We start from the raw sequence: 115,343 nt of genomic DNA, 5'->3' as shown, positions 1-115,343 counted from the left end.
ACCGCTGCGGTTCTTCGGCACGTAATAAGTGCGCACCAAGGATTGACCCATGTAGACAAACACCTTGGCCTCGCTGTTGGACAGCTGGCGCGAGCCTGGATTGCCGCTGTTGGTGAAGTCATGCACGGCGTAGACGTAGCTTTCGCCGTAGTGCTTTTTCTGCAGGGTGATGGTTTCCGGGCCGTAGCTGTCGGTGTCATCCACATCCAGCTCGGCGTCGGTGCCTTTCTGGTTGCCAAAGAAGATGTTGTTGCCCGGGAAAATCATGTGGGAGTCGAGGTCTTCCGGGGTTTTACCCCAGGTCAGCACAACGCGCAGGCCGTCGAGGTTTTCCATCACCGGGCTGATGGCGTACGTCATGCCTTTGCAAGGGCACTTCACCACTAGGTTGGAATAGCCGGGCTTTTTGATGATCAGCAGATTGCTGGCATCATCGGCAGCTTCGCTGGTGAGGGTCACCTGGCCTTGAGCGTTGGTGCGGCCCACCACGTTTTGTGCGCCGTTGCGTTGCAGCAGCACTTCGGCGTCGGCGATTTTCTGGTCCTTGACCACCGCACTCAGCACCTCGATCGGCAACTGTTCGGCCTGGATCGAAAAAGCCACCGCACACAATGACATCGCCGAGGCGACACGAAGCATACCCATGCTTAACTCCCTTTAAGTGCTGGGCGGAATCGCCCGACAAGATTTTGCGGTGCAACATACGCTGAATTCGGTGGGTTGGCGTTTTTTTTGTGCGGAATGTGACCTGGTTTTTATCTCGCCTCCCCCCGCAAGCATTGCGCTACAATTGAACATTGCGACCCAGGAGTACGCTGCAATGAGCGAACCGACGTTTGAGCAAAAACAGGATCACTACCACAAGATCCGCCGCTCCAATTATCTGGCCAGCCTGCGCCTGGAAGGGTTCGACACCCAACCGGCCGACGTCGACAAACCCTTGCCGACCCGCGAAGCGGTTCTTGCCAAGTACCGCAAAACCCCACACTGATGCTCGACAAATACGGGGTGGGCCAGGACCCATACTGCTATCCCGATAGCAGCATCCTGCGCAACCGCCTCGATTTGCGCGACGAATCACTCCTGCATCAAGCCGAGCGCGAATTATCTGAAATCGCCGTAGGCAGCCTCCCGCTCTACCCACCGCCCTACGATCTTAGCCGGCTGCAACACATACACCGCACCCTGTTCGGCGATATCTACGACTGGGCCGGTGAGCTGCGCAGCGTCAACATCCAGAAAGGCGACACCCTGTTCTGCACGCCGGAACGCATTCCGCCGGAAGCGACGAAAATCATCCAATCTATGGAACAGGCCAACTGGTATGTGGGTGCGAACCAGGCCGAACTGGTGCAGTTGATTGCCGAGGCTTATGGCGACCTCAACGTCATCCACCCTTTTCGTGAGGGCAACGGCCGGGCGCAACGGATTTTGTTCGAACAGATCATTGTGAATGCGGGGTTCTCGGTTAACTGGTGGCTGGTGAAACACGCGGCATGGATACCGGCGAACATTGATGCGGTGGCGTGTGATTATCGGGGGCTGGAGGCGATTTTTGAGCGGTGTATCAGTAAGCCGTCAGTGCTTGATCGAATCAGCACCGGTTAAACCATCGGTTTATTGCTCGAAATAACGCTCACTTCTAAGGTTTGGTCACTCGAAAACAGCACACATAAGTGCCACTACCTGCCTTGCGAACGTCTATCGTCAGCTACGCACCAACTTCACCGACACTCATCCTCTCATCATCGACACCGAAGCCACAGCAGAAGACATCCAGAGCGCCGCGCATCCGCGCTGCCACAGACTTACTGGAAACCTTCACCTGCCTGACCTACGAACACGCTGACCTCAACGATATTTCCCACATCATTAACGCCTTGTACCTGCTCGTGCGGGATGGCTGTGATCTGCTGGAAGCGGCGCAACACGTTCAACTGCCCGGCAGCCGATAACCCACCACAACCAAGTCAGCCACTGAGCCAAACCTGTGGGAGCTGGCTTGCCTGCGATAGCGGTATATCAGGCTATATTTATGCACCTGACACACCGCCATCGCGGGCCAGCCCGACTCCCACATTGAAAGGGTGTTGACCAAAAAATCACTGTCAAACCGAAAATGTCGGACAGCCCTGTGGGAGGCCGCTAAATACAGCGTAGTCCTCTTCCTAAACGGCTTAAAACACCTGCTTCGCCCTCTACATAACCCCCCTTCGCATGACCGAAACTAGCGCCCTCTCAACTGCCCCGGCACTCACACATTGCTCGTCGCCCCCACACTTAACCTGGCAGCTGACTTTCCCGACGACCCCGTCATGCTTCACCTTCTGCAACTCGTGAATGAAGACGTGGGCCTGCCCAAACATCAAGCTCTCAGCTTCAGCACTTCAATAAATCATGACCTCGGATGTAGCAGCTCTGAGGCTAGAAAATTGATGGCAGCACTGAAGCAGGATTTCGGCATGAGGTTCGGAGACTACAGGAGCAATCGCTATTTCAAGCGTCGAGGCTTTGACAGGTATTTGCGACATGTGGACAGAGGCAGCAAAGGCAAAATTCCGCTCACCCTTGACATGCTCTACCAAGCCGTCAAAGCCAAACGCTGGAACACACAGGCACTCGAAGCAAGGAGATTTCAAAAGTCATGAATATCGTCCTGCAAATAGCCTGTTTCTTCGGTTTTTACCTTGTACTGCATTACCAAATCACTGACGCTATCCTGAGAAAACGCCTTGCAGTCACATGCCTCATAACCGGCCTAGCATTGACGTTCTTATTACCCTACGTGGCAGTAATCCTCAGAATGCCCTTCCTCCCTATCTTCGTATTCTTGATAGGCTTGGCACTCTTCATCACCCGCAACAAATACCGACTAAAACGCAACCCTCCCCCTCACTCACTCCCGCGTGCGCCCACCATGAACCTGGCCCCCAACTTCCCCGAAGATCCCGCGATGCAGCAGCTTCTGCAATTGCTGCACGAAGAAATCGGCCTGCCGAAACACAAGACCCTTCGCCTCGACACCTCAATCAACTTCGACCTTGGCTGCGACCGCGCCGAGGCCAAGCAATTCATGGAGGCGTTGGAGCAGGATTTTGCGGTCGACCTGGGCGACTACGACGCTTATCGTTACTTCCAGCCGCCGGTGTTTGATGTGTTCTTGAAGCACCGCGCCAAAGGGCGTGGCGATAAGGTGCCACTGACTATTGGCATGCTCTACCTGGCCATCAAAACTCACAGCTGGGACACGCAAACCCTGGAAAACCTCAGCTGAACCCAAGAACGCTGAGCGTCAAATGTGGGAGCGGGCTTGCTCGCGAATGCGGTGGATCAGTGAAAAATATTCAACCTGACACTCCGCCTTCGCGAGCAAGCCCGCTCCACATTGGTTATGCGCTAACCTGGCGAATTGCCTACCTATCAAGGACCGTACATGGACGTAATAATGGGCCTGCTGGCCGCCCTGCTCTGGGGCGGTACGGACTTCCTCGTGGGGCTCAACGCCCGGGCCGTCGGCGTTAAACGCGCCGTGTACTTCGGCCAAGCCCTCGGCTTTTTGATCATGACCCTGTTGCTGGTCATCTTCCCCGCCTACCTGTTCAAATCCCTGAATGCCCCGTTGAGCGTCTGGCTCCTGGGCATCACCGCCGCGCTGCTCACCGTCTCCGGCGCCCTCGCGCTGTCCAAGGCTTTCGCCCTGGGCAAAGCCGCCATCGTCGCGCCGCTGGTGACGTCCTACGGCGTTGTCACCACGCTGCTGTCCTGGGCCAGCGGTGAACACATCAGCCTGATCCAACTCGGCTGCATCGGCCTGTGCGTCGTCGGCGTGATCCTCTCCAGCATCCACCAAGACAACGGCGTCCCCCACAACAACCCGCGCCTGTCTATCGCCTACGCCCTGCTCGCCGCCTTGCTGTACGGCACCAGCTTCTGGCTGCAAGGCCGCTACACGTTGCCCGCACTGGGGCCGATCACCATGTTGTGGCTGGGTTACCTGGTGGGCCTGTGCGTACTGGTGGTGGTGGTGCTGAAGATCAAGGACGGCCTGAAGATTCCACCGCTGAAAAACTGCGCCACCTTGACCGGTGCGAGCTTGATGAACCTGGGCGGGTTCTCGGCATTTTCGTGGGGGGCGATGGCCGGGTCGGTGTCGGTGGTGACGGTGATCAGCACGCTGTCTGGCGGGATCGCGGCGATGCTGGGGTTTGTGTTTTTCAAGGAGCGGTTGTCGGCGGTGCAGGTCTCGGGGGTAGTGTTAGTGCTGGTCGGTGCGGTGGTTTTGCACATCGCCGACTAACGCTTGCGCACAAAAAAGCCGCCCACGAGGGGCGGCTTTTTTACAACAACCGAATCTTACAACTTAGGCCCAGCCGCCTTGATAGCATCGCTCACGTCAAACTTCTTGAAGTTCTCGGTGAACAGACCCGCCAGGGCTTTCGCCGCTTCGTCGTAGGCCGCTTTGTCGGCCCAGGTGTTGCGTGGGTTCAACAGGCCAGTCTCAACGCCCGGTACGGCCAACGGCACGTCGAGGTTGATGGTGTCCAGGTGTTCGGTTTCAGCACCGATCAACGCGCCGCTCTGGATCGCTGCGATGACGCCGCGAGTTGTCGGGATGTTGAAGCGGTTGCCGACGCCGTAGCCGCCGCCGGTCCAGCCGGTGTTGACCAGGTAGACCTTGGAGCCGAAGCCGCGGATGCGTTTGATCAGCAACTCAGCATATTCGCCGGCCGGACGCGGGAAGAACGGCGCGCCGAAGCACGTGGAGAAGGTCGACTTGATGCCGCTGCCGGAACCCATTTCGGTCGAGCCTACCAGTGCGGTGTAGCCGGACAGGAAGTGGTAGGCCGCTTGTTCTTCGCTGAGGATCGACACGGGTGGCAGTACGCCAGTCAGGTCGCAGGTCAGGAAGATCACCGCGTTTGGCTCGCCGCCCAGGTTCTTCTCGGAACGCTTGGCAACGTGCTCCAGCGGGTAAGCGGCGCGGCTGTTCTGGGTCAGGCTGACGTTGGTGTAGTCGGCGTGCTTGGCATCGTCGATAACCACGTTTTCCAGCACAGCGCCATGCTTGATGGCTTTCCAGATGACTGGCTCGTTCTTCTCGGAGAGGTCGATGCACTTGGCATAGCAACCGCCTTCGATGTTGAACACCACGCCTTCGCCCCAGCCGTGTTCGTCGTCACCGATCAGGTAACGGCTTTCGTCGGCCGACAGGGTGGTTTTACCGGTGCCCGACAGGCCGAAGAACAAGGTCACGTCGCCTGCTTCGCCAATGTTGGCGGCGCAGTGCATCGGCAGTACGTCGCAAGCCGGCAACAGGAAGTTCTGTACCGAGAACATGGCTTTCTTCATTTCACCGGCGTAACGCATACCGGCGATCAGCACTTTCTTCTGGGCGAAGTTGAGGATCACGCAACCGTCGGAGTTAGTGCCGTCACGCTCAGGCACGCATTCAAAGTTGGCCACGTTGAGCACCTGCCACTCGTCACGACCGGCCGGGTTGTACTGGGCCGGGTTGATGAACAGGCAACGACCGAACAGGTTCTGCCAGGCAGTCTGGGTGGTCATCTTCACGGCCAGGTAGTGGTCTTCGGAAGCACCTACATGGACGTGGGAAACGAAATGCTCTTGCGCGTTGTTGAATGCCTCGACACGAGCCCACAGGGCATCGAACTTGTCGGCCGGGAACTTGCGGTTGATCGGGCCCCAGGCAATGGCGTCCTGGGTGGAAGGCTCTTCAACGATGAAACGGTCGACCGGCGAACGACCGGTACGGTGACCCGTTTCTACGACCAGTGCGCCAGTATCGGCAAGCACGCCTTCACCGCGCTGCAGGGCTTCTTTAACCAGATCATCAACACTCAGATCGGTGTATACGGCGTTGTTGGCTTGCGTCATGAGGTTCCCCGTCGGCCTATGGCCGAGTGCTCCAAACGTTTTGTAGTAGAAAGTTGCGCACTACTACCGCGAAAAAAGTGGGCCGGATTATGCCAGAAAAGCCCAAAAAAAGTAGGGCCCTCCCGTCAGAACAGCGCTAAACCGGCAATTGTCAGGTGATTCACCTGTGCTTAAACGTTTTAGTGGCGGGTGTTGGAAGGGGTATCGATGCCTGCGCCGGCGAACAATTGGGCGACATCGGCCGCATCGAACAGGTAGCGCTGGTTGCAGAACTGGCAGTCGATCTCGATGTTGCCGCCGTGCTCGACCACCAGATCCTGGGCATCTTCCAGGCCCAGGCTGACCAAGGCATTGGCTGAGCGTTCACGGGAGCAGCTGCAACGGAAGCGCAGGCCCTGTGCGTCAAACAAGCGCACGGCCTCTTCGTGGTACAGGCGATGCAGGATGGTTTCGTTGTCCAAGCCCAGCAGCTCTTCAGCCGTCAGCGTACCGGCAAGGGCGGTCAGCTTGCGCCAGCTATCGGTGCGCTCATCGTCGTCCTTGATGCGGTCAGCCGGCAACTGTTGCAACAACAGGCCGCGAGCACGCTTGCCGTCGGCGTTGAGCCAGAACTTGGTGCCGACTTGCTGGGACATCACGAAGTAGTTGGTGAAGCAGTCCGACAGGGTTTCGCCGTCGAGGTCGACGATGCCTTGGTAGCGTTGGCCTTCGGTTGGGTCGACGGTGATCGCCAGCACGCCGTTGGCCATCAGGTCGGACAAGGTGGCGTCCGGGGCAATCTGGTCGGCGTCGTAACGGGCCAGGCCACGGATTTCGCGTTCGCTGGAGCACTCGATCATCAGCATCGGGACCGGACCTTCAGACCGCGCCTGCAAAATAAGCAGACCGTCGAATTTCATCGTGCCCACCAGCAGCGAGGCGGCCGCCATCAGCTCGCCGAGCAGTTGCGCAACCGGCTCCGGATAAGGGTGCTTGGCAAGGACTTCGGCATAGCTGCGCTCCAGCGAGACCAGTTCGCCGCGGGCATCGTTCTCGTCGAAGATGAAGCGTTGGGTGAAGTCGGTATCCGGTAGATCAGTCATAGGTCTGGGTATCTGAATTGATGACAAATTGATTACAAAGTTTATAGAATTAAACGCTTTAGCACCGTTTTGGTGCTGTTTTCTAGAGCCGTGGGGTACAGTTTATGAACAATCCGGGTTTGTTCCAAGCCAAGTGGAACCTCGGGGGATGGGCCTGGTGCAATCTACTCGCGATCGGGCTGCTGTGTTTTTGGCTGTGGCCCACGGGCCAGATGCTGTGTGTGGTTTTCGACGAGTGGCTGTTTCATCTGCTCAATGAACCGCTCGCGAGCAACTCCACATGGCTGCACGTGTGGGCCGTGGCCAGTTTGCGACCGTTCGACGCAGTGGTCGGCGTGATTCTGCTGCTGCTGTTGATTCGCGGTGATTGGGTATTCAAGGCCGTGCAGGTGCGCCAGGCACTGTTCGGTTTTGTCGGAATTCTGCTGCTGTTGCTGTTTATCCGCATGCTGTTTTCCAAATTCGCGGCACACATGGGCTGGCAACACAGTAGCCCGTCGATGGTAATCAGCGGGGCGATCCAGATGAGCGACTACTTCCCAGGGCTGGAAAAGACGTGGGAACTGAAGGACCGTTCGAGCCAGAGTTTCCCGGGGGATCACGCTTCGGTGCTGTTGATCTGGGGGATGTTCATGACGGTGTTCGCCAAGCGCACCGGCCAGGTGCTGGTGATTTGGGGCCTGGCACTGTTGTTCATGATGCCGCGCCTGGTGGCGGGGGCGCACTGGGGGCAGGACGACTACATCGGTGGTGTGTTGCTGGCACTGTTGGCGCTGGGGTGGGGGTATTACACACCGTTTGCGGCCAAGGTGTCGGGTGGGTTGTTGCGGGTGACGGCACCCGTCTTCCGGCTGTTTCAACGAGTGCCACTGATTAGTCGGCTAAGCGTCATACGCTTGTAGTAATGAGCGGGCTTGCCCCGCGCTGGGTCAGTCATCATTGCCACTGCCGCGAAACTTGAACAAGTCGCGGCGCTGCTTCTTGCTCGGTTTGCCATCGGTGGTCATGCCGATACCGCCGGCCTTTCGCATCGCCGCCGCATTTTCACGCTTAGCAATACTGGCTTCGGTCTCGGTGTACAGCGCCTGCGCTTCAGGCGCCCCACGGCGCACGATGGAAAGCGCCTGGACCACGACCGTTTTTTCATCAAACCCGGTACGAATCTGAAATTCATCCCCGACGCGCGGTTCCTTGCCCGGCTTGCAGCGCTCGCCACGATGATGCACCTTGCCACTCTCGATGGCAGCCTTCGCCAGGGCACGGGTTTTATAGAAGCGCGCAGCCCACAGCCACTTGTCCAGACGGACTTTTTCTTCCTCTTCCTGCTTTTGAGCCACTTGAATTCCTCGCTCTGAAAAATGTCGCAACTTTAACGTTGAAACCCTTCGACGCATAAACCCTAAGGCTCACCTAAGATACGCCAGGTAGCACTCTGTTTTCGCGAGGATACGCTGTGACCGACTTTCCCACTTCACTCACCTCGCCTGACCAGCGCTGCGTGGGCTGCCAGCAAAGCGAACCCTTGGGGTTCGATTTTGCGTTCGCCTATCAGCCTATCGTAGACCTTCGGGACCATTCGATCTTCGCCCACGAAGCCCTGGTGCGCGGCACGCAAGGCGAAGGGGCGCTGTCTGTGCTGGACCAGGTCGACGAAAGCAACCGCTACCGTTTCGACCAACGCTGCCGAACCCAAGCGATCGCCGGGGCGGCGGCCCTGGGTATGCAAACCCATCTTTCTATCAACTTTATGCCTAACGCCGTGTACCGCCCGGAGTTGTGTATCCGCAGTACCCTGGAAGCTGCCCGCGCGCATGATTTTCCGCTGGACCGGCTGATTTTCGAGACACTCGAAAGCGAGCACGTAGATAACAATCGCCATTTGACGAATATTCTGCGTGAATACCGCGAATTCGGCTTCAAGACCGCCATCGACGACTTCGGTGCGGGTTATTCAGGGCTGAGTTTGCTGGCCGATTTTCAACCTGACTTGATCAAACTTGACATGACGCTGATTCGCGATGTCGATCAGGATCGTGTCCGACAGATCATCGTCCGGGGGATTGTCACAATCTGTGAGCAGTTAGGAGTTACTGTCATTGCCGAAGGCATCGAAAGTGCTGGTGAGCGTGACTTCCTTTCCGACTGCGGAATATTTCTGATGCAGGGTTATTGGTTCGCCAAGCCTGCATTCAAAGCCCTGGCTGAGGTTTCACCCCAGGCCTGGGCGAATCGATCGGTTACCCATATTGAAGACATTTGACCATTTGACCGTTGTAGGTCTGCGTGAGTGGGTGGCACTTCCCGACCTGGGAGTGGCAGGCCTGCGCGCGAAGATCGACACCGGTGCCAGTACCTCCAGCCTCCACGCCACCGATATCGAGCCTTTTGAGCGCGACGGCGAGAAATGGGTGCGCTTTACCGCGCATCTGGGCAGCATTGTGCAACTGCGCCACCGCCGCTGCGAGGCGCAGTTGGTGACGATGAAAACCATCAAAAGCTCCAACGGCCACGCGCAGGTGCGCTACGTGATCAGCACAACCCTGGCGCTGGGTGATCGGGTATGGCGGGTGGAATTCACCCTCGCGTGCCGCAAGGCCATGCGTTATCGCCTGTTACTGGGTTCCAAGGCGCTGATTGACGGCCAATTGGTGGTCAATCCAGGTGTCAAGTACGTTCAAGACAAGCCGGTGTTCCCGGTCTCTACTATTTCTGCCCCAGGTGCTGCATGAAGATTGCTGTGCTGTCGCGAAACCCGCGTCTGTATTCCACCCGCCGCCTGGTTGAGGCCGGCACTGAACGTGGCCACGAAATGGTGGTGATCGACACGTTGCGTGCCTATATGAACATTGCCAGCCATAAGCCGCAGATCCATTACCGGGGTAAACCGCTGGAGGGGTTTGATGCAGTGATCCCTCGCATCGGAGCTTCGGTGACGTTTTATGGCTGCGCGGTATTGCGCCAGTTTGAAATGATGGGGGTATCGCCCCTCAACGAATCGGTCGCCATTGCCCGCTCTCGGGACAAGTTGCGCTCGCTGCAGCTGCTTTCACGCCGAGGCATCGGCCTGCCAGTGACCGGTTTTGCCCACTCTCCCGACGACATTCCCGACCTGATCGAGATGGTCAATGGCGCACCGCTGGTGATCAAGGTACTGGAAGGCACCCAGGGCATAGGTGTGGTGCTGTGTGAAACCGCGACGGCGGCGGAATCCGTGATCGAGGCATTCATGGGCCTCAAGCAGAACATCATGGTGCAGGAATACATCAAGGAAGCCGGCGGCGCCGATATCCGCTGCTTCGTGGTGGGTGACAAGGTGATTGCGGCGATGAAGCGTCAGGCCAAGCCGGGGGAGTTCCGCTCCAATTTGCACCGCGGTGGTAGTGCCAGCCTGATCAAGATCACCCCCGAGGAACGCATGACCGCGCTGCGGGCGGCGAAGGTGATGGGTTTGAGCGTGGCGGGTGTGGATATCTTGCGCTCCAACCATGGACCACTGGTGATGGAGGTGAATTCATCGCCGGGGCTGGAAGGGATCGAGACCACAACGGGCAAGGATGTGGCGGGGATCATCATTCAGCATTTGGAGAAGAGTGGCGGAGCGAATATGACTCGGACCAAGGGTAAAGGGTAAGAGCAGCGACAAGCTTCAAGCTAAAAGCTGCAGGAGAAGACAGATTGCTTTTGCTCTTTCTTGCAGCTGATAGCTTGAAGCTTGTCGCTGCTCCTATACCGCATCTCTGGGCAACATCAAGCCCAGCGGCAAACGCACTCGCGCCTCTAACCCTCCCTCTTCGCGGTTACGCAACTCAACATTGCCGCCATGCATCGAGGCAATCCGCCGCACAATTGCCAACCCCAGACCAGTACCCTTACCACCCCGAGCACGGTCGCCGCGGGTGAAAGGGTTGAAGATACCCTCCAGCTCGTCCGGGTCGATGCCCGCGCCCCGGTCCATGACGCTCAGCACCACATAGGGCGCAGCACTGTCGCCGGATACATACGCCGCCACTTCCACATCGGAACCGGCGTGATGCAAAGCGTTACCGATCAGGTTGTTCAACAGGCGCTTCATCGAGACCCGCCGCAACGCAAAAGGCTGGATCGGCTCAAGGCGCATGCGCACCTGCTCACCGTTCTGGTTGTAGGGCGCGACCACCTCACGCACCAGGTCAGTCAGATCGACCTCTTCCACCACCTCATCCCGGCCATCGCGGATGAACGCGAGGAACTGGTCGAGAATAGCGTCCATGTCCTCAATGTCACGGACCATGTCATCGGTCAGATCGCTATGGTTGCCCATCAACTCCAGAGACAAGCGCAGCCGCGTCAAGGGTGTGCGCAAGTCGTGGGAAACTCCCGCCAGCATCAACTCGCGTTCGCGCCCGGCCTGCTCGACGTCTTCCGCCATCTGGTTGAACGCGCCGTACACCTCAGTCATCTCGCTGGGCGTATCGCTGACCGGCAGGCGCACGCTGCGCCCCTGGCCCAATTGGCGGGCGGCAAACACCAGACGTTTGAGTGGTTGGTTGAGCTGCCGGACAAAGATCCACGCCGACGCCGTTGAAAGCAGCCCGATCGCCAGGAACCAGCCCAGCACGTTCCAGATCTTCTGCCCACGCAGCGGATGCGGGTACAGCGGCACTTTCAGCCAATCCTCACCCAGGCTTGGCGCGCGCACCCACAACGCCGGCGATACATGCATGCGCAGCCGCACCTCAGTGTCTTCACCGAGTTCAGCCTGCATCTGGCGCTGGTAAATTTCACTGTAGGGCCAATGTTGCTCACCCTCGGGCACCCCCGCGCCCGCTACACGGACCAGCGTGGCGGCCTTGGCGATTTTCTCGCGGTTCTCGGGGTCAGCCGCCCAATAGGCGCGAAGCGTCAAGGCGACACCGTGGCTGTATTGTCGATCCACCAGCACGTCCTCGTTCATCAACAGATAAACAAGCGTGAGTGCTTTGGAAAACAGAACGACGATCAGCACCAGCCAAAGGGTGCGGGAGAAGAAGCTTTGGGGGAACCACAGCGGGGTTTTCATAGAAGACAGCTAGATACCTTGCAGAAACGAGCGGCGCTCGCAGAATTGCAGACGCCGGACCTCCCGTCGACCCTCATGGAATCAAACGCTGGGAGGCCCGCCCTGCAAATCATCGGTCAACTGGTTTTATTGCCATCCGGCACAAACACATAACCCACACCCCAGACCGTCTGGATATACCTAGGCTTGGAAGGGTCCGGCTCGATCATCCGGCGCAGACGGGAAATCTGCACGTCAATGGAGCGCTCCAGGGCGTCCCATTCCCGGCCACGGGCCAGGTTCATCAGTTTGTCGCGGGTCAGCGGCTGGCGAGCGTTCATCACCAGGGCCTTGAGCACGGCGAATTCGCCAGTGGTCAGCATGTGCACTTCATCGCCACGCTTGAGCTCACGGGTCGCCAGCGACAGTTCGTAGTCGCCAAAAGTGACGCTTTCGTCTTCGCTGCCGGGCGCGCCCGGTACCGGGGCTGCCTGGCGACGCAACACCGCCTTCACCCGCGCCATCAGCTCATCCGGGTTGAACGGCTTGGCCAAATAGTCATCCGCGCCCAGCTCCAGGCCCTTGATGCGGCTCAGCTCATCGCCCTTGGCGGTAAGCATGATGATTGGAATCTGGTTGTTCGCGCCGCGCAGGCGTTTGCAGGCGGTGAGGCCGTCTTCGCCGGGCAGCATCAGGTCGAGTACGACGAGGTTGAACACTTCACGCCCCAACAGACGGTCCATCTGCTCAGTGTTCGGCACCGCGCGGGCGCGGTAGCCCTTGGAGTTGAAGAAACGCTCCAGCAGGCTGCTCAGCCCCGGATCGTCGTCAACGATGAGAATTTTCTCGCCTTCAGCAGTTTGTGCAGTGCTGCTCATTAGATGCTCCTCTTATCTCGGCGCGCATTATGGCCTAGCTGCCGTTATACGCACCGTGTGCATTGTTAGCAGATTTTTCCTCTACTGCCAGCGAACCCGCGCCCTACAACCGTTGGCGCAATCCCCCCCAAGGGCAGAACGCTGGTTATAATGCGGCGCCGTCGTGCAGGGCAACGTCAGATCGTTACCGTTTGATGCCGAGGATTTTTTCACCGCTTGTCGTGATTTTTTCGATTTCGAGGGTCAATAGGCTGCCTCTTGACCCAGGCAGCGGCGCCAGTCGGGCCGCTCAACCAGCCTCCCAACGCCTTGTTTTCCGGGCTTGCGAGCTGCTTTTAAGAATTTCAGGTGGTTTTATGGACAGCATCAACAGCCGCATCGCCGAGGAACTCGGTGTACGCCCACAACAGGTCGAAGCGGCCGTCGCTCTACTGGATGAAGGCTCCACGGTGCCCTTCATCGCCCGTTACCGTAAAGAAGTGACCGGCAGCCTCGACGACATCCAACTACGTCACCTGGAAGAGCGCCTGCGCTACCTGCGAGAACTCGACGAACGGCGCATCAGCATCCTCGCCAGCATCGAGGAACAAGGCAAGTTGACCCCCCAACTCGAGCGCGACATCAAGCTCGCCGACACCAAGACCCGCCTCGAAGACCTTTACCTGCCGTACAAGCAAAAGCGCCGCACCAAGGGCCAGATCGCCCTGGAAGCGGGCCTGGGCGAGTTGGCCGACGGCCTGTTCAACGACCCGTCGCTGACCCCGGAAACCGAAGCCGCGCGCTTCATCGACGCCGAAAAAGGCGTCGCCGATGTCAAGGCCGCCCTCGAAGGCGCCAAGTACATCCTCATGGAGCGCTTCGCCGAAGACGCCAGCCTGCTGGAAAAACTGCGTACCTACCTTAAGCAGGAAGCCATCCTCAGTGCCCGCGTCATCGCCGGCAAAGAGGAAGAAGGCGCCAAGTTCCGCGATTACTTCGAACACGACGAACCGCTCAAGAGCATGCCGTCCCACCGTGCACTCGCCATTTTCCGTGGCCGCAATGAAGGCATTCTCAGCTCCGCGCTAAAGGTCGGCGACGAGTTGCCGGGCACCATGCACCCGTGCGAAGGCATGATCGGTCAACAATTCGGCATCCAGAATCAGAACCGTCCTGCGGACAAGTGGCTCGGTGAAGTGGTGCGCTGGACCTGGAAGGTCAAGCTCTACACCCACCTGGAAACCGACCTGCTGGGCGAACTGCGCGACGGTGCCGAAACCGAGGCGATCAACGTGTTCGCCCACAACCTGCACGACCTGCTGCTGGCTGCACCGGCCGGGCCACGTGCCACTTTGGGCCTCGACCCAGGCCTGCGCACTGGCTGCAAAGTGGCCGTGGTCGATTCCACCGGCAAGCTGCTGGACCACGCGACTGTGTATCCGCACGTACCGCACAACAAATGGGACCAGACCCTCGCGATCCTGGCCGCCTTGTGCGCCAAACACTCCGTAGACCTGATCGCCATCGGCAACGGCACTGCCAGCCGCGAGACCGACAAGCTGGCCGCCGAACTGATCAAGAAATACCCAGCCATGAAGATGACCAAAGTCATGGTCTCCGAGGCTGGCGCCTCGGTGTATTCGGCGTCGGAGTTGGCATCCAAGGAATTCCCGGACCTCGACGTGTCGATCCGTGGCGCGGTGTCGATTGCTCGTCGCCTGCAGGATCCACTGGCCGAACTGGTGAAAATCGACCCTAAATCCATCGGCGTGGGCCAGTATCAGCATGACGTGTCGCAGCTGAAACTGGCGCGCGGCCTGGATGCAGTGGTGGAAGATTGCGTAAACGCCGTTGGCGTAGACGTGAACACCGCTTCCGTCGCGCTGCTTGCACGTATTTCCGGCCTCAACGCCACGTTGGCGCAAAACATCGTGACTCACCGTGACGAAAACGGCGCGTTCAAAACCCGTGCAGCGCTTAAAAAAGTCGCACGCCTGGGTGAAAAAACCTTCGAACAGGCCGCCGGTTTCCTACGCGTAATGAACGGAGATAACCCGTTGGATTCTTCCGCGGTTCACCCGGAAGCCTACCCGCTGGTGCAACGCATCGCCGCCGAAACCGACCGCGACATCCGTTCGCTGATCGGTGACGCTGCATTCCTCAAGCGTCTGGATCCAAAGAAGTACACCGACGAAACCTTCGGTGTGCCGACCATCACCGACATCCTGCAAGAGCTGGAAAAGCCGGGCCGCGACCCCCGCCCCGAGTTCAAGACCGCCGAGTTCCAGGACGGTGTCGAAGACCTCAAGGACCTGCAACTGGGCATGATCCTCGAAGGCGTCGTCACCAACGTGACCAACTTCGGCGCCTTTGTGGATATCGGCGTGCATCAGGACGGTTTGGTACATATCTCCGCGCTTTCGGAGAAATTCATCAAGGATCCACGCGAAGCGGTGAAAGCCGGTGACGTGGTGAAGGTCAAAGTCATGGAAATCGACATCCCGCGCAAACGTGTCGGCCTGTCGATGCGCATGAGCGACACCCCCGGTGAGAAAGTCGACGGTGCCCGTGGCGCACGTCCAGGCTCCGCACCGCGCCAGTCGCAAAACAGCGCTCCGCGCAAGGAAACCGCTACCGCAGCGCCGAGCAACAACGCCATGGCCTCGCTGTTCGCCAACGCTAAACAGTTGAAGAAGCGTTGATGGAAATTCCGGCCGGCTTGACCCAGAGCGCGTTCAGCGAACTGATCGGCTGCCGTCTGCAACGCCTTGAGGAAGGCGTTGCCGAGGTGGCCCTGACCCTGGAGCCGCACCTGCGCAACCGCGCGGGCAAGCTCCATGGCGGGGCGATTTTCAGCCTGGTGGACATTACGATGGGGCTGGCCTGTTCCAGCTCACATGGTTTCGACCAGCAGAGCGCGACCATCGAGTGCAAAATCAACTATATCCGTGCGGTGGAAGGCGGTGATGTGCTGTGCACCAGCCGGGTGATTCATGCCGGGCGCCGCACGCTGGTGGTCGAGGCGGATGTGTACCAAGACGAAAGACTTATCGCAAAAGCGCAGGGTACCTTCGCTGTCCTATAGCCCCCTACCCCCGATTTGAGTTAATTTCGGCGCTGCAATCACAGCGTCGGAATTTTCTTGCCGTGCTGTAGCCAAACTCATGGAGTGAGGTAGGCTTTTTCACAGCGGGTCAAATCGACTCTGAACCAGGCGATCACGCCAGTTTTAACTTCACCCTTGTAGACCGTCCTGCCCACCCCCATATTGGGGCGACTGACGCGTGAAGGAATCCAACTTGAGCGAACTTCTCAACCGCCGCCTGGCTTTGCTCGGCAAGCGCGAACACCTCTCCCTGCTAGAGCAGTGCTTGCACGGCATCGAGCGCGAATGCCTGCGCGTTACGGGTGATGGCCGCCTGGCACAAACGCCGCACCCCGAAGCCCTGGGCGCCGCGTTGACCAACGAACTGATCACCACTGACTACTCGGAATCGCTGCTTGAGTTCATCACTCCCGCCCTGCCCAACCCGGCCGATACCCTGAGCAGCCTGGACAAAATCCACCGGTTTGCCTACACCAAGCTCGGCAGCGAATACCTGTGGAGCCCCTCGATGCCGTGCCCGTTGCCGGCCGAGGAAGACATTCCGATTGCCTACTACGGCACGTCCAATATCGGACAGCTCAAGTACGTGTACCGCAAGGGGCTGGCCCTGCGTTACGGCAAGACCATGCAATGCATCGCGGGCATCCACTACAACTTTTCCCTGCCGGAACAGCTGTGGCCGTTGCTCAAGGAAACTGAAGGATTTGTCGGCACTGACCGCGACTATCAGTCCAACGCCTATATCGCGCTGATCCGCAATTTCCGTCGCTACAGCTGGCTGCTGATGTACCTGTTCGGGGCCTCGCCGGCGCTGGACGCGGGCTTCCTGCGCGGTCGCTCGCACCAGTTGGAAGTGCTCGACGCTGACACCCTGTACCTGCCCTACGCCACCAGCCTGCGCATGAGCGACCTGGGTTACCAGAGCAACGCCCAGGCCGGCCTCACGCCGTGCTACAACGACCTGGTCAGCTACACCGACAGCCTGCGTGAAGCGGTGGCAAAGCCCTACGCGCCGTACGTAGAAGTCGGCACGCACAAGGACGGTGAATGGGTACAGCTCAACACCAACATCCTGCAAATCGAAAACGAGTACTACTCCAACATCCGCCCCAAGCGTGTGACCTACACCGGCGAGCGGCCGATCCAGGCGCTGATGGCGCGTGGCATCCAGTACATCGAAGTGCGCTGCCTGGACATCAACCCATTCCTGCCGATGGGCATCGACCTGCCGGAGTCGCGTTTCCTCGACGCATTCCTGCTGTATTGCGCGCTGAACGACAGCCCGGTGTTCGCCAACAACGAATGTGGCAACGCAACCTCCAACTTCCTCAGCGTGGTCAAGGAAGGTCGCCGTCCGGGCCTGCAATTGCAACGTCAGGGGCAACCGGTGGACATGAAGGAATGGGCTGCCGATCTGCTGGAGCAGATTGCACCGTTGGCCGCGTTGCTGGATGAGAGCCACGGCATCACCGAGCACAGCCAGGCACTGGATGCTCAGTTGGCCAAGGTCAAGGACCCGTCCCTGACGCCGTCGGCCCAGGTGCTGGCGGCGATGGCCGAGCGTAAAGAGAGTTTTGCGCAGTTCTCCCTGCACCAGAGCCAGTTGCACGCTGAGCACTTTCGCAAGGAGCCGTTGCCGGCGGACGAGCAGGCGCGCTTTGAACAGCTGGCACGTACATCGCTGGCGCAACAGGCAGAGCTGGAGCAGAACGAAGTGGGCGACTTTGATGTGTTTGTCGGGTCGTACCAGGCGAGCATTCTGGCCATCAGCAACTAAATCCTTACGCGGCCCCCTGTGGAAGCGGGCTTGCTCGCGAAGGCGGTGTATCAGTCAAACATGTATCGACTGACACTCCGCCTTCGCGAGCAAGCCCGCTCCCACAATTTTACCGAGGTGTGTCCGGTTACTCAGCAGTAGATGGCTTTTCCCACAGGTTAATCCCACCTTCCTGCGCAAACCGATCGATCTCCGCCAGCTCCTGCGCACTGAAGCTCAAGTTCTTCAACGCACCGACGTTTTCAATGATCTGCTCCGGCCGGCTCGCACCGATCAGCGCGCTAGTCACCCGTGGATCACGCAACGTCCAAGCCAACGCCAATTGCGCAAGGCTCTGACCACGACGCTGGGCGATTTCATTAAGCGCCCGCACATGAGCGATGTTTTCTTCGGACAGGTGCTTGGCCTGCAACGAACCACCGCCCGGGCGATTGACCCGCGCATCGGCCGGCACGCCGTTGAGGTACTTGTCAGTCAGCAAACCCTGGGCCAACGGCGTGAACGCGATCACCCCGGCGCCGAGTTCTTCGGTGGTGTCCAGCAGGTCTTTTTCGACCCAGCGGTTAAGCAGGTTGTAGGCTGGCTGGTGGATCAGCAGCGGCACTTTCCACTCTTTGAGCAGGGCCGCCATTTCGCGGGTTTTTACCCCGGAGTAGGAGGAAATACCGATGTACAACGCCTTACCTTGTTGCACGGCGGTGGCGAGGGCGCTGGCGGTTTCTTCCAATGGGGTGTCGGCGTCAAAACGGTGGGAGTAGAAGATATCCACGTAGTCGACGCCCAGGCGTTGCAGGCTCTGGTCGAGGCTGGCCAGCACGTATTTGCGCGAACCGCCGCCCTGGCCGTAGGGGCCAGGCCACATGTCCCAGCCGGCTTTGCTGGAAATGATCAGTTCATCACGGTAGTGCTTAAAGTCTTCGCGCAGCAGACGGCCGAAGTTGATCTCGGCGCTGCCGTAGGGCGGGCCATAGTTGTTGGCCAGGTCGAAGTGGTTGATCCCCAGGTCGAACGCGGTGCGCAGCAGGGCGCGCTGGGTGTCGATCGGGGTGCTGTCGCCAAAGTTGTGCCACAGCCCCAGGGACAGTGCAGGCAGCACCAATCCACTGCGGCCTACGCGGCGGTACGGAATAGATTCATAGCGGTTTTCGGCAGCAATGTAAGTCATCGAATCCTCTCTTGGACGTAGGCAAATAAGGCCTGGGAATAACGATATTCCCAGGTCTTTTAACCAGCTGAATCGCTTAAGTCTGCCCTTTCGTTTTACAGCAAAGTCCTGTGAGAGTGGTACGTACCAATGGCGTAAATGCGCGGTTTGTCGCCTCAGCGCACCAAATGCAGGAACTGCAGGTGCCGCTCGTACTGGTCAAGAATGTCGTTGATGATCTGCTCCTTGGTGTAGCCGACCAGATCGTAGTCCTGGCTGCCCTCGCTCAAGTGCACTTCCGCCCGGTAGTAGCGACGGTTGTTGAGCTGCTTGGAACCCATTCCACCGCGTGCAAATGACGGCGTGAAATAGCCACGCATCTGCACCTGATAAACGAACGGATGCTCATCGCCGTGGCCGATTTCCAAGCTGACGCTGTCGTTGGATGGATCAGGCTGGGTGACGATCCTGAGGCCTTTTTCGACGAACACCGCCGTCACCTCTTCAATCGCCGGGCGCACCGTGGTCTCAAGGAACCGATACACCTCATCCCTTGACGGGAAATGCACGGCCTGACTCAAGCGCTGGCGCCAGCCGCCTGTGCCCTTGCGTGAACCCGACACCGGCGCCAACGAATGCAATTGCGCGATCTGCTTTTGCGACTCCAAGTAGAACGCCTTGTGCAGTCCCCACATCATCAGCAGCAGAATCATCGAGAACGGTAACGAGGTCAGCACCACCGCGGATTTAAGCGAGTCGATGCTGCCGGCAAACAGCAAGGCACTGGTGACCAGCCCGGTCATCACGCCCCAGAACACCCGCAGCCATTTCGGCCCGTCTTCGTCAGCGTTGCCGCCCTTGGACGACAGTGTGGACAGCACCACAGTGCCGGAGTCGGCCGAGGTGACGAAGAACACAAAGCTGATAAACACCGTCACCGCAATAACCGTTTTGCTCCACGGGTAGGTTTCCAGCAGCAGGTAGAGGCTCATCGACGGATCATCGATGGCCGACTGACCGAGCGCGGCCATGCCGTGGTTGAGCACCTGGTCAATGGCGCTGTTGCCAAAGATCGACATCCACGCCAGGGTGAACCCCAGCGGGATCAGCAGCACGCCGAATACGAACTCACGAATGGTCCGGCCACGGGAGATCCGCGCGATAAACAGGCCCACGAACGGCGACCATGCAACCCACCAGGCCCAGTAGAACACCGTCCAACCGCCCAGCCAGTCGCTGGGTTTGTCGTAGGCATACACGTCGAAACTCTTGCTCGGCAAGGCGCCCAAATAGTCACCGATGTTCTGGATCAAGGTATTGAGCAAGTGCTGGGTGGGGCCGGCGAACAACACAAACAGCAGCAGCGCACAGGCCAGCAGCATGTTGATGTCGGACATCACTCGCACGCCCTTGTCGACGCCGGCTACGGCGACCAAGATCGCGGCGCCCATCATCAAGGTGATCAAACCAACCTGGATCCACTGGGTATGGGCGAGGCCAAACAAGTAATCGAGCCCGGAATTGAGGTGCAACACCCCAAAGCCCATGTCAGCACCGAGACCAAACACCGTGGCGATGATGCCAAAACCATCCACCGCGTAACCGATAGGGCCGTTGATGCGCTTGCCGATCAGCGGGTACAACGCCGAACGCAACGCCAGCGGCAAGTTATGCCGGTAGGCGAAATACGCCAATGCCATACCAACAAAGGCGAACACGCCCCAGCCGTGCAGGCCCCAGTGCAGAAACAGCACCTGCATGGCCTGGCGCGCGGCATCGGCGCTCATCGGCGCGCCCTGAGGCGGTTGCACCAAGTGCGTCAGCGGCTCGGACACGCAGAAGAAAAACAACGTGATGCTGATCCCGGCGGCGAACAGCATGCCGGCCCAGGACAGGTAACTGAATTCGGGCTCGTCGTGGTCGGCACCGAGTTTTATCTTGCCGTAGCCCGATAATGCGGTGACCACCACGAAGACCAGATACAGGGTCATCGCCAGCATGTAGTACCAGCCGACCGTGTTGGCCGCCCAGTTTTGCGCGGCCAGCAGCCAAGCGCCGGCCTGTTGCGGGATAGCAATGACCGTGATGCCAAACAGCAGGATGAAGCTGGCGGCAAAATAGAAGACCGGCGCATTCATGCGCACCAGGCCGCTTGCGGGGGTGGACGATGCACTCATGAACGATGCACCCCGACGATGAGCGATGTGGCTGTAAATAACAGACTCAGCAAAGGTAAGCCTCCTGTTGTGAGCGGGCAGCGAACCACCGGGTTTAACTTGAACGAGCATTCAAGTTAAACATGGATAGGCGGTCTGGGACTAATTGCAGGGCCGAGCGGCAGACAACTCCTACACTAGCTCAGGGAAAGGTATGACGGGCTGAGATGACAAAACGTTCAGCACATAGCCCGAGGAAAAATCAGAAAACGCCAAGCAATATGTGCCGCCTGTCAGCGCGCAAGCTCAACACAATCGAATGATTGCTGACGCCCCCGAAAGGTCATTCAACTATGCCTGCAACGCCGACAAGCCGATTACTGGCGATCGCCGAACACACGCCGACCCACTTTGACCTCGTCAAACACCAACTGCCTGGTTGCGGTACAGGTGGTGGGCCAGACGATGGTGAATCACCGCCAGGATGCCGGGGTAGCACAGCAGCACTTCATCGACGCTGCGGGCGGCCGGGTCGCCGTGGTAGGCGGCGAGCACATCGGTGTGCAACAGGCTGCGCAGGGACGGCAATTCGCGCCCGCCATGTTCGCCACTCAAGCGGCCATTGCGCGTTCGCCACTGGTCCCGGGCGCCGCACAGTTGACTGACGATGGTCTGTAATTGCCAATGACTGGCGCGCTCGCTCAACGTCGTCACTCCTGAAAATGGGGAGGCGCAGTAACAAGCTTCAAGCGACAAGCTGCAAGTTGAGCGCGATCAACTTGCGGCTTGTCGCTGATGACTTGCCGCTCAAGGGGCCACCACGCTACGTCATGCGGAGCAGCAGCCTTAATAACCAATTATGGCGAGCAAATAACCAAACCGGTTGCCCGATGAAAAGTGCCTGCCTATAGTCGCCCCATACTCATCAACCGTGCGTAGCCATGATCAAACAACAGCTCGACCGTTTTAACCGCCTGGAATTGCTGGGCGGCGCCACTGCCCTGGAAAAACTCGAGCGGCTGTCGGCCTGGCTGAGCAGGGATGTGTACGTCAAGCGCGATGACACCACGCCGCTGGCCATGGGCGGCAACAAGCTGCGCAAACTTGAATACCTGGCCGCCGATGCCATCGCCCAAGGCGCCGATACCCTGGTGACCGCCGGCGCTATCCAGTCCAACCACGTACGCCAGACCGCTGCGCTGGCCGCCAAGCTGGGCCTGGGCTGCGTGGCCTTGCTGGAAAACCCTACCGGTACCGACGACCCCAACTACCTGGGCAACGGCAACCGCCTGCTGCTGGACCTGTTCGACACCAAAGTAGAGTTGGTGGAAAACCTCGACAACGTCGACGACCAGCTCAATGCCCTCGCCGACCGCCTGCGCAGCAGCGGCAAGAAGCCGTACCTGGTGCCTATCGGCGGCTCCAATGCCCTGGGCGCCCTGGGTTATGTACGCGCCGGGCTTGAGCTGGCCGCGCAGATCGAAGACAGCGGCATCGAATTTGCCGCCGTGGTGCTGGCCTCCGGCAGTGCGGGGACCCACAGCGGCCTCGCCCTGGCCTTGAGCGAGGTGCTGCCAGACCTGCCCGTAATTGGCGTCACCGTGTCGCGTACCGACGAAGCCCAGCGCCCGAAAGTGCAGGGCCTGGCCGAACGTACCGCGCAGTTGCTGGGTGTGGATATCCCGCAAGCGTTCAAGGTGATCCTGTGGGACGAATACTTCGGGCCGCGCTATGGCGAACCGAACGCCGGCACCCTTTCTGCGGTCAAGCTATTGGCGAGTCAGGAAGGCCTGTTGCTGGACCCGGTCTACACTGGCAAGGCCATGGCCGGTTTGCTGGATGGCATCGGGCGTCAGCGCTTTGAGGACGGGCCGATCATTTTCCTGCATACCGGCGGGGCGCCGGCATTGTTCGCCTATGGTGGCGCATTTAACTGAATGCACACAGATCAAAATATGGGAGCAAGCCCGCTCCCACATTGGATCTACGGCGTATTCGAAAATCGCATATAAAATTTAATTAATATTATTTTCAAGTCTTAAAAACCCGCTTTATAGTCGCGCCGTAGGCGAAGACTCGCTACGCGCTTTAAGGCAGGATACGACTACCGCGTCACCTGCTTCGCTCAACATAAAAACACAGGGGCTCTTCATGACTATTTCTGTATTCCGTCGCACGTTGCTGGTCGGCACTTTGGGCCTGGCACTCGGGGCTGGCCTGATGGGCCAGGCAATTGCCGGCGAGCAGTTGGACAACATCAAGAAAGCCGGCGTCATCAACGTCGGCCTGGAAGGCACTTACCCACCCTTCAGCTTTGTCGGGGAAGACGGCAAGCTCGCGGGTTTTGAAGTCGAGTTTTCCGAAGCGCTGGCCAAGGAGCTGGGCGTGAAGGTCAAACTGCAGGCCACCAAGTGGGACGGTATCCTGGCCGCACTGGAATCCAAGCGACTGGACGCGGTGATCAACCAAGTCACCATTTCCGAAGAGCGCAAAAAGAAGTACGACTTTTCTGAGCCCTACACCGTTTCCGGGATTCAGGCGTTGGTACTGAAGAAGAACGAAGACAAACTCAATATCAAATCTGCTGCCGACCTGGCCGGTAAAAAGGTCGGGGTGGGCCTGGGCACCAACTACGAGGAGTGGGTGAAAGCCAACGTCAAGAACGCTGATATCCGCACCTACGAAGATGACCCAACCAAGTTCCAGGACCTGCGCATCGGCCGTATCGACGCCATCCTGATCGACCGCCTGGCGGCACTGGAATACGCCAAAAAAGCCCCGGACACCGCCGCTGCCGGTGACGCATTTTCTCGTCAAGAAGCAGGCGTAGCCCTGCGTAAAGGCGAGCCTGAGTTGCTGGCCGCGGTCAACAAGGCCATCGAAAAACTGCGCGCAGACGGCACGTTGAAAAAACTCTCCGAGAAGTACTTCAACGCTGACGTTACCCAATAATGGAAGAAAAGTTTCAATTGATCCTGAATTCCACGCCCTTCTTGATGCAGGGCGTGTACTTCACCGTGATCTTGAGCCTGGGCGGTTTGTTTTTCGGCTTTGTGCTGGGCTTCGGCCTGGCCTTGATGCGTTTGTCGCGCTTCAAGACGCTGAGTTGGATCGCCCGCATCTACGTGTCGTTCTTTCGCGGTACGCCGTTGCTGGTGCAGCTGTTCATGATGTATTACGGCTTGCCGCAAGTGGGTATCGAACTCGACCCGATTCCCGCCGCGCTGATCGGCCTCTCATTGAACATGGCAGCGTATATCTGTGAAACCTTGCGCGCCGCCATCAGCTCTATCGAGCGTGGCCAGTGGGAAGCCGCTGCCAGTATCGGCATGACCCGTGTGCAAACCCTGCGTCGGGCGATCCTGCCGCAGGCGATGCGTACGGCATTGCCACCGCTGGGTAACAGCTTTACATCGCTGGTGAAGGACACCTCGCTGGCAGCGACCATCCAAGTGCCCGAGCTGCTGCGCCAGGCGCAGTTGGTGTCCGCGCGCACGTTCGAGATTTTCGCGATGTACCTGTCGGCCGCCCTGATCTACTGGGTGCTGGTCAGCATCCTGGCGTATTTCCAAAATCGTCTGGAAGCCCGGGTCAACCGGCATGACCTGGAGTCCTGAAGCATGATCGTGGTTGAAAAACTGACCAAACAATTCAACAGTCAGGTGGTGCTCAACGGCATCGACCTTGAGGTCAAGGAAGGCGAAGTCATCGCCATTATCGGCCCCAGCGGTTCCGGCAAGACCACCTTCCTGCGCTGCCTGAACTTCCTCGAACAGCCCACCAGTGGCCGCATCAAGGTGGGCGACATCGAAATCGACACCAGCAGGCCGATCAACCAGCAACAAAGCCTGGTGCGGCGCCTGCGCCAGCACGTGGGGTTTGTATTCCAGAGCTTCAACCTGTTCCCGCACCGCACTGCGCTGGAAAACGTCATCGAAGGCCCCACCGTGGTCAAGAAGATGCCGCGCGAAGCCGCTGACGCCCTGGGGCGCAAACTGCTGGCCAAGGTGGGGCTGGCAGGTAAGGAAGATGTCTACCCACGGCGTTTGTCCGGTGGTCAGCAACAGCGCGTGGCGATTGCCCGTGCACTGGCCATGGAGCCGGAGGTGATTCTGTTTGACGAACCCACCTCGGCGCTGGACCCGGAGCTGGTGGGCGAAGTGCTGGCGACCATTCGCAGCCTTGCCGAAGAAAACCGCACCATGGTTATCGTCACCCACGAGATGAGCTTTGCCCGTGACGTGGCCAACCGGGTGATCTTCTTCGACAAGGGCGTGATCGTGGAACAAGGCGAATCCAAGGCACTGTTTGCCAGCCCCAAGGAAGAACGCACCAGGCAGTTTTTGAGCAAATTCCTGGCTCACTGACACGCTTATGTGGGAGCTGGCTTTCCAGCTCCCACATAAGCGCGCTCCTACAGGAAATCGTCATTCCACGCCGTAAAACACCCCGCCACACGGGACTATAAATCCCCCTCCCAGTCAGACCCTTCTGAATATCACAAAACCCGCCGTTTAGCCTTTTGCCGCCATTGACGCCCCTTGGCCAACCCTCTTATCTAGCGCTCAGAGGATTGGATCCTATCCCAGCTGTTTTCTGAATCGTTCATTTCGGTCACCCCGCGCACCCGCGCCAAAGGTCCGGAACGATTGCTGCTGGCTGTATCAAGGAGATTATTTATGACGCCCCCACTGCTCACTGCACCGACACTGCCCCAGGCCATCGGCAATGGCATCAATGCCCTGGCCGCCACACACCTGCAGGTCGACATTGCGCCGTATCCCGGCATGGGTGAAGGCGACCTGATCGAGCTGTTCTGGAACAACTGCTTTGCCGCGTCACGGCGGGTGACCGCGTGCAAGGTCGGCGCATTCACCCACCTGCGGGTGCCGGAAAGTTTCGTGCTGGATGGACCGGCTCAGGTCCATTACCAGGTCATGCAGATCGGCCATGGCCCTGCGCGCTCCGCCGAAACGCGGGTGCGCGTAAAGACCCACTACCCTGGCGGCCAACCCTCGCCCCTGTACCACGACGAAAACCACAACCTCGCCCCCGTGGGCCTGCCCGAGACCATCCGCCGCTGCGGCGTCAACGCCAGCCAGGTACGGCGCGGTATCCCTCTGACCATCGAGCCGTACCTGAACATGACCACCGGCGATGCCATCACCCTGCGCTGGGGCGATGTGCGCCTGGACCTGCCGAAGATCCAGGCCAGGGAAATCGGCCAGGCGGTGCAGGTGTGGGTGCCTTCGACGGTGATTGTCGAAGCCGGCGACGACTGCCGGCTGGAGGTGACCTATTGCATTCTGGATCGCGTCGGCAACAACTCACGCTGGGCACCCGCCCGCACTTTACGCATTGCCGCCGAGGCGCCGACCCACCCGGTCGGGACTGCGCTGATCTATCGTCCCCGCCCTCTCGGGTCGCCCTGCGAACCAGGGTGAAAGACCTTCTATTCATATTCCCAAAAGTTAGTTTATTTAAATATTTAATACGCTTAGGGTATATCTACCGGACCACCGGACATCTCTGAATTTTCTGTTTTTATTTCATTGAATGCGAGGTCGGTATGGTCAGGATTACCCCGGTGGGCAACGCCAGGGCATTACGTGCAGCCAAGGAGCGGCGCTGATGTCTAACTTGGCTCTAACAACTCCCCAGAGTGATCTGGACGTAGCTCCCCTGCTGTTGCCGGCCGCTGTGCTGCGCAACGATGCAGAGGCGTTGAATGCTGCCCAGGAGCTGGCTCAGGCTGCGCGCCTGCAAGCCGCCAAGCGCGACAGGCAACGCCAGCTGCCGTGGGCGCAGATTGAGCAGTTCACCCGCAGTGGGCTGGGCAGTATTTCCATTCCCCGTGAATACGGCGGCCCGCAGGTGTCTTTTGTCACCCTGGCCGACGTGTTCGCGATCATCAGCGCGGCAGACCCGGCCCTCGGGCAGATCCCGCAGAACCATTTCGGCATCCTGCACCTGTTACAGGGTGCGGCCACCGAGCGCCAGAAAAAGCAGCTGTTCCAAAGCGTTCTCGACGGTTGGCGCATCGGCAATGGCGGCCCGGAACGCGGGACCAAGAACACCCTGGAGCTCAAAACGCGCATCACCGCCAAGGGTGACGGTTACGTGATCAGCGGCCAGAAGTTCTATTCCACCGGCGCGCTGTTTGCGCATTGGGTTGCGGTCAAAGCGCTGAACGATGACGGCAGGCAGGTCATGGCGTTCGTGCGCCGTGGCACTGAAGGGCTGCGCATTGTCGATGACTGGTCGGGCTTCGGCCAACGCACTACCGCCAGTGGCACGGTGCTGCTGGACCAAGTGCCGGTGGACGCCGAACGGGTCGTGGAAAACTGGCGCATCGGCGAAACCCCGAATATCCAGGGCGCCGTCTCCCAACTGATTCAGGCCGCCATCGACGCCGGCATTGCGCGCGGCGCGCTTGAGGACACCATCGCCTTCGTTCGTGAACGCTCGCGTCCCTGGATCGATGCCAAGGTCGAACGCGCCAGTGATGACCTGTATGTGATCGCCGAGATCGGCAAGCTCAAGATCGAACTGCACGCCGCCGAAGCCCTGCTGCGCAAGGCCGGTCAGGTGCTGGACCAGGTCAGCGCTGCGCCGATCACCGCTCAGTCAGCCGCGCGTGCGTCGATTGCCGTGGCCGAGGCGAAAGTGCTGACCACCGAAGTGTCGTTGCTGGTCAGCGAAAAGCTCTTCGAACTGGCCGGCAGCCGCGCCACCCTTGCCGAGTTCAACCTCGACCGCCACTGGCGCAACGCGCGGGTGCACACCCTGCACGACCCGGTGCGCTGGAAGTACCACGCGGTGGGCGCTTATCGACTGAACGGCACGTTGCCGGCTCGACATTCCTGGATCTGACTGACCAGAACACTTTTTTACGAGCGTCTGGAGAAACCCATGACTTTTCCCCCTAACGTCGCGGTCATTACCAGCGACGAACACGCCCTGATTGTCGCCAGCGACCTGGCTGAAGACTTCCGCCGCGACAGCGCCCAGCGCGACCGCGAGCGTCGCCTGCCCCTGCCCGAGCTGGACGTGTTTTCCCGCTCCGGCCTGTGGGGTATCAGCGTGCCGAAGGCATACGGCGGCGCAGGCGTGTCCAACGTCACCCTGGCCAAGGTGATTGGGCTGATCGCCCAGGCTGACGCCTCGCTGGGCCAGATCCCGCAGAACCATTTCTACGCACTGGAAGTGCTGCGCGTAAACGGCAGCCCTGCGCAGCAAAAGCGTCTGTACGCCGAAGTCCTTTGCGGTCAGCGCTTCGGCAACGCCCTGGCGGAACTGGGCACCAAGACCGCCCATGACCGCGTCACGGCCATCACCCGCGACGGCGACGGCTTGCGTATCAGCGGCCGCAAGTTCTATTCCACCGGTGCGATCTACGCCCAGCGCATCCCCACGTCAGTGGTGGATGAACAGGGCGTGCAGCAACTCGCCTTTGTCCCGCGCGACAGCGACGGCCTGACGGTCATCGACGACTGGAGCGGCTTCGGCCAACGCACCACCGGCAGCGGTTCGGTGGTGTTCGACAAGGTGTGGGTTGCCGCGCATGACGTGATCGCGTTTCAAAGCGCCTTCGAACGCCCGACCACCGTCGGCCCGCTGGCGCAGATCCTCCATGCGGCCATCGACACCGGCATTGCCCGCGCAGCCTTTGAAGATGCGCTGCACTTCGTGCGCACCAAGACCCGCCCGTGGATCGATTCCGGCAGCGACAAGGCGACTGAAGACCCGCTGACCCTGAAAAGCTTCGGCCACCTGAGCATCCGCCTGCACGCCACCGAGGCGCTGTTGGAACGCGCAGGGGAATTTCTCGACCGCGCCCAGGCCGACGGCAACGCCGAGACCGTTGCTGCCGCCTCGATTGCCATCGCCGAAGTGCGTGCCTTGAGCACCGAAATTGCCCTCGCCGCCGCCAGCACGCTGTTTGAACTGGCCGGCAGCCAGGCCACCCTGGCCGAGCACGGCCTTGACCGCCACTGGCGCAACGCCCGCGTGCACACCCTGCACGACCCGGTGCGCTGGAAGTACCACGCGGTGGGCAATTACTACCTCAACAATGAAAACCCGCCACTGCGGGGGACCCTTTGATGGCGAAGAAGAAAATCCTGCTCAATGCCTTCAACATGAACTGCATCGGGCACATCAACCACGGCCTGTGGACCCATCCACGGGACACGTCCACCCAATACAAAACCATCGAGTACTGGACCGACCTGGCGCAAACCCTGGAGCGTGGGCTGTTCGACGGCCTGTTCATTGCCGATATCGTCGGCGTGTACGACGTGTACCAGCACTCGATTGACGTGCCGCTCAAGGAGTCGATCCAACTGCCGGTGAATGACCCGTTGCTGCTGGTCTCGGCCATGGCCGCCGTCACAAAAAACCTCGGCTTCGGCCTCACCGCCAATCTCACCTATGAGCCGCCGTATCTGTTTGCGCGGCGCATGTCCACGCTCGACCACCTGAGCCGTGGCCGGGTCGGTTGGAACATCGTCACCGGCTACCTCGACAGCGCCGCCAAGGCCATGGGGCTTACCGAGCAGGTCGAGCATGACCGCCGTTATGACCAAGCCGATGAATACCTGGAGGTGCTCTACAAACTCTGGGAAGGCAGTTGGGAAGACGACGCAGTGATCAACGATCCACAGGCGCGGGTTTATGCGCAGCCGGGCAAGGTGCACAAGGTCGAGTATCACGGTGAGTTCTATCAGGTGGAGGGTTATCACCTGTGCGAACCGTCGCCGCAACGTACGCCGGTGCTGTTTCAGGCGGGCAGTTCGGACCGGGGCCTGCTGTTCGCCGGGCGTCATGCCGAATGCGTGTTCATCAGCGGGCAGAACAAGACCGCGACCAAAATCCAGGTGGACAAGGTGCGCGCCAGCGCCGTGGAAGCCGGGCGCAACCCGGATGACATCAAGGTGTTCATGGGCCTCAACGTGATCGTTGGCGCCACTGAAGCGCTGGCCTGGGCCAAGCACGCCGAATACCTGAGCTACGCCAGCGCGGAGGCCGGCGTGGCGCATTTCTCGGCGTCCACCGCGATCGACTTCGCTCAGTACGAACTGGACGAGCCTATCCAGTACGTGAAGAGCAACGCGATCCAATCGGCCACCAAGAACCTGCAGAACAACGACTGGACCCGGCGCAAATTGCTCGAGCAACACGCCCTGGGCGGGCGCTATATCACGTTGGTGGGCTCGTCTGAGCAAGTTGCTGATGAGCTGGAGTCGTGGATCAGCGAGACCGGCCTGGATGGCTTCAACCTGACGCGCATTGTTACGCCGGAAAGCTATGTGGACTTCATTGATCTGGTGGTGCCGGAGTTGCAGCGCCGTGGCTCGTACAAGACTGCTTATGGCACCGGAACGCTGCGCGAAAAGATCTTCCATGGCAGCGCCCGGTTACCCGAACAGCACGCCGGCTCCACCTACAGACACTAATCAAAAATGTGGGAGCGGGCTTGCCCGCTCCCACATTTAGATCTTCATCGCTCGTACCTACACCTGATGACTGGAAATCGACCATGAAAAAAACACTGCTCTCCCACCCAGTCAAAGCACTGGCCCTGGCCTTCGGTTTGTTCAGCTCTGCAGTGTTCGCTGCCGATGCGCCGTTGAAAATCGGCACCACCGCCGCCTTCGCCATTCCCCTGGAAGCCGCGGTCGCCGAAGCCGACAAACAAGGCCTGAAGGTCAAGCTGGTGGAGTTCACCGACTGGATCGCGCCCAACGTCAGCCTGGCCGCCGGTGATATCGACGTGAACTACTTCCAGCACATCCCGTTCCTGGAAAACGCCAAGGCCGCCGCCGGCTTTGACCTCGTGCCGTACGCGCCGGGCATCATCAACAACGTCGGGCTGTATTCGAAAAAATACAAAAGCATCAACGACTTGCCCCAGGGCGCCAGCGTGGCGATTGCCAACGACCCGATCAACAGCGGTCGCGGCCTGCAATTGCTGGCCAAGGCTGGCCTGATCACCCTCAAGCCGGGCGTGGGCTATAAGGCCACCGAAGAAGACATTGTGACCAACCCAAAAAAGATCAAGATCCTGCAAGTCGAGGCCGTACAACTGGTGCGCGCTTATGACGACGCAGACTTGGTGCAGGGCTACCCGGCCTATATCCGCCTGTCCAAAACCTTCGATGCTGAGTCGGCGCTGCTGTTCGACGGCCTCGACCACCCGGAATACGTGATCCAGTTCGTGATCCAGCCGAAAAGCAAAGCCGACCCACGGGTGATCAAGTTCGTCGATATCTACCAGCACTCGCCCGTGGTGCGCGCTGCGTTGGATAAATCCCTCGGCAAGCTCTACCAAGTCGGCTGGGAAGATAAAAAATGACCGCCGCCGATGCGCAACTGCGCGACCTCAGCTCAGCGCCCAGGGACGCCGAACAGACAGAACTGCATGCGGACCTGAACCGCGCCCATGTGCGTTTTATCAACCTGGGCAAGACCTATGACGGCACTGTGCACGCCTTGCAAGGCATCGACCTGGCGATACAGCGTGGTGAAGTGTTCGGCATTATCGGCCGCAGCGGCGCCGGCAAGTCGTCGCTGATCCGCACTATCAACCGCCTGGAGCAACCGAGCAGCGGACGGGTGCTGATCGATCAGGTGGACATTGGCGAATTTGACGAAGACCGCCTGGTGGCGCTGCGTCGGCGTATTGGCATGATCTTCCAGCACTTCAATTTGATGTCGGCCAAGACCGTGTGGCAAAACGTCGAATTGCCACTGAAAGTCGCCGGAGTGCCCAAGCCCCAGCGTGAGCAGAAGGTGCGCGAGCTGTTGGAATTGGTCGGTTTGCAGGACAAGCACAAAGCCTACCCGGCGCAGCTTTCCGGCGGGCAAAAACAGCGCGTGGGCATCGCTCGTTCGCTGGTACACGACCCAGAGATTTTGCTCTGCGACGAAGCCACCTCGGCCCTCGACCCGGAGACCACCCAGTCGATCCTCGGCCTGCTGCGCGAGATCAATCGGCGCCTGGGCCTGACCATTGTGTTGATTACCCACGAGATGGCAGTGATCCGCGAAATCTGCGACCGCGTGGTGGTGGTGGAACACGGGCGCATCGTCGAACAAGGCCCGGTGTGGCAAGTGTTTGGCAACCCGCAACATGACGTCAGCACAACCCTGCTGGCACCGCTGCAACATGGGCTGCCGGACGAGTTGCAAAGCCGTTTGCAGGCCACACCGCAATCCACCGATGCCGCTGTGGTGCTGCGTTTGCAGTTTACCGGCAGCGATACCGACGCGCCGGACCTGGCCGCGTTGTTCAGCGCGCTTGGCGCGCGTGTACGCCTGCTGCAAGGCGGCGTGGAACGTATCCAGGGCCACGCCCTGGGGCAACTGCTGCTGGCGGTGAGTGGCTCGGCCCACAGTGCCGAAGAGCTGCGTAAACGCGCCGGGAATTGGGCACAACAGGTGGAGGTGCTGGGCTATGTGGTTTGATCGTTTAGTACAGGGTGCCATCGACACCTTGTTGATGGTCGGCGTGTCGTCGCTGATCGCGTTGCTGGTGGGAATTCCACTGGCGGTGTTCCTGGTCACCAGCGACAAAGGCGGCATTTACCAGGCACCTGCGCTCAACCGCATGCTGGGGGCGTTCGTCAATCTGTTCCGCTCCATACCCTTTCTAATCCTGATGGTGGCGCTGATCCCATTCACCCGGCTGATCGTCGGCACCACCTATGGCGTCTGGGCGGCGGTCGTGCCATTGACCATCGCCGCCACGCCGTTTTTTGCACGGATTGCCGAGGTGAGCTTGCGCGAAGTCGACCACGGCTTGGTCGAAGCCGCGCAAGCCATGGGCTGCCGACGCTGGCACATCATCTGGCACGTGCTGTTGCCGGAAGCGTTGCCGGGGATTGTCGGCGGGTTCACCATCACCTTGGTGACCATGATCAACTCGTCCGCCATGGCCGGGGCGATTGGCGCCGGCGGTTTGGGTGACATCGCCTACCGCTACGGTTATCAGCGCTTTGATACGCAGATCATGCTGACGGTGATCGTGCTGCTGGTGATTCTGGTGGCAGTGATCCAGTTGGGTGGGGATCGGTTGGCGCGGGTGTTGAACAAGCGGTGAGGTATAGTCGGGCCCTCTCAGTACCCGGTATTCCCCGTCATGACCCTCAAGCCCGACGACCTCGACCAGATCACCGCCGCCACCCTCGGCCACTACAACACAGTGGCCGAGGACTTCCGCGAAGGCACCCGCGATCACGATGTGAGCCAGAACATCGACGCGCTGTTGCGGCATATCCAGGGCTGCGCGCCGTTTACCGTGCTGGATTTCGGCTGTGGGCCGGGGCGCGATTTGCAGACGTTTACGCGCATGGGGCATATCGCCGTGGGGCTCGATGGTTCGGAGCGGTTTGCGCAGATGGCGCGCGAAGACAGTGGTTGTGAAGTGTTGCAGCAGGACTTCCTGAAACTGGACCTACCTGCCGAGCGCTTTGACGGGATTTTTGCCAATGCCGTGCTGTTTCATATTCCCAAGCAGGAATTGCCGCGTGTGCTGGAGCAGCTGCATGGGACGTTGAAACCAGGTGGCGTCTTGTTCAGCTCCAATCCACGCGGTGAGAACCTGGAAGGCTGGAATGGGCCGCGGTATGGGTCTTATCACGACCTGGCGGCGTGGCAGGCGCTGTTGGCGGGGGCGGGGTTTGTGGAGCTGGAGCATTACTACCGGCCTGCTGGTTTACCGAGGGAGCAGCAGCCTTGGTTGGCGAGTGTGTGGAGAAAGAACTAGGTCTGTGTTGCCTGCGCTGGCCTCATCGCAGGCAAGCCACACAGTTGGAATGCATTTCCCTGTGGGAGCCGGGCTTGCCCGCGATAGCGGTTTGGCAGGGTGAGCTAATCGACCTGATACACCACCGACTTCTCACCCACAACCAGCGCAGTCACACTACGCCCCGGATATCCCTCTCTCGGTTCAGCAGCAAAATTCGCCACCAACCGCGTCCCATCGGCAAACGTGGTCTCCTGCACCAAACGATCCGCTGTCAGCCACCGAAACCCGGTCATTGCCTGGGTCGCCAGGCGCTGATGCAGCGGCCGGAAAAAACGATCCTGGCGCTGGATCAACGGCAATCGCTGGCTGACCGTCGAAGCGCTCAAGTGATACAGCGGCGGCACGTTGTAGAGCAGTTGGGTCAACTCATTCTCGGCCCGCACATTGCTCAGCTTCAGGCTGTCAAACAGCCAATGATGGGTGGTGATCACCGAGCCGTGGAACACCGCCTGGTACAGCGGCAGGCGCATGTCCGTCTCGAAATACACCGTGCGAAAGGGTTCTTTCAACGGCACCGATTTGAAAAACACTGTCGGTTGTTCCGGCGGGTACCAGTTGCCCACGTAGTAGGGCGATTGCTTGTCTTTGGTCATGGCTTGGTCGCCCCAACCGATCACGGGCGTCTGCATGCCATGGGCGAACAGGATGCCCTGGGCGGTGATGGCATTGCCGTCTTCGGAACCGGCGGGCAACTTGAGTGCGGTATTCAGCCAACGAGAGGCGTCGATGTTGCCTTGCGCGTTTTGCGCCTGGGTCATTGGAGCGCCGTCGCGGTAGCTGTCGAAGACCATGCTGGTAGCGTAGGCATCGAGGAACCACGCGTTGAAGCCCGCCTTGGTTTGAACGGCCTTTACTCGTGCTTCCAATAAGGACCGCACGCAGCGCGGGTCGGTGTAGTGACCGGATTGCTGGAAGCCGGTCTTGAGCTTGCCGCCCTTCAACACAATTGCGCAGTCGCGATAGGCCTTGCTGCCCAGGTGGGCGGTGGTCCAATCGGGGTTTTCCGTGGCGGCCAGGGCCGTTTCATAGGAGTCATAGGGCGCCATCAGGTAGCCGGCGTCGACACCGGCGCGGATCGACTCAGGGTGCCACAGGCCGCCTTCCCAGCCTTCGCCAAGGGTGAGCAGCAAGCGTGGGAGCCCTGAGTCGCGCAGCGACTGGATCGCTGTGCTGCCCCAGGTTGCAGGGGTATCACTCAAGGCCCCGGCAAAGTCCACCGCCAACTCGCTGCGCAGCTCGCCGTAGCGCGCCGCGAGCCGTGTCATATCGGGCTCTGCAATCTGCCAACTCTGTCGGGCCTTTTTGTTGGTCGCCGCGTTCAGCCCCCGGAGCAGCACTGTCTGCTCGTAACGATTCAACGCCGTGCCCTGGGCCAGGACCTTCGTGGCTTCCTTGTCCAACAAGCCCTTGAGTTCATGACCGCGCAAGCGCTTGAGCAACAAAGGCCAGTGGCGTACATCCTCCGGGGCCAGCAGATCGTTGCCCCACAGGTAGACGTGGCTGGCGCCCAGCAACTTGTCGGCCTCAGGCGTCTGCCGCAGTTTGTCCGCCAACGGCTCATACCGGCCCTGCTCTACCAGCCATTGGCGATAACGCTTGGCCCCGGCCAATGGGTCGGCAGCGCCTAGGTGCAACAGCAGGGTCATCGGCTTAGACGGCTCGAGCGAAGTGAATTCATGGGCCAATGAGAGGGCCATGCCTTCCTGCCAGCGCAGGCGGTTGTTATAGGGGTTGGTCAGCAACCAGTTGAGGGTAAACGTGCCGTGATCGACACCCCACAACGGCAGGCTCAGATCCTGGGTGGTGTTGATGACGCCCTGCTCGAGTAGAAAGGCCTTCCAAACGGCGTTGCCGGCAGGCACGTAATGCCCTTCGGCCAAGGGCCAGATCAGGCCTTGGCCAATCGCTTCGGCGGGTTGGTTCAGCAGCGCCAGCTCACCTGGTTCGCGAGCGGTGACGGTCAGGGTCAGGTCACGCTGTTCAAGGCGCGCAACCAGGCGATACGCACCACCGTCCCATTGCCAGCTGGCTTGCTCAGCACTGCCCTGCACATCGCTGACGGTGTGCGCGGGAATGCCGCTGGAGGCCTGCACCGAGGTTTCACCCACCGGGGTGACGCGCAACGCCAGCGTGGCGGGGTCGATTTCGACCCGCCACAGGCTATTTTCCAGTACGGTGCCCGCAAGCGTCAGGGGCGAAAGCAGGAGGGTACAAACCAGCAGAAAACAGCGCATGACACAGACCGTCCAATCGAAACCAGGCCCGGAGAGTAATGCAATTACCGCCAGGCAAATGTCTCGAAAGTGTTTCCAGGAACCTTCCCACACCTATGCAGGAAGGCAACGACAGTCAGGCGTTCTCCTGTTTCGGCTCGCGAATCTTGTACCAGGCCACATACAGCGCCGGCAGGAACAACAGCGTCAGCAACGTGGCGATGATAATCCCACCAATCATCGCGTACGCCATCGGCCCCCAGAACACTTCCCGCGCAATCGGGATCATGCCCAGGCTCGCCGCCGCCGCCGTGAGCAGGATCGGCCGACGCCGGTGCTCGGTGGCTTCCACTACCGCATCCCACGGCGTATAGCCGGCCACCTCGTATTCATGGATTTGCGTCACCAGGATCACCGAGTTGCGGATGATGATGCCGATCAACGCCAAAATACCCAGGATTGCCACAAAGCCCATGGGCGTGCCTGTGGGAATCAGCGCCAGCACCACGCCGATCAGCCCCAGCGGCGCAACACTCGCCACCAGAAACATCTTCTGCACACTGTGCAGCTGGATCATCAGGAAGGTCGCCATGAGGAACAACATCAGCGGCACCACGCTGGCAATCGGGCCCTGGGCCTTGCCGCTTTCCTCCACGGTGCCGCCGGTGGCGACCTTGTAACCCGCCGGCAAACCGGCGCTGAACGTGTCGATTTCCGGCTTGAGCTGCTTCACCAGGTCCGTCGGCTGCATCTCATCGCGCACCGAGGCCTTGATGGTGATGGTCGGCTTACGGTCGCGACGCCACACCAGCGGCTGCTCCAACTCATAGCGTACGGTGGCAAAGGCGAGCAGCGGAATCGAGGTGCCGTTGGGCGTGACGATCTGCAGGTTCTGCAAGGTTTCCGGCGTGCCGCGCTCGGCGTCTTCGGCGCGGCCAACCACGTTGATCAGGTAGATATCATCGTGCACCTGGGTCACCGAGGCGCCGCTGACCACGCTGTGCATCAATTGCGCCACGTCTTCCGACGACAGCCCCAGTTGCCGCGCCTTGTCCTGGGCAATGTCGATGCGCAGCACTTTGCCCGGCTCGTTCCAGTCGTAGATGATCTCGCCCAGGTGGGTGTTCTTATCCAACAACGTCGCCAGTTCGATGGCGTGTTTGCGCACTTGGTCGGTGTCTTTGCCCGACACACGATACTGAATCGGGCGCCCCACCGGCGGGCCCATTTCCAGCGGCTGCACATAGCTGCCTATGCCGACAAAGTCATCGCGCAGGCGCTTTTGCAGACGCTGGATCAACTCGCCGCGCTCCTCCAGGCCCTTACTCACGATGACCAATTGCGCGTAGTAGGGGTTCTCCAACTGCTGGTCGAGCGGCAGGTAGAACCGGATCGCGCCCTGGCCGATATAGGTGCTCCAGCGCGAAATGTCCGGATCGTCCTTGATGATCGCTTCCAGACGGTCGACGGTTTTACGCGTCTCGTTGATCGAGGCGTTCTGCGGCAGGTTGAGGTCGACGAGGATTTCCGGGCGGTCCGACGAGGGGAAGAACTGGTTCTGCACAAACTGCATGGAGAACACCGACGCTACAAACAGCGCCACGGTGATGCCGATCGCCCACCAGCGGTTACGCATGGCCCACAGCATGCCGCCATTGAAAGCGCGGCCAATCCGCCCCGGCTCGCCATCGTGCGGCTTCACGTTGGCGCTGAGGATATGCACGCCGATCACCGGCGCAAACAGCACCGCCACCACCCACGACACCAGCATCGCTACGGCAATGACCGCGAACAGGGTGAAGGTGTACTCGCCCGCCGAGCTGGCGTTAAGGCCAATTGGCACGAAGCCGGCGACCGTCACCAAAGTACCGGTGAGCATCGGAAACGCCGTCGAGGTGTACGCGTAGGTCGCCGCCTGCTCCTTGGTTTCGCCTTTTTCCAGGCGCGTGATCATCATCTCGACGGTGATCATCGCGTCATCCACCAACAGGCCTAAGGCGATAATCAACGCGCCCAGCGATACCCGCTGCATGGTGATGCCGCTGTACTCCATGAACACGAACACCAGCGCCAGCACTAACGGAATCGAGCACGCCACCACCAGCCCGGCGCGCATGCCCAGGCTGATAAAACTCACCACCAGCACGATGATCACCGCTTCAAACAGGGCACTGGTAAAGCCGCCGACGGCTTCCTCCACCACTTCCGCCTGGTCGGAGACCTTGTGCACGCCGACGCCCACCGGCAGGTCGGCGGTCAGTTCGTCCATGCGTTCATGCAAGGCCTTGCCGAACGACTGGATATTGCCGCCCTTCTGCATGGCGATGGCCAAGCCAATCGCCGCCTTACCGTTGAAACGGAACATCGGCCGCGCCGGGTCGACGTAGCCACGCGCGATCTCTGCGATATCTGCCAGGCGATAGAAGCGGTCATTGAGCCGCAGGTTGACGTTAGCCAGGTCTTTCTCCGAGGAAAATTGCCCCGACGTGCGCACGGAAATCCGCTCTGGCCCGGCCTCGATCACCCCAGCCGGCGTCACCGCATTTTGCGATTGCAGGCTCTGCACGACCTGGCGCTGATCAATCCCCAGGGCCGCCAGCTTGCGCGTGGAAAAATTCAGGTAAATCACTTCGTCCTGCTGGCCGATCATCTCGACCTTGCCCAACCCCGGCACCGAACGAATCTCAGCGCGCACCTGTTCCACGTAGTCGCGCAACTGGCGCATCGAAAGGCCATCGCCGGTAAAGGCGTACACCGAGCCGAACACATCACCGAACTCATCGTTGAATGACGGCCCCTGCAAACCTTGAGGGAAGTTGCCGCGAATATCGTCGATCTTCTTGCGGACCTGGTACCAGATGCCCGGGATGTCCTTGGCGCTGGTGGTGTCCTTGAGGAACACGAACACCGTGGACTCGCCCGGCCGCGTGTAGCTTTTTACGTAGTCGAGGGAGTCCAGTTCTTCGAGTTTTTTCTCGATGCGGTCAGTGACCTGCTTAAGGGTTTCTTCCTGGGTCGCGCCCGGCCAGCGGGTCTGGATCACCATGGTCTTGATGGTGAACGAGGGGTCTTCCTCGCGGCCCAGGTTCATGTAGGAGAACACACCCATCAGCAGCGCGACGAACATCAAGTACCAGACGAAAGACTGATGCTTAAGGGCCCAGTCGGATAAGTTGAAACTCCCTTTCATCGCGGGCTGTCCTCGTCGATTTTGACCTTCTGCCCAGGCTTCAGGCTGTTCACGCCAGCGGTGACAATGCGCTCGCCGGGTTTGATGCCGCCATTGAGCAAGGCGCTGTTGGCATCACGGCTGATCACGTTGATGTCGCGCGGTTGCACGGTCTGGCTTTGGGTGTCGAGCAGCCAGATGCGGGTCTTGCCGTCGACATCCTGCAGGGCGCTCAGGGGCACTTCGATGCGCGGCTCGATGGCGGTGCTCAGCGTCACGCTGATCGCCGTGCCGAGGCGGAATGCCGGTGGTGTTTCGGCCAGCGTCAGCCGCGCGCGACGGGTGCGTGTGGCGCTTTGCGCCTGGGGCTCAACCTGGCGCACGATGGCCGTGGTGTTGACGCTCGGGTCGAGTTGCCCGGCGACCAGGAACACCACGTCCTGCGGCAGGCGCTCGGCCAGGCCGGCGGGCAGGTCGATCACTGCTTCCTTGATATCCGGACGGGCCAGGGTCACCACTTGCTGTCCAGCGCTGACCACCTGGCCGGCCTCGGCATTCCAGGCGGTGACGATGCCGGCGTGGTCAGTGCGCAGTTCGGCGTAGTTAAGTTGGTCTTTGGCTTGATTGACTGAGGCCTGCGCTTGGTCGAGGGAAGCCTGGGTGGTTTTCAGGTCGGTCTGGGCGATATCCAGTTGCGCCTGCGCACCGACGCCACGGTTGAATAACGCCTGCTGACGGCGGGCGTTGGCCTGGGCGTTGATGAATTGCGCCTGTACGCGCGCCAGATCGCCCTGGGCAGAACGCAATTGGTTCTGTTGGTCAGTGGGGTCGAGTACGGCGAGCAAGGCGCCCTTCTCCACTTCGGCACCCACATCCACGGCGCGCCGGGCAATACGGCCAGGCACGCGGAAGCCCAGGTTAGTTTCATAGCGGGCCTGGATGGTGCCGGCGAAACGACCGAGGTTTTCCTGATCTTCCGATTTTACTTCCATGGACAGCACCGGCCGCACGGGCTCCGGCGGCGGCTCTTCTTTCGAACAGGCAACCAGCAACAGGCTGGCGGCGAGTATCCCCGTCAGGCGCTTCATGGCTGCGCTCCTTGCTGGGCGATCTCGACCAGCATGCCGGGGTGCAGCAATTGCCCACCGGCCACCACCACTTTTTCGCCGCCTTTGAGGCCGTCGCCAATGATGACTTTGCCAGTGAGGTAACGCGCCACGGTGACTTTATGCAATTGCGCCTTGCCGTCGCCGTCGATCAACCAAACGGCGGGTTCGCTGAGATCTTTGGTCAGCGCGGACCAGGGTAGTTCGATACTGGCCTTGGCCGGGCCATTGGTGGTAGCGCTCACCACCGAGCCCAGTTGCATGCCTTTGGGCAGGGCTTGCAAGGCGATTTTCACCTGTACGGTGCCGGTATTGGCCGCCACGGCGGGTGTGACTTCACGGACCTTGCCCACGGCCTTGATGCTCGGGTTATCCAACAGGCTGACGGTGATCGGCGCATCTGGCGGCGGCTCTACCAGCAGCGACTCGTACACATTGAATACGGCATCACGCTCGCCATCGCGGGCCAGGCTGAAAATCGGCACAGTGGCCTGTACCACCTGGCCGACCTCGGCCTGACGCGCCGTAATCACACCCGGCGCTTCGGCGATCAGCGCGGTATAACGGAGTTGTTCGCGGGCATTGGCCAACTGGGCTTGGGCGGCCGCCAGTGCGCTTTGGCTGCTGCGCAGCGCGGCCTGGGCGGAATCGTATTCGCTGCGGCTGGTGTAACCCTTGGGCAAGAGTTTTTCCTGGCGGACAAAGGCGGCGGCGGTTTGCTTGACCCGTGCCTGCTCGGCCACGACCTGGGCCTGGGCGGAATCGACGTTGGTCTGCAAATCCTTCGGGTCGAGCTTGGCCAGCACTTGCTTGGCGGTTACGCGGTCACCCACATCCACCATGCGCTGGATGATCTTGCCGCCGACGCGGAACGACAGGTCGGTTTGCACACGGGCCTGAATGTCGCCGGTCAGCGTGACAGCCGCGGCGAAGCCCGCCGACTGTACGGTCTGCACAAACACCCGTGAATGCGGCTTGGGTTCAGCCTTATCCTCGCCACAGCCGCTCAACAGCGTCAGTAGGCAGAGACCAAAAATACAGGTGGAAACGCGAGCGCCCATGCAGGCTCCTTTTGCGTGATGCCGACTTGCCAGTGTGTATGCGACTGTGAGCTTAGATCAGGGTTCCTTATCTGCATGGAGGCTCTCATACTCCGATGGTTCCCAAGCCGACTGAATGCCCATGCTCAAGACCCTCGCGGTGGCCAATTACCGCTCGATCAACACATTGGTGGTGCCCCTGGACCGCCTGAACCTGGTCACCGGGCCCAATGGCAGCGGCAAGTCCAACTTGTACCGCGCCCTGCGCCTGCTGGCGGAAACCGCCCAAGGCGGGGTGATCAATGCGCTGGCCCGTGAAGGCGGGTTGGACTCCACATTCTGGGCCGGGCCGGAAACCATCAGCCGGCGCATGCGCAACGGTGAGGTGCCGATTGAGTCCACCGTGCGCCAGGGCGTCAAACGCTTGCGCCTGGGCTTTGCCGGGGACGACTTCAGCTACGCGATTTCCCTGGGGCTGCCGGAAAAGACTCTGTCGTACTTCTCCCTGGACCCGGAAGTAAAGAAGGAATGCATCTGGGCCGGCCACCTCTACCGCCCGGCCAGCCTGCTGGTGCAACGGTCCGGGCCCATGGTGCGCGCACGCGACGGTCGAAACTGGGATGTCCTCGCCCAGCACACACCCAACTACCACAGCCTGTTTGACCAAGTCGGCAGCCTGCGCGGCTCGCCGGAGGTGTTGTTGCTAAGGGAAAACATCCGTGGCTGGCGCTTTTATGACCACTTTCGCAGCGATGTGGATGCACCGGTACGCCAACCGCAACTGGGGACGCGCACACCGGTTTTGCACCACGATGGGCGCGATCTGGCGGCGGCGTTGCAGACGATTCGCGAGATCGGTGACCCCGAGGCTTTGCAGCGGGCGGTAAGCGATGCGTTCCCCGGTGCGCGCTTGAATATCGAGCCGCTGCAGGGCGGGCGTTTTGCGATTGAGTTTTATCAGGAAGGTTTGCTGCGGCCACTGTCGGCGGCAGAGTTATCCGACGGCACCTTGCGATACTTGCTGCTGATCGCGGCGCTGCTGACACCTAGGCCACCGACCATGATGGTGCTGAACGAGCCGGAGACCAGCCTGCACCCGGATTTGTTACCGGCGTTGGCGCGCTTGATTATCCAGGCTTCGCAGCATTGCCAGGTGTGGGTGGTGTCCCATGCCAGCCGCTTGATTGCGGCGTTGCAGCAGGATGAGGGGTGTAATTCGATTGTGCTGGAGAAGGTGTTGGGGGAGACGCGGATAGTTGGGCAGGGGATTCTGGATGCGCCGGCTTGGCATTGGCCGGAATAGGGGGTGTCTGTACTGGCCTCATCGCGGGCAAGCCCGCTCACACATTTTGATTTGTGAATACCTTCAAATGTGGGAGCTGGCTGTCGGTGGTCACGATGGTGGTGCGGGTGGCCAGGTCATCCAGGCTTTTCACGGCGCTGTTGTTCGGCACCAGGGCCTGTACCGCGACTTTCGGGTTGGGGTTGGTGAAGTCCACCGCCTCCTTGCGCTCCGGGGTCACCGTCATGTTGGCAAGGATCAGATCGACCTTGTCGCTTTGCACGCTCAGGCCAAAGAAAATCGGCAGGCCGAAAAACAGCAGGTACAACCACACCAGCGCCGGGATCGCACGGAACAGCCCCAGGTAAACCCGCAGCACGCAAATCAGCGTCAGTACGGCGAGCATCTCGTAAGTCTTGTAGTACAGGACGATGTAGCTCTTGGGGGTGTAGAGAATCTCCGGCACCGCCACGGCGGAGACCACCGGGGTTTCCTTGAGCAGGAAGATGAAATTGGCGAACAGCGCCGGCAGGGTGCTGAGGATAAAAGCGGAACCGAAGGTCATTTTCAGTCCATGACTGCAGCGAGCGCGATACGATCCTTCGTGGGTAACGCCGAGTAGCGCGAACTTTAAAGGTATAAAAGCAAAAATTTAAATACCCAGACGGCACATTGATATCGATCAAGAAGATAACTGACGGATTCGCGGGTTTGCCGGATGACGGCTATGGTTGGGGGGTCTGAGACTCGAGGGACTGAACAATGAACGAAGGGAAACCGATTGATCCGCAGGAGTTGGTGAAATGGTTGATGGCGTTGCGCAGGGCGATCAATAGCCAGGCACTGTGACAAAAAACAGCCTCACCATGGTGAGGCTGTTTTTCAGACTTTTAACCTTGCGTCGACGGCCGCCGATCAGCCCCCCCTGCCATGGCTTTGGTGGCACTTTTTTGCTGCTCTTCCGTTTCAAAATTGACGTAGTTGTCCGGGAACTTGAAGTGCGAATCCACCAGTTTCCAGTACTCTTTGTTCTCTGGCTTCGCCATGTCCCATATACGTTCGGCGGAGGATGCGGCGTCGTTACGTATTTGGTCTGGTTGCCCTTTGGCTTCTTGTATCACCCTGTCGACATGCCCGCGTAATGCGTTGGGCCCGGTGGTTTCGATCGTGCTTTTGTTCGGGCGGCTGAAATAACGGTCGCCGGCGTACTCATTACCTTTCATCGAGCGGTATTTATCCCCGATGTCATCAATCATGGTCGTCAGCATCGCGCTCTGGGGATGGCTGGCGAACAACGCGTTGGCAAAATAAGGTGTGGCGTTGCCACTCGCTTCACTCTTGCCTGCCGCCATGCCGACCAGCATCAGGTCCGGATGGGCATTCAATGCGCCATCAAGCGGGCGTACGCTTTCCAGATCGATGTCTGTGTAGGTGCCGCCATGTCGATTGACGATTTCATAACGGGCGACGTCAGAGGCTGCGGCATAACCGCCATTGCGCCCGATGATTTCATGTTGATAAACGTCCTGGTTTTTCAACCGTATATCGGCCGGATTGCTCAAATCACGTATCTGTACGTTTTTCAGGTCTGCGAATCGCTCTTGCAAAGCAGCTAGCGCAGTCGTATCACGGGGCGGGTTGCTGACATAGCGGTCCCACGACTTGGTGGTCTGGTCGAGAATGGTGGCTTCTGCTTGATTAAACTTATCATCGGTACGTGAAGCATGACGCGCAAATGCACTTAGCACTTGCGAAGCATTCTCCGGCGTCACTTTCCCACCCTCAGGCAGCAGAGAAGCCCTCAATGCTTTGTTACCTGAGGACGACAGTTCTTTATTAAGTTCTGAGATCACCTGTTTTTGCTCAACCTTATTACGCTGCTCGTTCCCTGGGCTGCTCATCACCGTTTTAAGTTGACTGAACACGCCACGAACAGGCCTTTCCGACTGATAGTTTGGATAGATACTTTCAGCGTTAGCCTGTGCTGTTTTATTGGTTGTATAAGCATCGAATTGAGTAGCGTCCACCCACAACATAATTTTATGGTTGGGGTTCATCTTGGCCCACTGGCGTAAGTAGGCGTCCTGGTTTGAGCCGGGCTTGGAGCCGACCCAGACCATGTGGATATTATTGGGTACCGGCTTGCACTGGTCTTTGGGGTATTGGGTGTCGAAGCTTGCAGCACTTTCTGGCGGGTGAACCCCAATGACAGGAGCGGCCGTAAAGGTCGGCACATGATTGGGGGAAATGGCTTTCAACATAATAATAACGGCTCCAAAAAATTATATAACTCACTGGTGCCTCCATGCGATGACTCCTACAACCTGTGCAAGGTTGCTCTCACACATTCAATCGAGCAAAACTAAAACTGTAAGATAATTTATAAACACACCCAGAATTAATTATTCAAATTGATAAATGAACCAAACAATTCGCTTAGGCCAATAAAGTAGTTGATACGCCTATATTTTCTAACCCTGTTTTCTCAAAAAGACCGGGCATAAAAAACGCCGACGCAGTACAAGCCGTCGGCGTTGAAACCTTGAAGGGGGTTTTGGCTTACATCAGAACGCCGGCACTACCGCGCCGTTGTACTTCTTCTCAATGAAGGCTTTGACTTCCGGGCTGGTCAGGGCCTTGGACAGTTTCTGGATAGCATCGCTGTCCTTGTTGTCCGGGCGCGCCACCAGGAAGTTCACGTAGGGCGACTTGGCGTCTTCGATGATCAGCGCGTCTTTCGCTGGGTTGAGGCCAGCTTCCAGGGCGTAGTTGGTGTTGATGACGTCGAGGTCAACCTGATCCAGCACGCGTGGCAGCAGGGCCGATTCCAGCTCCTTGAATTTCAGGTGCTTGGGGTTGTCCTTGATGTCTTTCGGCGTGGACAGGGCATTGGTCGGGTCTTTCAGCGTGATCAGACCGTTCTTTTGCAGCAGCAACAGGGCACGGCCGCTGTTGGAGCCTTCGTTCGGGATGGCAACGGTCGCGCCATCTTTGAGTTCAGAAATGTTCTTGATCTTTTTCGAGTAACCGCCGATCGGTTCAACGTGTACACCGACGACGGTGACGAGGTTGGTGCCCTTGCCCTTGTTGAAGTTTTCCAGGTACGGCAGGGTCTGGAAGTAGTTGGCATCCAAGCGTTTCTCGGCAACCTGCGTGTTGGGTTGCACGTAGTCGGTGAAGACTTTGATTTCCAGGTCCACACCTTCTTTGGCCAGGGTCGGCTTGATCAGCTCGAGGATCTCAGCGTGCGGGATCGGAGTGGCAGCAACCACCAGTTTCTCGTTGGCCTGGGCCAAGCTTGCAGTCAGGGCAGCCGCCAGTGCGGTAAACAACAGAACCTTTTTCATGCAGTGTCCTTATCGAAATTCCGGGGCGTCTCTGACGACCGTTCTTATATGGTGTGCCAGCGAAGTGCTATCGAGGCATGGGATGGACAATACCTAGATTTTTTATTCCCGAACAATATCTTTTATTCACGTTGATATTCCATTTTGTTCATACAGGAATTTGCGCAGCGTTTCCTGCTCGGCAAGGCTGGCACTGTTGAAAATTCGCTGTACTTGCTCCAGCGGCGAGCCCGCCACTGGCAGGTTCAAATGCTCGGGCAAAATCTCGTCGCCGCTGCTGACCAGCAACGCAAAGTGAATAACGTTTTCCAGCTCACGGGTGTTTCCCGGCCAGCTGTGGTGTTCCAACACACGCTGGGCGGCATCACTGATCAGCGGCGCCGGCAGGTCCAAGCGCTGACTGTAGATCCCGAGGAAGTACTCGGCCAGGGACAGGATATCGCCGACGCGCTCGCGCAACGCCGGCAGGTCCAACCGGCCTTCGCTCAAGTAATGGAACAAGCGCTCATGGAACTTGCCGGCAGCCACGGCCTGGGCCAGGTCGATGCTGGTGGCGGCGACCAGGCGCACATCCACCGGGCTAGGCTGATGGGCACCGACGCGGGTGACTTCGTGGTTTTCCAGGGCGGCCAGCAGTTTCACCTGGATCGGCAGCGGCAAGTCGCCGATCTCATCCAAATACAACGTGCCGCCATTCGCCGATCCAAACCAACCGGCCCGGCTGCTGGCCGCGCCACTGTGGGCTCCAGCGGCATAGCCGAACAATTCGGCATCGGCGTAAGTCGGGCTGATGGCGCCGCAGTTGACGCAGACAAACAAGCCGGTGCGGTCGCTGCCACGGTGGATATGCCGCGCCAGCAGCTCTTTACCGCTACCGGTCTCGCCGCGGATCAACACGGGCAAGGCGCGCGGTGCGAGGCTTTCCAGCTCTTCGCGCAGTTGCCGCGAACGGGGATCAACAAACACCAACGCCTTGGCGCGGATACTCAGCGGGCTTTTCTCGGCATCGGGAAAGGTCAGCAAAGGCTGGCCGTAGGTTTCATGCAGACTCATGGCAGGCTCCCGCCACCAATCCACTCAGGGACGGGACGTTGAAAAATGTTCAGGCGGTACGCCGGGCGTGTTGCTCTAGGCGGCTCTGCAGGCGATAGAGGTAAGCGAAACCCTGCTCCCAGCGTTGGTGGCCGGATTTCACATTGATATGCCCGGCACCGGACAAGATCCCGGCTTCGGCCCCCCAGTTACGCGCTAGCTCCAAGGCTCGTGGAGCACTGACGGCACTGTCGTTATCGGAACTGACCACCTGGCTGGGAAACGGCAGCAGGTGGGTGGGGATCGGCGCAAAGTTGCGCAAGGCAGGCGAGCAGGCAGGACGTTCGACATCGGCCGGGGCCACCAGCAAGGCGCCGCGCACGTGCCGTAGAAACTGCACGGGGGCCGTGGCCGCCCAATGCGCTACGGTGATGCAGCCCAGGCTATGCGCGATCAGGATCACCGGCGTGCTGTCGGCGGCGATGGCTTCGGCCAGCGCGGCTACCCAGTCTTCGCGACGCGGGGTGAGCCAATCGGCCTGTTCCACCCGTGCACTGTTGGGCAGGTTGGTCTGCCAGTGACTTTGCCAATGGTCTACTGGCGATCCTTGCCAGCCCGGCACGATCAGATAACGAGTCGACTCGCTGTGCATGGATGTGCCCTCCTGCGGCGTTTAACGTTGCTGAACAGTATAGGGACGGTGGTTATATCCGTTAAGGAATAAGAAGCTATTTATTAATAACCAAAATCTCAAACCCACAAGTCAAAATGTGGGAGCTTGCTCGCGAAGGCGGTGGGTCAGTGTCGTGGCCGGCCCCAGGTGGCGACCGAAAAGACCACCAGCAGCCAGATCACCACGCTTTCAATGGATTCAAGTGACGGCTGGAGAAACGCTTTGGAGTTTTCTGCGTTCGCAGGTGCCCAACGGCGCGCGGTGCGGCCGGCCAAGGGCGACCAAATCGCCAGCCGGTGCCTGGCGCCCTTGCGCCCTTGCGCCTCGTGTGCACTGGCGGCGGTCTGGACATTGCCCATTGATTCACTCCCTACGGTCTTGAACAAAAACCGACGGGCCTGCATGGAAGGCCGTCGATGGCTGAATCATCGGGGCCAGACGCTTATCTCTTAAAGTTATAAATAGATCAAAAAATGAATAAGCGAAGCACCCAGAAACTGGATATCCACGTCCTGCGCGGGCTGGCGTCGAGTCGCTGCTTTTCAATGCATTTGAGGCATAAAATATTCAGCAAAGGCATCGGTCAGGCAGGGTTGTTCGTGCACAAATCAAGCAATTGGCGCTGCAAGCTCTGCCCTGCCGCACCCAGGCCAGCGCGCCCATACAGCGCAAGCCGAACGCCCTGCACCTTGGGCAAACCGCTGTCTGCGCCCAGTACGACATGCCCGGCCTCCACCACTCGACGGGGCAACAAACTGATCCCCAACCCCGCCACGACCGCAGAACACACGCTGGCCAGGCTCGCGCTGGAATAGCCAATACGCCAGCGCCAGCCGCCCACTTCCAGGTGTTGCAGCATTTCATTGCGGTACAGGCCGCCCACCGGGAATGCCACCAACGGCAGGGGATCGCGACCCAGTGACGGTGTGTGACGACTGTCCACCCAGCACAAAGGCTCTGGCCATGAGGCCAGGCAGTCGTCGCTGTCGCCCATCTGCTTGACCAACAACACATCGAACTCACCGCCGCGGTACTGACGCTGCAATTCGGGGCCGAGGCCACTGGTGACCTCCAGGCGCACTCGAGGATAGGCCTGCACAAAGGCCGAGAGCAGAGGCATAAGGCGTTCGGCGGCAAAGTCTTCAGGTACACCGAGGCGTAGCACGCCGTCGCTTTGCTGGCTGATCAATACGTCAGCGGCTTCCTCATTCAGCGCGAGGATGCGCCGCGCATAAGCGAGCAGGCGTTCCCCCTCCGCCGTCGCCACCACACGGCGTTGGTCACGATCCAGCAACTGGCACGCCACCCCCTGTTCCAGGCGGCGGATCTGCTGGCTCACGGTGGATTGGGTCAGGTGCAGGCGCTCGGCGGCGCGGGTGAAATTGCCGCAATCCACCACGGCGACAAAGCTGCGCAATAACACGGGATCAAACATGGCGCTCACCATTCCATTTGCCACTGGTTGGCATGGTTATATTTAATTTCAGAATACCCGTGGTGATGCCCATACTCACGCTTCATTTTTGACCCTTCGGACGCCTGCTGCATGACGCTCAACCCTTCATCTGCCAGCAAATTCGCCGGCTGGGGACTGTTGGTAGTCCTGGGTCTCAATCTGCGACCCATCCTCAGTTCCATCAGCCCTTTGCTCGGCGAAATACGCCTGGCCACCGGCTTGAGTTTCCAGAGCAGCGCCTTGCTCACCAGCCTACCGGTGGTGTGCATGGGCCTGGTGGCGCTGGTGGGCGTGCGCGTTGAAGCGCAGTTGGGTGAGCGGCGCGGCATTGCCCTGGGCCTGATGATGATCCTGCTGGCGTGCCTGGCCCGTTGGCTGATGGGCCAGGGTTCGGCGCTGCTGGTCACGGCCTTGCTCGGCGGTGCCGGTGTGGCGCTGATCCAGGCGTTGGTGCCGGCGATGATCAAGCGTGAGTTTCGTCACCGTGTGCCGGTGGCGATGGGCGTGTATTCGGCGTCGCTGATGGCCGGTGGCGGCCTGGCAGCGCTGCTTAGCCCGGTGGTGGCCAGCTACTTCCAGCACTGGCAGGCCGGGCTTGGCGTGTGGCTGTTGCCCGCATTGGCGGCGCTGCTGCTGTGGGCCTGGTTGCCGCTCGGCACAGCCAAAAACCCACAGGCAACGCCTGCATTCCAGGGCCTGCGCAACCGTCGCGCGTGGCTGCTGGCGCTGTATTTCGGCTTGGTGAACTGCGGTTACATGAGCATGGTGGCTTGGCTGCCCGCCTATTATCAGCAACTGGGCTGGGGCGTGTTGCCCAGTGGTTCGCTGCTGGCATTCATGACCATCTTCCAGGTGATCGCCGCGCTGTTGATGCCGGTGCTGGCGCAACGCGGGATAGACCGTCGGCCACTGCTGTGGGTCAGCCTGCTGGCCCAGACCATCGGCTACCTCGGCCTGTTGCTCGCGCCGCTGCAATGTCCCCACCTGTGGGTTGCCTTGTGCGGTTTCGGCCTGGGCGCGTGTTTTGCCCTGAGCCTGTTGCTGACCCTCGACCACCACCGCGACCCGCGACAGGCCGGTCAACTGGCTGCCTTCGTGCAGGGCGTGGGCTTTTTGATCAATGCGATTTCGCCATGGCTGACCGGCTGGCTGCGCGAACTCACCGGCAGCTTTGTCAGCGCCTGGGCGGTGCTGACCGTAACGGCCGTGGCAATGCTGGTGGTGACCCGCGTGTTCAGCCCCGCCACCTACCGAGCGGCACCCGCTCTATAGCTATGCCTTTAAGTTCAATATAAAAAAACATGCTTCATTGACGGAATAATCAGCCCCCTTAAAATTCCGGCTCTCCTATTTTTCTGCCGCGCCGAACACCCGCTATTGGCCTGGGCGCCGAACAAACGTTCGTCGACGCTTTCGCCAGTGACCAATTGCAGGTGTTGCACTGGCGCAACCTGCCCCATGCCCTGGACAGCCTGAACAACCGTAGCGGGGTGATCAGCCGCGCTGGGGTTCGCTTGTCGCCTGTGGCGAAGGTGCTGATCGAAACCCTGCAGGCGGTGGAAAACCAAGCCGATTGGCCCGCGCAAACGTCCCGAAATCATTGAAGCGCACACCCATTTGCGCCATGACCTCGTGCGCCACCTTCGCGGTCATCTGGCGGATGTAAAACGGCTCTTTCACCACAAAATGGTGGATGCCGTGGGTGCTGCCGAAGTTGAAGCAGAACGCCTGCAACGGCCACATCCACCAAGGGTTCAACACCTGGGTTTGCTGGATCACATTGCCCAGTTCCACATCACCGTAGTAGTGCATGTTGGAGCTGACAAAGTGCAGGCAAAAGGTACGCAGTACGTTGGGGCCAATGATCACCACGGCGGCGATGTCGATCACCTGCATCACCTGCAAGGTGCCGGCAGACCATTCGATGGGTGAGCCCACCAGGCTGGCGAGGCCGTTGGCGGCATGGAAACCCAGGAACACGTACCACGCGCCCCAATGCAGCAGCGCCAGCGGTGCGTACACCAGCAGCGAGCGCTTGAGGATCGACAGTTTGTGCTTCCAGGTCTTGGCCCGCAGCATGCGGATAAACGCCGACATGACGTTATCACCGACCATCAGCAACCGCGCAAAACCCCAAGGCTCGCCGTTGGTGATGGCGCGCTCTTCCATATCGGTCTCAGTACCGGAGACCTTGTGATGGTTGAGGTGCAAGTGGCGGCGTATCCACGGGTTGATCGTGCTCGGACGCGCCAGCCACACCAGGCCCATCATCAGGTTGTGGGGCAGGCGCTGCCTGCGAAAATACATGCTGTGGATCAGGTCGTGTTCCAGTTCATGGGTCAATGAAGCGAGGAAGGCGTTGAGCAGCAGGCACACCCACCAGGCTATATACCCGGTGACGTAGAGCGCTGCGGAGCCAAGCATGCCGACCAGCGCAAACGCCAGAATGCCCGCGCCCAATGCGTCTTGATGCAGCAACCAGGGGTGCTGCCGGCGCAAGCGCACGCCTTCGGCCAGCACCACATCACGGATATGCGCCGCGCGCTGTTGTGCATTCATCTGCTGGGGGCTTGCAGAAGTACCGTCCATGATCACATCCTCTGGTTATCGATGCGTTCATCCTGCCCCACGCGATCTGGCAGGACGCTAGCCCTGGACGCCAACCTGTTGACCGCAAGCGCCAATCGTCATGACCGAGCCCACCTCCCTCGCCAGCTGGACCCGCGCCCTGCGCAAGCAGCTCGATGCCTTGGGCCTGGACAGCGCCGCGCTTTGCCTGAAAGCCGGGCTCGACCCGCAGCAGATGGACGATCCCAATGCGCGTTATCCGCTGTCAGCCACGACGCGGTTATGGGAATTGGCGGTGCAAGCCAGCGGTGACCCGGCGATTGGCTTGCGGGTGTCGCGGTTTGTCAGCCCCACCACCTTCCATGCGCTGGGGTATGCGCTGGTAGCCAGCGGCAGCCTGCGGGAGGTGTTCGAGCGCATCGTGCGTTATCACCAGGTGGTCAGTGATGCGCTGACGCTGGCGCTTAGCAGAGACGGCGAGCGCTACCGCTTTCGCCTGCTGCAACCCCCGGGCAGCCCGGCGCCGGCATTCGAGGCCATTGATGCGTTTGCGGCGATTTATGTGCGCACCTGCCGCAATCGCCTGGGCCGTGAGTACGCACCGCTGGCGGTGCACCTGCGACGGCCAGAGCCTGCCGATCCCAATCCGTGGCACACCGTGTTTCGGGCGCCCGTGTTCTTCGGCGCCGAAGAAGACTGCCTGGAGTTTGCCGCCCACGACTTCGACAGCCACTTGGACGACGCCAACCCTGAACTGGCCGAGCACAACGAAACCGTGCTCAAGCGCACTCTCGCCCAGCTGCAGCCGCTGACCTGGGAACGTAAGGTGCGTGCGGCTATTGAAGCGCAATTGCCGGACGGCGAGCCAAGTGCTGAGCGCATTGCCCAGGCCCTGCACCTGAGCTTGCGCAGTTTGCAGCGGCACCTGGCGGATGAAGGGTGTCGGTTTGATGCGTTGCTCAATGAATGCCGGGAGAATTTGGCGTTGCTGCATCTACGGGATCCGCAGTGCTCATTGGCAGAGATCAGCCATTTGCTGGGGTTTGCCGATACCAGCAGCTTCAACCGGGCGTTCAAGCGCTGGACGGGTATGACGCCGGGGCAGTTCAGGGATGGCTTGCGGTAGGTGAGTGTGTTGTGTTTTTGAGGGCCTCTTCGCGATAGCGAAGGCACTAGACATGCCGGATCAATCAACGCCCGCGATCACGTCGCAACAGCTTCTTCACCCGCGCCACCAAAGCCTTGGCCTCAAACGGCTTGAGCAAGTAATCATCCTCATGCAGTTCCAACCCGCGCAGGCGGTCCTCAATCCCTTCCGTGGTCGTCAAGAACAACACCGGCGTCTCGCCCTTCTTGCGAATCGCCTGCTGCAACTTCCAGGCATTCAAACCCGGCAACATCACATCCAGGATCACCAAGTCATATTCAGCGCTTTCCACAAACCGCTGAGCCGCCATGCCATTGGCGGCGACTTCCACTGCGAAGCCGGCCTCACTCAAGCCCTGGGCCATGAGTTGCGCTAATTTCGGCTGGTCTTCCACTAACAATACCTGCATGCCTACCTCTTGGTTCATTACAAACCTGTAATCGAATTGTTCGGCTTTTGACCGAGATCACTGGCTAAGGTAGCGGCCTGCTTTCTGGAGCCGTTCCCATGTATCGCAATGCCTTGTTCTTGAGCTTCGCCATCAGCGCCACCGCCCTCGCAGCACCACCGCTGCCGCGCCACGCCGACCTGGATTTGCACACCGCACGCCAACTGGCAGACGCCAGCCTGGCGCAGTGCACGGCGGCACTTACCGTACTTGATCGGGGCGGCAATCCATTGCTCAGCCTGCGGGCCGACGGCGTAGGTCCGCACAACAGCATCGCCAGCCAACGCAAAGCGTACACGGCGTTGTCGACGAAAACCCCCACCCGCCTGTTTGCCGAGCGTGCGCGCAACAACCCCGAGGCCGCCAACCTTAACAGCTTGCCCGAATTGCTGTTGCTCGGGGGCGGCATCCCGCTGTTTGCCGACGCTGAACTGGTGGGCGCGTTGGGCATTGCCGGTGCCGGCGGTGCCGAGCAGGACGAAGCGTGCGCGGTAAAGGCAGCCACTCAACTTGGCCTGACAATCACCCCTTGAGGAAACCTCCATGAAAACCCTGACTAAGACCCTCGCCGCCCTCAGCCTGAGCGGCCTGAGCAGCCTGGCCCTGGCGGCCGGCAACCCCCTGAGCGTGCATGTCCTGAACCTGGAAAACGGCCTGCCGTCTGCCGGTGTCAGCGTCACCCTGGAGCAGCACGTAGGCGATCACTGGCAATCGCTGTCCGAAGGTGTCACCAACCAGCAGGGGCGCATCGCCGAACTGTTCCCGGCCAACCAAGCCATGAAACCGGGCGAGTATCGCGTGGTATTCAAGACCGGCGACTACTACAAGAAAGCCAATCGCGAGACGTTTTTCCCGCAAGTCCCGGTGATATTCGAGGTCAAGCAGGCCGACCAGCACTACCACATCCCGCTGCTGCTGAGCCCTTACGGCTTTTCGACATATCGCGGTTCCTAGTCGGCCCCAGCGGCCTGCCGCAAGCGCGGCAGGTCGAGGACTTCAATCGCGCCGTAACTCAGCTTGATGATCCCTTGCTGCTCTAAGGCCTTGAGCAAACTGTTGGTGGTCTGGCGCGACAGGCTCAACATCGCGGCCAAATCTTCCTGAGGCAGCTGCAAGACGCGACGGGAGTGCTCTATCTCGCCGTACCCGCCGGCAATCATCAGCAGCCGGTGAGCGATACGCGTCGACGCCGGCATCAGGCTCATCTGTTCGATATTGATCAGCGACAGGCGCAACTTCTGGCTCATCAACAACGCCATGTCGCGCCAGTACGTCGGGTTTTGGTCAAGCATCTCGAGCATCGCCGATTGCGGCACCTGCAACAGCGTGCACGGCCCAACCGACAAGGCGTCGTGGGTGCGCGGCAAACCGTCGAACAGGCAGATCTCGCCAAACCAGAAAGGTGTTTCAATCAGGCTCAACACCGCTTCCTTGCCCTGCGCATTGACCGCACTGACACGCACGGCCCCCTCCAATACCGCATACACCCCACAGGGCGGATCACCGCGCCTGAACAGGTATTGCCCCGCCGTCAGCTGACGCAGCCGAGCCGCCGCCAGCACACTATCCTGTAGCTGCACAGGCAGGTGGCTGAACCACTGACCGGTGGCCAATCGGGCATGCCAGGTTGCCGCAATCATGAGAACTCCAGAGATTGTCGCCCAGTTGACAGTCAGTCGCCGGCTGACGGGAGATGATCAAACATCCTACAGGAGGAATAACAATGAAAAGCCTCGTCGACCACCTCAGTCAATACGCTGCCTACCACCGCGACCCGCGCAATATCGCCAGCCACTTTATCGGCATTCCACTGATTGTCGTCGCGGTGGCCGTGCTGCTGTCACGCCCGGAATGGGCGATCGGTGGGGTGTGGATTTCGCCGGCAGTGATCGTCGCACTGCTGTCAGCGTGGTTTTACCTGCGCCTGGAACTGGCGCTGGGTGTGTTGATGACGCTGCTGATGGGCCTGTCGGTGTGGGCCGGGCATGTGCTGGCGGCACAGAGCACGATGGTGTGGCTCAGCGGCGGCATCGGGATGTTTGTGGTGGGCTGGGTGATTCAGTTCGTCGGGCATTACTACGAAGGCAAGAAGCCGGCGTTTGTGGATGATGTGTCGGGGCTGATCGTGGGGCCGTTGTTTGTGGTGGCGGAGTTGGCGTTTTTGCTGGGGTTGCGGCAGGGGCTCAAGCAGCAGATTGAAGAGCGGTCGGGGCCGGTGGCCGTCAGAGAAAAACGCGCTACGGTCTGAAAGTTAATAGAGATCCAATGTGGGAGCCGGGCTTGCCCGCGATAGCAACACCTCGGTCAAACAGTCATACCGAGGTGTTGCTATCGCAGGCAAGCCAGCTCCCACATTGATCTCCATGGGTACTTAGGCTTTTTGCCAGACCTTGGGCTTGAAGAAAAGCGTCTCACCCCGCGCCAGCCCGGTCAGGCTGTCGTGGTCTTTCACCACTTCTGCCTCGATCAGTTCGCTCTGGCCTTCGACCTTCAGGGTTACCCGCGTGGTGGCGCCCAACGGGCGAATGTCGCGCACTTGAGCCGCATGGTGATCTTCCAGCTCATGCCGCGACAGCGACACTTCGTGAGGGCGGAACAGCACGTGCTTGTCTTCACCCAGGTGCAGACGGTTGGAATCCCCTAGGAAGTGATAGACGAAATCGCTGGCCGGGTTTTCGTAGACTTCGCCCGGTGAACCGATCTGCTCGATCACACCCTTGTTCATCACTACGATGCGGTCGGCGACTTCCATGGCCTCCTCCTGGTCGTGGGTCACAAACACGGACGTCAAGTTGATGTCTTCGTGCAGGCGCGCCAGCCAGCGGCGCAGCTCTTTACGCACTTTGGCGTCGAGGGCGCCGAAGGGTTCGTCGAGCAACAGCACTTTGGGTTCTACGGCCAGGGCGCGGGCCAGGGCGATACGCTGGCGTTGGCCGCCGGAGAGCTGTTCCGGGTAGCGATCCGATAACCAGTCCAGCTGCACCATGTTCAGCAGTTCATGCACCTTGACCGCGATCTGGCTTTCATTCGGGCGCTGGTTCTTTGGCTTCATGCGCAGGCCGAAAGCCACGTTGTCGAACACGGTCATGTGGCGGAACAGCGCGTAGTGCTGGAACACAAAGCCGACGTTGCGATCGCGTACGTCGTGGCCGGACACGTCTTCACCGTGGAACACGATGCTGCCGTCATCCGGTGTTTCGAGCCCTGCGATGATGCGCAGCAAGGTGGTCTTGCCGCAGCCGGACGGGCCGAGCAACGCCACCAACTCGCCACTCTGGATGTCCAGATTGATGCTGCTCAGGGCCTTGAAGGCGTTGAAGTTCTTGCTGACATTACGGACTTCGATCGACATGACTTATTCCTCACCGGCGCTGTTGCGCAGGCGGTTGATACGGTTCTCGCTCCACTGCTTGAGCAGCAGGATGAAGAGCGCCAGGATCAGCAACAGGCTCGCGACGGCAAACGCGGCGACATGGTTGTATTCGTTGTAGAGGATCTCGACATGCAACGGCAGGGTGTTGGTAACGCCGCGAATGTGGCCGGACACCACCGACACCGCGCCGAACTCACCCATGGCCCGCGCAGTACACAGCACCACGCCGTAGATCAGGCCCCATTTGATGTTCGGCACGGTCACATGCCAGAACATCTGCCAGCCATTGGCGCCCAGCAGGCGCGCGGCCTCTTCTTCCTGGGTGCCCTGCTCCTGCATCAGCGGGATCAGTTCACGGGCCACGAAGGGTACGGTGACAAAGATGGTTGCCAGCACGATGCCGGGCAAGGCGAACACGATCTGGATGTCATGCTCTTGCAGCCAAGGGCCAAAGAAACCCTGCGCGCCGAACATCAGCACGTAGACCAGACCCGCGATCACCGGAGACACCGAGAACGGCAAGTCGATCAGCGTGACCAGGATGCTCTTGCCACGGAACGAGTATTTGCTCACGCACCACGCGGCGCTGACGCCGAACACCAGGTTGAGCGGCACCGAGATCGCCACGGCGATCACCGTGAGCTTCAGTGCCGACAGCGCGTCTGGCTCAAGGATCGCGGTGAAAAACGCACCGAGGCCGTTCTTCAAGCCCTGGGTCACCACGATCAACAGCGGCAACAACAGGAACAACACGAACACCAGCCAGCCAAGGCCGATCAAGATACGTCGCGACGTTGCGCTGCCACGGCGGGCTGCATTGGCCGAGGACGCCGCGGAAATAGACGATTGGGACATGTTCCGCGCCTCCTTATGGACGTTCGATGCGCCGCTGCAACAAGTTGATCAGCAGCAGCAATACAAAGGAAACCACCAGCATCAGCACGCCGATGGACGTGGCGCCGCGGTAGTCATATTGGTCGAGCTTGACCATGATCAGCAGCGGCAGGATCTCGGTTTTCATCGGCATGTTGCCAGCGATGAAAATCACCGAACCGTACTCACCCACGCCACGCGCGAACGCCAGGGCAAAACCGGTCAGCCAGGCCGGCAGCAATGCCGGCACGAGGATGTAGCGGAACACCTGCAACGGCTTGGCGCCCAGGCAGGCGGCGGCCTCTTCGATTTCCCGAGGGATATCGGCGAGCACCGGCTGCACCGTGCGTACTACGAACGGCAAGGTGACAAAGGTCAGCGCCAGGGTGATGCCCAACGGGGTATAGGCGATCTTGAAGCCCAGGTCGGCGGCGAACTGGCCGACGAAGCCGTTCGGCGTGTACAACGCGGTCAGCGCGATACCGGCTACAGCGGTGGGCAAGGCGAACGGCAGGTCGATCATCGCATCGATGATCTTGCGGCCCGGGAAGGTGTAGCGCACCAGCACCCAGGCCAGCAGCGTGCCGATCACGCCATTGATCAGCGCGGCGTAGAGCGCGGTGCTGAAGCTCAGCTGCAACGCCGCCAGCACGCGCGGTGCGGAGATGATGGCCCAGAACTGATCCCAGGTGAGTTGTGCAGCGTGTACAAACATCGCCGCGAGGGGAATGAGTACGATCAGGCTGAGGTACACCACGGTGTAGCCCAGCGTCAGCCCGAAGCCGGGTATGACGGGGGAGATACGACGCGACATAAGAGTCCTTGGTTAACGAGTAGTATCGAGCAGAACGCGAGCTTATGTGGAAGCCGGGCTTGCCCGCGATGCAGGCACCTCGGTGTGTCAGTGACGCCGCAGTGACGCTATCGCAGCGGTCCTACAAGCCAGCGCCCACACAAGATCGCTTCTACATGATTTGTTTACTGCGCCGTGTAGATCTGGTCGAACACGCCACCGTCGTTAAAGAATTTCGGTTGGGCAGTTTTCCAGCCACCGAAGTCTTTGTCGATAGTCACCAGGTCCAGTTTCGGGAACTGCTGGGCGTATTTGGCGGCCACTTTTGCATCGCGTGGGCGGTAGAAGTTCTTGGCCGCAATCTCCTGGCCAGCCGGGCTGTACAGGTGTTTGAGGTATTCAGTGGCGATTTCGGTGTTGCCCTTTTTCTCGGTGTTCTTGTCAACCACGGCCACTGGCGGCTCCGCGAGAATCGACAGCGAAGGCACGACGATATCGAACGTGTCAGCGCCGCCGTCTTCTTTAAGGGCCAGGAACGCCTCGTTTTCCCAGGCCAGCAACACGTCACCCTGACCGTTGTTGACGAAGGTGATGGTCGAACCACGCGCGCCGGTGTCCAGCACAGGCACGTGTTTGAACAGCTCTTTCACGTACTCCTGGGCCTTGGCTTCGCTGCCGCCGGTTTTCAGACCGTAGGCCCAGGCGGCGAGGAAGTTCCAGCGTGCGCCGCCGGAGGTTTTCGGGTTTGGGGTGATCACGGACACCTCTTTCTTGATCAGGTCGCCCCAATCCTTGATGCCTTTAGGGTTGCCCTTGCGCACCAGGAACACGATGGTCGAGGTGTACGGGGTGCTGGCGTCCGGCAGGCGGGTCTGCCAGTTTTCCGGGAGGCTCTTGCCCAGTTTTGCGATTTCGTCGATGTCACCGGCCAGGGCCAGGGTCACTACGTCGGCGCGCAGGCCGTCGATCACGGCACGCCCTTGTTTGCCCGAACCACCGTGGGATTGCTGGATTTTGACGTTGTCGCCGGGGTGGGACTGTTTCCAGAAACGGGTGAACTCAGCGTTGTAGTCCTGGTACAGCTCACGGGTAGGGTCGTACGAGACGTTGAGCAACTCGTAGTCCTTGGCAACCGCGGAACCTGCAAACACGGCACTGGCCAGGGCGGCCAGGACATAACGGCGAATCGACGACATAGAAGCTCCTGAAATTCTGGGGTGTTGGCTTTTTCTTATAATTGCGGGTCTATCGCCGTTCTTGCTTAGCTCGGTTTGTTACCCGGATTCTGCAGACGGAATTTTTCTTTGCGTTCGATCTGTACCACTTGCGCGTTGTGCACAGTGATTTCCACCGCGCCAAACCGCAGATCGCGCAGGGCGCTCTGGATCTCACGCAAAATGGCTGCTTCGTCCTGGCCGTCGACGCTACGTAGAGATGCGCTCATGGTCTCGCTCCTGAAATGAATAGTGCCTCGCAGTGGCGGCACTGCTTGCGGCATGAGGGCGATAGTAGATAAGCGCGGATATTCTTAAAAATACTATTTCAGCATGTTTATATAACCAGAAAGAATTTTCTGGTGGGGCGTGGGGTTGCGCGCTGATTTCATTGATCAACGCCGAAATCAAGTCGCAAGCAGATCCAAATATGGGAGCGAGCAAGTCGAATCGTCGCACCGCCGCTCCCACATTTTGACCGTATTTCAAGCACGGATGGTGGGTGCTTTCGACCAATCAATTTCCTGCGCCGGCATCGGCCTGCCAAACCAATACCCCTGCCCCAGATCGCATTCCTGCTCCAACAAAAACCGCGCCTGCTCCACCTGCTCGATCCCTTCGGCCTGCACCTGCATGCCCATGCTTTTCGCCAGCGCAATCACCACCCGCACAATCGCAGCATCGTCCTCATCCCACGGCAACCCAGCGACAAACCCTTGGTCGATCTTGAGCTTCTGCACAGGCAGGCGCTTGAGCCGCAGAAGCGACGAGTAACCGGTACCAAAATCATCAATGGCCAGGCGCAAGCCCAGTTCGCGCAGGCGGTGTAGTTGTTCCAGGGCGACTTCGGGGTCGTCCATCACTGCGCTTTCGGTCACTTCAAGTTCAAGGAAACCGGGGTCGAGGCCCGTATCGTGCAGCACTTGGGCGACCTGCTCGTACAGTTCGCGCCGCGCAAACAACCGGCTGGAAACGTTGACGGCGATAAAGCTCAACGGCACCCCATCGGCCAGCCATTGGCACATCTGCCGGCAAGCCTGGTCCATGACCCAAGCGTCGATATCGGCAATCAACCCGGTGCGCTCGGCAATCGGGATAAATTCCCCCGGCGGCACCAGGCCACGCTCCGGGTGCTGCCAGCGCACCAGTGCCTCGACGCCTATCAGGCGACTGCCGTGCAGCTCATGCACCGGCTGGTAATAAACGCGCAACTCTTGCTGCTCGAGGGCACGACGCAGCTCGTTGGCAATTTCCACGCGGTTCTGCGCAAGGGCGGTGAGTTCTTCGGTGTACAACGCGTAGCCTTCGCGGCCGGCGCTCTTGGCCTTGAACAGCGCAGAGTCGGCGTTGCGCAACAGCTGTTCGGCGCTCAGGGCATCGCTGGGAAAGAGGCTGATGCCAACGCTGGCGCTGATAAACAGCTGATGGCCGTCGAAGATGAACGGCTGCTTCATCGCATCGAGGATGCGTTGCGCCAAGGCGGCAGCCTGAACCACCTGTGGACAACTTTCCGCGAGCACCGCGAACTCATCTCCACCCAGGCGCGCCAGGGTCACGCCGGGTCCGAACAACCCCTGCAGCCGTTCGCCCACCTGCTTGAGCAACTGGTCTCCAACATTGTGGCCCAGGCTGTCGTTGATGATTTTGAAGTGATCCAGGTCCAGCAACAGCAGGCCGCAACCGCGCTTGTGGACTTGCGCCGAGGCCAGTGCCTGCTCGGCGCGGTCGGTGAACAGCAGGCGGTTGGGCAGATCAGTCAGGGGGTCGTGGTGCGCGAGGTGGGCCAGTTCGTGCTCGGAATCCTTGATGGCGCTGATATCGGAGAACACTGCGACGTAATGACTGACGTGGCCTTGGTCATCGTGAATCACACGAATGGTTTGCCACTGTGGATAAATTTCACCGCTCTTGCGCCGGTTCCAGATTTCTCCGCTCCATTCGCAGGTGCTCTCCAGGCTCTGGAACATCTGCTGGTAGAAATTCGACGAATGGCGACCGGACTTGAACAGGCTGGGACGCTGGCCCATGACGTCTTCGCCTTGATAACCAGTGATCGCCATAAAGGCGCGATTGACGTGGACGATCAGCCCCTGGGCGTCGGTGACCAGCACGCCCTCACGGGTACAATCGAACACGGCGGCGGCTTGGCGCAGGCGCTCGCGGTTTTCCTTCAGGGGTTGTTGCAATTCGTGGGCACGGGCAAACCGGGCGTAGATCAGGTAAATCGCCAAGGCGCTGAAGGCCACCCACACATAGCCACTTACTTGCAACCAGTGGTTCAGCTCGCTGGGGTCATCGAGAAACTCGATCAATACCTGCCGAGTGAGGCCTATCCAGAGAGTGGAAACCAGCAGGTAAAACAGCCCCGCACGCAGGGCACCTCGGCATGAAAACAGCATACGTTGATCAATCCTTACCCAAAAAACAGAATCGTCCTACAAAGGCTGGGGATTATAGAATAAGAAACATCCAGTCACTCCTATCTGAAAGAGCGGCTGGTTTTCTGTGTAGGCTTAGTGATAATGCGTAAGCTGTTCTTTTCTTTATCTGAGGGCCATACAGCCTATGTGGTACAACGGTTTTCTTGACTTGTCAGCCTGGCAACTGGTTGCAGTCACCCTGTTGATGACCCACGTGACCATCGTTGGGGTCACGGTCTATCTGCACCGCTATTCAGCCCATCGCTCCCTGGAGCTCAATGCCGGCCTGAAACACTTCTTCCGCTTCTGGCTGTGGCTCACCACGGCGCAGAACACCCGCGAGTGGACTGCCATCCACCGCAAACACCACGCCAAGTGCGAAACCGTCGATGACCCGCACAGCCCGGTCATCAAGGGTTTGTCCACCGTTATGCGCAAAGGTGCCGAACTGTACCGCGCCGAGGCCGAAAACCCTGAGACCCTGCGCATCTACGGCAAGAACTGCCCGGACGACTGGATCGAACGCAAGGTCTACACCCCTTACCCATTGTTGGGCGTGGCGATCATGGGCGTGATCGACCTGCTGTTGTTTGGCACGATCGGTATCACCATCTGGGCGATCCAGATGATGTGGATTCCGTTCTGGGCCGCCGGCGTGATCAACGGCCTGGGCCATGCCGTGGGCTATCGCAATTTCGAATGCCGTGACGCGGCGACCAACCTGGTGCCGTGGGGCATCATCGTCGGTGGTGAAGAGCTGCATAACAACCACCACACGTACCCCAACTCCGCCAAGTTGTCGGTGAAGAAGTGGGAATTCGACATGGGCTGGGCCTGGATCAAAGTGTTCAGTTTCCTGCGCCTGGCGAAGGTGCAACGCGTTGCGCCCATCGCCCACCGCGTCGAAGGCAAGGGCCACCTGGACATGGACACCGCCATGGCGATCCTCAACAACCGTTTCCAGATCATGGCCCAGTACCGCAAGTTGGTGATCGCCCCGCTCGTCAAGCAGGAGCTGGAAAAAGTCGATCACTCGGTTCGCCACCAATTCCACCGCGCCAAGCGCCTGCTGTCGCGAGAAACCAGCTTGTTGGATGACCGCCACCACCTGCGTATCCAGAGCATGCTGGAACACAGCCAGGCACTTAAAGTGATCTACGAAAAGCGCCTGGCACTGCAGCAGATCTGGCTGAAGACCAGTTCAAATGGCCACGATATGCTGGCAGCCATAAAGGAATGGGTGCATGAAGCTGAGGCCAGCGGCATCCAGTCCCTGCGGGATTTCGCCCACCAATTGAAGACCTATTCGCTGCGTCCTGCGGCGGTCTGACCGTAAGGTGGGAGGGCTTCCCCTCCCACCTTACGGCTTTTTGGCGTCATTTCTCGGACACCGGCAATCGATCCTGTTGACGGAACTTCACTGCAATTCGCCTCTCTCAATGAACACTTCGCCATCATGGTGGCCCTTGTAGTGACCGCTGTTTCAATGTGCGGCGCGCCCAGAGAGAGTTGTGCCGATGGTTCACGAAAAACCCTACTTGTCCGATCCGCCCACCGCTGAACATCCGCGTCCGGCTGCGGCGGCGACCCTCTTGGCGCTGGTGCACGCCCAGGGTGAAGTCGAACGGCTGAGTGAGCGCGAGCAGTTGCTCAGCTCAATGCTGGTGAGCGTGAACGCCGTGCTGTGGGCCATGGACTGGGAAACGCGCCGCGTACTTTATGTGAGCCCGGCCTATGAGCGGGTGTTCGGGCGCTCCGCCGGCCTGCTGCTGGCAGACCATCGGGAGTGGCGCAACAGCATTCACCCCGAAGACCTCGACTACGCCGAACACAGCCTGGCCCGCGTGCTGGGACAAGGCGCCGTCGAAGACCGCGAGTACCGCATCATCACCGCCGACGGGCAAATCCGCTGGTTGAGCGACAAGTGTTACATCAACCAGCAGATCGAACCTGGTGAACCCTTGATCGTGGTAGGCATAGCCGAAGACATCACCGAAAAGAAACAGATGGCGCTGGAGCTGCACCGTCTCGCCACCACCGACGTGCTGACTCAAAGCAGCAACCGTCGGCACTTCTTCGAATGCGCCAATCAAGCCTTCGACAGTGCCTGCGCGCAAGGCGCGCCGCTGGCGTTCCTGCTGCTGGACATCGATGACTTCAAGGACGTTAACGACACCTACGGGCATCTGGAGGGCGACCAGGTGCTGCGGCGCATCGCCGAGAGCGGTCGAGGGGTATTGCGCCGTGGCGATCTGTTCGGACGCATTGGTGGTGAAGAGTTCGCCGCCGTGCTGCCGGGCTGCGCGCCGGAGATGGCGCTGCAAGTGGCCGAACGCCTGGGCAAGGAGATTCAAGCGCTGAGTTTCAGCTATGAAGGCCAGGCGTTCAAGGTGACCATCAGCCAGGGCCTGGCCAGCCTCACCGAGGCAGACTCGACCCTGGACAACCTGTTCGCCCGCGCCGACGCCGCCATGTACGAGGCAAAACGCCTGGGCAAGAACCGCGTAATAGCGGGTTAAGCAATCGCATCCCCCTGTGGGAGCTGGCTTACCTGCGATAGCATCACTTCGAACTGCCTGAAGCACCACGCCGCCTGCATCGCAGGCAAGCCAGCTGCCACATTGATATGTGTCGCCCGCTAGGCCTTGCGCACCCGCATCAGCTCAGACAAGCCAACTTTGAGCAGCCGCGCCGTCTTGCCCTTGGCAAGCGCATCCAACCCTTCATGCTCGGTCAATCGCGCCATCTGCGCGGCCACATTCATCCAGCACGCTCACTCGGTAATGCTGCGACCTTAGACAATGCCGCGGCCTACTGACAATGAACACGGCCTGAATGCGCTGGAGTGGGCATAAAAAAACCCGCCGAAGCGGGTTTTTTCTGTCGATCAGGTCAGCGTCCGCTTACAGCTCGGAGAAGCACTCTTCAATGATCGCCAGGCCTTTGTCCAACTGCTCGTCCGGCGAGGTCAGCGGGACCAGTACGCGCAACACGTTGCCATAGGTGCCGCAAGACAGCAGGATCAGGCCCTTGTCACGCGCCTTGGCTACCACGGAAGCAACGGCAGCGGCGTTTGGTTTGTGACTATCGCCACCTTCAAACAGCTCGACCGCGATCATCGCGCCCAAGGCCCGCACTTCACCGATCACCGGGTACTTGGCCTGGATGGCCTTGAGGCCCGTGACCAAGCGCTCGCCAACCGCTTTGCAGCGGTCCAGCAGGTGCTCTTCTTCAAACACTTCCATCACCGCCAGCGCCGCAGCGCACGCGATCGGGCTACCGGCATAAGTACCGCCCAGGCCGCCTGGCGCGATGGCGTCCATGTACTCGGCCTTGCCGCACACACCCGCCAGCGGGAAGCCGCCGGCGATGGATTTGGCGAAGGTGGTCAGGTCGGCAGCAACGCCCATCTGTTCCATGGCGAAGAAGGTACCGGTACGACCGGCGCCGGTCTGCACTTCGTCGGCGATCAGCAGGATGCCGTGCTTGTCGCACAGTTCGCGCAGGCGCTTCATGAAGGATTTTGGCGCCACATAGAAACCGCCTTCGCCCTGCACCGGCTCGATGATGATTGCAGCGATATCACGCGGCTCGGCATCGTTCTTGAAAATGCGCTCGATGCTGGCGATCGAATCGTCGTCGCTCACACCGTGCAGTTCATTCGGGAACAGCGCACGGAACACACCGCCTGGCATCAGGCCCATGCCGGCCGAATAAGGCACGACTTTACCGGTGAGGCCCAGGGTCATCATGGTGCGACCGTGGTAAGCGCCAGTAAAAGCAATCACGCCAGCACGGCCAGTGGCGGCGCGGGCGATTTTCACGGCGTTTTCGACGGCTTCGGAACCGGTGGTGACCAGCAGGGTTTTCTTGGCGAAATCACCTGGGACCTTGGCGTTGATTTTTTCGCACAGTTCCACGTAAGGCTCGTAGGCCAGCACCTGGAAACAGGTGTGCGTCAGCTTGTTCAGTTGCGCGGTCACAGCGGCGATGATTTTCGGGTGCACATGGCCGGTGTTCAGCACGGCGATGCCGCCGGCGAAGTCGATGAACTCGCGACCTTCAACGTCGGTCACGGTGGCGTTCTTCGCGGATTCAGCGAAGATCGGGTGAATCTGGCCCACACCGCGGGGTACAGCGGCTTCGCGGCGTTTCATCAGGGATGCGTTGGTCTTGCTCATAAAGTCCTCATTCGCCACTCATCGGGTGGCGTGGTCCAAGGAATACGTGGCGGGGAGGCAACTACGGCAGCATGCGATGATCGACTGCCACAGCTTTCCCGGCCACTACGAAGTACGGTGTGAAACACGCAAAGGGTCAGCGCTCTCGTGCCCTCTGCGTTTACAGCAGTGCCATGCCGGGCTCGTTAGATGCCCAGGCAGAGGTATTTGATTTCCAGGTAATCCTCGATCCCGTACTTGGAACCTTCACGGCCCAGGCCCGAAGCCTTGATGCCGCCGAACGGCGCCACTTCATTGGAGATCAACCCAGTGTTGACGCCGACCATGCCATATTCCAGAGCTTCAGCCACACGGAAAACACGGCCCAGGTCACGGGCATAGAAGTAGGAAGCCAGGCCAAATTCGGTGTCGTTGGACATCGCGATCACTTCGGCCTCGTCTTTGAAACGGAACAGCGGCGCCAGTGGGCCGAAGGTTTCTTCCTTCGCGACCGCAGCGTTTTTCGGCACATTGGTAAGGATAGTCGGCTCGAAGAAGTTGCCTTCCATCACCTTGCCGCCAGCCAGCAATGTGGCGCCTTTGCTCAAGGCATCAGCAATGTGTTCCTGAACCTTGGCCACGGCCTTTTCGTCGATCAACGGGCCAGTGGTGGTGCCTTCTTCCAGCCCGTTGCCGATCTTCAACTTGGCCACGGCCGCTTTCAGTTTTTCGGCGAACGCGTCGTACACCGAATCCTGAATGTACAGGCGGTTGGCACAAACGCAGGTCTGGCCGTTGTTGCGGTACTTGGAGATGATCGCGCCTTCGACGGCCTTATCCAGGTCCGCATCGTCGAACACGATGAACGGCGCGTTGCCACCCAATTCCAGGGAGACTTTCTTGATGTCCTTGGCGCATTCGGCCATCAACTGGCGACCGATTTCGGTCGAGCCGGTGAAGGACAATTTACGCACGATCGGGTTGCTGGTCAGCTCGCTGCCAATGTCACCCGCACTGCCCGACACCACGCTGAAAACACCCTTTGGGATACCGGCACGCTGCGCCAGCTCAGCCAGGGCGAATGCGGAAAACGGAGTTTGCGACGCCGGCTTGAGGACCATTGTGCAACCGGCGGCCAGCGCCGGGCCGGCTTTGCGGGTGATCATCGCGGCCGGGAAGTTCCAAGGCGTGATGGCGGCGGTCACGCCAATCGGCTGCTTGATAACGATCAGGCGCTTGTCGGGCTGGTGGCCAGGAATCACGTCACCGTAGACGCGCTTGGCTTCTTCGGCGAACCACTCGATAAACGAGGCGGCGTAGACGATTTCGCCCTTGGCTTCGGCCAATGGCTTGCCTTGCTCCAGGGTCATCAGGCGGGCCAGGTCTTCCTGGTTCTCGATGATCAGTTCGAACCAGCGACGCAGCTTGTTCGCGCGGTCCTTGGCGGTCAGTGCACGCCAGGCCGGCAGCGCCTTGTCGGCGGCTTCGATGGCGCGGCGGGTTTCAGCGGCGCCCATCTTTGGCACGGTACCGAGAATCTCGCCCGTGGCAGGGTTGTTGACCTTGATGGTTTGGCCGTTGTCCGCATCGACCCAAGCGCCATCGATAAAGGCTTGTTGGCGGAACAACTGGGTATCTTTGAGCTGCATGTCGGCTTTCCTTAACAGCACCGCGCGCACGCGGAGCGAATTAGAGTTGTTGAAAGGCGCCTTGTGGGCTGCCGTCAGGGAAATCAGCCCCAGCGCGCGGAAAAAGTGAAAGAGCGCACGGGAGACAGAGCGTTTGAAATCTCAAACGAATCCTAGGATCAATGGGGGTACAGGGCAATAGGATGTTCGAAAAAAAGAACGAAAACGGCGCATTTGCCGGTTTTTTCTGATCAGCGTAGCTGGGTCAGATTTCATTGCATCGTTCGGTGGCGCCCAGCGCAGGGCCTCTATACCGCAGATTCCTACACTCAAACGCCCAAAGACCAGCATGGACGCCCAAGGTCGACATGGGTATGATGTCGCCCGCACAAGCATCCGTAGCTCAGCTGGATAGAGTACTGCCCTCCGAAGGCAGGGGTCGTGGGTTCGAATCCCGCCGGGTGCACCATATAGCAGTCTCGGGCTGTCTCAGACAGCCTACGAAACACCCCAAGAAGCCCGCCCCGTGCGGGCTTTCTTGTTTCTGGCTATCGGCCGACAATGCTCCAGCCAGTATCACCCCTTGGTAAGATCAACCAACGGCGTCTGCCGTACCTCAGTCTCCCGCCCACCCTGAATCTCGCTAATCTGCTTCAAGGCTCTATCCACCGCCGCCTTATCCGCCAACAAGCTATAGCTGATGCGGAACTGCTTGTGTTCCTTGGGCCCAATTGTCGGTACTAGATTCAGTGGCCGCTGATAACGGCGGTTGTAGGAAAAACTTGTCCCCGGTTCCAGCCCTGTGACATAGCCCTGGCCTTCGGTGTCGGTGTTTTTCCACAGGGAAAACACGGGCAGTGTCTGGGTATTGAAGCCGACCGAAACGCCCAGGCTGCCGGCCTTGTTATGCAACACGGTCAACGTATCGCCCTTGGCATCGGCATACGGCACCACGTTGTACACCGTTTCGTCGTAGTCCCTGGTCGGTGCGCGGTAGGTTTGCCAGTCGGGGAGATCGTCCTTGGCCTTGTCGTTGAACGGCGACACCTGTTTCACCGGCGCGGAGAAACGAGCGCCCTGCTCCAGGAACGGGGTGCTGAAGTTGCTGTGATACAGCGCCTGGTATTCCTTCGGATAGTCGCCGTTGTTGGTCAGGGTGTCGTTGAGGGCGAACACGACGCTGCCGGGTTCGGTGACCAGTTCGGTCGCGACCGAGAAGTCGACCTTCTTGAACGCCTGCTCTTTCAGCTCGCCGCGCAGGGTAATGGCGTACGGTGGTTTTTCATCGATATGCAGCGTGACTTTGTTCGCAGGAATGTTGGCGGCCCGACCGTGCAGGGTCAGCAGTTCGCCGTTGTCGACGCCGGGGTGGCCGACCCATTCGTATCCGCAGCGGGTGACCAGCTCATTGAAACCTTCCAGCCAGCCCAGACCACCGCGGCCATTGAGTTCGATGAAAGACGGATTGACCACTTCCTTGACCGGCGAATCCCAGCCCATGCGTACATTGCCAACCGAGGCCTGCAAGACGTTCATTCCGCGAGTCGGCACTACCGAGAGTTTCATCGTGCCGTTATCGATGTCGACGATGCTGACGCCTTCCTGCCGACCGCCGTGCAACGTGCGCAAGGTAACGCTGAAGGGTTTGTCGGTTTTTATTCCGAGTTGCTGACTGGTGATCTGCCAGCTCTGGGCGGCTTTGTCAGTGTCGAGCAGAACGTAATCCCAGGCCATGGCGTGGGAGGCAGCGGACAGTGCGCTGATGGCAACAAAAAGTTTGAGCGGGGTCATGGCGACAGCCTTTCTTGGAGTTGTGCCATTTTTATAGACTTGATGAAACGTTTCAGCAAGCTAAAAGATCGACAGGGTAATGTCGCTGATAGCCGATTTCTGCCTTCTGTGACCGGCTAAAATCGGCCCTAAGCTGATCTTCGCGAAAGGCAGCAACAGGCCGACTGTGTTGAAAAATTCGGCCATGGTTTGCGCATCAGAAAAGTACGCGTCCGAGATTGAAATCTTTACTTTTGGCAGAGGCTTCCGGACCCGGATTTCAGGTAACAGCGTGCAAAAAAGGCATTTTCACCGGTCAATGATCAGGCACTTTGGGCAGGCCGACTTTTTCAACAGAATCGGCCAATAGCGGTCTTCATGAATTTCGCTCAAACAACATCCTTTCCAGCGTATTGTCCTTCATCCAATAGTGATGAAACAGACCCGCCACAGCGTGCAAACCAATCAACCAATATCCTGCAGTGCCAACCAGCTCATGCCAGTACTTCAGCTGTTTGGCGAAGTCCGGGGCAATGGCTACCGGTGCCGGCACGTGAAAGCCAAAGTAAGGGAACGGCTTATCGCCAGCTGCGAGCATCAGCCAGGCGAGGATGGGCGTTGCGATCATCAGCCCGTAAAGCGCAAGGTGTGTCAGATGCGCGATAGCGGTCTGCCAAGCCGGTGGTTTTGGGATGATCGGTGGTCGTGGGCTCAGGCGCCCGACCAGGCGAACCCATACCAGGGCGAAGATGCTTGTACCAAACAAGCCGTGAAAGCCCATGAGCAAACCCCGCGCTTCGCTGCCTTTGGGCAGATAACCCTTGATTTCAACACAGGCATATACCCCGACGAACAGGGCGAGCATCAGCCAGTGCAGGGTTATTGAAAGTTTTCCATATCGGGTTACGGCGGTGTCGCTGGTCATAAGAAGCGCCTGTTGATTGTTGTGAGGGACGGTTGATTCGGTTGCCTTGAACCGGCTGCGTCACCCTGCTCGTTCTATCTTAAGAGAGTCTGAAGATCGACTCACAGGCTAATCTTTTTTCACCTTCAGACTTCGTTAAGAAATGGCTTGGATACTTCGCTCAAACTCATTGAGGGAGGCGTTTGGCCCATGCCCGATTTTGACTGGAACATCCCCCTGCCCTTGCATTTCGGCCAGGCTGAAACGTCACCGTTAACCCTGGCTGGTGCTTTGCCGAACAACGCTTTGCGAGCGACGTTCGAAGACTTTATCCAGCAGCGTTTTCGCAAGGCCCACGGCGCCGACATCCGCCACTTCATGCCCGAGCTGTTCGGTATGCACAACGGTGAGGGCCAATTGTGCGCAGTGGCCGGCGTGCGTCGCGCGCACCTTGAGCCGCTGTTTCTGGAGCGGTATCTGGATGAACCAATTGAGCCTTTGATCAGCGCGGCGGCTGATCACTCGGTAGACCGAAATGCCATTGTCGAGGTTGGCAATCTGGCGGCCAGCGACACCGGCAGCGCGCGCCTGAGCATCATCGCCATCACCTATTTGCTGGCCATGGGTGGCCTGGAATGGGTGACGTTCACTGGCAATATCGGACTGGTCAACAGCTTCCATCGTCTCGGACTGAAACCCGTGACCTTGTGCGCCGCTGATCCAGATCGACTGGGCGACGAGCGCCAACATTGGGGCAGTTATTACGAGAGCAAGCCCTGGGTGCACGTCGGCAACATCCGCGCCGGGTTCGTCCACCTACGCACTATCGGCCTGTTCAGCCGCCTAGGTTTGCCGACCTCAATTGAAGGAGCCTGTCATGTCGCTTGAACTGCAACGCTTTCAGGAAACACTGCGCGAGCACGCCCAGCGTAATAACAACGCGACCGCACTGTGGGGCGACACGCTGAAACTCGATTACGCCACCGTATATGCAGAAGTGCTGTATCGCCAGGAGCGCCTGCGCGATGAGCAGGTGCAAGTCGTCGCCCTGGCGCTGGACAACGGCGTCAACGCAATGCTCTGGGATCTGGCGGTGTTGTTCGAAGGGTTGACCTGCGTAACGCTGCCGCCGTTTTTCAGCGCGGCACAACGCGCCCATTGTCTGGAGCAGAGTCAGGCCGAACGCGTGATTGCCGAACCGGAGTTGGACCCCGAACTGCGCGCTGCCGGCTATGAGCAACGCGGCGAGTTCTGGTGCCGCGCCTTTAGCAGCCAAAGACACATGCCGATTGGCACCGCCAAACTGACCTTCACGTCCGGCACCACCGGCACGCCGAAAGGTGTTTGCCTGAGTGCCGACAGCTTGCTGCGGGTCGCACGAGAGCTGGATCAGGCGAGCGAAACCACCGGCCCGCAACATCACTTGGCGCTGCTGCCATTGGCAATACTACTGGAGAACCTAGGCTGTTATGCCGCGCTGTATGCCGGTGCGATGCTCAGTTTGCCGAGCCAGAAAACCCTCGGTATTCAGGCCGCCAGTGGCGTCGATGTGCCGCACCTGTTGGGTTATCTCGCCGGGCGTGCGCCGGAGAGTCTTATCCTGGTGCCACAGCTGTTGCTGATGCTAGTCAGCGCCGCCGAACAGAAAGCCTTCGCCCCGCAAACTCTGCGCTTTGCGGCGGTCGGTGGTGCAAGAGTTTCCAAAGATTTGCTGGACCGTGCGCAACGGGTCGGCCTACCGGTTTTTGAAGGTTACGGTTTATCCGAATGCGCGTCAGTGGTGTGCCTCAACCGCCCCGGCGCACTCAGACCCGGCAGCGTCGGTCGACCGCTGCCCCATGTCGACGTGCGGTTGGCCGAAGACGGTGAAGTGCTAATCAAGGGCTCGACGCTGCTCGGCTATCTAGGGGACACATCGTACGCCGATGAGTGGTGGCCGAGCGGCGACCTGGGCGAGTTCGACCCGGAAGGTTTTCTTTATCTCAAGGGGCGCAAGAAGCATCAGTTCGTCACCAGTTACGGGCGCAACGTCAACCCGGAATGGGTCGAGTCCGAGCTGACCCAGCGCCGCCACATCGCCCAGGCGTTCGTTTACGGTGAGTCCTTGCCGCGCAATCACGCCCTGCTCTGGCCGCATCGCCCGGACTGCACCGATGCCGAACTAGCCGCTGCCGTCGCCGAAGCCAACGAGGCATTGCCCGATTACGCACAGGTGCATCAGTGGACGCGTCTGCCACAACCCTTCACTGCGGCCAATGGCTTTCTAACCGCCAATGGCCGCCCACGCCGCGACGCCATCGTCACGCAGTACCACGCCCAATTGACCGAATCCGTTGTCCGAGAGGAATCCGCATCATGAGTTTTTTCGACACCCTGCAAGAAGCCACACAGCGTGAACGCGACGAGCTGTTTAACCTGCCGATTATCCACGATGCGTTGCACGGTAAGGTTAGCCTCGATAGCTATCGGGCTTTTCTCGCACAGGCTTACTATCACGTGCGCCACACCGTGCCATTGATGATGGCATGCGGCGCACGTTTGCCGACGCGTCTGGAATGGTTGCGCAAAGCTGTGTGCGAGTACATCGAAGACGAATACGGCCACGAACAATGGGTACTCAACGACATTGCGGCCTGCGGAGGTGATGCCAAGGCCGTGCATGATGGCCAGCCTTCGCTGCCGATTGAGCTGATGGTGAGCTTCCTTTATGACCTGATTGCCCGAGGCAACCCGGTGGGTCTATTTGGCATGGTCAATGTCCTCGAAGGCACGAGTATCGCCCTGGCCACACACGCGGCAGGGAGCATTCGGGAGCGCCTGGCGTTGCCGGAAACCGCCTTCAGTTACCTGAGCTCTCACGGTTCGCTAGACATCGAACACATGCAAACCTATCGCCGCCTGATGAACCAATTGGAAGATCCTGAGGATCAATCAGCAGTGATTCATGCTTCAAAAGTCGTGTACCGACTGTACACCGACATGTTTCGTGGCCTGCCGCGTGACGCGGAGACCGAACATGCAGCTGCGTAACGCGCGCGTGGTCTTGACCGGTGCTAGTGGCGGTATCGGCATGGCTATCGCCGAAGCCTTGTGCGCCGCCGGTGCTCGAGTATTGGCCGTGGCACGGCATCAGGAAGCCTTGGCTCCACTGCTCAAACGCTACCCTGACGCCCTGTGCTGGGTCGCGGCTGACCTGACACTCCCAAGCGACAAACGCAAAGTACTCGCCGCCGCCGAAGAAATGGGCGGAGTCAATCTGTTGATCAACGCCGCCGGGGTGAACCACTTCGCCATGCTCGAACAGCTAGAAGACAGTGATATCAATGCGATGCTCGCGGTGAACATCAACGCGCCGATCTGCCTGACCAAGCTATTGCTGCCGCTACTCAAGCAGGCCGATAGCGCCATGGTAGTTAACGTCGGCTCGACCTATGGCTCGATCGGCTATGCCGGTTACGCCAGCTATTGCGCGACCAAGTTTGCCCTGCGCGGATTTTCCGAAGCGTTGCGCCGAGAGCTGGCCGACACCCGGGTCAGCGTGCTCTACGTCGCACCGCGGGCCACCCGCACGTCGATGAACAGCGCGACGGCGCAAGCCCTGAACGACGCGCTCAAGGCCAACGTTGATGATCCGCAAACCGTGGCCTCGGCGGTGATCCACGCGATTGCCGGTGACCGCCGCGACCTGTATCTGGGATGGCCCGAACGCTTCTTCGTGCGCCTCAACAATCTACTGCCGCAACTGGTCGACCGAGGGCTGCGCAAGCAGTTGCCCCTGATCCGTCGCTTCAGCGAAAAACCCGAAAACGAGACCCTCAAGCCATGAAAAAAATCTTCGCGTGCCTGTTGATAGCAACCCTCAGCCAAAGCGTTTGGGCCCTGGAGGCCGCCGACCAGCAGCGCCTGAGCAGCATTCAACAAACCTGGGCGCACATCCAATATGAAGTGGCGGAGAAACAGCGCGCCGCCGCGTTCGAGCAGTTGTCCAGCGAAACCCAGGCGTTCACTGCGCAGCGCCCGGCGGTGGCCGAAGCCTGGATCTGGAAAGGCATTGTCACCAGCAGCTGGGCCGGCGCCGAAGGCGGACTCGGAGCGCTGGGCAAAGCCAAGGACGCTAAGGCCGACCTGGAGAAGTCCCTGACCCTCGACCCCAAGGCTCTGCAAGGCTCGGCCTATACCAGCCTGGCGGCGCTGTATGATCGTGTGCCCGGCTGGCCTATCGGTTTTGGCGACAGCGACAAATCTGAACAGCTGCTCAAGCAGGCGCTGCAACTCAACCCCGATGGCATCGACAGCCTATACTTCTGGGGCGATCACCTCTACCGTCAGAAACACTACGCTGAAGCAAAAGCGGCGCTGCAAAAAGCCCTGCAAGCGGCGCCGCGTCCCGGCCGTGAAACGGCAGATGCGGGACGCCGCAAAGAGATCGCCACTCTGCTGGTGGACGTCAACAAGAAACTCGACTGACAGGAGTCCGCGTGCGTTTATTACTGATTGAGGATGATGTGGCGCTAGGTGAAGGCATCCATCAAGCGCTGGGGCGCGAAGGCTACACCGTCGATTGGCTCAAGGACGGCAGCAGCGCGCTGCATGCCCTGCTCAGCGAAACGTTCGATGTCGCTGTGCTGGATCTCGGTTTGCCACGCATGGACGGTCTCGAAGTGCTGCGGCGCCTGCGCGACAGCGGCTCGAACCTGCCGGTGTTGATTCTCACCGCCCGCGATGCAACCGAAGATCGCATTGCGGGGCTGGATGCCGGTGCCGACGACTACCTGATCAAACCGTTCGACCTGGCCGAACTCAAGGCGCGATTGCGAGCGCTGTTGCGGCGCAGTGCCGGACGCGCGCAAGCGCTGATCGAACATGCCGGCATCATCCTCAACCCCGGCACCCAGCAGGTCAGCTACCAGGGCCATCCCGTAGCACTGACGCCCAAGGAGTATCAGTTGCTGCATGAACTGCTCTCACCTCCGGGCCGGGTGATGACTCGAGATCAACTGATTCAACTGCTCTATGGCTGGAGTGAAGAAGCGGAAAGTAACACTCTGGAAGTGCACATCTATCACCTGCGCAAAAAGTTCTCTACTGAGCTGATCCGTACCATTCGGGGTGTGGGCTATCTGGTGGAGGAACGCTGATGACTTCGATCCGTCGCCGTACATTGACGCTGATCATTGGCCTGCTGCTGGCCGGTCTGGCGGTGCTCAGCCTCTTCAATCTGCACGATAGTAATCATGAAATCGCCGAGGTTTACGATGCTCAACTGGCGCAGAACGCGCGCTTATTGCAAGGCGTGATGCGCATGCCGCTGGGGAGCAAGCAACACGCCGAACTGTACCGGGCCTTCAATAGCGCACTGGGCGAAGCGCTGCCGCGCGGCGATGGTCATCCATACGAACGGAAAATTGCTTTTCAGGTATGGAGCGCTGGCGGGGAGGTGTTGGTGCACACCGCCAGCGCGCCGTCCTTCAGTTCACCGCCGACGCAACCGGGTTTCAGTGCTGTGGTGGATGTGAACCATCGTCATTGGCGCGTCTTTCTCCTTGAAGACCCAAAAAACGGCATGCGCATCTGGGTTGGCGAGCTCGATGATGTGCGCGCTGATCTGGTCGACCGCATCGTGCGTCATACGCTATGGCCGAACATCGTCGGCAGTTTACTGCTCGCGGCGATGGTCTGGCTCGCTATAGGCTGGGGCTTGAAGCCTTTGGCAAACATGGCCGAGACCCTACGTGCCCGCAACAGCGGCTCACTTGAGCCGTTGCAACTGGCACCGTTGCCCAGCGAACTTGAGCCCATGCAGGCGGCGCTCAACCGCATGCTCGCGCAGATTCAAGAAGTGCTTGGCCGTGAACGACGCTTCATTGCCGACGCGGCCCACGAAATGCGTACGCCACTCGCCGTGCTGCGAGTGCACGCGCAAAACCTGCTGGAGGCAGGCACAGAACAGGAACGTCGAGAATCGCTGGAATTCCTTATCTCAGGCGTTGATCGCACCACCCGACTGGTCAACCAGTTACTGACCATGGCGCGACTGGAGCCCCAACCCAATCCGCCACCGCTACAGCGCATCGACCTCAGCGAAACCGTGCGTAATAGTCTCGTGCAACTGACACCGTGGTTGTTGAGCAAAAACCTTGAACTGATATTCGATGTCAGCGACCAGCCATTTTATGTATTCGCCAACCCCTCCGCCATCGACATCGCGCTGGGCAACCTGATCACAAACGCAGCCAATTTCTCTCCCGAACACGGGGTAATCGCTGTGCAACTGAACCAGGCTGATGGCTTCTGTCATTTGACCGTCGACGACCAGGGGCCGGGAATTGATGAGTCATGTAGAGAGCGATTGTTTGAGCGCTTCTATAGCCGTGGAACGGCGCAAGGAGCCGGTTTGGGGCTAACCATCGTCAACACAATCGCCATGCGCTTGAACGGGCGTATCGCACTGGTAAACCGGGCCGAGGGAGGTTTGAGGGCTACGTTATCAATTCCAGCCAAAGAATAACCGCAAAGCATCAAATGATTTTTTCGTGTCGTACAGACGGTAAACATCGTAAGGGATGGCAAGGCCCCACGTTCAGGCTGGTGAAAAATATCCGGGACTTTTAAACGCAATCACTGCTGTGATGGTGTTTGGCGGTTTGTCCACAGCATCCGTTTTAGTTCGAGAGCAGGCTCCCACCAGCGACTTCTTTTGGCCCAGAGTGTGTAAAAACGCTTCGCCAAAATTGAAGTGTGCGCGTCTACGTTAAATCTGAAATGTATCGGCACGTCAGCAGATATAGGTTTCGCGTAGAAGCGCGATTTGCAGTCCCGTGGTGAGTACCTGACGTGCTCGAAAACGTTTTTACACAGCCTCGGCCAGTTGCGGCCGTTTACGTGGGCCGCTTGGATTGGTTGCATCACTCAGGCCGATCCTTGGGACACTCGCCCCGCTAACGACAGCGAAAACCAGCTAAGCTTGGCTACTACAACCCATTGATTCCCCAGCTAATCCCCGCTAACGCATTGATTCTAAACGTCGACTTTTAGGGCTCTGAAAGCAGGCGTCGTGGGTTCGAATCCCGACAGGGCACCAGATATGATGAAACAGCCCCAGGTCAAAAGGCCTGGGGCTTTTTTGTTTTTGAACTCTCCGGAGTCTCCGGAGAGTTCAAAACGAGCGCGTCCGCTTAGCGCTTTTGCAGTGCCTCCAACCGCGCAGGTAAATCTTCTTCGGGGAAACGCTTGTAGAGTGCTAGCAGGTATTCATCTGCCGCTTTGCTTTCTCCCGCCTCACGCAGCCTCGCAATCTCCTGCAACCCCTCCTCCAACGAAGGCAACGCCACCGGCGCGCGCTTGCTGAGCTTGGCGCTCGACTCATCAGCCATCGAGCCCATGACTTGCGCATGCTCGGCCTGGGGCGCGACGGCCATTCGGGCCACTGGCGCAGGCACGGACATTGCTGGCGGGGCCGGGCGAGGAGCTTCCTCATGAAGGGCGGAGAAGGCTGCCGTGGATATTTCAGGTTGTGGCACGGGGGAGCGCGTCACCACGCCGACCATCAGCGCTAGCCCGGCCACGGTGGCAAACGCCATCTGCCAGCGCGGACGTTGGCACGCTCGCACCCAACGCTGCCATAAGCTCGGCTGCGGCACCGGGGCTTCTCGGCGGGCGGCGTTGAGGATGAAGGCGTCGAGGGACGCGGGCGGCTCGCCGGTGCTGTGTTGACGAAAGTGCTGGATGAGTACGTCGTCAGGATCCGGGGTGTGTCGGGAGTCGGTCATGCGGTTATCTCCTCGGCCAGCAGGCGGCGCAGTTTCTGCTGGGCGTAACGCAGGCGGCTTTTTACGGTTTCCAGCGGGGCGCCAGTGAGGGCGGCGATTTGCGGCACTTCGAGGTCGCCATGCAAGCGCAGCAGGAAGACTTCGCGCTGGTCTTCGGGCAGGTCTTGCAGCGCGGCGTCGAGGCGCGCCTGGTCGCGGCTCAGGCTCAATTGCTGTTCGGGGCCGGCGCTGTCGTCGGCCTGGGCGTGCAGTTGCTCGTCGTAGCTGTCGTGCAGCGGGTTGTGGATGCCGTGCTTGCGCCAATGGTCGATCAGGCGGTTGCGGGCAATCTGGAACAGCCATGTGCGAAAACTCGCCCGGCCTTGTGGCTGGGTGGCGCTGCGGATCAGGCTGAGCCAGGTTTCCTGGTAGATTTCCTCGGCCAGTTCGGTCTTGTTGCTCAAGGACACGAGGAAGCGGTACAGGCCCTGGCGGTGCCGCGCATACAGCGCTTCAAACGCGGCAGCGTCACCGGTTCGGTAGCGGGCCAGCAGCGATTCGTCGCTGGGTGAAGCATCTGGTACGGCCATCTAAGTGGCGAACTCCTTCTAGCCAGTAAAACAGAACCCCTGTGGGAGTTGGCTTGCCTGCGATGGCATCAGCTCGGTGTCTCTGATGGACCGAGTCGCTTGCATCGCAGGCAAGCCAGCTCCCACATTGGATCGTCGTTGCATACGCGATCAGTGTTTGAGGCCCTGCGCCAGCTCTACCAGTTGCACAAACTCGCTGCGCAACCCGAACGGGTCATCGCCTCGGGCCGAGCGGGCCAACGCGGCGGTGTCTTGCAGGCTCATGCTGCCAGTGTAGCGGCCATCGCCCTTGAGCTGTTGGGCGAACGCTGCCACGGCCGCCGCAAAGCGCAGGTCGTCGCTGGCCTTGGTGGATTCGGTGCTGATGGGCCGCGCGATCAACTGGCTTTCACCGCCCGCAGCGGGCTTGTAGCGCACACGCAACATCGCCAGCTCACCGGACTTACCCTCGCCTGCAGGCGCAGCGGCGTAGCGTAACGGCTCCAACCAACCCTTCTCGCCCTTCGGCACAATCTCGTACAACGCAGTTACCGTGTGCCCTGCACCGATTTCACCGGCGTCGACTTTGTCGTTGTTGAAGTCCTCACGCTTCAGGGCGCGGTTTTCATAGCCAAGCAGGCGATATTCGCTTGCACGCGCGGGGTTGAACTCCACCTGCAATTTCACATCCCGCGCGACCACGGCCAGGGTCGAGCTGAGTTGGTCGACCAACACTTTGCGGGCTTCGCGCAAGTTGTCGATGTAGGCGTAGTTACCGTCGCCCGCGTCGGCCAGTTGCTCCATCAGGTGTTCGTTGTAGTTATCCACGCCAAACCCCAGGGTGGTCAGGGATACGCCGCTTTTGCGCTGCGACGCGGCCATCTGCTTGAGGCTGTCGAAGTCACTGATGCCCACGTTGAAGTCACCGTCGGTGGCCAGCAGGATGCGGTTGATGCCCTTGTCGATAAAGCCTTCGCGGGCCATCTGGTAGGCCAATTCGATGCCGGATGCACCGGCTGTGGAGCCACCCGCAGTCAGTTGCTCGATCGCATTGCGGATCTTCACCTTGTCGCGACCGGAGGTGGGCTTGAGCACCACGCGGGACTCACCGGCATAGACCACCAGCGAAACACGGTCCTGTTCACGCAACTGATCCACCAGCAATTTCAGGGTGCTTTTTACCAGCGGCAAGCCTTCGCGGCGGTCCATGGAGCCGGACACATCCACCAGAAATACCAGGTTGGCCGGCGCCAGGTCCGCCACGGCGCGGTCGGACGCCTTGATGCCGATTCGCAGCAGTTGGGTACGTGGGTTCCACGGCGTGGCGGCCACTTCGGTGGTCACGCCAAAGGGCGAGCCATCGGTGGGCAGTGCATAACTGTAGGGGAAATAATTGACCATTTCCTCCAGTCGCACAGCACCTTCGGGCGGCAAGCTGCCTTGGTTAAGGAATCGTCTTACGTTGGCGTAGCTGCCGGTGTCGACGTCAGCGCTGAAGGTGGAGACGGGTGTTTCAGCGACACGATGCACCGGGTTGTCCGGCAGGTTTTCGTACTGTTCGCGGGGCTCGCTGCGGTACTCCAGGGTGGCCGTCTCACGCATCAGCATGGGCGCAGGCATGGCCATTTTTTTGACCGCGGCGCCTTGGACTTGCACGCGATGCAGTTCGGCGACGGGTTCAGCCGGCTTGGCCAGTTCAGGGGATGAAGACAGCCCGCAGCCGGCCAGCGTTACCAGCAGAGTAACGGCGAAGCCCTGGGCAGTAGGACGCAGGAAGAGCAGAGGACGGGACATGGGCTGAACCTCGTGAATGAATGATCCGTTCACAAGGTCAGACGCAAGGTGTGGAGGGTTCGGGTTAAACCTGATTCGGAATAACACCACCCATCTACTGTGGGAGCAGGCTTTGTGTGGGAGCTGGCTTGCCTGCGATGCAGGCGCCTCGGTTTTTCAGTTAGACCGAGGTAATGCTATCGCAGGCGAGCCAGCTCCCACATGGGCCGGTGCCCACAGTGGATGTGTGGTGTGCACAGAACCTGGGGATCAGTCCGTGCCGTACTTGGGGTTACGCGGACCGTACAGGATCCCCGCGCGCTGCCCTGGCGACAACAACCGCGCACTGGTGATACCGGCAATCGGGTGCGCCGCATCGGTGGAGCTGTTGATCACCTGTTTGACCGCCGCGGTGATCAGCATGCCGACCAGGCCGCCGCCGTTGTTGTTGCCTTCCTCGCTGGAAGCATGCGCAGAGCCGGTCCACAGGGTGGTGCCGGTGCGCAGGTCGACCAGTTTGGCCGAGGCCGTGACGGAGGTGTCGCTGGAGATCAGCATGTACTTGGTGCCGTAATTGGTAACGGTGATGTACAGCGCCGCGTCCGCACCAAAGATGTCATGCAGCTTGGCCGGTGCCACGCCCTGGATATCGTTGGCGGTGGTCAGGCCGTTCTGGCGGAAGGTTTCGTCCACCAGGGCGATCGGCAACACGTAGTAACCGGCTTCGGCCAGCGGGTAGGTCACTTGCGAAACCAGGCTGTAGGACGCCTGCACTTCCGGCGATTCATTGATCGGCGGCAGTACCAGGATCGACTTGGGTCGCGACTGTTTGTACGCCGTGTAATCAATCGTCTTGGGGGCCGCGCAACCGCCGAGCAAAGCCAGGGCCAGCAGGGCGCCAGTGAGTTTTAACAGGCTCATTTAGTGGCGACTCCGGTCTTGGCGTTTTTCAGCAGGAAATCCATGTAGGTGGCGGACTCCGGGAACAACGCCTTCTCGGTGCGGAATTCCTGCACCATCTGGTCATCCTTGCCCATGCTCAGGTACAGCATGCCCAAGTGGGCATGGTAACCCGGCGGGGCCTTGCGGCCGCTGGCGTTGATCTTCTGCAGATCCCGCTCCAACGCCTCGACCTGCGCTTCCTTGGGCTCGCCCTTGAAGTACTCGTAAACCTGTGGCTGGTAGCTTTCCCATTGATACAGGGGCTGGGGCGCCGTCTGGCACCCGGCAACCGCCGCAACTGCTGTCAGCATCAGCGCCAACTTAACTGCCTTGCTCATCCGTGTACTGCTCCTTGAGGTGCTGCTGATCAGTTGCGTGGGTTCCAGGCGCCGGCGTTGATGCCGTCGACAAGGCGATTGATCGCTTCGCGCATGGCCAGGTCGAGGACCTTGCCATTGAGGGTGGAGTCGTAGCTGGCGGTGCCGCCGAAGCCGATGACTTCACGGTTGGACAGCGCGTATTCACCGGCGCCCTGGGTGGAATACACCACTTCGGAGGTGCTGATGTTGACGATATTCAGCGCGACTTTGGCGTAGGCCACCTGGGTCTTGCCACGGCCGAGGATGCCGAACAGCTGGCGGTCGCCGGTTTCTTTGCGGCCGAACTCGGTCACGTCGCCGGTCACCACGTAATCAGCGCCCTTGAGCTTCTGCGCGGTACCTTTGATCGCGGCTTCCTGGGAGATTTCGCCCATGTTGTCGCGGTCCAGCACGCTGAAGCGGTTGGTCTGCTGCAAGTGGGTGATCAGGATGGTCTTGGCTTGGCCACCGAGGCGGTCGACGCCGTCGGAGAAGATGCCGCGCATGTAGCTGGAGCGGTTGTCGAACTTGCCCACGGCAATCGGTACACGCACGCCGGAATAGGCAACGTTGGCGCTGGCGACTTGTTCCACCGGCAGCGCGCGGTTGCTCTCGGTGGCGCAACCGGCCACGGTCAGCAGCGCTGCGGCGGTGAGGCCGGACAGCAGGATTTTGGACAGTGTGTTCACAGGGTGCTCCTAAGTGGGAAATCGGGTGCGGCGGCTAACGCTAGCGGGACGGAATGTCGCGCAGGTCGTCAACGATGAATCGGCTCAATAATCCGGTGTAGAAAGTCTCGACGCTGGAGTTGCCAGAGTTGGTCAGCACCCCGGCCATCGTTTTCATGTTCTGCCAGTCGCCCTTGTACCCGCCTGGCATCAGCCCTTGGCGAGCCTGAGAGAAATGCAGCACCTCGGCGCCGGCTTTCTTGATCTTGACGAGGTAGTTGAAGTCGACACTGGCGAGGATGGTCTTGTCATCGACGATGGCCGTCATGAAACCGCCTTGGGTGTCTTGTATGCGCCGGGTATAGATGACATTCACATCCAGCAGGTAGTCGGCCTTGTCCTTGCTGCTGGCGTAGCGCTTGGCCTTGAGCAGGCGGTCGATCAGATCGACACCGAGTTGCTGGCGCACTTTGTCATCCGACAGGAAGCGTTCGTTCTTGCCCACCACCTCAACATCGAAGGTGTCGAGCCAGTAAGTTGCAGTCTTGGGGATGGTAACCGGCGTCGGTGAGATGTAGTAATCCGGCTTGGAAGCACAGCCCGCCATGAGGCAGGCCGCAAGAAATACGGCAAACAGGCGCATGTCTGAATTCGTCCCTGAAAAGTATCGTGCTTTAAACAATCGCGGCATTTTACGGAGTTAAAAGCCGTTCTCAAGTTGTTTTGACGCCCGCGCTGCGCCGTTTTACTGGCACTCACGCCCAAGTCCGTGGAGAAATGTCCTAAGACGTTGTCAGCAAAACAAAAACAATGATGGCTATTAGCCTGCATCGATCAAATAAAAAATGCATTCACGCTCTGCATCATCCCCTACCACTGCGAAGAACATTTTTACCCTCGAAACGGTGTTCAAGGACAAGGACGGCAAGGAGTTAGGCCGCCCTGCTCAAGTGTTGATCACAATCGTCTTGGCCAACATGTCGCCCAATCGACGGCGCAACCCGAACAGCACAAAAAGACCGTCCAGCATACTGAACAGCAGCTTCGGAACATTACGCAGAAACGATTGAAACAGCGTGCACTTCGTTGGATACGGGTAACCCACCACCGCCGTGCGGCACACCCGCTTACCCAGGCTCTGGCCTTTGGGCAAGGCATCGCAAAACAGAAAGTACGCGAAGGCTAAAAACATCAGCACATAGCGAATGCCATCGAAAAACAGCGGGCCCACCACTGAGTCCAAAGACAGATACACGTAGTCCAGGTTGCGGATCAAAAACAGCAGGAAAAACACCACGGCCATATCGACGACATAGCCGAGCAGCCGCCTGAACGGGCTGGCGAGGTTCCAGGTTTCTGCCGCCGATGCTGAATCGTTCATAACGTGCTTATCCCCTGCCTTTGTCATAAATATCCGCCAGGCTGCGAACGCTCGTCAGGTTACCGGTCTGGATCACGATGGTCTTGGCGAACATGTCGCCCAGGCGTGTCCTCGATTCCATGAGGATCCACACCCAATCGATGACCACCAGTGCACCGGAGTTACGCGTGAACGACTGGGAAACGCTGCAACCCTTGAGGGTCTTGCGGTCAACCGTGGCAATGCTCAGCAGGCGCTTGCCCAGGCTCTGGCCGTTGGGGAGTGCATCGGCCAGCAGGAAGTAGGCAAAGCCCGCAAAAAACGCGCAGAGGAAACCGGCCTTGGGCGTCACCCCAGGGACATAGGCAGACAACGCCTCTGCGACATATTTGACGATGAAAAAAATCAGCACCGCGATGGCGCAGTCGATCATGCGTGCGGCCAGGCGACGGCCAATGCTGGCCAGGATTGTCGGGCGTTTATGGGTGCTATTTGCGTCCATACAGGATTACTCCAACTTCAAAGTGATTGCGTCTATTCCGGGTGGGGGCAATTGCGCTCCCAGCCTTTTTCAATTGTGCCGCCGTACTTTTCACAGGACGCCCTTTCCAACAGAGCGTCCAAGGCATCGCGCCCAGGCTCAACCCATAGCAGACCGAGCAAGTAGGCCGCCGTGGCCGCGAGCACCAGGATCGCAGCCATCCGAGTCAGCATGAATCGAAGCGTTGCTGCGGTTGTGCGCGACCGCTCAAACACGAACGCGAACAACAGCCCAATGCCGCACCACACGAAGCCTGCGACTGCCACGCCCAACGGCGTCGAACCAGGATCGAAGTAGACCCAGGCCAGCATGAATACCGTGGCGCTGGCGAACATCACCAACAGGCACAGCCACTGGGCAACCCGACACCCGATGCTGAAAAAGCGCGACGAGCGCATTTGAGCATTCACGGGAACGTCGTACCGATGCGTGCCCGCTCTTTGGAAAACCAGATGCCGGTGACCTTACCGACCACCTCTTCAACGGCCACCTGCCCCATAAAGCGGCTGTCATTGCTGTTATTGCGGTTGTCACCCAGCAGGTAGACGTGCCCTGGCTCGACCTTGAGCGGAGCCAACTCCATCGACGCCGGCCCATTCACACGGTCTGCCGGCGCATGAAACAGGCCGAGGTTTTCACCGTTGCGGATCAGTTCGCCGTTGACGATGGCCAACGTATCTCCCCCGACACCCGCCACGCGCTTGATCGCCTCGGTGCCGTTCCAACGGTACACCACGACATCGCCGACCTTCGGCGCACCGGCCTTGAGGTCGGCCACAATGTAGTCGCCCACGGACACCGTCGGCGCCATCGAACCGGTCGGAATGTAGTAGTTCTTGAACCCTATCAGCGGCCCCCGCAGGACCTCCAACAGAATGAACGTGATCACGATCAACACGCCGACGTATAGCGCGTGGAACCGTTTGCGCGGCACGCCCGCCGGGCCTTTGTAACGACGGGCCAACACTGCCGATACGATTGCCGAGCTGAGCTTGACCGCGATAATCCAGCCGCACAACACGTACAGCCCGATGGGCGAGGCGCTCAGACCGAACACGCCGAGCAGCACCACACCGCCGTACAACAGCGCGGCAACCCAAATGGCCCACTTGATACGGCCCACGTAGACAAGCCCCCAACCGGCCAACAGGCAGGACATCAGGAAAGCTTGCAGGGAGAGTTTTACGGGTTTCATGAATCTTCCTTGAAAAGAACGGTGTAAGGCTTATGGGTGAGGAGCCGCCGACACTGACATCCGCAACAGACACCTTGAAAATGCCGCAAATCCGGCAGCGCGTCGGTCCAGCAGCCTATCCAGCGTTTCGCCAGTGTCTGCCATTAATCACCTCACTCACTGCTGTTTTTAATAGTTACCAAGCCCACGACATTTCCACAAAATGGCATAGGGCAGCTCGCCATCCAATATGTCTGTCGAGCGAAAATAGTAGACTGCTGACGCGGTCTCAAGGCTTTTGTGAACAAAGGCACGATCGGACATTATGCGGTAAGAGGCATGTTCCATAACGTCCCCGGCGGCCTTCAACGCTTGCTTGATTTGACCATAGGTCGTGCATGCCGTCTTTGGTATCAATTCCGCAGGGGGTCTACTGACAGCCATGTCATCACGTTCAACTTCTCTGAAATAGGCTCGACGAAACGCTGCTTCGCTGGCTGCCCAGTAAAAAGAAACTAATCGGAGTTTGTCCTGACCATCCTCGTTAAAGGTGTTGGCCAAGCAGAATTGATTATCACAAGTTCCATAAACACCCTCATCAATGAGTGAAAGTGCCACTCCGGATGTATCAAGCACATCACCCTCTTTTTGCTCGAGCAACAACCACCAAGGAATCATCACCACACCCTCCAGAATTATTGCGGCCATTTGAATATTTTGCCTTCGACCCTGCCAGTTATGAGCGCATTTTCAGCCGCTGTTTTACGAGGTCCCTCAGGCCTATTTTTAACCGAGTTCACGATCTAACTTTGCCAGGCCTGGAGTTTTTAAGTCGGCACCGATGAAAGAAAATAGGGGTCAGACAACCATTGACGTTTGAAAGTCATTGCTTTGGGCGGCCAGCGAATCCTCTAACGGTTCGCTTGCCCAAAGCTTGTGCTATCTGCGACGCAAACCTTCCCGTTCCGAATACGTAATTTCCATTTGTAGCATCTCTGATTTGGTCGATTACTTCTTGCTCAAGCTCATCCTTGAAAAGACGACGATACGCCTCAGCCCTCTGATCGACATTACCACCCAATTCTTTATAACAATCATGAGGCGTTATAAGTGCTGAAGGTTCCAGCTGTGCATTTGCTCGGTAGCTCGTCCAACGATATTCAGCGGGATGATCCACCATTCCCGCTCTGACGGGATTCATTTCTATATAGCGATAACAGGCCATCAAATAGCTTTCGTGCTGCACCAAACAAGAACGATAACGACCTTCCCACAGAGTTCCTGTTCGTTGATAAGCACGATTTATATTTTGAACATAACGCTGACCAAGCTCTTTCATTAACGAACAAGCACTTAGAGGGGTAGTTGGAGTCAGTAATAAATGCACGTGATTCGTCATGAGACACCACGCGTGAATTTTGCAGCCATGCGTTTCCGACAAGAGCGTTAAGCGGCGGATATAAAAAATATAATCATCTTCTGAATAGAAACAAACCGAACGATTATTTCCGCGCTGAATAATGTGCAGCGGAAGACCTGGTACCAACAACCGAGGACGACGAGCCATAACAACCCCCTGATTTCTGAAAGAGATCAGCTTAGTCGCCCGTAACAAAAGCAAAGAAATATAATTATTTCAAAAAATAAATCAAATTTTTAAATAGCATAAGTCGTTATAAATAGCGAAAACCGTTATATACGTTAATGAAACATCACAAAAAAGTTAAACCCTTGTATGGATTTCGCTGAAAACGTGGTCTGACCCCGATTCCCGTTCAATTCAGGCGGACTGATTAGGCGAAACAATTCGCTTCGCTCTATCCTCGGTCAATGCGTAGTAGTTACCATTGCCGGCCAAGAACTACTTATTTGCCCTTCCAAACAACTTGGTGAGCCATCCCGTTTTCTTTGCTTGAGCCAACTCTGGAAAAACGGCATCACTGGGGTGAAGCAGTTCGCCGGGATAGTGTTCATGGCCGATACAAGCTCTGTCATCCATTGAGAACGCTTTGACCGCCGCAACAGCCTCAAAGCACCAACGCCCGAAGTAGCTGCCCATCTCAAGCGGGTGTTTAACCGGGTCACCATAGAGGTACCACCAGGGCTGATGTTTACCGCGCCGGTTCAGCTCCAGGTACCAGTGCTCTACAAACTCCCGCAACAGCGCTGCTTGTTTCGCCTGAGGCGCGTCGATAGCCTTGAGCAGTCTCGCGTAGGGTTTGACATGCAGCAGTTGAACCCCAATCACGCGCCCCGGTTGGCGGGATGCAATGATTCGATCCAGCAGAACGTCCCGCCCACCCTCGCCGATTAAAATAACCAATCGGCGCCACGGGTCATCTGGAATCTCAAGCGCCAGCCCCAGGCTCACTAACCAGAAACACCAGATATAGTGGTTAAGATCCGCCAATTCAAAGGTCCAGTCTCGGCAGGTCTGCAGATTGTTTTCTGCACAGATCTTGTCGGAGGCAGCATTGGAGAGTTCCCATGCGTCCAAAAGCCGGGGAAAGTAGGTCTGCATCTCAGCCACATGGCCGCCACTTGAGTAAACCCTTATAGCTGCACGCAAATTATGCTTCGCAAAATCGAATGCAAATTGCGGTTCGTACTCGGGATTGGGAGATGGCTCTGCCAGCATTTGGCTGGTCGTCTCAATCCATTGCAGGTCTTTTACCTGACGCATGTCCCAATACTGTTTATCTCCCAAAGGTGCGCGAATCATGGAAGAACCCCGTTCAGGTTTTTGGAAGGTAATATTTTAGAGGTGTCAGTGGGTTTGACCTTGCCAAGCGCATCCAATACCTCGACTTCTGTGGAACCATCAGGCCGGGTTCTTACGACCCACGTTTCGGTGCGGTTCATCCGCACGGCTGCCTGTACATCCAGGCTCTGATCCTGCCCTACTGCCCGCTCCAGGCGATCGCCACCCAGAGTCCATGCGGTAGAACCTTGCTTGCCATCCAACGTATTGCCTAGCCCCGAGGCCCCCGACTTCTTGTTGTCGCCAACAAACTTGTACTCAATGACGACGAAGTCAACATCTGGACGATTAACCTTATAAAGATCGTCCACTCCCGTTTCACCATTACCCGGGACGCGCGCCAATTTTTGCCCGTCGGGAACAATTTTCTGAACTGAATCGCCTCCGAACAGATCACCCATGACGCCTTTTTGCTCCCGGGTAAGCACACTAAGGTCCATGACAGGCTTGCCATCACGACCAAACAGCCCTCCGCTCTTGATCAATGCCTGTTCGGCGGCTTCATTGATGACTAAGTTAAAACGTTTGCCGACCGCCTCCGCGAGCTCACCGGTCAGCCTGTTCGTGGCTCTGCCCGCCCCGACAAGCCCAGCGCCTCCAAGACCAAGCTCCACGCCTGCCGAGGTGGCGAGCGCCTCATTTTGCCGGACCACATCAAGCCCGTAACCTTGCATTATATGTAACGTGTCGACCGCGCCTTTTAACCCGATCGCTTCCGGTGCGTTCTGAAGAGCCTCGAGCCCTGCAATGAACTGCCGCCCCCCACAGCTGGGACAATTGATCGTATCCATGACCCACAGGGCAGACTTCGATGTGCGGCTCATGATGAACTCTACCGCGCTGACGAACCCCTCTGCACTGCCCTCGCCCTTGGCGTTCAGAATCGCAGCCTGATTGTTGGGATCACGCCTGAACTTGTATGGGTCGACCAATTGCAAATGCTCGACCACGGACGTGACTAAAGCACGGTCCCCCAACAACCGCTTCAATCCCAGCGTCTCATTGTTGTAATCAGCAAGGGTGACGTGAAACAGATTCGTGTTTTTCGACTCGGAAAGCTCTGTTCGTAGAAAGTTAGCTGCCTCTGCCGTGTTGCCATCGCTGACGGCCAGGACATTGTTCCAGCCTCGGTCGACCATTGCCGCTGCTGTACGCAGCAGTTCAGTGCGGGCTTGATCATCCGTAATGCCCTTTTCGCTCGCGTAGCGTTTGACGCGATCGGTCTCAAGCGCAAATTTGATCTCATCCGGGTGCAACTGCCGGTTGTACTTTTCTACGCCGACCGCGGTACCAGCCGCAACTACCGCACCCTGGCTACCTCTTCCAGATCCGAGAGTAGAACCCAACCCCGCTGCAATTAACGAAACCACATTTTTTCGGTCAGCTTCGTTCATTCTCCCATCGGCGAGGACTTGCTCAATGGAAGGCATCAGCGCCGCAGAAGCCCCCGCGCCCAACGCGCTGCTCTGCACACTGCCACTGGACAACCCCATAGCCGCGCCCGCCAGCGCATGCAACATCACACGCGCCGCACCGCCTTCAGCCCAAGCTGCCCGAGTGGCCGCATCTGCTTTCGGATCAGTCGCACGTGAGTGGGCGTAATCACCAATTTTGTTGAAGATATCGCTGGAGGCCGTGTTGGCAACGATGCCAACCGTCGTTCCGACAGGCGCACCACCCAGCCCTGCTGCTATCAACCCGGTAGCAATGTCAGCCATTAACTTCTTGTCGCCACCAACCTGCCAGCGCTTGGCTTCCGCATAAGCGGCATTCGCTGCGAGTACCGTCCCAGCGGCGTCCGGCGAACCGGTTTCGGTCTGGGTTTTGGCTTTATCGGCCAGTGCTTTCGCCTCATCCGCCTTCGCCTTCCCTACCGCACTGATCACCCCACTGGCCAGTTGCGCCGAGCTTTGGATCAGGTCGATACGTTCCTGCATGGCCTTTTCATCAGGCCGGTCGAGCTTCTGATTGGCATTGGCAGTGTCGCGGTTCAGCCCCACCAGATCATTGGCGCCTTCGGCATTGCGCACCACAATCGTGCCGTCGCTGACCGCGCTACGGGTGTAACTGTGATCTTTATCCTTGAGTGCTATCGGGATGGCGCCGCCCGGCGAGGTGCCACCACCGCTGCTGGTGGAGACCGAGATGCTCGCCGACTGGCTCTTGATCTCGCTGACATTCTTGATATCGCTGACGATCAGCCGATCCGTGCTGAGGCGGTTCTTTTCAGCGCTGGCTTCGCTGGCAATCACCGCGCCTTGCAGGGTGGTGGTCTTGCCGACATTGATGTCGTAGCCGCCCGTGCCCGCATACAAGCCGCTCTGATCAGTCACGCCCTTGTAGTCGCTGTTCATCTTGGCGGCGGCAAGGTTCGCCGAGGCCGCGACGGTGGAGCCGTAGCAGAACGGTGGCACGCAGATGCTCGCGCCAAAGCCTGCGCTGTTCTGTTTGCTGCGCGACGACTCGGTGTCCTGGAGGGAGATGATAGTGAGGTTGCCGCCAATATCCGCCTTGATCCTGTCCGCGCGAACCTGGGCACCTTTGAGGGTGGTATCGCCACCGCTTTGCAACAACAGGCTGCCGGTATCGAGGGTGCTGTTGACTTGAGTAACGGAGTTACCGTTGCCATTGTTCCTGGCACCCTGCGCACCGAGGTCGAGGGTGAAGCCATTTTGCTCGCCAATATTGAAGCTGGCGCCGATGGCGGTTTTAGTTTTCGATCCTTCGTTTTTGCGGTCGGTGGTGTTCTGTGCGCTTTGCATCAACACATCGTTTTTGGCTAACAACAAGGTGTTGGCGGCTTTCAAGCGGCTGCCGATGATCTGGATATCACCCTGAGTCCCCGCCGCCGCGCCCGTGGCGACGATCGACAAATCTTGCCCTGCGTTGAGCGTGCTCTGCTTGGCGGTGGCGCTGTTGAATTCGCTGCTGTTCTTGCTGCGGTTATTGGCCAGTTCGGTACCGATTTTGATCAGCGAACCGTTGCCGGGCGTGCCGCCGGTTTTGTTTTTGAAACCGGAGCTTTGCGCATTGGCGTCCGAAGCCTGGCCGTTCAGGTTGTAGGCGGCGAGGGCTGCCTGGGCGATTTTGACGGCCTTGAGGCGTGGGTCATCAGCACTACGGGCCGCTTTGACGGCGTCGCGCATGCTGGTGGCGGTGTCCACCACCGAGCCCGCAATTACCCGCCCTACCGCCAAACTCTTGGAACTGTCCTTACTGGTCTGACTGGCCGTCTCCATCCCCGAAGTAACGGTGACATTCGCCCCGCTCAACTCCATGTTCTTGGTGCTCACCAAATCACTGGCCACCACCTTCAACTCACGCCCCGCCGTCAACGACACATTGCCCGCACTCGAGCCAATCGTGCTGCCGGTCAAGGTCATTTCATTGGCGGTGCCGTTGTGCTTGGAGCTGTTGATGTAGAGCTTCTGGTTGCCGGTCATGTCGTCCAGACCGAGCTTGTTGCCGGTCAGCACGCCGGTGAGGTCGCGGTTTTTCTCCTTGTGCATGTCGGTGCGGGCGAAGGTGTTTTGCGCCGCGTCTATGGTCAGGTCGCGGCCGGCTTGTACGGCGAGGTCGCCGGTACTGACCAGGTTGGAACCGGTGACAGTGGCATCACGCTTGGCGGCGACGGTGACGGTTTCGCCGGAGACCATGCTGCCCAGGGCGGTGGTGCGTTTTTCGTCGACTTTGTCCTGGACTTTGCTCGACTTGAGGCCGCCCCAGCTGCTTTTGCTTTCCTTGCGTTCGTGGCGGGCACTGTCTGAGTTGCTGACGGCGAGAATGCTCACATCCTGGCCCGCGACCAATTGCGTCGCACCTTTTTCGGCTGTGACTGAGCTGCCAGCCAGCAACAGGTTTTCACCGGCCACGACGGTGCTGTTTGTGCCCGCGCTGACGAGGCTGCCGACGTTGTTCACGGCGTCGGTTTCATCGAGGCGGAATTTCTTACCCTGCGAGGTTTTCTTGGTCTTGCTGTAGAAGCTGTAGTCCTGGTTTGCAGCGGCTTTGAGCTCGAGGTTTTTGCCGGAGACCAGGTACGCCTCGTTGCCGGCGTTGACCTGGCTGGCCACTAGTTGCAGGTTCTGCCCGGCGCTCAGGGTGGCGTCGCCGCCGGCCTTGATCACGCTGGACACTTGCTGCACGTGGTCTTCGATGCTTTTGATCTTTTTCGAGTTGTAGGTCGAATGCTGTTCGTTGGCTGCCGCGATGGCGTTGAGGTCGCGGGTGGCAATCAGGTTGACGTCGCGTTTGGCATTGACCTGGCTGGCCACGGCGCTGATGTCGCGCCCGCCAATCACGTGCAGGTCGCGGCCGGCTTCCACCACGGAGCCTTGCTGGGCGATGGTGGTGAAGTTCGAACGGGTGCCGATGGCGCCGCTGTCGAGGCTCTTCGAGGCGGTGATGTTGACGTCGCCTTTGGCCTGGACGGCCATGTCGGCGCCGCTCTTGAGCACGCCGCCGATGTTGTTGATGTTGCCCCCGGCTTTCAGCGCCAGATCGTTGGCCGATTCGATGCGCGCGGCGCTGTCGACGAAGTCGCTGCGTTCGGTGCGGTAGCTGCTGGCGCTTTCGTGGGTAGTGACGCTGCGTTCATTGAGCAGGTCGGCGCCCGCCGCGAGGTTGACGTTGCCCGCGCTGATCACACCGCCCGCACGGTTGCTCAGGGTGTTGCCGGCCAGCACGTCGAGGCGACCGCCGGCTTGCATCAAACCGCTGTTGGCAAGGTTGCCGCCGACGTTGGCCAGCAGGCTGCCGGTGGCGCGCAGGGTGCCGGCGTTATTGAGGTTGCGGCCAGTGATCAGGCTCACGTCACTGCCGGAAATCAGCGCGCCATTGGGCGCCAGGCGGTTGTTTGCCTGGGCCAGGTACAGCACCGGCACCAGCACTTGTTGGCCGGCGACGGTGGTGTTTTCCAGCCACACGATGTCGTGGGTCAGGGCCGCGACCTGTTCGGCGGTGAGGCTGACGCCCACTGACAGGTTGAGCGCGGTTTTGCTGCTGATGGCGTTGTCCATCAGGTGCTTGAACAGGTCGGCGTCGCTGGTCTGGCCGTCGATGAAACGCTGGCCGGTGCGTGCGAGGACGGCTTGCTGGATCAGGCGCTGTTCGTAGAAGCCATCACCGAGACGACGTTGTGCCGTCTCGGGGTCGTAGCCGAGCCGGGTCAGCATGTAGTCCGAGCCCAGGAACTGACGCATGTCGGTAAACAGCGGGTTGGTTTCGATCAGGTATTTGTGCGGGCTGGCCGCGAACTGGCTGGTGGGCAGGCCGGTCGCACCTTTGCCGTCGTTGAGGTGGAACAGGCCGTTTGGCCCGGTGGGCAGGTCGAAGCCCGGCAGGCCCAGTGGGTTGACCTGTTGCTGGGCGAGGTCCGGCGGCAGCTGCGCGTTGAGTTTCACCTCGGTCGAGAAGCCCGGCTTGGTGGTGTTGGCACCACTGCCGACGTAGGTGTAGCCGCGGTTTACGACACTGTTATCGATGCCGTCCTGGGCCTTCAGGTCAACGGCGCCGCCGGCCTGGATCACGGCGGCGTAGCTTTGGTCCGGCACCATCAATTGGGTGGTTTTGCGCAGGGCTGTCTTTTCGCTTTCCATCTTGCCGATGAACGAGGCCAGGCCGGCTTCGACACCGTCCATGTTCTGGCCCGCCGCATAGCGCTGGGTGAACGCCGCCGCCTCGCGGTACCAGCCGCCCGGCTTGCGCTCACGCGCCGAGGTAAAGATACGGTCGTACTGGGTGTCGTGGGTCACCAGGCCGACGTTGCTCAGTTGGTTGACACGCACGGTCATGGCGCCGCCGGCGGCAATGCTACTGCTGCTGTTGAGCAGGTTGCCGCCGCTCAACAGCATGTCGCCGCTCGAGGTGATGCTGGAAGCGGGCGTGGCGTCGCTGACAATAAAGTGGTCACGCACGCTGATCTGGAACGGACGGTTCTGTTTGCCGCCGTCGCAGTCGCCACCGGTCACGCCCTCGATACAGGCCGTGGGGGTAATAGAGGCGGTGTAGATGCCGGAGTGGGTGTTGAGCACGGTGCGGATGTTGTCGATCGTGCTGGCGGCCAGGATAAGGTTGCGCTCGCTTTCGATCGTGCCCGAACTGTTGATGATGCTGGTGGCGGCCGCGCCCTGCCCATCGCGGTCGACGCGCAGGTTGCCCATGGCGTAAATCGTGGCACCGAGGTTTTTCAGGCGGTCCACGCGCAGATTCATGTCGCCGCCGCTGAAAATCAGGCCGTGGTCGTTGAGCAGGTTGTCCACGGTCAGGTCGACGCTGCCCTGGCTGGCGACGGCGCCGCCGACGCTCCAGTCCAGGCCTTTGCCGACCAGGCTACGCGTGCCGAGCAATTGGCCGGTGGCGGTCTGTTTCAGGTTGTCGACGTTGACGGTCAGGCGCCCGGCCTGGATCGCGGTGCTGTTGGTCCAGTCGGTTTTGTCGAGGGTCAGGTCGCCGTTGGTGACCAGGCTGCCGCCGACGTCATCCAGGCTGATGCCGCTCAGGTCGAGCGTACCGGTACCCACGTGCACCACCTTGCCGCCGGTGTTCTGGAAGGTGTTTGCCGCGAGGCTCAATTGGTCGTTGGCGGTTTCCAGGCTGCCGCTGTTGTTCAGCAGGCCACCGATGGCGTAGCGGGTTTTGCCTGCGGTGCCCAGGGCACGCATCTGGCCGCTGTTGTTCAGGCCGACGGTGTCGACATCAAGGGCCGTGGCGCTTTCGATCAGGCCACGGTTGGTCAGGGCGCCGTCCAGGTTGACGTCGATGCGGTTGCCGGCGATCTCGCCGCCGTTGTCGACATTCAAGCCGGTAAGACTCACAGCGCTGCCGGCGAACAGTGTGCCGTTGCCGTTATTGAAGTTGATCGCGTCAACCACTGCATTACCGGCTTTGGCGGCGATGCGCCCACCGTTGTTATCGAGCATACCGGCGGTGATGTTCAGGCCGCCCTGCTCGCTGTGGATCAAGCCGTCGGCGCCATTCTGCAACAGGCCTGTCGTGGTGATTGCCACCCCGCCGTTGGCGGCCAGGGTGCCTTTGTTCTGGTTATCGATGCTGTTGGCGAACAGCGTCAGCAGGCCCTGGCTGGCGAGCTTGCCGCCCTGGTTGTCGATGTGGGCGGCGCGTTGCACCAGCAGCGGCCCGACACTCGCCAGCTTGCCGTTGCGGTTGATCAGGTCGCCGAGCAGGTCCACGGTGATCGAGCCGCCACCGGTGAGGCTGCCGGCGCTGTTGTCGAGGCGGTTGCCGTGCAGGGTAAACGCGCCGGTGCTGTCGATGATGCCGCCCTGGCTGTTGTCCAGCAGGCCGCTGACAGTGAGGGTTTGCGCACCGTCGCTGAGCAGTTGGCCTTTGTTGCGGTTATCGACGCTGTCGGCGGTGATGTTCAGCGCCTGCCTGGCGCTCAGTGTGCCGCTCTGGTTATCTACGTGGGTGGCGGTGGCGGTGAGGGTGCGATTGGCGATCACCGTGCCAGTGTTGCTGATGTTCTGGCTGTCGAGCGTGACGTCGCCAACGGCGTTGCGGGTGTTGTCGGCGTTGACCCCAGCTTCGATGATGCCGGTGTTGGTCAGTTGGCCGTTGCTGGCCAGGGTGATGCTGTCGCGCGCGGCGAGGGTCTTGCTGTTTTTCAGCGTGCCCTTGGTCGTCTGCGCCTTGAGGCGGGTGCCGGCGTAGACCGCGCCCTTGGTCTCCAGGCTCGCGGCCTTGATATCAATCGCGCCGCTGGCGGCCGCCTGGGCCATGCTCAAGTGGCCGTTGGCGTCGAGTTGAATATCGCCGCCACTGGCGGCCAAGGTGCCGTCGAGCTTCACGCCCACGCCGGCTTCAGTGCCCACCAGCTTGATGGCGCCGGCGTACATGCCGCCCAGGGCCGAGGAGTCGATGGCCAGTTCCGGCTTGGCGCTGCCGTCGTCGGCCCGCGTGGTGGTGTTCAAGCTTTGGGCATCGACGTCGTTGCGCCCGGCAATCACGGTGAGCTGACGCGCGTTGATCTTTGCATTGATCTTGGCGGTGCGGGTGATGATCTCGAAACGGTCGACGTTGCTGGCATTCAAGCCCTGGCCGTCGATGGTCACCGCGCCCCCATCGACCTGGTAATGGTCCAGGCGACCGACTTTGTCGATGACCGGTTTACCCGTGGTCAGGGTGACATTGGGCGTGTTGATGAACCCACAGCCGTTGCAACTGATGCCGTAAGGGTTGGCCACGATGACTTTGGCCGACTGCCCCGCCACTTCGGTGTAGCCGCGCAACTGGCTGGGGCTGCCGCCGTTGACTTCGTTGAGGATGACGTTCGCCGCGCCACCCTTGAGGTTCGGGTTGCCGACAATGATCCCGCCCAGTTGGGTGCTCTGCACCGCGCCCGTGGCGTTGTTGAGAATCACGCCATTGGGGCCGACGTTGTAGTCCTTGAACTGGTTATGGGACAGGCCGCTGCCATTGGGCGTGGCGATGTTCACCACCGGCACGCCGTTGCCTGCCTGGCCGAGCGTAGTGCCCGGGCCGCTGACCGCGATGCCGTCGGCCTGGGCCAGCAGCGGCTGCCAGAACAGCGCGTTGGCCAGGATCAGTGCCAGGCCGCGTTGGGTCAGGCTTTTCAGGGCGGTAGCAGGGCGAGCATCCATATTCAAAATCTCAAGGCAGCGGTGTTGATTACAGGAAGAAATCCAGGCGGAAATAGATCGGCGCTTCGCGCTCGGTCACCACGCCAGGTCGCTCCAGGGAATGGGCAACGGTCACGCTGGCGCTGACGTTTTTACCGCGCGCGAACAACTCCAAAGAGTTACTCGAGACGCGACCATGCTCGTCGTCGTTGTAGCGATCGTTGCTGATTACGCCCTGGTCATAACCGACGCTGGCGCCGTATTCGGCGAAGGCCGGGCGCATCCAGTCGAGGGTGACCGGGCGCGCCCAGCGCACTTCGTTGCGCCAGTAACCACCGCTGTCGCCGTTCAGTTGCTGGTCCTTGAAGCCGCGCACCGAGTAAGAACCACCCAGGCTCATGCGTTGCGCCGGGTACAGCACGTCTTCACTGCGCTGCCCGGTGGCGAGGCTGGAAAAACTCAGCGACTCGCCCCACAAAGTAAAGGGCTGCAGGTAGCTCATCGTGGCGGTGTATTTGCGATAGCGCGGGGTCGCCGTGAGGTTGCCGTTGGCATCGCGCCCCTGCTGGTCGCTTTGCGCGTCAAAGGCGCCAATGCCGTTTTGCATGCCCACGTCCAGGTTGACGAAGGCATTGCCGATGCGTCGACCGTGGGTGATGCCGACCTGAAATTCGCTGAGGCGGTTGCTGCTGGTCGCCAGCCGCGAATCGAGCAGGTAGTTGTTGGTGCGCAGGTGAGTCAGGCCGACGTTGACCGACGTCTTGCTCACCTCGTCACGATGGATCACCCGCTCGGCACGCAGTTGATGGTTCTGGCTGTCGCCGTTCTGCTTGACCTTCAAATCGTCCAGCATGAGGAAGGTGCGGTATTCGCTCTCGCTGTAGGTGTAACTGAAATTCCACCAGCCCCACGGCACGTTGTAATAGAACATGCTGCTGTTGGAGGTTTTCTGATGGTCGCTGATGGCGTCGTGGCCACCGCGCAAAATCAGCTGATCGGCCAGGCCCAGTGGGCTGTCCCATTCCAGGCCGGCGCCCCATTGTTGTTCGCCGGTGCTCTTCTGGCCGTCGTTGTTGCGCGACAGGCTGGCGCGCCAGGGCTTTTGCGGGACGTTCTTGACCCGTACTTCACTGCCGCCGATCTGGCTGCCAGGGGTCAGCTCCATTTGCGCCTGCTTGGAGGGCAAACGGCTGAGCTGGTCGACCAGTTGCTCGATTTCCCGCAGGTTGAGGGCTCCGCCGATGTTGCCGGGAAACGCCATGGCCAGCTCGCGGTCGGTCAGGTTGCTGCCTTGCGCGCCCTTCAAGCCTTCGAGCTTGCCTTCCACCACCAGCACCTGCAGGTGACCGCTGGAAAGGTCCTGCTGCGGCAAATAGGCACGACTGGTGACATGGCCTTTGGCGATGTAATAGTCGGTGATGACCTTGAGCAGCTCATTGAGCTGTGGAACGCCCAGGCACTGGCCGATATAAGGTTTGAGCAGGAGGGTGCGGTCGCCGACGGAGAGGCTGTCGGCGCCCTTGAGTTCGATGTCTTTGATCGGGAAGCAACGGGTGTCGGCGGGTGTGGCCGGGGCCTGGGACTGATCGCCTTTGCCGGGCAAGTCCTGGAGTTCATCCAGGCGCCGACGCTGCTCTTCCAAGAGGCGGTTCTGGCGGTCGCGAATCAGGTCCTGATCCCCTGGCGTAGGGGCGGCTGTGGCGCTGTTCAGGCTCAGATAAGCGAGCATGAAAGTGCATAGCAGATACCGAGTCCGTGGTAATAACAAAGACATGTTCAATCCGTCGAAAATCAAAGGGCGGCAAACTAACATCGAATTTCCGCTCACTTAAAGAACCGAGCACGTTGAATAAGCGTGCAAGATGCTCGCGCAACCTGTTGATTATTAACAATTAAAAATTATCAAACAGGCATACGGCTTATTGCTGGAAGTTATATTCCGACAAGCGGCAGCTGTATTGATGACGATTTCGTCGGAGAACTTAATAGTTGCCACTAGTTGGCCATCAAGTTCTTACCGAGATAAGTTAGTACCGAAAAAGGCAGAAAAGTTCTCGGAGGTTTTGTGAATTGGATCCCACTTATCGGTATTTACCAACATCGTTCCCACGTTGCATGGGAACGATTTTCCAGCGTTCTTCTTAGCTGGCGCCTTTGTTCTGATCCTTGCCTGGCACCAGGATCAACCCCGGTTTTTCTACCTCACGGGAGACATGGGATTTCACCTGCGCGACACCGCCTTCCTCGTCGTTATGGATCACCAACACCCCAGGCCGACGCAGCTGCTCAAGGTCACCTTCGCCGAGACTGAAGCTCTCGCTCAGGTTTTTGTCAGTAAGCGCCTTGGCCTCGGCCCGGCGCTGGGCAAACTTGCGACCTCGGCGTTGTTGGTGGCGCGCCCAACTGATCAGGATGACGGCGTTGAGCAGGGCGATCCACAGGTAGATTTGCAGGGTATTGAGCGCGGCAAATATCGGCGCCTCGAATCGAGGACCGCCATGGGTATCGAGCATCGAGGTAATCCCACGTGCCAACAACCAGATCAAGCCGGCCCAGGCCATCAGGGTCAACAGCGCATCGATGACCCACATCACGGAACGTTGGCGGGTTCTGACCAGTTTCATGATGACGCCTCCTCATTTTCGAGCGGTTTGATACCACGGTCCGGGCTGACCCAGCGCGCACGCTTCTGATGCTGGTTGAACAGCACTTTTGGAAAACTGACCAGGGTGGTAAACAGGCTGACTAGCCAGAACACCATCGGGTACCACACCGTCCAGAACAGGGTTTTCCACAGGTCTTTCTCGTAGCGGCGGTCAATCAGGATGCTCACCGCAAACTGCAACAGGCACACCATCGCCAACACCAACCCGGTAAACGCCGGCGGCATCAACGACTCGACAGTAATCGCTTGTGGCAGCGGGATGAATTTGCCCACGCCCCAGAAGATGACCGACAGCAAAAAGGTGAAGGCCCAGCCGGTGGACAAGCAGTATTCGAACAGCAGTGGCCACAGGTAGCGATGACGCCATTGCCAAATGCCGCGGATGTTCTTGAACAGCACTTCGGCGCCGCCCTGGGCCCAGCGCAGGCGCTGTTTCCACAGGCCGCCGACGGTTTCGGGCATGAGGATCCAGCACAGGGCACGGGGCTCGTAGAAGATGCTCCAGTGATCGAGTTGCAGCTTCCAACTGACATCGATGTCTTCGGTGATCATGTCGTTGCTCCAGTAGTCGATGCGGTCCAGCGCCTTTTTACGGAACGCCACCACTACACCGGACACCGTGAAGATTCGACCGATTACCCGTTGCGTGCGCTTGATCAAGCCGATGATCGAAGAGAACTCGCCGACCTGCACCCGGCCGATCAGGGTTGAACGTGTGCGGATGCGTGGGTTGCCGGTCACGGCGCCCAGGCGCGGGTTGTCGAGCATCGGCGCGACCAAATAGGCAGCCGCGTTTTTATCCAACAGCGCATCGCCGTCAATGCACACCAGGTATTCGCTGCGCGCGGCAACGGCGCCCATGCGCAAGGCCACCGCCTTGCCCTGGTTCTGCGCCAGGTGCAGCACGCGCAAGCGTGGATGCTGCAAGGCCAGGGCATCCAGTACGGCTGCGGTGTTATCCGAGGAACCGTCGTTGACGGCGATCACTTCAATGTTCGGGTACACCTGGGCCAGCGCGGCCTCCATGGTGTCGGCGACGTTCTCCCCTTCGTTGTAGCAAGGGATGATGATCGAGATCAGCGGGTTGCCAGCCAGTGTCGGCGCCGGCGTGTCCTCTTTCCAGGGCCAGTGGCGCTCCCAGTGCAGCCAGAAATACAAACCGCCTGCAATCCACAATGCCGACATGAACAGCGGGTAGAAAAACACAAAGTCCATCAGGAACTGCCCGGTGACCAGGAAGATCAGGCCCAGAGGCACACCCAATACCAATGCCAGCACGAATAAAGCCAGGATTCTGTCGAACATGGTCAAGGGTTCCATTGGTTGGAAAGGGCCGGACGCACAGTCTTCAGGTCCGGGGAGTTTTCCAGGAAGTTGTCCGGGTAGTAACCGAAACTCGTGACACCCTGGCGCTTGAGCACGCTCATCCAGTGCGCCAGCTGCTCACCGCTGATATCCGGCGCGGCCTCGGTGCGCCAGTCTTTGGCTTGCAGCTCGAACACGGTGCGCTCCAGCGCGCCGGGGCGCCGCTTGACCGTGGCCACCAGTTTTTCCAGCCAGGCGTCGGCGTTATTCAATGCCTGGCCTTCCATCAGCGGCATGGCCATTGGCGCGGTCCAGTCGTAGGTCTGGAGGAAATCGTCAAGGTTCTGCGCGAACCAGGCTTCGCTGCCGGGGTTGAGCATCGGCTCGGCAAAGATATTGCGCGCCGTCAGTATCTGCGGGCCACGGATGGCGCGGAACTTGGCGGTCAACTCGTTGGTGAAGTCGATCAGGTAGCGGCTCTTGAAGCGGGTCCAGCGCTGCATCACGACAGGGTCGGCACGCAGGGCGGCGATGTTGTCCGGCAGGCCCTGGGCGGCGTAGGCCTTGAGTGCTGCGGGGCTGGCGTCTTCAAAGTCGCTCAGCTTGGCATCGTCGTGGTACAGCACGCCGTCGACACCACTGTTACCGGAGCTCGCCAGGTCCTGGTAGATCTCGCCGATCATCTGCCGCACTTTTGGATCGAACGGCGACAGGCGCTTGTAATCATCCGGATCGGTGCCCACCTTGCCGGTTTGCGGGTCCCAACGTGTCACGCGAGGCAACTTGGAATCGAGGTCGAAACTCAGTACCGGCATCCACGCAAAAACGCTGGCACGAGCCCGGGTATGCAACTGCCAGGCGACCCGGTTGAACAGGTCGGCGCGCATCGGCAGATGGCGGTTGGGGAAGTACAGCGAACGCACCAGGCCGTCACCCGTGGGGTCGGCGTAGGCTTGCAGGAATACTGTCGGCGAGCCCATGTCCACTACACGCTGTACCAGTACATCGAGGTTACGCGCCTGTTGCGCCGGGTCGGGGTCGTAGACGTGGTCCAGGTCCACATGCACGACGCGCATCGGCGCCTTGGCCTGCACCGAAACGATGCTGCTGGCGAAGTGCTCGCCGTCCGGATCGGAGGCAACCAGAAAGCGCGGGCTGCTCATCAATTTGTTCGAGTCGTCGAGGCCGTCGTCCAGCGTGAGCGCCATCTTGTAACCCTGCTCGTCCACAACCGCGAGCGTGGTGCCGTCGGCGGCGCCATAGGGCCATACCCACACCCGAGGCGCCTTGCCGGTAACGGCGCGAATCTTGTTCGAGATCGCGACCACGTCAGCCCGCATCCGCGCCTGGAACTGTGCCTCGGTTTCATAGCGATTGGTCGCCGGATCGAAGCGCCGCGTGGTGGCGGCCGGTTCCAGGTTGCCCTGGGGGTTAGCCAGAATGCCCTTGTGATTGGCGTCGGTGTGGGCGGCGATTTCCACCAGGCCGGAGCGCGACACTTCACGGATCTGCTGCCAGGTCAGGAACTCGCCGCGTGGCCGTGGCAGACCGGCGAAGTCCACCGGCTGGTTCAGCGGCGTATCGATCCAGGAGCCGACCGGCGCGAGCACTGCTGGCCAGTTATAGGCGCGCAGAATCGGCATCACGCGGGTGTAGAAGCTGGAATAACCGTCGTCGAAGCTGAGCATGACGGCCTTGGGCGGCAAGGCCGGCCCACCCCGGCGAGCGGCGAGGATCTGGTCCACGCTGACCGCCTGGTAGCCGTTCTCGCGCAGCCAGGCCAACTGATCGATCAAACGCTCGGTGCGCACCGCCACCACCGCCTGATCGGGATCGGTGTCATTGACGTCGTGGTAGGCAATGCCCAGGAAATAGTTTTTCGGCCACGGCGCTTCGTTGGCCTGTGTCGGGCGCTCGGCGGGTGGCGTGAATGGCGCGGGTTGCTGGGCGCAGGCGCTGGCCAGCAATACGCCCAGGACCAGCAGATAACGGCTGAGGAGGGTCATGATCAGGCTCTTTTAAAAACGGTAAGTGAGGTCGACGAGCAGGCGCAGATCGCGTTCGCGATCACCGTCATACGTTCGGCTGACCAGGCTCAGGTTGGCGCCGGCTTCCAGGACGTCGTTCCAGCGAATGCGCTGGCCGTAACCGATCAAGCCGACACCGCCGCTGGAGTAATCCTGCTGGCGATAAGTGCCCGCGCCGACCTGGAACTGCTGACTCCACTGGGTCTCGTAACGGTGATAAAGCACATGGTTGACGTTGACGGTGGGCATCACGCCGAAGTCCGACTTCGGGTTGAAGTACAGCGTGTCTTCCTTGCTGTTGCGGCTGGCACTGACTTCCAGGCCTAACTCCACTTGCACCTTGGGCGAGCTGTAGATGCCTTCGCGGCCGGCGAGCAAGGCTTCGAGGCGATCGTTGCCATCGCTGAAATGCGACGGGCTGACGGTCAGTTTCCATTCGCGGCTTTCATTCGCGCGCCAGCGGATGAAACCGCTGCCGCCATTGGCCGTAATATCGGTATTGAGCGCCCGCAACGGCGTGGTCGCCGTGAGGTAGTCGAGGCTGCCGCCGTATTGCCAATGGTCATTGATGTCGCGGGCAACCGCTACGCGCGCGCCTTGCTTGGAGCCAAAGCCGTAGGAGTGGTTGGAGACTTCGGCTTCGAGGGTCATGTCACGGGTACGCCGCTCCACGCCCACGCGCTGCCAACGGTGATGGCCGCTGCCTTCGGTAAAGTCGGCGGTGCCGTAGCCGGCACCGGTGAACAGGCGCCAGTCTTCGTCGATGGGCGGCGTGTAGATCACGGTCTCAATGCCCCAGTCGCGGCTGCCCCTGATCGCGCCGGCGTCTGCGTTATTGCTACCACCGTAGCTTTTACCCGTGTAGGCCTCGACGCGGACTTCGGCCATGTCGTGCACTTTGCGCAGGCGATCGAGGCGCTGGACCTGGCGGTTTTCCGGGGCGCGGGCGACCACGTCATCGGCAAGCAGGTCGAGCTGGCGCCACTCCTGCAGGTCCAGCGCGGTGAAGCCCTGGGACATTTCCACGCCGATGTCGCGCGGGCTCTGGTTTTCGGTTTCCTTGAGTGACGCTTCGGCGCGTCTTGGCCATTCGCGGGCACGGTACATCTCGGCCTGCGCCAAACGCACGCCGATGCTGCCTGGGGCTTTGTTGCCCAAGGTTTCCAGGCTTTCTTCGCTGGTCTCCAGGTCATCGCCATAGGTTCCGGCCTGGGCCGCCAACTGCTGGGCGTCCATCCACTCGTCGTTGGGGTTGCCGATGGGCAGGCCCTTGAGCTCAACGCGGGGCTTCTCGGTGCGGGCCAGGTTGTCGGCGACCGCGCGCGCCTCTGCCACCTGGTCGTTTTCCAGCAAGGCGTAGAACAGGGCGGAACTGTCTTTGACATGATCGCCTGGGTCGGCATCCGCAGCGGTCACCGCCTGGCGATACAGCGGGGCGGCCTTTTCCGGCAGGCGCTGGTCGAGGTAGGCGGCAGCGACCCAGCGCAAGGCGTAGGTCGGCAATTGCACGCCTTCAGCCTTGAGGGCTTCGTACTCGCGAATGACCTCGGCGGTGCGCGCCCGGGCCTTGAGCGCGCCGAGGCGGTCGATGCGCCAAATCATCACGTCGCCCTGGGCGCTGGCGTCGGGGGCCCAGCGGGCGAGCAGTCTGTCGTAGTCCGCGAGCGCGCGGTCGGCGATCACAAAGCGTTCTTTCTCGGTACGCGTGGCGAACTCGGCCATGCGTACGCGCTCGGCGGCCAGGTCGCCTTCGAGGCGACGCTGGGTCACAGGGTCGACCAGCCCCGGGCGCTGGGCCGACAAGCGCAAGGCGGCTTCCGGCAGACGGGCCTTTTGCAGGGCAACGAGGTATTCGCGGGCGACTTCGGGCTTGTCGCCGGCGCGGATAAAAGCCTGGTCGAATTCAAACAGGGCGTCGTAGTTCGAACCCGCACGAGTCAGTGCGTAGCCCAGGGCCATGCGCCGATTGGGATCATCCGGCTTGGCCGCCACCAGAGCGCGTGTGCGTTGCACCGCTTCGCTGACTTTGCCGCCGTCGGCCTGGGTAAGGGCCAGGCCCAGTTGCAGGTCGACATTGTTCGGTTCACGCAACAGCGCTTTGCGATAGACCGCCTCGGCCTGCGCCCACTGCTTCTGGTTGCGATAGGTTCGCGCAACCGTGGCCAGCGCCTGGGCGGTCAAGTTGCGATGCTGACCCTGTGCCTCGTACACCTTCAGCACTTCGGCACCCTGTCCGGCCCAGCCAGCGATCACCAAGTGGTCGCTGATCTGGCCTGGCGTCTGGCGCTCGGCCGGCAATTGGCGCAGTTGAGTCAGGGCGGGTGTGAAGTTGCCGTTGCGCGCCTGGATGATCAGGGCGTCGTAGGCCGGGTCGGCCATGGCAAAGGTGGGCATCAGCAACTGGCTGCACAAGGTTACCCCGATGAGCAGCCGTAACCGGCCTGAGGCACTGAGTGGGAGGTTTCGCAGCATATCGTGAGCTTCCTTACACACGGAAAGCTGTAGCGATAGGTGGTCCTGAGCGATTTGCATCAGGGTGTCGGCGTCTCGTGACCCGACCTAGCTTTCCTGTATGAACTATCCCTTAGCGGAGAAAGGGGGAGGGAGATTCAGAACAATTGTTCAGAATTGCCTGACCAGTGCCACAAACCAAATGTGGGAGCGGGCTTGCTCGCGAAGGCGATGTGTCAGTCAACATCTAGAGTGACTGGTACACCGCCTTCGCGAGCAAGCCCGCTCCCACAGTTTGATTGCATTTCAATCGGGCCGCTTTGCGCGGCCCCGAGGCTTATCGGGCGCCGCTCACTGAGCCAACCTTGGACATCACAAAGCCAATGAACTGCTCGACGGTCATCTTCTGGCCGTTGAAGGTCACTTCATTGTTGGCGTAATGCAGCTTGGACACCACGTCGCTGCCCACCAGGGTCGCCAGTTGTGTGCCAACGGCCATGCCGCTGACCATTTCGCTGGCCATCTGGGATTGCTGCTCGATGGCTTTAGGATCGGTCACACCACCAAGCTGCGCTTGCAGGGCGGCAACGTCGGCGATCATTGGCTTGGACAGGGTCAGGTTGGCGTCCAGCAGCGCGACCATTTGCTTGCCCAACTCAACCGGCGGCAATTCCATGGAGGTCGGCTTGGCCAGGTCCAGCACCAGGTTGAACTTGCTTTCACCGTGGGTGGTTTTCAGCGACAGGTTTTCCAGCGCCACGTGTGGCTTGGCGGCCAGCAACTGGTCGACGTTGGCTTCAGCCAGGGCCTGCTCAGCCTCAGTCAGTTGCAGCTCCGGCACCGGTTGGCCGGCGGCAGCAGCGGCTTGCACCGGTTGCATCTTGTCCTGATACAGCTTGGTCAGCAGCAGGCCAGAGGGCACATCGATGTTTTTCACGCTCAGGGCCATGGCGGCGGAACCCACGGGTTTGCCCTGATAGCCGATCTCGTCGATCTTGTAGTCGACGCGGCCGGCCATGTTGTTGTCTTTGACTTCGCTGGTATCTTTCTGCTCGAAACCCTTGAGGGTCATTACGGCTTTCTGTGGGCCGAAGGTGAGCTTGGTGTCGGTCAGCTCTATCGTGTTCTGCCCGGTGTAGAAGCCGAAGGTGGATTTCTCCAGGTTGCTGGCCACGGTCAGGCCGGCGAATTCAGCGTCGAAGGGTGCGCCATTGGCATCGACCACAGCCAGTTTGAGGCTGTTCATGTAGCCGTCGACCTTGACCTTCTTACCCTCGGCGGTGCTGTCGAAATCCAGGTTGAGGCCAGAGAAGTTCACCGAAGCCGTCTCGTCCTTGAACGTCAGCGGCAGCAGTTCGAGATTACCGCTCACCGAACGGCTGTAGCCGATATTGGCCACGCCTTTGAGCGGTGACACGTCTTTGGCGGCGGCGAACCATTTCTCAGTGGTGGCGTTCTTTTCCAGCTCGTAGTGACTGGTAGCCATGACCGGTAGCCATTTCAGCGATACCAGGCGCGAGAACGGCAGCGGGCCGTGTTCGATATGGTCGACAATCAGCAGCTCGGGGTTCGGATTCTGCTCTCCGAAGAACGAGCCCTGGCCCTTGAGGCGATAGTGCGCGGTGCTGCTGAACAGGCCACGGTCCAAGGACACCAGCTCCAGGGCAACAGTGCCGTCGACGCCGGCCATGGAACGTTGCAGTTCCTTGTTGGCGTCCTGCACCGCCGTCTGCAGCACGGGCTCCAGCTGCTTACCGGTGTACCAGGCACCGCCTGCACTGACGACGCCAACGGCGACAACGAAACCCAAAAGAACAACGGCTGGCTTATTCATGAAGTGACCTGATCAAATCCTGTGAGAAGTGGGCGGTCTTCCTTGAACCCTGAGGGGGTTGGCTCAAGCCCGCCGAAAACGGGGGAAGATTAGCATAGGCACCGTAGCAGCGGTCGAGCGCAGCGAGGCCGCGTTCGGCTGCGAAGCAGTCGTAAAACCGGGCAACCTGGTTTATCAGAAACCATAAGTGCTGGCTTTACGAGGACTTCGTCCTCGAACGCGGCCTCGTTCTACTCGACCACTGCTACGTCAGGAGTACTCCAGCTCAATTTCATCGAGTTGGTGGTCGAAGCTCTTCAAGCGCGCCGTCCAGGTGTACACCAGCACCTCAAACTCGCGGTGTATGACCGCATTGCCGGGGGTGTCCGACTTGGGGTCGCAGAAGTCCAGCCGATAGCGCTCGCGGGCCATTTGCGTGGCAACGTCGGACAGTTCCCGCGCGTTGTTCAGCCAGTGCCTACCGTCAGCGACCTGCTGATCAAGTGCCACGCACTGTTTTTTCAGGACTTCGAGGCTTTTCTCCAGAGGCGTGCCAGTGAGGTCACCCATGACTTCCTGGAAGGTCCGCCCCGGCTGCCAATAGCTGCCCCAGAAATAGCGGTCGAACACGGTCTCGACCCGGCGCAGGGCGACCTTGGTGTCCCAGATCGCCACGCGGGTCTTGCCTTGTTCGAGGAGTTTTTTCTTCACCCGTTGATTCTGGTAAGAGGCCCACGCCACTACGCCAATGGACAGGGTGCCGATCACCAGGCAGGCACTGTCGAGAAACACCATCGCCTTGTCGAGCTGATGGGCGAGCATCACGCCGTAGAAATAGGTCGCCGATAACAACACCAGTGCGAAACACACGCACCAGAAAGCGGGAGCATAAGGGTTTTTCATTATTGGAATCCCCATGAGCAAACGCGAGCAGTGACAGGCGGATCGTCGCGGCGGTCCGCCTGTCAAAGCATAGCTATTCGCTCAGGGTTTGCTGGGTTGTGACGCTTGCGTTCGTCCGCTTTCCCAACCGCCGCCCAGGGCCAGGAACAAATCGATCTGGCTCATGGCAACCTGGGTGTTGGCCGCCGCCAGTTGCGCGCGCACATCGGTGTAGGTGCGGGTGGCTTGCAGGTCGGCCAGGAACGACGCGCGGCCGGCCTGGAAGAAGCGGTGGGTCTGCCCTGCTGCTTCCTTGGCCGATTCGCCGGCTTCTGCCAATGCATCGCGGCGTTGCAGTTGCGCAGTGTACTGCGCCAGGCCGGTCTGGGTTTCGCGGATGGCATTGAGCACCACGCCGTCAAAGTGCGCCAGGGCGCCCTGGGTGGCGGCTTCGGCTTCGTGAACGCGCGCGCGGGCGCCGTTGGTCGGCACTGTCCAACTGATCATGGGGCCAAAGCCCCAACGGTTGGTCGCAGGCTGGCCAAGGTTTTCGAGCAGGCCAACGGTCCCCACCGTGGCGCCAATACTGATATCCGGGTAAAGCGCGCCCGTCGCCACGCCGATCCTCGCGGTGGCGGCGGCCAGTTGACGTTCGGCCTGACGCACATCGGGACGGCGCTTGAGCAACGCCGCGCCATCGCCAACCGGCAGCAATTGGGCGATGTGCGGCAGCTCGGCGCAAGTGCCGGTGCCCGCCGGCAGTTGCTCCACCGGCTTGGCCAACAGCATCGACAGGCGGAACAGCCCGGCCTGGCGCAATGCTTGGTAGCGCGGCATGTCGGCGCGCAAGGATTTGTATTGGGTTTGCGAGCGCGTCACCTGGGTTTCATCGCCACGTCCGGCGTCACGCAGACGCTGGGTGAGCTTAGTGCTTTGGGCCTGCAGGTCGAGGGACTCATTGGCAATCGCCAGCTCTTCGTTCGCGGCGCAGACCTGGGTATAGGAGCGCACGACATCGGCTACCAGGGTGATGCGCGCAATATCAGCAGCCGCCTGGGCCGCATCGGCACTGGCCTGGGCACTTTCGATGCCGCGTTGCAGCGTACCGAACAGATCGAACTGGTAGGACGTGGTGATACCAACGCTGCCAATATTGCCCACCGGGACTTTTTCCGTCAGCAAAAACGCTTCGCCAGACTCTTGCAGACGCTGGGCTTCAGCCTTCGCGCCGAGGCTCCAGCCGCCTGCGGATTCCGCTTGCTGGGTCTGAAAGCGCGCACGCTGCAAGTTCGCAGCCGCCACGCGCAAGTCGGTGTTCGACGCCATCGCCTGGCGCACCAGCTCATCCAGGCGTGGGTCTTTGTACAGTTTCCACCAGTCGGCCGGCACCGGCGCCGACACCACATTGTTGCCCTCCCCAGCGATTTGCCCTTGCAGATCGCCACGGTTGACGGCGGCTTTATCCGGCAGTGCGTAATCCGGGCCCACCACTTGGCAGGCCGACAGCAGCAAACCCAGCGCAGCGCTCGCCAACAGCTGCTTCATGGTTTGTCTCCGTCTTTAACCTTATCGCCGATGATCGAGACAGTCGCCGTACGCCCGGCGATCATGCGGAAGTCCGCTGGCACATCGTCAAACGCAATGCGCACCGGAATCCGCTGGGCCAGGCGCACCCAGCTGAACGCCGGGTTGACGTTGGGCAACAGGTTGGAGCCGCTGCTGCGGTCGCGGTCTTCGATACCGGCGACGATGCTTTGCACATGGCCACGCAGGCGAGCGTTGTCGCCAACCACGCGGATATCCACGCTCATGCCGACATGGATGCCGTCGAGCTTGGTTTCTTCGAAATAGCCATCGATATGGAAGGAATTGCTGTCCACCACCGACAGTACCGGGCGCCCGGCGGTGACGAACTCCTGGGTACGCGGCGCACGGTCGTTGACGTAACCGTCCACGGGGCTGCGGATCACCGAGCGGTCAAGGTTGAGCTGGGCAGAGTCCACCGTCACCTGGGCTTCAGCCAGGGCAGACTGGGCCCGGGCCACGCGCGACTGGCTTTCTTCCAGTTGCTCGCGGGGCACCAGGTTGCCGAGGCCGCGGTTACGCTTGTACTCGCGCTGGGCCTGGGCCAAGGTTTCCTGGCGGTCGGCCACGGCGGCCTGGGCTTGGCGCAGGGCCAGCTTAAAACGGTCCTGATCGACGGCGAACAGCACCTGGCCCTTGGTTACCAACTGGTTGTCGCGCACGTCGACGCGCTGGATCAGCCCGGACACGTCCGGGGCGATCTGCACAATGTCGGCACGGATGTGGCCGTCACGGGTCCAGGGGGCAAACATGTAGTACATGACCATGCGCCACACAACGACGACCGCAAACGTCACGATCAACAGCGTCAGGACGACACGGCCGATGGTCAAAAAAGGTTTTTTCATGTCATCAGGTATCGACTGAGTGAGTCCACCGCGCCCAGCAACAGCGCGTAGAGTCCCACGTTGAACAATGCCCGGTGCCAGACCAGGCGATAGAAGTGGATGCGGGTCAACAACCCGTGCACCACCAGAAACAACACATAAGTAAAGCCCATCAGCACCAGCAACGTGGGCAGGAACACCCCGCTGATATCCAGATCACCGATCATAAAGGCGCTCCATCAGGCAACGGCGCTTGCAGCTCGGCGCCGCCAATGAATTCCACGCCCGGCAACAGCGCCAGGCGCAAACCGGCCAGCGCGTGCAGCAGGTGCAGGCGGGTGTCATCTTCGTCTTGCAAACCCTGGCCGTTGAGGGCGCGACGCGTGCGGTCCAGCGTCATCAGCAGACCGCTGGGCGCCGGCAAGCGTTCACCGGCCTTGAGGCACGCCTTGAAGTAACCGCCCACACCTTCCACCACTTGATTGAGCAGCACCCGTGGCACACCGAGGATGCGCGGTGAGTAAGCCAGCAGGTCGAGCAGGTTCAGCGCCACGCGCAAATCGCGCAAGGCGGTGCCGGTGTCCTGGTTAATCAGGGCCAGGCGCGGCAAGTGTTGCATCAGGCGGTCGAGCATTTGCACAGCCATGTGCCGGTGCTCGGCCAGGGTCGCGGGCTCGGTGAGCGTGACGATGTCGCGCCAGCTGAAACGCGTCAGGCGCTTGGCCGCCAGTTCAGCACCGAACGGCCGTGCAATCAGTGTCCACACGAAGGCAAACAGCAAGCCCACCGGCCCAGCCAGGTTGACGTTGGCGAAGTTGAGGAAGTCCGCGTCATAGGCGCCCTGGATGCTGATAAACGACGAGGTATTCACCAGCGTCAGCAGCATGCCCAGGTAAAATCGCGGCTGTACGGTGAGCGTACCGATGCAGATAAACGGCACGGCAAACGCCAGCACCAGCATCGGGAAGTCATGCAGGTTGGGCAGCACCAAAAACAGATAGAGGCTGGCGAACAACACCGACATGGCGGTCCAGAAAAAGAACCGGTAGATCTGCGGTGCGGGGTCATCCATCGTTGCAAAGAAGCTGCAGGCGACAGCCGCCAGGATCACTGCGCTGCCGCCGTCGGTCCAACCCAGCAAAATCCACAGCACCGAAGCAACGATGATCGCGGTGACGGTGGAGAACGCCGAGTAGAACATCAGGCCACGGTCGAGGAACGGCGTGAGCCGGCCCAGGCGCCAGTGGCGGTAGACCGCGCGCCAACTGTCCTGGCTTTCACATTGGATGGCGGCTTGCAGGCTACGGCAGTCTTGCCACAGGTCGATCCATTCACCCAAACGGTACAGCGCATTGGAGAACAGCAGCGTGTGGCGATCGTCCAGCGCTTTGCCGTGGGGTTGCAGGGCATCGACCTGATCACGCAGGGCGCGCCAGCTGTCCATCGGCGCGCTGTCCTGGGTGTTTTCCAGCCACTGGCGGGTCGCTTCCAGCAACGGCGTGATTTTATCCAGGAACTCCGGCGCGCGATGCTCGATGGCATACAGCGCATCGTCGAGTGCATCCACCACTGGCAGCAGGTGAATCATGCGCCCGCGCAGCTCTTTGGTATTACGCACCGTCTGCGGCCTTGCGCCTTCGTGGGGCAACTGGCCGATCATCAGTTCGAGGGTGTTGAAAGTGGCGACCATACCGCCGCGCAACGTGCTGATTTCTTCAGGCTCAACGTTGCGGGTCAGAAAGCGCTGGCTATAAACCTGGGCGTCGGCAAACCACTTGGTCACCGAGCCATCGAACACCGGCATGAGACGGCGCGGCCAGAACATCGCGCCCACCACCGCCGCGACTACGATGCCGAGGAAGATTTCTTCGGTACGCGCTTCGGCCACATCCCACACAGCCAGGGGGTTATCCACAACCGGCAAGGCGATCAGCGGCAAGGTGTAGCCGGCCAGCATCAAGGCGTAGTTGTTGGCGGTGCGCAGGTGCATGGACAGAAACAGCAAAGTGCCCGTCCACAAGGCAATCACCACCACCAGCATGTAAGGCGACTGCACGAACATCGGCACGAAAATCACCGCCGCCGCTGCGCCCATGAAGGTGCCGATGGCGCGGTACAGTGCTTTGGAACTGGTAGGGCCGACAAACGGGCTTGAGACGATATACACCGTGGCCATCGCCCAATACGGACGCGGCATCTGCATAAGCATGGCGATATATAACGCGATCATCGACGCCGCGAAGGTACGTACCCCATAGAACCAGTCACGGGCGGGCGGGAAACCGGTAAAAAATCCGTTCAAAGCGTCGCCGCCTCGAAGGCGCGCAACACACGCAGCGCGGCTTCCAGATCGTTGGGGGCGATATCCGCCAGTACGTCCTTACGCAGACGCACCAGTTGCGCCTCCACCGCTTGCACCAGCTCACGGCCGCGCTCGGTGAGGCTCAAGGACTTGGCGCGACGGTCGTGGACGTCTTCTGTGCGGCACACGTAGCCGTCGGTGCACAGCCGGTCGAGCAGGCGCACCAGCGACGGGCTTTCCATGCCCGAGGCCTGGGCCACTTTGACCTGGTGCACGCCATCGCCCAAGCGGCCGATCATCAAGAGCGGCACGGCGCAGGCTTCGGAAATGCCGTAGCTCACCAGCGTGGTCTGGCAGATTTTGCGCCAGTGACGGGCGCCCACCACCATGCTGCTGCTCAGGTTCATCTGGAGTTGTTCGAGGGATTGAGGCACTGGATAGTTCGCATACAGTTAGTTTGCTAACTATCAATATGGCGGATGAGACCATATGCGTCAAGTTTTGAAACAATTTAGTGGTGGGTGGTGGGCGGTGTGGGTGGAGAAAGCGTGCCTGAGCGCGGACGAGCCATTTGAATCGCTGCAAACCCATGTGGGAGCTGGCTTGCCTGCGATGGCGGTGGTCAAGTCGAGGTAGATGTCGACTGACACTCCGCTATCGCAGCATAAGTATCTACACATTTTCACTGTGATAGTGCGTAGCAGCTGTCGAGCCCCAGCGAGGCTGCGTTTGCGGCCTGTCTGACACACCGCTGACGCAGCCTCGCTGGGGCTCGACAGCTGCTACGCCGGGGGATGGCTAAAGATGTGTAGATACCTATGGCTATCGCAGGCAAGCCAGCTCCCACATTTAGATCAGCGTTGGTTTCAGGCTTGCTGTTCGGCTTGCCCGTCCAGTCCGCGCTGGATTTCACTCATCATGTCCAGGCCATCGCGCAGCGAGACCAGTGCGGCCGTGACCAAATGATGCAGCTTCTGGCTGTCCGCTTTGGCGGTGAGGGTTTCCAACAGCTCTGTGCCAATACGGATGCGACTGCGCGCCGTTTCGTGGAGCAGGTGCGAGGGGGCGAAGATGTTGTAGGCCAGGACAGGAACGCTGGTGAGATTGGTTTGAAACGGTTTGTATTGGTCCATCGATAAAACCTCACAGATAAGGGTTTGAACCACTCGCTCTCGTCGCCAAACAAGAAAAGGTGGCAGCTGTACGCAGGTTGGCGAACCGGTTATCTGTGAAACCCGGCAGATCCGAAGATCTCCCGCGTACAGCCGCCATAGAACCCTGCACCTTCATCCAAAGATGAGAAAGCACGGGGGTATGAACGCTGAAACGCGTCACAGAAACTCGGATCGCCAAATCCGGTCGCCGATGTGCGGCGACGGGGCGAACTATAGGTTGGATGGTTGAGGCAGTGCAACCGACTTAATGACCGTTTTGTCTCCTGACGAGCCTGCTGGAAACGTCAGCATTTTTTGCTCCACCGCCAGACGCTCCAAACTTTAACCATCTCGGAAACAACGACTAACACAACCATTAATACCAAGTTGTAGTCTGGAACTAAGCGAGCGCCGATAAGCAAGACCGAAACCGATGGAATCAAAAATGCCAGGCGCAAAGGCGCTTGAAGATAAACTAACCATTTGACGCTTTCTTGTTGAATAAAAAAAAGCAAACAAGACACGATTATAGAGGCCTGCAAAAGCATAACGAATACAAACATGTAAATCTGCGCGACGCTGTGTTCGCGCAGAATCCATACCGCGTTCTCAACATCACTGAAATAGGGGATTCTGCCACCCATCACACTGGTAATGACGTACCGAGCAAGATAAATGGCATCCATAGATCCCCAAAACCAAAAAATGTGTTTGCGCGTCATTTTTCAACATCCTTGTATTCGTAGGCCATATCCGGTGTTACGGGCTGCCAGTGCCAGGATTTACCACCTACCTGCCAGTTGTCATCCCCCTCCAGATAGCGTTGTTTGATATGCCGTAGCTCACCATACCGACGCTCAACCGATCGGTGAGTGGGCTGATCATCGCGACTATCAAGCCGCACCCACTTTTGAGTCATGACCCTGGTGGTGTTCGCGAGATACTTTCCGTCCGACAGAAACATTCGCCCCTCATCGCCCATGGAAGCCAACCGATTGGCAGCCAGGACTGCGGTATTTTTAACGCCGTCGTAATCGATACTGACTTTTTCCCACTTACCCGGCCCGACGTAAAGCCGGCGCCCCATCAGATGTCCGTATGTAACGCGACTCTCTCTACTTAAAGGAAGGAAGGGATGCTCCATCACAAATAACCAATCACCGACTGCCAATTTATCCAACACCCGCCGTTGATCTTTCCCCCCCGAGCAAACAACAGGTGAAATATTGCACTCACTAAGAAGCTCGCCCTGTAGTGGTCAACTGATCCCGGACACGACGTTAAGTTTTTTCTCAGCCTGAGCCGGTGGCAGCCCACCATTAAATTGGTGCGGTCGAATCCAGTTGTACCGGTGCATCAAAAAATGGCTGATATCCC

General features: G+C 59.7%; 99 protein-coding genes, 1 tRNA gene and 6 pseudogenes (1 of these 106 running past the window's edge). 41 read left to right on the top strand and 65 right to left on the bottom strand.

Annotation, left to right across the window (positions count from 1 at the left end; genetic code table 11):
- Positions 1 to 645, bottom strand: the 5' portion of a protein-coding gene (locus AACY08_RS08955) for a tetratricopeptide repeat protein (RefSeq protein WP_339469119.1). The gene continues 531 nt to the left of window position 1, outside the view; only the first 645 of its 1,176 coding nucleotides appear in the window; it begins with the start codon at positions 643 to 645; the stop codon falls past the left edge of the window.
- A gap of 175 nt (positions 646 to 820) precedes the next feature.
- Here AACY08_RS08955 and AACY08_RS08950 point away from each other — a divergent pair, with 175 nt between their 5' ends.
- The 6 genes and pseudogenes from AACY08_RS08950 (at position 821) to AACY08_RS08925 (ending at position 4,297) form a co-directional block, all read left to right on the top strand.
- Positions 821 to 991 carry a YhfG family protein gene (locus AACY08_RS08950; RefSeq protein ID WP_096236773.1) on the top strand — a complete coding sequence of 57 codons (171 nt, stop codon included), beginning with the start codon at positions 821 to 823 and terminating at the stop codon, positions 989 to 991.
- Positions 991 to 1,608: a putative adenosine monophosphate-protein transferase Fic gene (locus AACY08_RS08945; protein WP_339469118.1), complete on the top strand. Its 618-nt coding sequence runs from the start codon at positions 991 to 993 to the stop codon at positions 1,606 to 1,608. Before AACY08_RS08950 ends, AACY08_RS08945 begins: the two co-directional genes overlap by 1 nt.
- Before the next feature lie 64 nt (positions 1,609 to 1,672).
- A pseudogene (locus AACY08_RS08940) lies at positions 1,673 to 1,955 on the top strand (hypothetical protein).
- A 360-nt stretch (positions 1,956 to 2,315) separates the two neighbouring features.
- On the top strand, positions 2,316 to 2,648 hold the full coding sequence (locus tag AACY08_RS08935; protein WP_339469117.1) for a DUF1493 family protein: 333 nt from the start codon (positions 2,316 to 2,318) through the stop codon (positions 2,646 to 2,648).
- Positions 2,649 to 2,917: 269 nt separating this feature from the next.
- Entirely contained in the window at positions 2,918 to 3,274 is a 357-nt protein-coding gene (locus AACY08_RS08930; RefSeq protein ID WP_064450201.1) for a DUF1493 family protein, read from the top strand.
- A 159-nt stretch (positions 3,275 to 3,433) separates the two neighbouring features.
- Entirely contained in the window at positions 3,434 to 4,297 is an 864-nt protein-coding gene (locus tag AACY08_RS08925) for an EamA family transporter (RefSeq protein WP_339469115.1), read from the top strand.
- Between the two features lie 56 nt (positions 4,298 to 4,353).
- Here AACY08_RS08925 and AACY08_RS08920 read toward each other — a convergent pair whose 3' ends face one another.
- Positions 4,354 to 5,895 (bottom strand): phosphoenolpyruvate carboxykinase, encoded by a 1,542-nt coding sequence (locus AACY08_RS08920; RefSeq protein WP_339469114.1) that lies wholly within the window; start codon positions 5,893 to 5,895, stop codon positions 4,354 to 4,356.
- Between the two features lie 179 nt (positions 5,896 to 6,074).
- On the bottom strand, positions 6,075 to 6,977 hold the full coding sequence (hslO, locus tag AACY08_RS08915) for an Hsp33 family molecular chaperone HslO (RefSeq protein WP_339419930.1): 903 nt from the start codon (positions 6,975 to 6,977) through the stop codon (positions 6,075 to 6,077).
- Positions 6,978 to 7,081: 104 nt separating this feature from the next.
- Between hslO and AACY08_RS08910 the strand changes: the two genes are divergently transcribed.
- Complete coding sequence (locus AACY08_RS08910; protein ID WP_339469113.1) at positions 7,082 to 7,879, top strand: phosphatase PAP2 family protein; 798 nt, start codon at positions 7,082 to 7,084, stop codon at positions 7,877 to 7,879.
- A 27-nt stretch (positions 7,880 to 7,906) separates the two neighbouring features.
- Here the strand turns inward: AACY08_RS08910 and AACY08_RS08905 are convergent, their stop codons facing one another.
- Positions 7,907 to 8,314 (bottom strand): RNA-binding S4 domain-containing protein, encoded by a 408-nt coding sequence (locus tag AACY08_RS08905; RefSeq protein WP_065875839.1) that lies wholly within the window; start codon positions 8,312 to 8,314, stop codon positions 7,907 to 7,909.
- Positions 8,315 to 8,430: 116 nt separating this feature from the next.
- On the opposite strand from AACY08_RS08905, the gene rimA reads away from it, so the two are divergent.
- Genes rimA through rimK form a run of 3 tightly spaced genes read left to right on the top strand, consistent with a single transcriptional unit; the run spans position 8,431 to position 10,608 of the window.
- Positions 8,431 to 9,237, top strand: a complete 807-nt coding sequence (gene rimA, locus AACY08_RS08900; protein ID WP_339469111.1) for a S6 modification regulatory phosphodiesterase RimA — start codon at positions 8,431 to 8,433, stop codon at positions 9,235 to 9,237.
- On the top strand, positions 9,224 to 9,706 hold the full coding sequence (rimB, locus tag AACY08_RS08895; protein ID WP_445261454.1) for a retropepsin-like aspartic endopeptidase RimB: 483 nt from the start codon (positions 9,224 to 9,226) through the stop codon (positions 9,704 to 9,706). The genes rimA and rimB overlap by 14 nt, the downstream gene beginning before the upstream one ends.
- Complete coding sequence (rimK, locus tag AACY08_RS08890; RefSeq protein ID WP_049710586.1) at positions 9,703 to 10,608, top strand: 30S ribosomal protein S6--L-glutamate ligase; 906 nt, start codon at positions 9,703 to 9,705, stop codon at positions 10,606 to 10,608. Before rimB ends, rimK begins: the two co-directional genes overlap by 4 nt.
- A gap of 93 nt (positions 10,609 to 10,701) precedes the next feature.
- On the opposite strand, the gene AACY08_RS08885 is transcribed toward rimK, so the two are convergent.
- Both AACY08_RS08885 and ompR read right to left on the bottom strand, forming a co-directional pair.
- Positions 10,702 to 12,015: an ATP-binding protein gene (locus AACY08_RS08885; RefSeq protein ID WP_016979042.1), complete on the bottom strand. Its 1,314-nt coding sequence runs from the start codon at positions 12,013 to 12,015 to the stop codon at positions 10,702 to 10,704.
- Between the two features lie 116 nt (positions 12,016 to 12,131).
- Positions 12,132 to 12,872, bottom strand: a complete 741-nt coding sequence (gene ompR / locus AACY08_RS08880) for an osmolarity response regulator transcription factor OmpR (RefSeq protein ID WP_010214095.1) — start codon at positions 12,870 to 12,872, stop codon at positions 12,132 to 12,134.
- Between the two features lie 356 nt (positions 12,873 to 13,228).
- Between ompR and AACY08_RS08875 the strand changes: the two genes are divergently transcribed.
- The 3 genes from AACY08_RS08875 (at position 13,229) to gshA (ending at position 17,734) form a co-directional block, all read left to right on the top strand.
- Positions 13,229 to 15,553 (top strand): Tex family protein, encoded by a 2,325-nt coding sequence (locus AACY08_RS08875; RefSeq protein ID WP_339469109.1) that lies wholly within the window; start codon positions 13,229 to 13,231, stop codon positions 15,551 to 15,553.
- The gene (locus AACY08_RS08870) at positions 15,553 to 15,936 is read left to right on the top strand and encodes a PaaI family thioesterase (protein ID WP_339419924.1); all 384 of its coding nucleotides are present in this window, start codon (positions 15,553 to 15,555) and stop codon (positions 15,934 to 15,936) included. The genes AACY08_RS08875 and AACY08_RS08870 overlap by 1 nt, the downstream gene beginning before the upstream one ends.
- Positions 15,937 to 16,150: 214 nt before the next feature.
- A complete protein-coding gene (gshA, locus tag AACY08_RS08865) occupies positions 16,151 to 17,734 on the top strand; it encodes a glutamate--cysteine ligase (RefSeq protein WP_339469107.1) in 1,584 nt (527 codons plus the stop codon).
- 127 nt (positions 17,735 to 17,861) lie between these two features.
- Here the strand turns inward: gshA and mgrA are convergent, their stop codons facing one another.
- The 3 genes and pseudogenes from mgrA to AACY08_RS08850 all read right to left on the bottom strand — a co-directional run.
- Complete coding sequence (gene mgrA, locus AACY08_RS08860) at positions 17,862 to 18,899, bottom strand: L-glyceraldehyde 3-phosphate reductase (protein WP_314566791.1); 1,038 nt, start codon at positions 18,897 to 18,899, stop codon at positions 17,862 to 17,864.
- Between the two features lie 155 nt (positions 18,900 to 19,054).
- Positions 19,055 to 21,016: a choline transporter BetT gene (gene betT, locus AACY08_RS08855; RefSeq protein ID WP_339419971.1), complete on the bottom strand. Its 1,962-nt coding sequence runs from the start codon at positions 21,014 to 21,016 to the stop codon at positions 19,055 to 19,057.
- A gap of 459 nt (positions 21,017 to 21,475) precedes the next feature.
- Positions 21,476 to 21,739, bottom strand: a pseudogene (locus tag AACY08_RS08850) (hypothetical protein); the annotation flags it as partial.
- Between the two features lie 236 nt (positions 21,740 to 21,975).
- Between AACY08_RS08850 and AACY08_RS08845 the strand changes: the two are divergent.
- The 12 genes from AACY08_RS08845 (at position 21,976) to AACY08_RS08790 (ending at position 33,803) form a co-directional block, all read left to right on the top strand.
- Positions 21,976 to 22,971, top strand: a complete 996-nt coding sequence (locus AACY08_RS08845) for a D-cysteine desulfhydrase (RefSeq protein ID WP_339469106.1) — start codon at positions 21,976 to 21,978, stop codon at positions 22,969 to 22,971.
- 214 nt (positions 22,972 to 23,185) lie between these two features.
- Positions 23,186 to 23,986, top strand: coding sequence for a cystine ABC transporter substrate-binding protein (tcyJ, locus tag AACY08_RS08840; RefSeq protein ID WP_339419918.1), 801 nt, complete (start codon positions 23,186 to 23,188; stop codon positions 23,984 to 23,986).
- Positions 23,986 to 24,651, top strand: a complete 666-nt coding sequence (gene tcyL, locus AACY08_RS08835) for a cystine ABC transporter permease (RefSeq protein WP_339419916.1) — start codon at positions 23,986 to 23,988, stop codon at positions 24,649 to 24,651. Before tcyJ ends, tcyL begins: the two co-directional genes overlap by 1 nt.
- Positions 24,652 to 24,654: 3 nt before the next feature.
- Entirely contained in the window at positions 24,655 to 25,401 is a 747-nt protein-coding gene (gene tcyN, locus AACY08_RS08830; protein WP_339469105.1) for an L-cystine ABC transporter ATP-binding protein TcyN, read from the top strand.
- 312 nt (positions 25,402 to 25,713) lie between these two features.
- Positions 25,714 to 26,478, top strand: a complete 765-nt coding sequence (locus tag AACY08_RS08825) for a hypothetical protein (RefSeq protein ID WP_339469104.1) — start codon at positions 25,714 to 25,716, stop codon at positions 26,476 to 26,478.
- Between the two features lie 187 nt (positions 26,479 to 26,665).
- Positions 26,666 to 27,907 (top strand): SfnB family sulfur acquisition oxidoreductase, encoded by a 1,242-nt coding sequence (locus tag AACY08_RS08820; protein ID WP_339469103.1) that lies wholly within the window; start codon positions 26,666 to 26,668, stop codon positions 27,905 to 27,907.
- Between the two features lie 39 nt (positions 27,908 to 27,946).
- Entirely contained in the window at positions 27,947 to 29,140 is a 1,194-nt protein-coding gene (locus AACY08_RS08815; RefSeq protein ID WP_339469102.1) for an SfnB family sulfur acquisition oxidoreductase, read from the top strand.
- Positions 29,140 to 30,492 (top strand): LLM class flavin-dependent oxidoreductase, encoded by a 1,353-nt coding sequence (locus AACY08_RS08810; RefSeq protein WP_339419908.1) that lies wholly within the window; start codon positions 29,140 to 29,142, stop codon positions 30,490 to 30,492. The genes AACY08_RS08815 and AACY08_RS08810 overlap by 1 nt, the downstream gene beginning before the upstream one ends.
- 83 nt (positions 30,493 to 30,575) lie before the next feature.
- Positions 30,576 to 31,391, top strand: a complete 816-nt coding sequence (locus AACY08_RS08805; protein ID WP_339419907.1) for a MetQ/NlpA family ABC transporter substrate-binding protein — start codon at positions 30,576 to 30,578, stop codon at positions 31,389 to 31,391.
- Positions 31,388 to 32,503 carry a methionine ABC transporter ATP-binding protein gene (locus AACY08_RS08800; protein WP_339469100.1) on the top strand — a complete coding sequence of 372 codons (1,116 nt, stop codon included), beginning with the start codon at positions 31,388 to 31,390 and terminating at the stop codon, positions 32,501 to 32,503. The genes AACY08_RS08805 and AACY08_RS08800 overlap by 4 nt, the downstream gene beginning before the upstream one ends.
- Entirely contained in the window at positions 32,493 to 33,137 is a 645-nt protein-coding gene (locus tag AACY08_RS08795; RefSeq protein WP_339469099.1) for a methionine ABC transporter permease, read from the top strand. Before AACY08_RS08800 ends, AACY08_RS08795 begins: the two co-directional genes overlap by 11 nt.
- A 39-nt stretch (positions 33,138 to 33,176) precedes the next feature.
- The gene (locus AACY08_RS08790) at positions 33,177 to 33,803 is read left to right on the top strand and encodes a class I SAM-dependent methyltransferase (protein ID WP_339438774.1); all 627 of its coding nucleotides are present in this window, start codon (positions 33,177 to 33,179) and stop codon (positions 33,801 to 33,803) included.
- Positions 33,804 to 33,907: 104 nt separating this feature from the next.
- Here AACY08_RS08790 and AACY08_RS08785 read toward each other — a convergent pair whose 3' ends face one another.
- The 4 genes from AACY08_RS08785 to AACY08_RS08770 all read right to left on the bottom strand — a co-directional run bounded on the left by AACY08_RS08785 (position 33,908) and on the right by AACY08_RS08770 (position 41,394).
- Positions 33,908 to 36,079 carry a glycoside hydrolase gene (locus AACY08_RS08785; protein WP_339469098.1) on the bottom strand — a complete coding sequence of 724 codons (2,172 nt, stop codon included), beginning with the start codon at positions 36,077 to 36,079 and terminating at the stop codon, positions 33,908 to 33,910.
- Between the two features lie 115 nt (positions 36,080 to 36,194).
- Positions 36,195 to 39,248: an efflux RND transporter permease subunit gene (locus AACY08_RS08780; RefSeq protein WP_339469097.1), complete on the bottom strand. Its 3,054-nt coding sequence runs from the start codon at positions 39,246 to 39,248 to the stop codon at positions 36,195 to 36,197.
- Positions 39,245 to 40,315 (bottom strand): efflux RND transporter periplasmic adaptor subunit, encoded by a 1,071-nt coding sequence (locus AACY08_RS08775; protein ID WP_339469096.1) that lies wholly within the window; start codon positions 40,313 to 40,315, stop codon positions 39,245 to 39,247. Before AACY08_RS08775 ends, AACY08_RS08780 begins: the two co-directional genes overlap by 4 nt.
- On the bottom strand, positions 40,312 to 41,394 hold the full coding sequence (locus AACY08_RS08770; RefSeq protein ID WP_339469095.1) for an efflux RND transporter periplasmic adaptor subunit: 1,083 nt from the start codon (positions 41,392 to 41,394) through the stop codon (positions 40,312 to 40,314). Before AACY08_RS08770 ends, AACY08_RS08775 begins: the two co-directional genes overlap by 4 nt.
- Before the next feature lie 121 nt (positions 41,395 to 41,515).
- Between AACY08_RS08770 and AACY08_RS08765 the strand changes: the two genes are divergently transcribed.
- Complete coding sequence (locus AACY08_RS08765; RefSeq protein ID WP_339419896.1) at positions 41,516 to 42,676, top strand: AAA family ATPase; 1,161 nt, start codon at positions 41,516 to 41,518, stop codon at positions 42,674 to 42,676.
- 85 nt (positions 42,677 to 42,761) lie between these two features.
- Here AACY08_RS08765 and AACY08_RS08760 read toward each other — a convergent pair.
- From AACY08_RS08760 to AACY08_RS08725, 8 genes and pseudogenes are all read right to left on the bottom strand, one after another.
- Positions 42,762 to 43,037, bottom strand: a pseudogene (locus tag AACY08_RS08760) (transporter substrate-binding domain-containing protein); the annotation flags it as partial.
- Positions 43,029 to 43,205: pseudogene (locus AACY08_RS08755) on the bottom strand (amino acid ABC transporter permease); the annotation flags it as partial. The pseudogenes AACY08_RS08755 and AACY08_RS08760, both read right to left, overlap by 9 nt.
- Before the next feature lie 340 nt (positions 43,206 to 43,545).
- Entirely contained in the window at positions 43,546 to 44,916 is a 1,371-nt protein-coding gene (locus tag AACY08_RS08750) for a TcdA/TcdB catalytic glycosyltransferase domain-containing protein (RefSeq protein WP_339469094.1), read from the bottom strand.
- Between the two features lie 303 nt (positions 44,917 to 45,219).
- The gene (locus AACY08_RS08745; protein WP_339419893.1) at positions 45,220 to 46,002 is read right to left on the bottom strand and encodes a MetQ/NlpA family ABC transporter substrate-binding protein; all 783 of its coding nucleotides are present in this window, start codon (positions 46,000 to 46,002) and stop codon (positions 45,220 to 45,222) included.
- 126 nt (positions 46,003 to 46,128) lie between these two features.
- Positions 46,129 to 47,055, bottom strand: coding sequence for a sigma 54-interacting transcriptional regulator (locus tag AACY08_RS08740; RefSeq protein ID WP_339469093.1), 927 nt, complete (start codon positions 47,053 to 47,055; stop codon positions 46,129 to 46,131).
- A 49-nt stretch (positions 47,056 to 47,104) separates the two neighbouring features.
- A complete protein-coding gene (locus AACY08_RS08735; protein ID WP_339469092.1) occupies positions 47,105 to 47,686 on the bottom strand; it encodes an alpha/beta hydrolase in 582 nt (193 codons plus the stop codon).
- 226 nt (positions 47,687 to 47,912) lie between these two features.
- Positions 47,913 to 48,066, bottom strand: a pseudogene (locus tag AACY08_RS08730) (energy transducer TonB); the annotation flags it as partial.
- Positions 48,067 to 48,290: 224 nt separating this feature from the next.
- A complete protein-coding gene (locus AACY08_RS08725) occupies positions 48,291 to 49,142 on the bottom strand; it encodes a LysR family transcriptional regulator (protein ID WP_339469091.1) in 852 nt (283 codons plus the stop codon).
- 111 nt (positions 49,143 to 49,253) lie between these two features.
- Here AACY08_RS08725 and AACY08_RS08720 point away from each other — a divergent pair, with 111 nt between their 5' ends.
- The gene (locus AACY08_RS08720) at positions 49,254 to 50,435 is read left to right on the top strand and encodes a CynX/NimT family MFS transporter (protein ID WP_339469090.1); all 1,182 of its coding nucleotides are present in this window, start codon (positions 49,254 to 49,256) and stop codon (positions 50,433 to 50,435) included.
- A 222-nt stretch (positions 50,436 to 50,657) separates the two neighbouring features.
- On the opposite strand, the gene AACY08_RS08715 is transcribed toward AACY08_RS08720, so the two are convergent.
- Positions 50,658 to 51,752, bottom strand: coding sequence for a fatty acid desaturase (locus AACY08_RS08715; RefSeq protein WP_339469089.1), 1,095 nt, complete (start codon positions 51,750 to 51,752; stop codon positions 50,658 to 50,660).
- A 100-nt stretch (positions 51,753 to 51,852) separates the two neighbouring features.
- Here AACY08_RS08715 and AACY08_RS08710 point away from each other — a divergent pair, with 100 nt between their 5' ends.
- Positions 51,853 to 52,857 carry an AraC family transcriptional regulator gene (locus AACY08_RS08710; protein ID WP_339469088.1) on the top strand — a complete coding sequence of 335 codons (1,005 nt, stop codon included), beginning with the start codon at positions 51,853 to 51,855 and terminating at the stop codon, positions 52,855 to 52,857.
- A gap of 64 nt (positions 52,858 to 52,921) precedes the next feature.
- Here the strand turns inward: AACY08_RS08710 and AACY08_RS08705 are convergent, their stop codons facing one another.
- Complete coding sequence (locus AACY08_RS08705) at positions 52,922 to 53,287, bottom strand: response regulator (protein ID WP_339469087.1); 366 nt, start codon at positions 53,285 to 53,287, stop codon at positions 52,922 to 52,924.
- A gap of 98 nt (positions 53,288 to 53,385) precedes the next feature.
- Between AACY08_RS08705 and AACY08_RS08700 the strand changes: the two genes are divergently transcribed.
- Positions 53,386 to 53,859, top strand: coding sequence for a GlcG/HbpS family heme-binding protein (locus AACY08_RS08700; RefSeq protein WP_339469086.1), 474 nt, complete (start codon positions 53,386 to 53,388; stop codon positions 53,857 to 53,859).
- A 10-nt stretch (positions 53,860 to 53,869) separates the two neighbouring features.
- Complete coding sequence (gene uraH / locus AACY08_RS08695) at positions 53,870 to 54,280, top strand: hydroxyisourate hydrolase (protein ID WP_339419881.1); 411 nt, start codon at positions 53,870 to 53,872, stop codon at positions 54,278 to 54,280.
- Here uraH and AACY08_RS08690 read toward each other — a convergent pair.
- Positions 54,277 to 54,966, bottom strand: coding sequence for a Crp/Fnr family transcriptional regulator (locus AACY08_RS08690; protein WP_339419879.1), 690 nt, complete (start codon positions 54,964 to 54,966; stop codon positions 54,277 to 54,279). The two genes, uraH and AACY08_RS08690, sit on opposite strands and share 4 nt — an antisense overlap.
- Positions 54,967 to 55,049: 83 nt before the next feature.
- On the opposite strand from AACY08_RS08690, the gene AACY08_RS08685 reads away from it, so the two are divergent.
- A complete protein-coding gene (locus AACY08_RS08685; RefSeq protein ID WP_339469085.1) occupies positions 55,050 to 55,574 on the top strand; it encodes an Mpo1 family 2-hydroxy fatty acid dioxygenase in 525 nt (174 codons plus the stop codon).
- A gap of 123 nt (positions 55,575 to 55,697) precedes the next feature.
- On the opposite strand, the gene AACY08_RS08680 is transcribed toward AACY08_RS08685, so the two are convergent.
- The 6 genes from AACY08_RS08680 to dibA all read right to left on the bottom strand — a co-directional run bounded on the left by AACY08_RS08680 (position 55,698) and on the right by dibA (position 61,978).
- Positions 55,698 to 56,678: a sulfate/molybdate ABC transporter ATP-binding protein gene (locus tag AACY08_RS08680; protein WP_339438783.1), complete on the bottom strand. Its 981-nt coding sequence runs from the start codon at positions 56,676 to 56,678 to the stop codon at positions 55,698 to 55,700.
- A gap of 3 nt (positions 56,679 to 56,681) precedes the next feature.
- The gene (cysW, locus tag AACY08_RS08675) at positions 56,682 to 57,554 is read right to left on the bottom strand and encodes a sulfate ABC transporter permease subunit CysW (protein WP_049710637.1); all 873 of its coding nucleotides are present in this window, start codon (positions 57,552 to 57,554) and stop codon (positions 56,682 to 56,684) included.
- A 13-nt stretch (positions 57,555 to 57,567) separates the two neighbouring features.
- Complete coding sequence (cysT, locus tag AACY08_RS08670) at positions 57,568 to 58,386, bottom strand: sulfate ABC transporter permease subunit CysT (RefSeq protein WP_339469084.1); 819 nt, start codon at positions 58,384 to 58,386, stop codon at positions 57,568 to 57,570.
- 164 nt (positions 58,387 to 58,550) lie between these two features.
- Entirely contained in the window at positions 58,551 to 59,561 is a 1,011-nt protein-coding gene (locus tag AACY08_RS08665; RefSeq protein WP_339469083.1) for a sulfate ABC transporter substrate-binding protein, read from the bottom strand.
- Positions 59,562 to 59,626: 65 nt separating this feature from the next.
- Positions 59,627 to 59,809, bottom strand: a complete 183-nt coding sequence (gene oscA / locus AACY08_RS08660) for a sulfur starvation response protein OscA (RefSeq protein WP_003170956.1) — start codon at positions 59,807 to 59,809, stop codon at positions 59,627 to 59,629.
- A 255-nt stretch (positions 59,810 to 60,064) separates the two neighbouring features.
- On the bottom strand, positions 60,065 to 61,978 hold the full coding sequence (dibA, locus tag AACY08_RS08655; protein WP_339469082.1) for a phosphodiesterase DibA: 1,914 nt from the start codon (positions 61,976 to 61,978) through the stop codon (positions 60,065 to 60,067).
- A 166-nt stretch (positions 61,979 to 62,144) separates the two neighbouring features.
- Here dibA and desA point away from each other — a divergent pair, with 166 nt between their 5' ends.
- Both desA and AACY08_RS08645 read left to right on the top strand, forming a co-directional pair.
- Positions 62,145 to 63,329 (top strand): delta-9 fatty acid desaturase DesA, encoded by a 1,185-nt coding sequence (desA, locus tag AACY08_RS08650; RefSeq protein ID WP_065872791.1) that lies wholly within the window; start codon positions 62,145 to 62,147, stop codon positions 63,327 to 63,329.
- A 187-nt stretch (positions 63,330 to 63,516) separates the two neighbouring features.
- Positions 63,517 to 64,518, top strand: coding sequence for a GGDEF domain-containing protein (locus AACY08_RS08645; protein ID WP_339469080.1), 1,002 nt, complete (start codon positions 63,517 to 63,519; stop codon positions 64,516 to 64,518).
- A gap of 119 nt (positions 64,519 to 64,637) precedes the next feature.
- Here AACY08_RS08645 and AACY08_RS08640 read toward each other — a convergent pair.
- The 3 genes and pseudogenes from AACY08_RS08640 to gabD all read right to left on the bottom strand — a co-directional run.
- Positions 64,638 to 64,763 (bottom strand): annotated as a pseudogene (locus AACY08_RS08640) (histidine kinase); the annotation flags it as partial.
- Positions 64,764 to 64,902: 139 nt separating this feature from the next.
- A complete protein-coding gene (gene gabT / locus AACY08_RS08635) occupies positions 64,903 to 66,180 on the bottom strand; it encodes a 4-aminobutyrate--2-oxoglutarate transaminase (protein WP_049710644.1) in 1,278 nt (425 codons plus the stop codon).
- Positions 66,181 to 66,365: 185 nt separating this feature from the next.
- Entirely contained in the window at positions 66,366 to 67,808 is a 1,443-nt protein-coding gene (gene gabD, locus AACY08_RS08630) for an NADP-dependent succinate-semialdehyde dehydrogenase (protein ID WP_339419866.1), read from the bottom strand.
- 371 nt (positions 67,809 to 68,179) lie between these two features.
- Here gabD and AACY08_RS08625 point away from each other — a divergent pair.
- A tRNA-Arg gene (locus AACY08_RS08625) sits at positions 68,180 to 68,256 on the top strand.
- Between the two features lie 107 nt (positions 68,257 to 68,363).
- On the opposite strand, the gene AACY08_RS08620 is transcribed toward AACY08_RS08625, so the two are convergent.
- Positions 68,364 to 69,578, bottom strand: a complete 1,215-nt coding sequence (locus tag AACY08_RS08620) for an aldose 1-epimerase family protein (protein ID WP_339469079.1) — start codon at positions 69,576 to 69,578, stop codon at positions 68,364 to 68,366.
- A 355-nt stretch (positions 69,579 to 69,933) separates the two neighbouring features.
- Positions 69,934 to 70,482: a cytochrome b gene (locus tag AACY08_RS08615; RefSeq protein ID WP_339469077.1), complete on the bottom strand. Its 549-nt coding sequence runs from the start codon at positions 70,480 to 70,482 to the stop codon at positions 69,934 to 69,936.
- A gap of 189 nt (positions 70,483 to 70,671) precedes the next feature.
- Here AACY08_RS08615 and AACY08_RS08610 point away from each other — a divergent pair, with 189 nt between their 5' ends.
- From AACY08_RS08610 to AACY08_RS08580, 7 genes are read left to right on the top strand one after another with little or no spacing between them, the layout of a single operon-like run.
- A complete protein-coding gene (locus tag AACY08_RS08610) occupies positions 70,672 to 71,349 on the top strand; it encodes a thermostable hemolysin (RefSeq protein ID WP_339469076.1) in 678 nt (225 codons plus the stop codon).
- Entirely contained in the window at positions 71,339 to 72,820 is a 1,482-nt protein-coding gene (locus AACY08_RS08605) for an AMP-binding protein (protein WP_339469075.1), read from the top strand. Before AACY08_RS08610 ends, AACY08_RS08605 begins: the two co-directional genes overlap by 11 nt.
- Entirely contained in the window at positions 72,817 to 73,491 is a 675-nt protein-coding gene (locus AACY08_RS08600; protein ID WP_339469073.1) for a TenA family transcriptional regulator, read from the top strand. Before AACY08_RS08605 ends, AACY08_RS08600 begins: the two co-directional genes overlap by 4 nt.
- Positions 73,478 to 74,287, top strand: coding sequence for an SDR family oxidoreductase (locus tag AACY08_RS08595; RefSeq protein ID WP_339420577.1), 810 nt, complete (start codon positions 73,478 to 73,480; stop codon positions 74,285 to 74,287). The genes AACY08_RS08600 and AACY08_RS08595 overlap by 14 nt, the downstream gene beginning before the upstream one ends.
- Positions 74,284 to 74,928: a tetratricopeptide repeat protein gene (locus AACY08_RS08590; protein ID WP_339420576.1), complete on the top strand. Its 645-nt coding sequence runs from the start codon at positions 74,284 to 74,286 to the stop codon at positions 74,926 to 74,928. The genes AACY08_RS08595 and AACY08_RS08590 overlap by 4 nt, the downstream gene beginning before the upstream one ends.
- Positions 74,929 to 74,939: 11 nt before the next feature.
- Complete coding sequence (locus tag AACY08_RS08585) at positions 74,940 to 75,599, top strand: response regulator (RefSeq protein ID WP_339469072.1); 660 nt, start codon at positions 74,940 to 74,942, stop codon at positions 75,597 to 75,599.
- Positions 75,599 to 76,969: an ATP-binding protein gene (locus AACY08_RS08580; RefSeq protein WP_339469070.1), complete on the top strand. Its 1,371-nt coding sequence runs from the start codon at positions 75,599 to 75,601 to the stop codon at positions 76,967 to 76,969. Before AACY08_RS08585 ends, AACY08_RS08580 begins: the two co-directional genes overlap by 1 nt.
- Before the next feature lie 667 nt (positions 76,970 to 77,636).
- Here the strand turns inward: AACY08_RS08580 and AACY08_RS08575 are convergent.
- The 30 genes from AACY08_RS08575 to AACY08_RS08430 form a co-directional block, all read right to left on the bottom strand.
- On the bottom strand, positions 77,637 to 78,230 hold the full coding sequence (locus tag AACY08_RS08575; protein ID WP_339469068.1) for a hypothetical protein: 594 nt from the start codon (positions 78,228 to 78,230) through the stop codon (positions 77,637 to 77,639).
- The gene (locus tag AACY08_RS08570; RefSeq protein WP_339469067.1) at positions 78,227 to 78,799 is read right to left on the bottom strand and encodes an RNA polymerase sigma factor; all 573 of its coding nucleotides are present in this window, start codon (positions 78,797 to 78,799) and stop codon (positions 78,227 to 78,229) included. Before AACY08_RS08570 ends, AACY08_RS08575 begins: the two co-directional genes overlap by 4 nt.
- A gap of 150 nt (positions 78,800 to 78,949) precedes the next feature.
- Entirely contained in the window at positions 78,950 to 80,572 is a 1,623-nt protein-coding gene (locus AACY08_RS08565; RefSeq protein WP_339469065.1) for a vWA domain-containing protein, read from the bottom strand.
- Positions 80,573 to 80,821: 249 nt separating this feature from the next.
- Positions 80,822 to 81,472, bottom strand: a complete 651-nt coding sequence (locus AACY08_RS08560) for a DUF799 domain-containing protein (RefSeq protein ID WP_339419841.1) — start codon at positions 81,470 to 81,472, stop codon at positions 80,822 to 80,824.
- The gene (locus AACY08_RS08555) at positions 81,469 to 81,831 is read right to left on the bottom strand and encodes a DUF4810 domain-containing protein (protein WP_339419840.1); all 363 of its coding nucleotides are present in this window, start codon (positions 81,829 to 81,831) and stop codon (positions 81,469 to 81,471) included. Before AACY08_RS08555 ends, AACY08_RS08560 begins: the two co-directional genes overlap by 4 nt.
- A gap of 29 nt (positions 81,832 to 81,860) precedes the next feature.
- Entirely contained in the window at positions 81,861 to 82,541 is a 681-nt protein-coding gene (locus AACY08_RS08550; protein ID WP_065872771.1) for a CsgG/HfaB family protein, read from the bottom strand.
- Between the two features lie 40 nt (positions 82,542 to 82,581).
- Positions 82,582 to 83,163 (bottom strand): hypothetical protein, encoded by a 582-nt coding sequence (locus AACY08_RS08545; RefSeq protein ID WP_339419838.1) that lies wholly within the window; start codon positions 83,161 to 83,163, stop codon positions 82,582 to 82,584.
- Between the two features lie 303 nt (positions 83,164 to 83,466).
- On the bottom strand, positions 83,467 to 83,901 hold the full coding sequence (locus AACY08_RS08540) for an RDD family protein (protein ID WP_339469063.1): 435 nt from the start codon (positions 83,899 to 83,901) through the stop codon (positions 83,467 to 83,469).
- Positions 83,902 to 83,908: 7 nt separating this feature from the next.
- Positions 83,909 to 84,382, bottom strand: a complete 474-nt coding sequence (locus AACY08_RS08535) for an RDD family protein (protein WP_339469062.1) — start codon at positions 84,380 to 84,382, stop codon at positions 83,909 to 83,911.
- Positions 84,383 to 84,414: 32 nt separating this feature from the next.
- The gene (locus AACY08_RS08530; protein WP_339469061.1) at positions 84,415 to 84,831 is read right to left on the bottom strand and encodes a hypothetical protein; all 417 of its coding nucleotides are present in this window, start codon (positions 84,829 to 84,831) and stop codon (positions 84,415 to 84,417) included.
- Complete coding sequence (gene lepB / locus AACY08_RS08525; protein ID WP_339469059.1) at positions 84,828 to 85,616, bottom strand: signal peptidase I; 789 nt, start codon at positions 85,614 to 85,616, stop codon at positions 84,828 to 84,830. Before lepB ends, AACY08_RS08530 begins: the two co-directional genes overlap by 4 nt.
- A gap of 168 nt (positions 85,617 to 85,784) precedes the next feature.
- Entirely contained in the window at positions 85,785 to 86,303 is a 519-nt protein-coding gene (locus tag AACY08_RS08520; RefSeq protein WP_339469058.1) for a hypothetical protein, read from the bottom strand.
- Between the two features lie 175 nt (positions 86,304 to 86,478).
- Positions 86,479 to 87,162, bottom strand: coding sequence for a transposase (locus AACY08_RS08515; protein WP_339469057.1), 684 nt, complete (start codon positions 87,160 to 87,162; stop codon positions 86,479 to 86,481).
- Positions 87,163 to 87,456: 294 nt separating this feature from the next.
- Positions 87,457 to 88,317, bottom strand: coding sequence for a PoNe immunity protein domain-containing protein (locus AACY08_RS08510; protein WP_339469055.1), 861 nt, complete (start codon positions 88,315 to 88,317; stop codon positions 87,457 to 87,459).
- Complete coding sequence (locus AACY08_RS08505; protein WP_339469054.1) at positions 88,314 to 96,977, bottom strand: hemagglutinin repeat-containing protein; 8,664 nt, start codon at positions 96,975 to 96,977, stop codon at positions 88,314 to 88,316. Before AACY08_RS08505 ends, AACY08_RS08510 begins: the two co-directional genes overlap by 4 nt.
- A gap of 28 nt (positions 96,978 to 97,005) precedes the next feature.
- Entirely contained in the window at positions 97,006 to 98,730 is a 1,725-nt protein-coding gene (locus AACY08_RS08500; protein ID WP_339469052.1) for a ShlB/FhaC/HecB family hemolysin secretion/activation protein, read from the bottom strand.
- Positions 98,731 to 99,097: 367 nt separating this feature from the next.
- Positions 99,098 to 99,580, bottom strand: coding sequence for a poly-beta-1,6-N-acetyl-D-glucosamine biosynthesis protein PgaD (gene pgaD / locus AACY08_RS08495; RefSeq protein ID WP_339421182.1), 483 nt, complete (start codon positions 99,578 to 99,580; stop codon positions 99,098 to 99,100).
- Positions 99,577 to 100,926 carry a poly-beta-1,6-N-acetyl-D-glucosamine synthase gene (pgaC, locus tag AACY08_RS08490; protein ID WP_339469051.1) on the bottom strand — a complete coding sequence of 450 codons (1,350 nt, stop codon included), beginning with the start codon at positions 100,924 to 100,926 and terminating at the stop codon, positions 99,577 to 99,579. Before pgaC ends, pgaD begins: the two co-directional genes overlap by 4 nt.
- 2 nt (positions 100,927 to 100,928) lie before the next feature.
- Positions 100,929 to 102,932, bottom strand: coding sequence for a poly-beta-1,6-N-acetyl-D-glucosamine N-deacetylase PgaB (gene pgaB / locus AACY08_RS08485; RefSeq protein WP_339469049.1), 2,004 nt, complete (start codon positions 102,930 to 102,932; stop codon positions 100,929 to 100,931).
- Between the two features lie 12 nt (positions 102,933 to 102,944).
- Positions 102,945 to 105,425 carry a poly-beta-1,6 N-acetyl-D-glucosamine export porin PgaA gene (pgaA, locus tag AACY08_RS08480; protein WP_339469048.1) on the bottom strand — a complete coding sequence of 827 codons (2,481 nt, stop codon included), beginning with the start codon at positions 105,423 to 105,425 and terminating at the stop codon, positions 102,945 to 102,947.
- A 316-nt stretch (positions 105,426 to 105,741) separates the two neighbouring features.
- Complete coding sequence (locus AACY08_RS08475; protein ID WP_339421188.1) at positions 105,742 to 107,238, bottom strand: YdgA family protein; 1,497 nt, start codon at positions 107,236 to 107,238, stop codon at positions 105,742 to 105,744.
- Positions 107,239 to 107,487: 249 nt separating this feature from the next.
- A complete protein-coding gene (locus AACY08_RS08470) occupies positions 107,488 to 108,120 on the bottom strand; it encodes an NADH:ubiquinone oxidoreductase subunit N (protein ID WP_339469047.1) in 633 nt (210 codons plus the stop codon).
- An 81-nt stretch (positions 108,121 to 108,201) separates the two neighbouring features.
- The gene (locus AACY08_RS08465; RefSeq protein ID WP_339469045.1) at positions 108,202 to 109,644 is read right to left on the bottom strand and encodes an efflux transporter outer membrane subunit; all 1,443 of its coding nucleotides are present in this window, start codon (positions 109,642 to 109,644) and stop codon (positions 108,202 to 108,204) included.
- Positions 109,641 to 110,531 (bottom strand): efflux RND transporter periplasmic adaptor subunit, encoded by an 891-nt coding sequence (locus tag AACY08_RS08460; protein WP_339469044.1) that lies wholly within the window; start codon positions 110,529 to 110,531, stop codon positions 109,641 to 109,643. The genes AACY08_RS08465 and AACY08_RS08460 overlap by 4 nt, the downstream gene beginning before the upstream one ends.
- Positions 110,528 to 110,737 carry a DUF1656 domain-containing protein gene (locus AACY08_RS08455; protein ID WP_339469043.1) on the bottom strand — a complete coding sequence of 70 codons (210 nt, stop codon included), beginning with the start codon at positions 110,735 to 110,737 and terminating at the stop codon, positions 110,528 to 110,530. Before AACY08_RS08455 ends, AACY08_RS08460 begins: the two co-directional genes overlap by 4 nt.
- Entirely contained in the window at positions 110,734 to 112,812 is a 2,079-nt protein-coding gene (locus AACY08_RS08450; protein WP_339469041.1) for an FUSC family protein, read from the bottom strand. Before AACY08_RS08450 ends, AACY08_RS08455 begins: the two co-directional genes overlap by 4 nt.
- The gene (locus AACY08_RS08445) at positions 112,809 to 113,219 is read right to left on the bottom strand and encodes a MarR family winged helix-turn-helix transcriptional regulator (RefSeq protein ID WP_065872815.1); all 411 of its coding nucleotides are present in this window, start codon (positions 113,217 to 113,219) and stop codon (positions 112,809 to 112,811) included. Before AACY08_RS08445 ends, AACY08_RS08450 begins: the two co-directional genes overlap by 4 nt.
- 459 nt (positions 113,220 to 113,678) lie before the next feature.
- Positions 113,679 to 113,945, bottom strand: a complete 267-nt coding sequence (locus AACY08_RS08440; protein WP_339469039.1) for a hypothetical protein — start codon at positions 113,943 to 113,945, stop codon at positions 113,679 to 113,681.
- A 326-nt stretch (positions 113,946 to 114,271) separates the two neighbouring features.
- Entirely contained in the window at positions 114,272 to 114,688 is a 417-nt protein-coding gene (locus tag AACY08_RS08435) for a hypothetical protein (RefSeq protein WP_339469038.1), read from the bottom strand.
- Complete coding sequence (locus AACY08_RS08430) at positions 114,685 to 115,149, bottom strand: hypothetical protein (RefSeq protein WP_339469037.1); 465 nt, start codon at positions 115,147 to 115,149, stop codon at positions 114,685 to 114,687. The genes AACY08_RS08435 and AACY08_RS08430 overlap by 4 nt, the downstream gene beginning before the upstream one ends.
- Positions 115,150 to 115,343: the final 194 nt, after the last annotated feature.

Origin of the sequence: Pseudomonas sp. EL_65y_Pfl1_R83, from assembly GCF_963970695.1 — a bacterium.
Lineage (GTDB): Bacteria > Pseudomonadota > Gammaproteobacteria > Pseudomonadales > Pseudomonadaceae > Aquipseudomonas > Aquipseudomonas tritici.
The sequence above is the reverse complement of the archived record's forward strand: the minus strand, read 5'-3'. Positions and strand labels throughout refer to the sequence as shown.

Coding starts and splice junctions, on each gene's coding strand:
- AACY08_RS08690 (WP_339419879.1), bottom strand. CDS start 54,966: ATGATTGCGGCAACCTGGCATGCCCGATTGGCCACCGGTCAGTGGTTC.
- AACY08_RS08565 (WP_339469065.1), bottom strand. CDS start 80,572: ATGTCCCGTCCTCTGCTCTTCCTGCGTCCTACTGCCCAGGGCTTCGCC.
- AACY08_RS08770 (WP_339469095.1), bottom strand. CDS start 41,394: ATGGGCGCTCGCGTTTCCACCTGTATTTTTGGTCTCTGCCTACTGACG.
- pgaB (WP_339469049.1), bottom strand. CDS start 102,932: ATGACCCTCCTCAGCCGTTATCTGCTGGTCCTGGGCGTATTGCTGGCC.
- AACY08_RS08440 (WP_339469039.1), bottom strand. CDS start 113,945: ATGGACCAATACAAACCGTTTCAAACCAATCTCACCAGCGTTCCTGTC.
- AACY08_RS08570 (WP_339469067.1), bottom strand. CDS start 78,799: ATGGCCGTACCAGATGCTTCACCCAGCGACGAATCGCTGCTGGCCCGC.
- AACY08_RS08825 (WP_339469104.1), top strand. CDS start 25,714: ATGACGCCCCCACTGCTCACTGCACCGACACTGCCCCAGGCCATCGGC.
- AACY08_RS08560 (WP_339419841.1), bottom strand. CDS start 81,472: ATGAGCCTGTTAAAACTCACTGGCGCCCTGCTGGCCCTGGCTTTGCTC.
- lepB (WP_339469059.1), bottom strand. CDS start 85,616: ATGAAACCCGTAAAACTCTCCCTGCAAGCTTTCCTGATGTCCTGCCTG.
- AACY08_RS08780 (WP_339469097.1), bottom strand. CDS start 39,248: ATGAAAGGGAGTTTCAACTTATCCGACTGGGCCCTTAAGCATCAGTCT.
- AACY08_RS08555 (WP_339419840.1), bottom strand. CDS start 81,831: ATGAGCAAGGCAGTTAAGTTGGCGCTGATGCTGACAGCAGTTGCGGCG.
- oscA (WP_003170956.1), bottom strand. CDS start 59,809: ATGAGCGCATCTCTACGTAGCGTCGACGGCCAGGACGAAGCAGCCATT.
- AACY08_RS08535 (WP_339469062.1), bottom strand. CDS start 84,382: ATGGACGCAAATAGCACCCATAAACGCCCGACAATCCTGGCCAGCATT.
- AACY08_RS08685 (WP_339469085.1), top strand. CDS start 55,050: ATGAAAAGCCTCGTCGACCACCTCAGTCAATACGCTGCCTACCACCGC.
- gabD (WP_339419866.1), bottom strand. CDS start 67,808: ATGCAGCTCAAAGATACCCAGTTGTTCCGCCAACAAGCCTTTATCGAT.
- AACY08_RS08810 (WP_339419908.1), top strand. CDS start 29,140: ATGGCGAAGAAGAAAATCCTGCTCAATGCCTTCAACATGAACTGCATC.
- AACY08_RS08740 (WP_339469093.1), bottom strand. CDS start 47,055: ATGAGTCTGCATGAAACCTACGGCCAGCCTTTGCTGACCTTTCCCGAT.
- AACY08_RS08680 (WP_339438783.1), bottom strand. CDS start 56,678: ATGTCGATCGAAGTCCGTAATGTCAGCAAGAACTTCAACGCCTTCAAG.
- AACY08_RS08600 (WP_339469073.1), top strand. CDS start 72,817: ATGAGTTTTTTCGACACCCTGCAAGAAGCCACACAGCGTGAACGCGAC.
- AACY08_RS08510 (WP_339469055.1), bottom strand. CDS start 88,317: ATGATTCGCGCACCTTTGGGAGATAAACAGTATTGGGACATGCGTCAG.
- AACY08_RS08520 (WP_339469058.1), bottom strand. CDS start 86,303: ATGGCCGCAATAATTCTGGAGGGTGTGGTGATGATTCCTTGGTGGTTG.
- AACY08_RS08945 (WP_339469118.1), top strand. CDS start 991: ATGCTCGACAAATACGGGGTGGGCCAGGACCCATACTGCTATCCCGAT.
- AACY08_RS08700 (WP_339469086.1), top strand. CDS start 53,386: ATGTATCGCAATGCCTTGTTCTTGAGCTTCGCCATCAGCGCCACCGCC.
- AACY08_RS08935 (WP_339469117.1), top strand. CDS start 2,316: ATGCTTCACCTTCTGCAACTCGTGAATGAAGACGTGGGCCTGCCCAAA.
- AACY08_RS08460 (WP_339469044.1), bottom strand. CDS start 110,531: ATGAAAAAACCTTTTTTGACCATCGGCCGTGTCGTCCTGACGCTGTTG.
- AACY08_RS08715 (WP_339469089.1), bottom strand. CDS start 51,752: ATGGACGGTACTTCTGCAAGCCCCCAGCAGATGAATGCACAACAGCGC.
- pgaD (WP_339421182.1), bottom strand. CDS start 99,580: ATGAAACTGGTCAGAACCCGCCAACGTTCCGTGATGTGGGTCATCGAT.
- AACY08_RS08875 (WP_339469109.1), top strand. CDS start 13,229: ATGGACAGCATCAACAGCCGCATCGCCGAGGAACTCGGTGTACGCCCA.
- mgrA (WP_314566791.1), bottom strand. CDS start 18,899: ATGACTTACATTGCTGCCGAAAACCGCTATGAATCTATTCCGTACCGC.
- AACY08_RS08515 (WP_339469057.1), bottom strand. CDS start 87,162: ATGGCTCGTCGTCCTCGGTTGTTGGTACCAGGTCTTCCGCTGCACATT.
- AACY08_RS08745 (WP_339419893.1), bottom strand. CDS start 46,002: ATGAAAAAGGTTCTGTTGTTTACCGCACTGGCGGCTGCCCTGACTGCA.
- AACY08_RS08775 (WP_339469096.1), bottom strand. CDS start 40,315: ATGAAGCGCCTGACGGGGATACTCGCCGCCAGCCTGTTGCTGGTTGCC.
- pgaA (WP_339469048.1), bottom strand. CDS start 105,425: ATGCTGCGAAACCTCCCACTCAGTGCCTCAGGCCGGTTACGGCTGCTC.
- AACY08_RS08785 (WP_339469098.1), bottom strand. CDS start 36,079: ATGCGCTGTTTTCTGCTGGTTTGTACCCTCCTGCTTTCGCCCCTGACG.
- AACY08_RS08465 (WP_339469045.1), bottom strand. CDS start 109,644: ATGAAGCAGCTGTTGGCGAGCGCTGCGCTGGGTTTGCTGCTGTCGGCC.
- ompR (WP_010214095.1), bottom strand. CDS start 12,872: ATGAGCAGCACTGCACAAACTGCTGAAGGCGAGAAAATTCTCATCGTT.
- hslO (WP_339419930.1), bottom strand. CDS start 6,977: ATGACTGATCTACCGGATACCGACTTCACCCAACGCTTCATCTTCGAC.
- AACY08_RS08645 (WP_339469080.1), top strand. CDS start 63,517: ATGGTTCACGAAAAACCCTACTTGTCCGATCCGCCCACCGCTGAACAT.
- AACY08_RS08950 (WP_096236773.1), top strand. CDS start 821: ATGAGCGAACCGACGTTTGAGCAAAAACAGGATCACTACCACAAGATC.
- AACY08_RS08795 (WP_339469099.1), top strand. CDS start 32,493: ATGTGGTTTGATCGTTTAGTACAGGGTGCCATCGACACCTTGTTGATG.
- AACY08_RS08765 (WP_339419896.1), top strand. CDS start 41,516: ATGCTCAAGACCCTCGCGGTGGCCAATTACCGCTCGATCAACACATTG.
- cysT (WP_339469084.1), bottom strand. CDS start 58,386: ATGTCGCGTCGTATCTCCCCCGTCATACCCGGCTTCGGGCTGACGCTG.
- AACY08_RS08475 (WP_339421188.1), bottom strand. CDS start 107,238: ATGAATAAGCCAGCCGTTGTTCTTTTGGGTTTCGTTGTCGCCGTTGGC.
- AACY08_RS08845 (WP_339469106.1), top strand. CDS start 21,976: ATGATCAAACAACAGCTCGACCGTTTTAACCGCCTGGAATTGCTGGGC.
- cysW (WP_049710637.1), bottom strand. CDS start 57,554: ATGTCCCAATCGTCTATTTCCGCGGCGTCCTCGGCCAATGCAGCCCGC.
- AACY08_RS08580 (WP_339469070.1), top strand. CDS start 75,599: ATGACTTCGATCCGTCGCCGTACATTGACGCTGATCATTGGCCTGCTG.
- AACY08_RS08800 (WP_339469100.1), top strand. CDS start 31,388: ATGACCGCCGCCGATGCGCAACTGCGCGACCTCAGCTCAGCGCCCAGG.
- AACY08_RS08605 (WP_339469075.1), top strand. CDS start 71,339: ATGTCGCTTGAACTGCAACGCTTTCAGGAAACACTGCGCGAGCACGCC.
- AACY08_RS08665 (WP_339469083.1), bottom strand. CDS start 59,561: ATGTCGTCGATTCGCCGTTATGTCCTGGCCGCCCTGGCCAGTGCCGTG.
- AACY08_RS08540 (WP_339469063.1), bottom strand. CDS start 83,901: ATGAACGATTCAGCATCGGCGGCAGAAACCTGGAACCTCGCCAGCCCG.
- AACY08_RS08925 (WP_339469115.1), top strand. CDS start 3,434: ATGGACGTAATAATGGGCCTGCTGGCCGCCCTGCTCTGGGGCGGTACG.
- AACY08_RS08595 (WP_339420577.1), top strand. CDS start 73,478: ATGCAGCTGCGTAACGCGCGCGTGGTCTTGACCGGTGCTAGTGGCGGT.
- AACY08_RS08885 (WP_016979042.1), bottom strand. CDS start 12,015: ATGAAAACCCCGCTGTGGTTCCCCCAAAGCTTCTTCTCCCGCACCCTT.
- AACY08_RS08610 (WP_339469076.1), top strand. CDS start 70,672: ATGCCCGATTTTGACTGGAACATCCCCCTGCCCTTGCATTTCGGCCAG.
- dibA (WP_339469082.1), bottom strand. CDS start 61,978: ATGCTGTTTTCATGCCGAGGTGCCCTGCGTGCGGGGCTGTTTTACCTG.
- rimK (WP_049710586.1), top strand. CDS start 9,703: ATGAAGATTGCTGTGCTGTCGCGAAACCCGCGTCTGTATTCCACCCGC.
- gabT (WP_049710644.1), bottom strand. CDS start 66,180: ATGAGCAAGACCAACGCATCCCTGATGAAACGCCGCGAAGCCGCTGTA.
- uraH (WP_339419881.1), top strand. CDS start 53,870: ATGAAAACCCTGACTAAGACCCTCGCCGCCCTCAGCCTGAGCGGCCTG.
- AACY08_RS08590 (WP_339420576.1), top strand. CDS start 74,284: ATGAAAAAAATCTTCGCGTGCCTGTTGATAGCAACCCTCAGCCAAAGC.
- pgaC (WP_339469051.1), bottom strand. CDS start 100,926: ATGTTCGACAGAATCCTGGCTTTATTCGTGCTGGCATTGGTATTGGGT.
- AACY08_RS08805 (WP_339419907.1), top strand. CDS start 30,576: ATGAAAAAAACACTGCTCTCCCACCCAGTCAAAGCACTGGCCCTGGCC.
- tcyN (WP_339469105.1), top strand. CDS start 24,655: ATGATCGTGGTTGAAAAACTGACCAAACAATTCAACAGTCAGGTGGTG.
- desA (WP_065872791.1), top strand. CDS start 62,145: ATGTGGTACAACGGTTTTCTTGACTTGTCAGCCTGGCAACTGGTTGCA.
- AACY08_RS08615 (WP_339469077.1), bottom strand. CDS start 70,482: ATGACCAGCGACACCGCCGTAACCCGATATGGAAAACTTTCAATAACC.
- AACY08_RS08735 (WP_339469092.1), bottom strand. CDS start 47,686: ATGCACAGCGAGTCGACTCGTTATCTGATCGTGCCGGGCTGGCAAGGA.
- AACY08_RS08505 (WP_339469054.1), bottom strand. CDS start 96,977: ATGGATGCTCGCCCTGCTACCGCCCTGAAAAGCCTGACCCAACGCGGC.
- AACY08_RS08910 (WP_339469113.1), top strand. CDS start 7,082: ATGAACAATCCGGGTTTGTTCCAAGCCAAGTGGAACCTCGGGGGATGG.
- tcyJ (WP_339419918.1), top strand. CDS start 23,186: ATGACTATTTCTGTATTCCGTCGCACGTTGCTGGTCGGCACTTTGGGC.
- AACY08_RS08930 (WP_064450201.1), top strand. CDS start 2,918: ATGAACCTGGCCCCCAACTTCCCCGAAGATCCCGCGATGCAGCAGCTT.
- AACY08_RS08815 (WP_339469102.1), top strand. CDS start 27,947: ATGACTTTTCCCCCTAACGTCGCGGTCATTACCAGCGACGAACACGCC.
- AACY08_RS08445 (WP_065872815.1), bottom strand. CDS start 113,219: ATGAACCTGAGCAGCAGCATGGTGGTGGGCGCCCGTCACTGGCGCAAA.
- AACY08_RS08620 (WP_339469079.1), bottom strand. CDS start 69,578: ATGACCCCGCTCAAACTTTTTGTTGCCATCAGCGCACTGTCCGCTGCC.
- AACY08_RS08575 (WP_339469068.1), bottom strand. CDS start 78,230: ATGACCGACTCCCGACACACCCCGGATCCTGACGACGTACTCATCCAG.
- AACY08_RS08705 (WP_339469087.1), bottom strand. CDS start 53,287: ATGCAGGTATTGTTAGTGGAAGACCAGCCGAAATTAGCGCAACTCATG.
- AACY08_RS08710 (WP_339469088.1), top strand. CDS start 51,853: ATGACCGAGCCCACCTCCCTCGCCAGCTGGACCCGCGCCCTGCGCAAG.
- betT (WP_339419971.1), bottom strand. CDS start 21,016: ATGAATGCGCCGGTCTTCTATTTTGCCGCCAGCTTCATCCTGCTGTTT.
- AACY08_RS08870 (WP_339419924.1), top strand. CDS start 15,553: ATGGAAATTCCGGCCGGCTTGACCCAGAGCGCGTTCAGCGAACTGATC.
- AACY08_RS08790 (WP_339438774.1), top strand. CDS start 33,177: ATGACCCTCAAGCCCGACGACCTCGACCAGATCACCGCCGCCACCCTC.
- AACY08_RS08455 (WP_339469043.1), bottom strand. CDS start 110,737: ATGATCGGTGATCTGGATATCAGCGGGGTGTTCCTGCCCACGTTGCTG.
- AACY08_RS08470 (WP_339469047.1), bottom strand. CDS start 108,120: ATGAAAAACCCTTATGCTCCCGCTTTCTGGTGCGTGTGTTTCGCACTG.
- AACY08_RS08920 (WP_339469114.1), bottom strand. CDS start 5,895: ATGACGCAAGCCAACAACGCCGTATACACCGATCTGAGTGTTGATGAT.
- AACY08_RS08500 (WP_339469052.1), bottom strand. CDS start 98,730: ATGTCTTTGTTATTACCACGGACTCGGTATCTGCTATGCACTTTCATG.
- tcyL (WP_339419916.1), top strand. CDS start 23,986: ATGGAAGAAAAGTTTCAATTGATCCTGAATTCCACGCCCTTCTTGATG.
- AACY08_RS08435 (WP_339469038.1), bottom strand. CDS start 114,688: ATGACGCGCAAACACATTTTTTGGTTTTGGGGATCTATGGATGCCATT.
- AACY08_RS08545 (WP_339419838.1), bottom strand. CDS start 83,163: ATGCGCCTGTTTGCCGTATTTCTTGCGGCCTGCCTCATGGCGGGCTGT.
- AACY08_RS08720 (WP_339469090.1), top strand. CDS start 49,254: ATGACGCTCAACCCTTCATCTGCCAGCAAATTCGCCGGCTGGGGACTG.
- AACY08_RS08820 (WP_339469103.1), top strand. CDS start 26,666: ATGTCTAACTTGGCTCTAACAACTCCCCAGAGTGATCTGGACGTAGCT.
- AACY08_RS08725 (WP_339469091.1), bottom strand. CDS start 49,142: ATGTTTGATCCCGTGTTATTGCGCAGCTTTGTCGCCGTGGTGGATTGC.
- AACY08_RS08750 (WP_339469094.1), bottom strand. CDS start 44,916: ATGTTGAAAGCCATTTCCCCCAATCATGTGCCGACCTTTACGGCCGCT.